Source organism: Amycolatopsis melonis, assembly GCF_040064235.1.
GTDB classification, from domain to species: Bacteria; Actinomycetota; Actinomycetes; order Mycobacteriales; family Pseudonocardiaceae; genus Amycolatopsis; species Amycolatopsis melonis.
The window spans coordinates 223,410-335,726 of record NZ_JBDZYD010000011.1 but is presented as its reverse complement, the minus strand read 5'-3'; the positions used below and the strand labels follow the sequence as shown (position 1 = coordinate 335,726).

Sequence of the window (112,317 nt, the reverse complement as noted above, 5' to 3'; positions counted from 1 at the left end):
ACGACCTGGTGACCGCCGTCGAATCCGCGAAGGAAGCCGCCGCGCGGCTCGGCTGCGAAGAGGTCATGGCCTTCGCCACCTCCGCCGTCCGCGAAGCGAAGAACTCCGCGAAGGTGCTGGCCCGCGTCGCCGACCGGACCGGCGTCGAACTCCAGGTCCTTTCGGGCACCGACGAAGCGAGGCTCACGTTCCTCGCCGTTCGCCGGTGGTACGGCTGGTCGGCCGGCCAGCTGCTCGTCCTGGACATCGGCGGCGGCTCCCTCGAGGTCGCGATGGGCCGCGACGAGGAGCCCGTGCTGGCCGAATCCCTGCCACTGGGCGCGGGCCGCACGACGCGCACCCGCTTCAAGCACGACCCGCCGACGCGCTCGGAGCTCGTCGCGACCTCGGCGTGGCTGGACGACCAGCTCACCGACCTCGCGCGGAAGGTCACCAAATGGGGTGAACCTGATCGTGTCGTCGCGACGTCGAAGACGTTCCGCTCGCTCGCGCGGCTGACCGGCGCCGCCCCCTCGGCGGCGGGCCCGCGCGTGCGACGTACCCTCACGGACACCGCATTGCGCCAGCTCCTGGCCTTCATCTCGCGGATGCCGTCGGCCGATCTGGCGCAGCTGGAGGGCGTCAGCGCGAGCCGGTCGCACCAGCTGGTGGCGGGCGCGCTCGTCGCGCAGGCCGCGATGCGGGCGCTCGGATTGCCCGAACTCGAGATCTGCCCCTGGGCTCTGCGAGAGGGTGTGATCCTGCGGCGGCTGGACCATTCCAACGGCGCGGATGAGACTGGAGCCGCCCTGCTGGGGCGCTTCGGCGCACAGGAGGACCGGTGAAAGCACGCGGCTGGACTTCGCCCGGTGAACACGGGCACGGTGGAGAGGTGACGGACATGCAGAGGTCGGCGTACAGCGCGCGCGGCGCCGCCGGTGTGCCGTCGGGTACCGCTTCGCCCGGTGCCGACGATTCGGTGCGCGCAGGGGACTACCAGGCATGACGGACCAGACCGGAGGCGACCAGCCGCAGAAGACCGTGGCTGAGCTGCTCGCCCAGCACGGTGCCCAGGTCGACGGCGGACGCCGTCGCCGACGGCGCGCGGCCGAGGACGACGACGAACCCGGCACTCCCGAAGCCACCGGCACGACCGGGACCCACCGGCGGCCGGGTGTGAGCGACACCGGCCCGCAGGCGATCATCGACCGGGTGGCCGCCGAGGGCACCCCGCCCCCGCCGTCCCCGCCCGGCCGTCCCGCCGGGCGCCGCCGCGCCGAGCCGCCGTCCGCGCCCCGGGCCGTCCCGCAGGACTCCCAGCCGCTGCCGCGGCCGGTGCCGCCGCCCCCGGCGCGGCCCGCCCCCGGCGCGGCGCGCCCGGCGCCGCCGGACTCGGGCCAGTTCACCCGGCCCGCCCCGCAGGAGTCCGGGCAGTTCGCGCGCCCGCAGGAGTCGGCGCAGCTGCCCGTGCCGCCGCGGGCCGCCCCGCGCCGCCAGCCGCCACCGCCCCAGCCGTCCCAGCAGTTGCCGGTGCCGCCGCCCCAGCCGTCGCAGCAGCTGCCGGTGCCGCCACCCCAGCCGTCGCAGCAGCTGCCGACCCCGCCGCCGTCCCCGGCGGCCGAGGAGACGCGCGCCGCGGTGCCGCCGGTCCGGCGTCGTCCGGCCCCGCCGCAGCCTTCGCAGCAGTTGCCGGTGCCGCCGCCGCAGCCGTCCCAGCAGCTGCCGGTGCCCCCGCCCCAGCCGTCGCAGCAGCTGCCCACGCCACCGCCGTCCGGCGGGCCGCTGTCGGCCCGGCTCGACGGCCTCAACGGCACCCCGGACGCCGACATCGACGTGCCGCCGCCCCCGATGGCCAGCGGCTCGTTCGCGACGCCGCCCGCCGCGCCGGGCCGCCCGCGCCGCGCCCCGGCGCGCCGCCCGGAGCCGAAGCAGGAGGACCACACCGAGCAGTTCTCGGCCGTCGCCGACGACGAGCCGCCGGTGCCGCCGAAGAAGCCGGAGCCGTCCTCGCCCGCGGGCCTGGCGAACTGGCGCAAGCGGCGGCAGAAGGAGCAGATGGAGGACACCGAGATCGGCGTGATGCCGGCGGTGCCTGCCGACGCTCCGGACGACGGCTACCCCGAGGACGACTTCGAGCCCGACGGCTTCGCCCCGGAAAGCAGCGGCTACCAGGACGCCTACGACGACGGCGGCCCGCCGACCGGCGCGTACCCGCCGCCGATGCCGTTCGCGCCCGGCGAGCGGGCGTCACGGGCCCCGATCCCGGACGACCTCGAGCCGTACGAGCGCGAGTTCACCGACGGCTACCCGCCGGACGGCCCGGACTTCGAGCACGACGAATACGCCTACGAGCAGGGCGAAGCCTACGAAGACGACGAGTACGACGATGTGCCCGAGCCTGCCGCCGAGCCGGCGCCCGCGGCCTCGCCCGGCAAGGCGTGGCTGGCACTGGCGGCCCAGCTGGCCCTGGGTGTCGTCGGCGGCGCGGCCGTGTGGCTGGGCTTCAACTGGCTGTGGGTGAACATCCCGGCCGCCGCGCTGGTCGCGGCACTGCTGGTGGTCGTCGCGCTGGTCTGGATCGTGCGGAAGATCCGGCGTGCCGAGGACCTGCAGACCACTGTGCTGGCGGTGCTCGTCGGCCTGGTGGTGACGGTGTCCCCGGCCGCGTTGCTGCTCGTCGGCCGCTAGGCGCGGTGGGGACGCGGTGATCCGCGTCCCCTTACCGGCCCGCCGCCGCCGGGCACCCGCGGTGACGAGGCAGGATGACGCCCGTGACAGACGAGCAGGCGATCCCCGTCGGCCTCAGCACGGCGTCGGTGTGGCCGCTGCGCGCCGGGACGGCCTTCGAGCTGGCCGCCGAGCTCGGCTACGACGGCGTCGAGGTGATGGTCTGGGCCGACCCGGTCAGCCAGGACGTCACCGCGCTGCGCCGGTGGTCGCGCCGCACCGGGGTGCCCGTGCTGTCGATCCACTCGCCGTCGCTGCTGATCACCCAGCGGATCTGGTCGCCGGACCCGGTGGTGCGGCTGCGGATGTCCGTCGACGCCGCGCACGAGCTGAGCGCGCGCACCGTGGTCGTGCACCCGCCGTTCCGCTGGCAGCGCCGGTACGGCGACGCGTTCGGCGACCTCGTCGACGAGCTGGAACGCGACAGCGGCATCGAAATCGCCGTCGAGAACATGTTCAAGGTCCGCCCGCCCGGCGGTTCGCGCACTGCGCGCGTGTCGGCGTTCCGGCCGTCGATCGACCCGACGGATGTCGGTTTCAGGCATTACACGCTCGACCTGTCCCACACAGCGGCCGCCGGGATGGACGCGCTGGCACTGGCCCAGCGGATGGGCGAAGGGCTCACGCACGTCCACCTGGCCGACGGCACCGGCGTCCCGAAGGACGAGCACCTGGTGCCCGGCCGCGGCGGCCAGCCCTGCGCCGAAGTGCTGGAGAAGCTGGTCAGCAGCGGTTTCGCCGGGCAGATCGTGCTGGAGATCAACACCCGGCACGCCGTGACCGCCGCGCAGCGCGTCCGCGATCTGGCCGAGGCACTGCTGTTCGCCCGCTTCCACCTCGGGCAGTAACTGAGCACGTTCTGACAGGACACGACTACGCCCGAGTGCATTTGCGCCGGTCGAACCCGTAAAGTTCGGACCGTGAACCCGTCGCGCTCGTTGGTCGTCACCTACCCGGCTTCCCCGATCGGCGCGGAGCATTCGTGAGCGCAATGGACGGCACCGCCGTGTCCTTCGACACGGCTAGTGCGGCGCGGTCGCTGGGGGACGGCACCTTCACCGCGGTGCTGCGCGCGGAATGGGCCATCGGCTCCCACCCGCACGGGGGATTCCTGCTGGCCCTGCTGGCCAAGGCGGCGATCGCCGCCCTGCACGAACGCGGTGAGCCGCACGCCGAGCCGCTCGTGGTGAGCGCGGAGTTCCTGCACGCGCTCGCACTCGGCCCGGTGCTGCTGCGCACGGACGTCCGCAAGGTCGGCCGCCGCGCGACGGTCGTCGAGGTCCGCATGGAGCAGCGCGGCCGCAGCTGCGTCGAGGCGAGGGTGACGACCGGGCGGCTGCCGATGCGCCGCCCGGAGTGGACGGACGTGCCGTCGATGCCTGCCGAGCCCCCACCGGGAGCGCTCACGATGGCCGAGAGCACGGAGGGGCCGTTCAACCTGGCCAAGGGCTGCGAAGTCCGCCTCGACCCGGCGACGGCGGGCTACCTGGCCGGGCGCACCGGCGAGCCGCCCCGGATGCGGCTGTGGGTCCGGCCGCGGCACAGCCTGGTCGACCCGTACTTCACGCTGCTGGCCTCCGACGTGAACCCGCCGGTGGTGATGAACCTCGGCCGCATCGGCTGGGCCCCCACGGTCCAGCTGACGGCGTTGCTGCGCACCCGCCCGGCCCCGGGCTGGCTGCGGGTGGTGGTGGAGTCCCGCTCGGTGCACGAGTCCTGGTTCGACTCGGACGCCACGGTGGTCGACGCCCAGGGACGGCTGGTGTGCCAGGCCCGCCAGCTCGGCCTGGCCCCGGCCCCGGGCGGCTGATCCCGGCCCCGGGTTTCGGCCCCGGCCCCGGGCGGCTGGTCCCGGCCCGCGTGTGGTGAACGACTCGTTCATGTCGTCCGGCGACAGCAAAGAGTCGTTCATGTCGCCGGCCGCGGCCCCGGCACCCGGCCGCCGGGCGGGGTTTGGCACGCTTGCGCCATGACGGTCATCGCGGTGCTGGGTGCGGGCAAGATCGGCGAGGCGTTGCTTTCGGGGCTGCTGCACGGCGGTCACGAGCCGGGCGACCTCCTCTTCACCGAGCGGTACCCGGCGCGCGTCGAGGAGCTGACCGAGCGCTACGGCATCCGCGGCGTCGAGGTCGAGGAAGCCGCGAAGCGGGCCGACATCCTCGTCGTCGCCGTGAAGCCGCAGGACATCGAGCCGGTGCTCGACGAACTGGCGCCGCTGCTCGGGCCGGCGTCGCTCGTCGTGTCGCTGTGCGCCGGGCTGCCCACGTCGCTGTACGAACGGCGGCTCGCCGAGGGCGTTCCCGTCGTGCGGGTCATGCCGAACACGCCGATGCTGGTCAACGAGGCCATGAGCGCCATCTCCGCCGGCCGGTACGCCACCGCCGAGCACCTCGCCGTCGTGCGGGACCTGCTTTCGCACGTCGGCAAGGTCGTCGAGGTGCCCGAAGCGCAGCAGGACGCCGTCACCGCGCTGTCCGGCTCCGGGCCCGCGTACTTCTTCTACCTGGTCGAGGCCATGATCGACGCCGGCATCCTGCTGGGCCTGCCGCGGGCGCTGGCCGGGCAGCTGATCATCCAGTCGGCCGTCGGCGCGGCGAAGATGCTCGCCGAGTCCGAGGAGCACCCCGTGCTGCTGCGCGAGGCCGTGACGTCCCCGGCCGGGACGACCATCAACGCCATCCGCGAGCTGGAGAAGCACGGCGTCCGCGCGGCGATGCTGGCCGCCATCGAGGCGGCGCGGGACCGGTCGGTGGAACTGGGCAAGGCCCACGAACAGGACTAGCCAGCCTTCGGGCGCCACTGCGCGGCCCAGGCGTCGAGCTGCACCAGCGTCCCGAACAGCGATTTTCCCTGCTCGGTGAGCGTGTAGCCGTCGCCGGCGTGGCCGACCAGGTCCGCTTCGCCCAGCTCGCGCAGCCGGGTGGCCAGGACGCTCGACGAGATCCCGTCGCACTGCTGCTGGAGCGCGCGGAACGTCGGTTTCGCGCCGTCGCGCAGCTCCCACAGGATCCGGAGTGTCCAGCGCCTGCCCAGCAGGTCGAGCAGCGCCATGATCGGGCGTCCGGTCGTCGAGCCGCGGACGGGGCGGCCGGGCAGTGGCGTCATCGTGCTTTCCTTTCCGAAGCGCCGATGTTAGCGTGCCGGATATGCCTCTGAATTCGAAGCGCATCGAGCCGGTGGAGCCGCCGTACGACGCCGAGACCGCCGACGCCCTCGACCGGCTCGGGCCGCCGCTCCAGCTGTTCCGCGTGTGGGCGCGCCGCCCGGCGCTGGCCAGGGGCGTGGCGAGCTGGGGCCGGTACTACTTCTCCCGGCAGTCGGCTCTCTCGGTGCGGCAGCGCGAGCTGGTCATCGACCGGACGACCGCGCTGTGCGGCGCCGGCTACGAATGGGGCGTCCACGTCGCGGCCTTCGCCGCGAAGGCCGGTCTGGACGCCGCGCAGATCCGGTCGCTCGGCGCCGGCAGCCCGGCGGGCCCGTGCTGGGACGCGGCCGACCGTGCCGTGCTCGTGGCCGTCGACGAGCTGCGCGCGACGTCCGATCTCGGCGACGCCACCTGGGCGGAGCTGGTCGGTGCGGCCGGCGAGGACGGCGCGCTCGAAGTGCTGCTTCTCTGCGGCTGGTACCACGCGATCTCGTTCACCGTCCGGGCGCTGCGCCTGCCGCCGGAGCCGGGAACAGAGCCGCTCCCCGCTGCCGGAATTCGGCGGAATGGGTGATCCCGCGGATCTTGCACGGGTAGCCGCTCGTGCGTTAGCGCAGGTAGGGGCCCATCTCGGTGACAGGCGTCGCATTAGTCCCACCAGTCCCGCTACTCTCGATAGAGCACGTGCGTGTCGATACCACAGGTGGGGAAGCCTCGTGGCGCGACACGTGTCGAAGGACGCGGTAAACATGTCGCCGAACAAGAAGGAGGATTTGCCCGCAGTCGGGCAGGTCCAGTTCCTGACGGTCGCCGAGGTGGCCACGCTGATGCGGGTCTCCAAGATGACCGTCTACCGTCTCGTGCACTCGGGTGAACTGCCCGCCGTCAGGGTCGGCAAGTCCTTCCGGGTGCCGGAGAAAGCAGTGCACGAATACCTGCAGGGCGCCTACTACGACGTGGGATGAACCGGTTGCGGGCACGCCGTGGCCAGCGGCGCGCAGTGCTACAACGTGCCCGCCGACCGGCCCGCGAAGGGCCACGGGTACCCTAAAAGACCGCTCGGGCCTGTGCGCTCCACCCGTTGGACGCTGCGCCGGGCAGCGTGACCGACGACGACCTAAGGAGCGCCCATGGGCTCTGTCATCAAGAAGCGCCGTAAGCGCATGTCGAAGAAGAAGCACCGCAAGCTGCTGCGCCGCACGCGAGTGCAGCGTCGTAAGGCCGGCAAGTAAGTAATCCTGCCGAGCGTAGCCGTGGCCCGTCCAGTCCCTGGACGGGCCCCCACCCAGTGGGGGGGCCGGTGCCCCCCGTCGCGGGGGGGCCGGCCGGCATGAACTAAAGCCGGCCGCGGGTCGCGGGGGCCCGCCCCGCCCCGGGCGGGCCCACGTCCATGTGGTGGGCCGGTTCCGCCCGTTCGAGTGAGGCGTTCGTCGCTTTCCGGGGGAACTGCGGTTAATAGCACGTAAGACGGCCCGGAGCTACCACTGAAGAGCGGTAACATCTCAAGGGCGTCCGCGCGATGCTTCCAGTGAGTGCAGGTACGCGCACCTCGGGTGATCGTCCACCCCGCCTACGCCCATTGCCGCAGGGAGTCGCATGCCGTCGAACATCGTGCTCGTCACCGGGGTCGCCGGGGAACTCGGCGGGAAACTGCTGGCCCGGCTGGGCAACAACCCCGACTTCGAACGGGTCATCGGTGTCGACACGGTCCCGCCCGCGAAGACGGTGCTGCAGCGCATGGGGCACGCGGAGTTCGTCCGCGCGGACATCAGGAACCCGTTGATCGCCAAGGTGATCAGCACCGCCAGGGTGGACACCGTGGTGCACGCGTCCTGCACCGCGCACCCGGCCGGGCCGGGCCGCCGCACGGCGATCAAGGAAGTCAACGTCATCGGCACGATGCGGCTGCTCGCCGCGTGCCAGCGCTCGCCGCAGGTGCGCAAGCTGGTGGTCAAGTCGACGGCGGCCGTCTACGGCGCCAGCCCGCGCTCGCAGGCGGTGTTCACCGAGGACTCCGAGCTCATCCCGACGTCGACCAGCGGGTACGCGAAGGACGCGGTCGAGATGGAGGGCTACGTGCGCGGCCTGGTGCGGCGCCGCCCCGACATCACCACGACGTTGTTCCGCTTCGCCAACATCATCGGCCCGGAGACCGACACCGTCCTTTCGCGCTACTTCGCGCTGCCGGTGGTGCCGACGGTCTTCGGCTACGACGCCCGCATCCAGCTGCTGCACTCTTCGGACGCGCTGGCCGTGCTCGAACGGGCCACGCTGATCGACCGGCCCGGCGTCTTTAACGTCGGATCGGAGGGGGTACTCACCCTTTCGCAGGCGATCCGGCGGGCCGGCCGGGTCGAGCTGCCGATGCCGCGGAGCGTGGTGCCGTCGGTCGGCAAGGTCCTGCGCGGTGCCCGCGTGGTGGACTTCTCCGCCGACCAGGTCCGGCTGCTGAACTTCGGCCGGGTCGTCGACATCACCAAGCTGAAGAGCGAGTTCGGGTACACCCCGCGGTGGACCACGCGCGAGGCGTTCGACGACTACATCACCGGACGCGGGCTCCGGCCGGTCCTCGACGGCGGCAAGCTGGCGGGGCTGGCGGGCAAGGTGCTCGTCGCCGCCGCGACCGGGCAGGCGAGCCGGTGACCAGAGCGCACGACCGGGACGACTTCGAAAGCGAGGCGGAAACCGTGGGCGGTGCCGAGGCGCAGGTCATCCCCCTGCACGGGCCGGGCCGGGAGAAGCCGGAGACGGTGACTCCGAAGCAGGAGGCGGCTCCGGTCGTCACCCTGCCGGGAGCGGCACAGCCGCCCGAAGTGCTGTCGGACGTGGCCCGCTCGGCGCTCGGCTTCCTGCGCGATCGGCTGACCGGCGACTACACGGTCGACGAGTTCGGCTTCGACGCCGAGCTGACCGACGCGGTGTTCCTGCCGCCGCTGCGCGCGCTGTACAAGAAGTGGTTCCGCGTCGAAACACACGGCGTCGAGCACCTCCCGGCGACGGGTGGCGCGCTGCTGGTGTCGAACCACTCGGGCACGATCCCGCTGGACTCCCTGATGACGGCGGTGGCGGTCCACGACGAAACGGGCGGCCGCCACCTGCGCGGCCTCGGCGCGGACCTGGTGTTCCAGGTGCCGCTGGTGGGCTCGTTCGCCCGCAAGTCGGGCCAGACGCTGGCCTGCCACGCGGACGCGGAACGCCTGCTGCGCAAAGGCGAGCTGGTCGGCGTGTGGCCGGAGGGGTTCAAGGGAATCGGAAAGCCGTTCTCGTCCCGCTACAAGCTGCAGCGCTTCGGCCGCGGCGGTTTCGTGTCGGCGGCGCTGCGCGCGGGCGTCCCGATCATCCCGGTGTCGGTGATCGGCGCGGAGGAGATCTACCCGAAACTGGGCGACATCAAGGTCCTGGCCCGCATGCTGGGCCTGCCGTACTTCCCGGTGACCCCGTTCTTCCCCCACTTCGGCCTGCTGGGAGCAATCCCGCTGCCGACGAAGTGGAGCATCGAGTTCGGCGCCCCGATCCCGACGGAGGAGTACGGCCCGGACGCGGTCGAGGACCCGATGCTGGTGTTCCAGCTGACCGACCAGGTCCGCGAGTCGATCCAGCAGACGCTTTACCAGCGGCTGGCACAGCGGAAGTCGGTTTTCCGCGGCTGAGTTGTCCACATCGGTCCGGGTTGTCCACAGATTTCCGCGAGACCGGTTTTCGGGCGTGGGGGCCGGTAGACTGGGTCCGGGGGACGCCCCCCGGGATGGGTGGGGGCCGTCTTGGGGCCAGGCCGACCAGGGGCGAGGGGATCAGCGGCGCCGGTAGGCCATTCCCGCGGCCACCGCACCAGCCAGCGCCCCGGCCCCGAGGACCGACGGGACCCCGATCTTCGCCGCCTTCCGGCCGGTCCGGAAGTCGCGGATCTCCCACCCGCGCGCCCTGGCCACGTCGCGCAGTCCGCCGTCCGGGTTGACCGCCACCGCTGTTCCCACCACCGACAGCATCGGGATGTCGTTGGCCGAGTCCGAATATGCCGTGCAGCGCTTGAGGTTCAGGCCCTCGCGGGACGCCAGCGCCCGGACCGCGTGGGCCTTCGCGCGGCCGTGCAGGAGGTCGCCCACCAGGCGGCCCGTGTACACGCCGTCGCGGGTTTCGGCCACCGTTCCCAACGCTCCCGTCAGGCCCAGCCTGCGGGAAATGATTGCCGCCAGCTCGATCGGTGTTGCCGTCACCAGCCAGACTCGCTGGCCCGCGTCCAGGTGCATCTGGGCCAGGGCCCTGGTGCCGGACCAGATCTTGTCCGCCATCAGCTCGTCGTAGATCTCTTCGCTGATCGACGTCAGCTCCGCCACCGTGCGGCCGGCCACAAAGGACAGTGCGCGCTCGCGGTGGGTCTTGATGTCCTCTTTGTTCTCGCGGCCGCCGAGCCGGAACTTGATCTGGCTCCACACGAACCCGGCCAGGTCCGACGACGTGAAGAACTTCCGGGCCGCCAGGCCGCGCGCGAAGTAGAAGATCGACGCGCCCATCATCATCGTGTTGTCGACGTCGAAGAACGCCGCCGCCGTGAGGTCCGGTGGGGCAGGCGGGGCCACCGGCTCGGAAATCACCCTGGCGTGGGCAGCCTCGGCCGACGCCTCGCCCGCGAGCGTGGCGAGCCGTTCCAGCTCCTGACTCTTATCCCTGCCACGCCAAGCTGACACGCACACCGCCTCCACGTCTGCCCAGGCCACGTCCCTGCGAAGGTCCGGGTCCTTCGCACAGGGTAGCGAGCCACCCACCGCGCCGTCGCAGGTGTGGGGCGGACCTCAGCCGATCACGATCGGCGGCAGGCCCGGCAGCAACGGCGGGATCGAAACCAGCGGCGGCGGTGACGGCGTGGTGGTCGGCAGCGGCGGCCGCGTCGTCGTCGGTACCTGCCCGTACACCGGCGGTGGCGTCACCCCGCCGGTCGGCGCCGGGATGCCCGGGGTCGCCGCCGCGTCCGACGGCGGCAGCTGCGTGCCCGTCGGGGCCGGGGCGGTGCTCTCCGACGACGACGCCGACGGCGAGGCAGGCACCGACGTCTGCGGTTCCGCCGCCGGGGCCGGGCGGGCCGTGCACTCGCCCGTCGCCGGGATCGGGCCCAGCTCGTCGGACGCGCCGGTGGTGATCCGGTAGCAGTTCATCCGCGCCACCAGCCCGCTCGTGCGCTCCTGGACCTTGCCCAGCAGGTCCCGCACTTCGCCGAACACCGCGGTCGCGTCGGCGGGGAGCGGCTGGGCCGTCAGCCGCGCCGCCTGGTTGCGGGCCCACAGCCGGACATCGGCCAGTGCCTGCGCGCCGCCGCCGTCGCTGGTGGCCACCGTGGCCATCTGCGCGACGCCGGCGCGGAGGTCGGCCGCGAAGTCTTCGTACGCCTTCCGGTAGTCGGCCTCGCCGGCGCCTTCGGCGGCCAGCTCGCCCAGCTCGGTGATCCGGTTGGTGGCGAATTCGAGGTGCTTGCGGGCCTTCGCCTGGTCGCCGAAGGTCAGGCCCAGCGCCGTCGACTCCCCGGCGCGCTTGACGCTGTACAGCGCGTCACCCGGCAGGGCGTTGCGGGAGAGCACGAGGACCAGGCCGGAGAGCATGAGGACGAGGAAGAGCGCGGCGGCCACCAGGTCGGCGGTCCGCGGCCGCCACCTCCGACGTGGGGTGGTGGCCGCCGCCGTCTCCAGGCGGCCCGCGATCTCCGCGCGGATCCGCTGCCGGGTCTCCAGGTCCGGGGCGCCTGCCGCGCCGAGGTCGCGCAGGACGCCCACGAGCGCCAGCTCGTCGGCGAACTCGCCGTCCCGGCGTACCGGGGACGGCTCCAGGGCACGCGCGAACCGCTCGATCTCGGCTCGCTCACGCGCAAACCTCACTGCGCTGCTCCATCCCGGGCCTTGGCCGGTCCTGACACCGGTCTGCGGGGAGTAACGATCCAGAAGCCGCGAGGGTTACCGGTTTCGGGCGACGAGCGGAAAAGTTCGCGGGTTCAGCGCAATCCGGTGGGCAGAAGTTGTGCCAAACGGCGTACCGCGCGGTGCTGCAGCGCCTTGATGGCGCCTTCGTTGCGGTTCATGATCTCCGCCGTCTCGGCCACCGAGAGCCCCTGCAGGAACCGCAGGACAATGCACTCGCGCTGGTCGTCGCCCAGTTCCGCGACGCAGCGCAGCAGCTCGGTGCGGGTGGCGCGGCTGATCGCCTCCTGCTCGGGGCCGGCCTGCGCGGTCGCGCCGACGCCGAAGGGCGCCGCACCCGGCTCGGTCACCTCGTCGGTGACGACCTCGAGCTTGAACCGGCTCGACTTGACGTGGTCGAGCACGATGTTGCGGGCGATGGTGACGAACCAGGCGCCGACGTCCCGGCCCTGGTAGCTCACCGACGTGATCCGCCGCAGCGCGCGCAGGAACGTCTCGCTCGTGACGTCCTCGGCCAGGTCGCGGTCGCCGAGCCGGAACAGCACGTACCGGTAGACGACGTCGACGTAGCGGTCGTAGAGCCGGCCGAAGGCCGACGAGTCGCCGTCCTGCGCGGCGCGCACCAGCTCCCAGGCTTCCGCCTTCGCCGCTTCGGCGCGCTCGTCGTCGTCGGCCGCCTGCCTGCTGATCGGCACGGCCGACGCGCGGCCGAACACGCGCTCGGCGAACATGAAGACGGGCCCGCGGCTCACTGCGGTCGGCAAGGTCATCGGGCGGCACCTCCGGCGGCGGCTCTGGCCCTGCGGGCCACGGTACCCCCGGAATCCGGACGAGCAGGGGCCTTCCGGCTCGCGTGCCCCACGACCTCGTGGGCAGGCAAGTTCCGCACGGCGACTCCCTCTCTCCGGCCGCTTCGGTGATCAAGACCACCTGCGACGCAGTGCAGCATACGTGTAGTTACCGCTAAGTAGGTAGTGGTTCCCGGGGTTGCGAAGACGCGACGCTCGCGGCTCGCCCCCATGACGTCGCTTCGAATGACAGACTTGCAACGGTTTGTCCGGGCGAAGAGAGGTGGGCCGCGGGTGAATGCCGGAAACGGGACGCTGGCGGGGGTCGGCGGGCTGCTCACACGGGCCGCGGACCGGTGGCCGGACCACCCGGCCGTGTGCGAGACCGGCAGCGGGCACGGCCTGACCTACCGCCAGGTCGCCGCGGCCGTCCAGGTCCAGGCGAAGAAGCTGGCGGACGCCGGCGTCCGGCCCGGCGACCGGGTCGCGCTGCGGCTGCCGACCTCGGTGGACTTCGTGGTGGCCTTCTTCGGCGCGCTGCGGGCCGGCGCGATCGTCGTGCCGCTGTCGCCGCAGGTCCCCGCGCCCGAGTTCGAGACGCTGCTCGGCCACAGCGGCGCCCGGGTCGTCGTGCAGCGGGACGCGGACGCGCCGCTGCCGGACGGCGTGAGCGGTCTCACGCCGGAATCGGACCCGGATGGAGTAGCCGACGTCGCCGACGCCGGCCGGTCCGGCGAGGACATCGCGGTCATTTCGTACACGTCGGGCACGACCGGGCCGCCGCGCGGGGTGATGCTGTCGCACCGGGCGCTGCTGGCGAACCTGGAGCAGGTCAGCGGCGTCGAGGGCGCTCTGGACCACGACGACCGCGTGCTGATCACCATCCCGTTGTTCCACGTCTACGGCCTCGGACCCGGCCTGCTGCAGGCCACGAACGCCGGCGCGACCGCAGTCCTGTCAGAGCGGTTCGAGGCGCAGCGCACGCTGGACGACTGCGCGGAGCAGCACGTCACGTCGATCCTCGGCGTCCCGACCATGTACGCCGAGTTCGCCGCGCTGGGCGCCGACGAGCTGCGCCGCGGCCTGGCCACCGTGCGGTGGATGACCTCCGGCGCCGCGCCGCTGCACCCGAAGGTGCTGACCGCGCTCCGCGAGGCCACCGGCCTCGACGTCTACGAGGGCTACGGCCTGACGGAGTGCGCGCCGGTCGTGACGTCGACGCTGGTCACCGGCTACCCGAAGCCGGGCTCGGTCGGGCGGCCGCTGCCCGGGATCGAGCTGCGGCTGGTCGACAGCGACGGCACCGACCAGGCCGTGCCGCTCGACCCGGACGACGTCGACGACGTCTTCGAGGCCGAGGGCGAGACCGGGCTGGTGTCGATCCGCGGCGCGAACCTGTTCTCCGGGTACTGGCCCGACGGCGACCACGGCCCCGACGACGAAGGCTGGTTCCGCACCGGCGACGTCGGCTACCTCGACACCGACGGCGACCTGCACCTGGTCGACCGGGCCAACGACCTGATCATCGTCAACGGCTTCAACGTCTTCCCGCGCGAGGTGGAGGAGGTCATCGGGCGGCTGCCGGAGGTGGCCGAGGCCGCGGTCGTCGGCGTGGTCGACGAGCGCAGCGGCGAAGCGGTGAAGGCGTTCGTCGTGCCCGCGGCCGGGGCGTCGCTGTCGGAACAGCAGGTCGTCGAGCACTGCGCCGCCCACCTGGCCGGGTACAAGGTGCCGCACGCGGTGGAGTTCGCCGAGTCGTTGCCGCACTCGGCCACCGGGAAGCTGCGCCGGATGCGGCTGCGGTAGGAAGGACGGCATGGCGCACGAAGTGACGGTCATGGGCCGCGAGGGCTGCCACCTCTGCGAGGTCGCGGAGGCCGAGGTGGCGCGGATCTGCGGTGAGCTGGGCGTCGCGTGGAAGGCCGAGGACGTCGACACCGACCCGGAGTGGCGCGCCGAGTACGGCGACCGCGTCCCGGTGATCCTGGTCGACGGCGCCGAGCACGGCTACTGGCGCGTCGAAGAGGACCGGCTGCGGCAGGCGCTGGCCTGAGCCGTAACCGGCTCGTAAGGGGCTCCGGCCCGCCCGGGCGGGCCCGCGCTCCGATGATGGAGACGTGAGCACTCTGCAGGAAGCACCGGCCAGAAGGCTTTCCTTGCCGGTCGCGACGGTGATCGGGCTCCTCGCGCTGGCGGCCGCCCTCGGCGTCGGGCACCTGGTCGCGGGCTTCGTCGGGTACACGGCTTCGCCGTTCATCGCGGTGGCGAACTACGTCGTCGACCACAGCCCGACCGGGATCGTGAAGTGGGCCGAGCGGACGCTCGGTACCTGGGACAAGCCGGTGCTCAAGATCGGCCTGGCCGTCGTGCTCGTGCTGCTCGCGCTGCTGGCCGGGCAGCTGTCGCGCCGGACGCCGCGGGCCGGGCAGATCCTGGTCTTCGTGCTCGGCGCCGCCGGCGTCGCCGCCGTGTACGTGCGCACCGACCTCGGGCAGGTGGCGCTGCTCGCGCCGGTCGCCGCCCTGGTCGCCGGCCTGGCCGTGTTCACCTGGCTGCACCGCCTTGCGCTGCCGCCGGAGGCGGTCCCCGGCGCGGGCTTCGACCGGCGGAAGTTCCTGCGGGCCGGGGTGGGTGTCGTGGCGGGTTCGGGTGTCGCGGCCGTTGCCGGGCAGGTGGCCGGGACGGGCTCGGACGCCGCGGAGTCGCGGGCCGCCGTCGGGCCGCTCGTGCCCGCGCGGACCGCGCCGCCGCTGCCCGCCGACGCGGACTTCGCCAAGCTCGGCTCGCCGCCGTTCATCACGCCGAACGCGAACTTCTACCGCATCGACACCGCGCTGGTCGTGCCGCAGGTCCGGGCCGAGGACTGGCGCCTGAAGATCCACGGCATGGTCGACCGCGAGGTGACGTTCACCTACGCCGACATCCGCAGCCGCCCGCTGGTCGAGCGCCGGGTGACGCTGGCCTGCGTGTCCAACGAGGTCGGCGGCCCGCTGATCTCGAACGCCGCCTGGATCGGCGTCGACCTGGCCGACCTGCTGGCCGAGGCGGGGGTGCAGCCGGGCGCGGAGCAGATGTTCGCCACCAGCGTCGACGGCTGGACGTGCGGCACCCCGGCCGACGCCGCCCTCGACCCGGCCCGCGGCGCGATGCTGGCGATCGGCATGAACGGCGAGCCGCTGCCGGTCGAGCACGGCTTCCCGGCCCGGATCGTCATCCCCGGCCTGTACGGCTACGTGTCGGCGACGAAGTGGGTCGAGTCCCTGGAATTCACCCGCTGGGACGCGCGGCAGGCGTACTGGCTCAGCCGCGGCTGGGCCGAGCAGGCGCCGATCAAGACCGAGTCCCGGATCGACACGCCGAGCGGGTTCACGCAGGTGAGCGCGGGCAAGGTCCGCCTGGCGGGCACGGCGTGGGCCCAGCACACCGGCATCGCGAAGGTCGAGGTCCGGCTGGACCAGGGCGAGTGGCGCGAGGCGACGCTGTCGGCCGAGGTGAGCAAGGACACCTGGCGGATGTGGTGGATCGAGCTGGACGTGCCGAAGGGCACGCACCAGGCGTTCGTCCGGGCGACCGACCAGGGCGGCTACACCCAGACGGAGAACCGCGCGGACCCGGCCCCGGACGGGGCGACCGGCTGGCATTCGGTCACCCTCGACGCCCGCTGACGCACTGGCCCCGAACGACCCAATGTGGCCTTGGTTGCGCTGAATCAGCACCGCGGCGCGAAGCGCCTCCGTTGAGGGCGGCGGCGGGGGCATGGGTGGAGCACCGAAGGCCACCTTGGTTGCGTTCAACGCACCGAAGGCCACCTTGGGGCGCTGGGGTGAGCTGGGAGCCGAAGTGCCTGCCGGGCAAGGATTCTGACGCCGTGTCATGATCGGCTGCCCTGCGGAACCCGCCTCCGACCAGTGACTTTGTGCGTGCGTTCACAAGTGGTCTACCGTAGGGCCATCGCCCCCGGGCGGCCGGTATCGAACCGGACTGCGTGCCCTGGGTCAAGACACAACTTCGGACCGGTCGTGGCGATGGCCGCCGGGCAGGCAGCGGGCAGGAGACGACGGCGTGGTGACACAGCGGGGGAGGCGCGACGGAGCGAGCTCCGCGGGCCGGCCGCCACGACGGTCCCGCCGTCCGGACACTCCGGACGCCGACAACGCCCCGACCGCGGAAATGCCCGCCGTGCCCGACGGGGATGCCCCTGAGGCCGTCCGGGCGAAGTCGATTCCCGAGGCCGCGGTGGCCCGGCTCGCCGTTTACCTGCGTGTTCTGTCCGGAATGTCCGAACAGGGCGCGACGACGGTGTCGAGCGAAGAGCTGTCACAGGCCGCCGGGGTCAATTCCGCGAAACTGCGCAAGGACCTCTCCTACCTGGGCTCCTACGGCACCCGCGGGGTCGGCTACGAGGTCGGCGTCCTGGTCAGCCAGATCGAGCGCATCCTCGGCCTGACCCGCCAGCACAAGGTCGCCGTGGTCGGGATCGGCAACCTGGGCCACGCGCTGGCCAACTACGGCGGCTTCCCTGGCCGCGGCTTCCCGGTCGAGGCGCTGTTCGACCTGGACCCGGACCTGATCGGCGTGCCCGTCGGCGGCCTGCCCGTGTCGCACATGGACGACATCCCGCGGATCTGCGCCGAGCGCGGCATCTCCATCGGCGTGATCGCCACCCCGCCGCCCGCCGCGCAGTCGGTGTGTGACCGCCTTGTCGCGGGCGGTGTCCAGTGCATCCTCAACTTCGCGCCGGTCGTGCTCCAGGTTCCAGCTCACATTGAGGTCCGCAAAGTAGATTTGGCCGTCGAGCTGCAGATACTCTCGTTCCATGTGGCCCGCCGCGCGGATGACGCCGCCGGGAATCAGGGCAATTCCGGATTACCCGGTGCGGGCCTGCCGTCCGAGAATGGCCAGGGCGGGCGGAACGGTTCGGGTCCGGACGGCGGACGGGAAATGGTGGTGCGCTGATGAGCGTGTTGGCGGTCGGGCTTTCGCATCGTAGTGCGGAGCTGAGCACGCTCGAACGGGTCGCGGTGCCGGCGCCCGAGGTGGGCAAGGTCCTCCACGAGCTGCAGCAGGCGCAGCACATCACCGAGGTCATGCTCGTCTCGACGTGCAACCGGATCGAGGTCTACGCGGTCGTCGAAACCTTCCACGGCGGCCTCAACGACGTCTCCGAGGTGCTGGCCCGCCAGGCCGGGATGGAACCGGCGGAGCTCTACGACAGCCTGTACGTGCACTACGCCGGCGCCGCGGTCGAGCACCTGTTCTCGGTCGCCTCGGGCCTGGACTCGATGGTCGTCGGCGAGACGCAGATCCTCGGCCAGGTCCGCACCGCCTACGCCACCGCGCGGGAGACCGGCACGGTCGGGCGCACCCTGCACGAGCTGATCCAGACCACGCTGCGTGTCGGCAAGCGCGTGCACACCGAGACCGGGCTCGACCAGCTCGGCGCGTCGGTCGTGTCCGAGGCGCTCGCCGCGGCCGGTGACGTCGCCGGCAAGCACGCCGTCATCGTCGGTGCCGGCTCGATGGGCGCGCTGAGCGCGTCGCAGCTGCGCAAGGCCGGGATCGGCGAGATCACCGTGGCCAACCGCACCGACGCCCGCGCGCGGCGGCTCGCCGCGAACGTCACCGAGCAGGGCGTGCCCGCCCGCGCGATCCCGCTGTCCGGGGTGGCAGGCGCCGTCCGCGACGCCGACATCGTGATCTGCTGCACCGGCGCGCAGGACGCCGTCTTCGGCCCCGAGCACGTGCTGCCCCGGGGTGGCCGCGACCTCGTCGTCTGCGACCTCGGCCTGCCCCGCGACGTCGACCCGGAGGTCGGCGAGCTGGCGGACGTCCGCGTCGTCGACCTGGCCACCATCCAGCGCCGGATGCGGGAGGCGGGGACGCCGACCACCGAGCGCCAGACGGCCAAGGCGACCGGGATCGTGCTCGACGAGGTGCGCGAGTACCTCGCCGGGCAGCGCAGTGCCGAGGTGACGCCGACGGTGACCGCGCTGCGCCGCCGTGCCGCCGAAGTCGTCGACGCCGAGCTGCTGCGGCTGGACAACCGGCTGCCCGACCTCGACGGCGCGGTCCGCGAGGAGGTCGGCCGCACGGTCCGCCGGGTGGTCGACAAGCTGCTGCACGCGCCGACGGTGCGGGTCAAGCAGCTGGCCGCCGAGACGGCCGACACCGACTACGCGAACGCGTTGCGCGAACTGTTCTGCCTCGACCCGCAGGCACCCGCCGCGGTGGCGAGCCCGAAGCCCCCACCAGAGAAGAAGTAGTAGTGACCAGAGTCATTCGCATGGGTACGCGCGGTTCGAAGCTCGCGCTCGCCCAGACCGGGACCGTCGCCGACGCGCTGCGCGCCACCGGCGTCGAGGTCGAGATCGTCCAGGTGACCACTCCCGGTGACCAGTCCTCTGCGCCGATTCCCACGATCGGGGTCGGTGTCTTCACGTCGGCGTTGCGGGAAGCGTTGCTGCGCAACGACGTCGACGTCATCGTCCACTCGTACAAGGACCTGCCGACGGCCCCCGAACCGGGCATCACGCTGGCCGCCGTGCCGCCGCGCGAGGACCCGCGGGACGCGCTCGTCGCCCGCGACGGGCTGACGCTGGGCGAGCTGCTGCCGGGCGCGAAGGTGGGCACGGGCTCGCCGCGGCGCACCGCGCAGCTGCGCGCGCTCGGTCTCGGTTTGGAAATCGTGCCGATCCGCGGCAATATCGACACCCGCATGCGCAAGGTGACCGACGGCGAGCTCGATGCCGTGGTGCTCGCGCGTGCCGGACTGGCCAGGATCGGCCGGGCCGAGGCGATCACCGAGACCCTCGACCCGATCCAGATGCTGCCGGCGCCCGCGCAGGGCGCGCTGGCGGTGGAGTGCCGGACCGCCGACGTGGACATCGAGCAGCTGCTGAGGTCCACATTGGACGACGAGGGCACGCGGGCCGCGGTGACGGCCGAGCGGGCCCTGCTGGCCGCGCTCGAGGCGGGGTGCAGTGCGCCGGTGGGCGCGCTCGCCGAGATCGTCGAAGATCTCGACGCCGAGGGCAAGGTCGTGGAACGGATCTCGCTGCGCGGCACCGCCGCCGCGGAAGGCGAGAACGGCGCGGTGGACATGGTCCGGGCCTCCGCGCTTGCCGACAAGGACCAGGCCGCCCAGCTGGGCAAGGACCTGGCCGCCGAGCTGCTGGACCTCGGCGCCGGAGCCCTCTCCGGCCCGACTCAGTGACTCCCTGGGCGTCACGACTTCGAACGTAGGAGACCTGTGGCCGGGCGATCGCGCACGGCCGCCGCAAGAGGAGAAACGCACAGATGACCCCCGCGCGAAAGACCACCGGGCGCGTAGCCTTCGTGGGCTCCGGGCCCGGCGACGCCGGCCTGCTCACCGTCCGCGCCCAGGAACTGCTGACCAAGGCCGAGGTCGTGGTGACCGACCCCGACGTGCCGCAGGCCGTGCTGGCCATGGCCGCCGAGGGCGCCGAGGTCCGGCCCGCCGTCGGCGAGGCCGCCGAGGTCGCCAAGGACCTCACCACCGAGGCCAAGGCCGGCCGCCTGGTGCTGCGCCTGGTCGCGGGCGACCCGCTGACCACCCCGGCCGTCGTGGCCGAGGTCCAGGCGGTCGCGCGCACGAGCGCCGTGTTCGACGTCATCCCGGGCGTGTCCCCGGGCGCGGCCGTCCCGGCGTACGCGGGTGTCGCGCTCGGCGGCACGCACACCGAGGTCGACGTCCGCGGCGACGTCGACTGGGCGGCACTGGCCGCCGCGCCCGGCCCGCTGGTGCTGCACGCGACGTCGGCGCACCTCGCCGAGGCCGCCTCGGCGCTGACCGGCCACGGCGTCCCGGCGTCGACCCCGGTCGCGGTCACCGCGAACGGCACGATCAACACCCAGCGCACGCTGGACACCACCCTGGAGAAGGTCGCCAACGACGCGGGCGAGCTGGTCGGGCCGCTGATCGTCACGATCGGCCAGGCCGCCGGGCAGCGCTCGAAGCTGTCGTGGTGGGAGTCGCGCGCGCTGTACGGCTGGAAGGTCCTGGTGCCGCGCACCAAGGAGCAGGCGGGCGAGATGGCCGAGCGCCTGCGCGGCCACGGCGCGACGTCGCACGAGGTGCCGACCATCTCGGTCGAGCCGCCCCGCAGCCCGGCGCAGATGGAGCGCTCGGTCAAGGGCCTGGTCGACGGCCGCTACCAGTGGATCGTCTTCACCTCCACCAACGCCGTGCGCGCGGTGTGGGAGAAGTTCGAGGAGTTCGGGCTCGACGCCCGCGCGTTCTCCGGCGTGAAGATCGCCTGTGTGGGTGAGTCGACCGCGGCGAAGGTCCGCTCGTTCGGCATCATCCCGGAGCTGGTCCCGACCGGCGAGCAGTCGTCCGAGGGCCTGCTGGCCGAGTTCCCGCCGTACGACGACGTCCTCGACCCGGTCGACCGCGTGCTGCTGCCGCGGGCGGACATCGCCACCGAGACGCTGTCGGCAGGCCTGCGCGAGCGCGGCTGGGAGATCGACGACGTGACGGCCTACCGGACCGTCCGGGCGGCCCCGCCGCCCGCCGAGACCCGCGAGATGATCAAGACCGGCGGCTTCGACGCGGTCTGCTTCACCTCGTCCTCGACCGTGCGGAACCTGGTCGGCATCGCCGGCAAGCCGCACACCCGCACGCTGGTCGCGTGCATCGGCCCGAAGACCGCGGAGACCGCGGTCGAGTTCGGGCTCCGGGTCGACGTCCAGCCGGAGAAGGCGGATGTCCCGCACCTGGTGGACGCGCTCGCCGAGCACGCCGCCCGGCTGCGTGCCGAGGGTGCGCTGCCGCCGCCGCGCAAGGCGAAGCGAGCCCGCCGCTCCTGAGTTCCGACGTGATGAACGACTCGTTCATGTCGCCTGACGACATGAACGAGTCGTTCATGGCATTCGGCCCCGCGAGTCGCCGGCCGTGCGTTCGGCGATCGGGGAGGACCGCTCGGCACCCTTGCGGAACTCCGGCGAAAGCCGCGGGAGTAACTTGGTAAGGGTGTTCCCCGAGCATCGTCCCCGCAGGCTTCGCACCACCCCGGCCATGCGCAGGCTGGTGGGCGAAACGACGCTGCGGCCACGCCAGCTGATCCTCCCGATGTTCGTCGCCGAAGGGCTCGACCAGCCCCGGCCGATCGCGAGCATGCCGGGCGTCGTCCAGCACACCCGTGACACGCTGCGGAAGGCCGCCGTCGACGCGGTCAACGCCGGGGTCGGCGGGCTCATGCTGTTCGGCATCCCGCAGACGCGGGACGCCGAAGGGTCCGGGGCCGTCGACGAGAACGGCATCCTCAACGTCGCCCTGCGCGACCTGCGGCAGGAGCTGGGCGACGCCACCGTGCTGATGGCCGACACCTGCCTCGACGAGTTCACCGACCACGGCCACTGCGGCGTCCTCGACGCCGACGGCGCGGTCGACAACGACGCCACGCTGCGCATCTACGCCCAGATGGCGATCGCGCAGGTCGAAGCCGGGGCGCACGTGCTCGGGCCGTCCGGGATGATGGACGGCCAGATCGGCGTCATCCGCCGGGCGCTCGACGAGGTCGGGCACAAGGACGCGGCGATCCTCGCGTACTCCGCGAAGTACGCCAGCGCCTTCTACGGCCCCTTCCGCGAAGCCGTCGACTCGCAGCTCAAGGGCGACCGCAAGACCTACCAGCAGGACCCGGGCAACGGCCGCGAGGCGCTGCGCGAGATCGAGCTGGACCTCGCCGAGGGCGCGGACATGGTCATGGTCAAGCCCGCGCTGGCCTACCTGGACGTCATCAAGGCGGCGGCGGACATCTCCCCGGTGCCGGTGGCGGCCTACAACATCTCGGGCGAGTACGCGATGGTCGAGGCCGCCGCGGCGAACGGCTGGCTGGACCGCGAGCGGACCGTCCTGGAGGTGCTGACGTCGATCCGCCGGGCAGGCGCCGACATGATCCTCACGTACTGGGCCGCCGAAGCCGCCGCCTGGCTGGACTGACGGGCTAGAGTCCACGCGTGGCCGACAAAGACACCACCGAGGACCTCGACGGGCTGACCGACGACGAACGCCGCAAGCGCGGCCGCTCGCCGGATCCGGTGCTGCCGGGGCAGCAGGCGCCGAAGGCGAACCCGCCGCGGCCGGTCGCCGTGTCGTTCTGGCTGTGGCTGGGCGGCGGCGTGCTGCTCATCCTCAGCTACGTCCAGCTGCTGAGCAGCAAGTCGGCGATCATCGACCAGATCGTCAAGGCGACCCACGACCCGAAGATCACGCCGGAAGCGATCGCCGACGGCGTCACGAACGTGCTGTGGTACCTGCTCGGCGGGTCGGTCGTGTTCACGCTGCTGTTCCTGCTGTTCGCGTACAAGGCCCGCGAGGGCACGCGCTCGGCGCGGACGGTGCTGACGATCCTGCCGATCGTGATGGTGCTGCTGATCTTCACCGTCGCGCCGATCCTGAACTACCTGACGCTGGCGTCGATCCTGGTGTTCGTCATCGCGGTGGTGCTGCTGTACCTGCCGTCGGTGACCGGATACTTCCCGAAGGCCGGCCCCAAGCAGTGAGGCTGTACGCCGAGCCGGGCGTGAGCTGGGGCGCTATCCTGTGGGGCCCGGCGTTCGCCCTGCTCGGGGCGCTGGCAGAGCTGGTCACGGGCGGCCCGGTGCACGTCGTGGGCTGGCTGATGGTCGGGTTCGGGCTGTGCGTCATCACGGTGCCGTGGGTGTACGCGCGGCGCCGGTTCCTGTCGCTGGAAGTGACGACGAAGCAGCTGCGGCAGGGCCGCGAGAAGGTGCCCGCGGAGCAGGTCGCGTCCGTGACGGACGTGGGCGCGCCGGTCGGAGCGCGCGTGCTGGGTGGCGGCTGGGCGGTGCCGCGGAAGTACGACTCGCTGCCGGTGCAGCTCACGGACGGGACTGTGGTGCTCGCGTGGGCGAAAGACGTGGAGGCCCTGCGGGACGCGCTGGACCGCCTGGTGCGAGGGACGCCGGGGAAGGCCTGAGGCCGCCGAATCCGGACCGGCGGCGGGGCTCGTCCGGGCGGTTCTCCGGGAAGCATGAGAAAATCCCTTCCGTGATCGACCTTCCGCAGCCCACCGGGGCCGAGCTCTGGCCGCCGGAAGAACCCGGGCCGCCCGCGCGGCTGCACAAGCCGTGGCGGCTGGGGGTCTCCGTTGTGGAGGTCGTCCTCGCCGTGCTGGCCGGGTGGGGGGCCTATGCCCTGTGGCACGGGGCCGTCGCCACCGTCGTCACCCGGACCGACGACGGCGCCGTCCTCGAGTCGCACCGGTACTTCGGGGGACAGCTCGCCGCCGCCATCGGGCTTGGCACCGTGGCCGCGCTGCTGCTCGTCGACGCAGTGCGTCAGCTGCTGCTCGCCGTCCGTGCGCGGCACCGCTCGCCGAAGGCCTGATACACAGCTGCCACACAGGCTGCGGACAGCCCATTGCCAAGCAACCGCACCAAGGTTGCCGCATGACGCGCGTGCGTGCCTCGAAGGCGTGGGTGATCAACGGTGCTCTGGTCGTGCTGCTTGCCGGAGCGGGTTTCGGCATCTACCAGGCGTTCAGTCCCGAGCCGAACACCGCGCAGGCGCAGACGCGCAGCACTCCCGTGCGCCGGGCGACGGTCACCGAGACCGTCTCCGCCGCCGGCACCCTCGCCAGCAGCTACACCGGCGTCGCGAACTTCGCGACCGCCGGCAAGTTCACCTCGATCGACGTGAAGGTCGGGGACGTCGTCAGCGCCGGGCAGAAGCTCGCCACCATCGACAGCACTCAGGCGGCGAAGCAGCTTCAGGTAGCCAAGGCGAACCTGGCCGTCGCGCAGGATGCCCTGGACGCCGCCGAGACCGCCGAAACCACCCCGGCCACGGGACAGAACAGCGCCCAGAACAGCGTCACCTCCGCGCAGGCGAAGCTGGACCAGGCCCAGCTGGACGTCCAGACCGCGCAGCAGGCCCTCGACAACACCACCCTCTACGCGCCGGGCGCCGGAACGGTCACCGCGATCAACGGCACCGTCGGGCAGCAGTCCTCGACCGGCTCGGCGAACAGCGGCGGCCAGTCGTCCGGCAACGGCCAGGGCTCGTCGAACAACTCCGCCGCGGCCACGACGACCAGCGGTTCCAGTGGCTTCATCACCATCACCAACCTGACCGGCCTGGTCGTCGACACCTCGGTCGCCGAAATCGACGTCAGCAAGGTCAAGGCGGGCCAGAAGGCCACCGTGACGCTCAACGCGCTGCCGGACAAGCCGATCCAGGCGACCGTGTCCAGCGTCAACCTCACCCCGACCACCAGCGGCAACGTCGTCTCCTACGGCGCGCAGCTGGCGCTGGCCAGCCCGCCGGACGGGCTGCGGCCCGGGCAGTCGGCCAGCGTCGTGATCACCGTCGCCGAAGCGGAGAACGCGCTCAGCGTGCCCGCCGCCGCGGTGCAGTCCGTCGGCAGCACCAACGTCGTCACCGTGCAGGAGAACGGCCGGAACGTCACCCGCCAGGTGCAGGTCGGCCTCCGCGGCGAGTCGACCGTCCAGATCACCTCCGGGCTGACCGAGGGCGAGAACGTCGTGCTCACCGCGACCACCCAGTCCGGCACCTCCGGCGGCACCGGACGCACCGGCGGCACGGGCGGGTTCACCGGCGGGTTCCCCGGCGGCGGCCAGCGCGGCACGGGCGCCGGCGGCGGCTTCGGCGGCCGCGGATGAACCCGGTCATCGCGGTCTCCGGGCTGCGCAAGACGTACGGCACCGGCGAGACGGCGGTGCACGCGCTGCGTGGCGTCGACCTCACCGTGTGGCCCGGCGAGTACGTCGCGATCATGGGCGCCTCGGGCTCGGGGAAGTCGACGCTGCTGAACATGCTCGGCTGCCTGGACGTCCCGACGGCGGGCCGGTACCTGCTGGACGGGTTCGGCGTCGGCAACCTCAACGAGCGGCAGCTGGCGTTGCTGCGCAACCGGAAGATCGGCTTCGTCTTCCAGTCGTTCAACCTCGTTCCGCGGACCTCCGCATTGTCCAATGTGGAACTTCCGCTGGTCTACAGTGGACTCCGCAGGGCGGAACGGCGGCGCCGGGCGCTCGCGGCGCTGGACATGGTGGGCCTGTCCGACCGGGCCAAGCACCTGCCGAGCGAGCTGTCCGGCGGGCAGATCCAGCGGGTCGCCGTCGCGCGGGCACTGGTCACCGGCCCGGCGATGCTGCTGGCCGACGAGCCGACCGGCAACCTCGACCGGCGCAGCACCGAAGACGTCCTCGGCGTCTTCGACCGGCTGAACCGGCTCGGCCGCACCATCGTCGTCATCACGCACGAGGACGAGGTCGCCGCGCACGCGCACCGCGTCGTCCGCGTCGACGACGGGCGCATCGTGTCCGACGAGGTCACGCGCGCGGTGGGAGCGGTCTCGTGAACCTCCTCGAAATCCTGCGCTTCGCGGTGCGCGGCCTGACCGCGAACAAGCTGCGCTCGGCGCTGACCACGCTCGGCATCACCATCGGCGTCGCGGCGGTCATCCTGCTCGTCGCGGTCGGCAACGGCGCCTCGGCGGCCATCGCGGCCAGCATCCAGGGCCTGGGCACCAACGTCGTCAGCGTCTCCCCGGTCCGCGGCGGCGGGCAGGGTGCGTCGGCGCGGCCGCTGACCGTCCAGGACGCGCACGCACTCGTCGACCCCGTCGGCGCCCCCGACGTCAAGGCCGCCTCGCCCGTGGTGAACACGACGGCGACCGCGACGTACGGGCAGACGTCGTACGACATCCCCAGCGTCGCCGGCACCGAACCGGCCTACTTCACGACCACCAACCGCGAGATCGCCGACGGGCAGCTGTTCACCGGCGAGGACGTCACCACCGCGCGCAAGGTCGTGGTGCTCGGCCCGACGACGGCGCAGGCGCTGTTCGGCACCGCCGAACCGGTCGGGAAGAACGTGCTGCTCGACAGCATCCAGTTCACCGTGATCGGGGTGCTGCAGGCCAAGGGCAGCACCGGGCTGCAGAACGCCGACGACGTCGCCATCGCGCCGATCTCGGCGGTGCAGAACTCCCTGTCCGGCTACGGCACCCTCAGCCAGATCGCCGTCCAGGCCACCAGCGCCGATTCGGTGTCGCTGGCCCAGTCGGAGATCACCGCGATCCTCAACGCCCGCCACGGCATCCGCCTCGGCGGCACGCCGGACTACCAGGTCCAGAACTCCGAGCAGCTGCTGGCGACCCGGACGTCGGCGACCGAGACGTTCACCGTGCTGCTGGCTGCGGTCGCGGCGATCTCGCTGCTCGTCGGCGGCATCGGCGTCACCAACATCATGCTGGTGACGGTGACCGAGCGGATCCGCGAAATCGGCATCCGCAAGGCCATCGGCGCCCCGCGCTCGGCCATCCTCGGCCAGTTCCTCGCCGAAGCCACCATGCTCAGCCTGTTCGGCGGGCTGCTCGGCGTCGCGATCGGGCTGCTCGGCAGCCGGTTCACCATCTCCGGGATCAAGCCGGTCGTGGTGCCCTCGTCGATCCTGCTCGCCTTCGCGGTGTCCGCCCTGATCGGGCTGTTCTTCGGCAGCTTCCCGGCGAACCGGGCCGCCAAGCTGCGGCCGATCGACGCACTGCGGCACGAATAGGAGCCCCTTGATGTCTTCGACCCCTTCGGACGCGGAGCAGGTCATCGCCGGCCCGGCGGTCGACGGCGACCTGAACGCCGAAATGCGCCGCGCCGCCCGGCCGTACTCCCGCACCACGCTGGTGCTGGCCGGGCTCGTCGTCCTCGCGATCGCGTTCGGCGGCGGCGCCTGGACGCATGCGGCGTTCGGCTCGTCGCCCGCCACGTCCCCGCGCTCCGCGGGCAGCGGCCAGGGCGGCCAGGGCGGGCAGCAGGCGGGCGCCGGGCAGCAGGGCGGCGGCTTCCGCGGCGGGCGCGGCACCACCGGCACGGTCGACCGCGTCGAGGGCAGCACGGTCTACGTGAAGACCGCGCAGGGCACCGAGGTCAAGGTGTCCACATCGGACTCGACAACGGTCGGCGTCACCCAGCCGGGCAAGGTGACGGACCTGAAGCCGGGTGCGACGGTCGTCGTCCAGGGCCAGGCGGGCGAGGACGGGACGGTCGCCGCGCAGGCCATCACCCAGCAGGCGGCGCGCTAGTTGAGCACGACGACCGCGCCGTTGAGGGCGGTCGCGTAGAACAGCCAGGCGAGGTAGGGCAGCAGCAGGGCGGCCGCGGGCTTCGAGCGGCGGGCGAACAGCACGATCGTGACGACCACGACGACGTCGAGCGCCACGATGTCGATCAGCGCCAGCCCCGGTGCGCCGCTCTCGAAGAACAACGGTGTCCAGAGCAGGTTGAACAGCAGGCCGATGCCGTACGCGGCGAACCCGCGCGTCTCGCCGTCCGTGCGCCAGTACAGCCAGCCGGAGACCGCGATGGTGACGTACAGCACCGTCCACACCGGACCGAACAGGGACGCGGGCGGCGCCCAAGGCGGCTGGTCGAGCCGCGCGTAGACCTCGCGTGCCGACGCCGCGGCCAGGCCGCCGACCACGGCCACCACCGCGACGACCCCCAGGAACCCGGCCAGCATCAGCCACGGGTTGCGGTGGTGGACGCGTTCGGTCACCGGCTGTTTCCCTTCCGGGCGGCTGCCTGCCATCCTATGCGGTTTTGCGAGACTGAACCTTATTCTGGCTAGGACGGCGCTACGGACCGTGACTGGGCCGCCTGAGGCGACCTGTTGCGCCGGCCGACGGCTGAATAAGGTTCACTGAAGGAGTGAGCACTGGAACCGAGCAGTCCAAGGCATGGTTCGAACGCGCGAAGGCGGCCGTCCCGGGCGGGGTGAACTCGCCGGTCCGGGCCTTCAACTCGGTGGGCGGCACGCCCCGGTTCATGGTCCGCGGCGAGGGCCCGCACCTGTGGGACGCCGACGGCAACCGCTACGTCGACCTGGTGTCGTCCTGGGGCCCGATGATCCTGGGCCACGCGCACCCGGCGGTGGTCGAGGCGGCGCGCGCGGCGGCGACGTCCGGGCTGTCGTTCGGCACCCCGACGATCGGCGAGGTCGAGCTGGCCGAGGAGATCATCGGCCGGGTCGGGCCCGTCGAGCAGGTCCGGCTGGTCAACTCGGGCACCGAGGCCACGATGAGCGCGATCCGGCTGGCCAGGGGCTTCACCGGCCGGTCGAAGATCGTGAAGTTCGCCGGGTGTTACCACGGTCACGTCGACGCGCTGCTCGCCCAGGCAGGCTCCGGCGTCGCCACGCTCGGCCTGCCGACGTCGCCGGGGGTCACCGGCGCGCAGGCCGCGGACACGCTGGTGCTGCCCTACAACGACCTCGACGCCGTCCGGAAGTCCTTTGTGGACAACCCGGGTGAGATCGCCGCGGTGATCACCGAGGCCGCGGCGGGCAACATGGGCGCGGTCGCGCCGGACCCCGGCTTCAACGCGGCCCTGCGCGAGCTGGCCCACGAGCACGGCGCGCTGCTGATCATGGACGAGGTGATGACCGGCTTCCGGGTCTCGCGCGCGGGCTGGTTCGGCCTCGAAGGCGTGGCAGGCGACCTGTACACCTTCGGCAAGGTGATGTCCGGCGGGCTGCCGGCGGCGGCCTTCGGCGGCCGCGCCGACGTGATGGCCAAGCTCGCCCCGGGCGGGCCGGTCTACCAGGCCGGGACGCTGTCCGGGAACCCCGTCGCGGTGGCCGCGGGCCTCGCGACGCTGCGCGCGGCCGACGACGCCGTGTACGCGGCTCTCGACGCCAACGCGAAGCGCCTCGGCGACCTCTTCCACGCCGCGCTGAGCGAAGCCGGGGTTGCGCACAACGTCCAGTACGCGGGCAACCTCGTGAGCGTGTTCTTCGGTGAGAAGCCCGTACGCGACTACGCCGGCGCGCAGGCGTCCGAGACGTGGCGGTTCCCGCCGTTCTTCCACGCGTTGCTCGACGGAGGCGTGTACGCGCCCCCGAGCGCGTACGAGGCCTGGTTCGTCAACGCGGCCATGGACGACGAAGCGTTCTCCGTGATCGAAGCGGCTCTGCCCGCGGCGGCGCGCGCGGCGGCCGGAGCCGTCCAGTGACCACCGTCGTCCACCTGCTTCGCCACGGCGAAGTGCACAACCCCGACAAGATCCTCTACGGCCGGCTGCCCGGCTACAAGCTCTCCGAGCGCGGGCAGCGTCAGGCGCTCACGGTCGCCGAGGCCGTCGCGGGCCACGACCTCGTGCACGTCGTCGCGTCGCCGCTGCAGCGGGCGCAGGAGACGGCGGCGCCGATCGCCGCGGCGCACCGCCTGGACATCGCGACCGACGAGGGCCTGATCGAGGCGGCCAACCAGTTCGAGGGCCTGCACGTGGCTGTCGGCGACGGCGCGCTGCGCGAGCCGAAGCACTGGCCGAAGCTGGTCAACCCGTTCAAGCCGTCGTGGGGCGAGCCGTACCTCGAGATCGCGCACCGGATGCTCGGCGCGGTCCACCGGGCACGCGAAGCGGCCGAGGGGCACGAGGCGCTCTGCGTGTCGCACCAGCTGCCGATCTGGACGCTCCGGCGGTTCCTCGAGGGCAAGCGCCTCTGGCACGACCCGCGGCGCCGCCAGTGCTCACTGGCGTCGCTGACCAGCCTGGTCTTCGACGGCGACGAGCTGCGCGAGATCGTCTACAGCGAGCCCGCCGGCACCACCGACCCGAAGGTGACCGGGGCATGAAACGGCTGGTGCTCGGGGTCGTGGCGGTGCTGGCGCTGGCGGGCTGCAGCACCGGCAAGGACGCGGTCGTGCAGGGGAGCAGCTTCAGCTTCGTCTCCCCGGGCGGCAAGGTCGACATCACCTACGACCTCGCCGAGCGCCAGACGGCCCCGGTCCTCGCGGGCGAGGACCTGATGAACGACGGCAAGCAGCTGTCGCTGGCCGACTACGCGGGCAAGGTCGTCGTGCTCAACCTGTGGGGCCAGTGGTGCGGGCCGTGCCGCACGGAGGTGCCCGAGATGGAGGCGCTGGCCAAGCAGGGCGTGCAGGTGGTCGGCATCGACGTCCGCGACCCGGCCCGCGAGGTCGCCCAGGACTTCGTCCGCGACCGGCAGCTGACGTACCCGTCGATCTACGACCCGGACGGCCGGGTGCTGCTCAAGCTGAAGGGCTACCCGCGCAACATCATCCCGTCGACGATCGTGCTGGACAAGCAGCACCGCGTCGCGGCGGTGTTCCTGCGGCAGGTGCTGGCCCAGGACGTCCTGCCGGTCACCCAGCGGCTGAACGCGGAAGGCTGACCGCGATCGGGGGAAACTCCCGCACCATCGCCGTGGTTCGGTTATGGTCCACATGATCGTTTTGTCCGGACCAGGGGGTTTCCCATGCTCAGGAAGATGGCGCTGGCCGCGGTGATCGCGTGCGCCGCGACCACGGTGGTGTCGGTACCGGCTTCGGCCGCCGTCGAGGGCTTCACGCTGCAGAAGGAAGTGAGCGGCCACGGCCGCACGCTGCGCATGTGGAAGAACAACAGCAACGGCCTGGTCCACGGCAACCTGTCCGGTGCATGGGCGGGCGACCGGCTGTCGATCGGCAGCTGCTGCTACCCGTACACGACGTACGAGACGGTGACCAGCAACGGGACCCCGGAGCTGAACACCCAGGAGTACCGCGACTACGGCCCCAACCTGAACGCGGCGCTGAACGGCGGCGGCGAACTCCACCTCTGACCCGGGCCGGCGGGACCAAGGTCCTGATCTGCTGTGACTCAGGTCCTGTGAAGCGGCCCCGGCGTTCTCACCAGGACCTCACTGCCTACCCTCAACGGGGTGAACTCCGTTACCGAGCTGGCGATCTCCGGACCGCTGCTGCTCGCCGCGGGCGTCGCGCTGCTGGCCGGGACCGTCTCCTTCGCCTCGCCGTGCGTGGTGCCGCTGGTGCCGGGGTACCTCGCGTACCTCGCCGCGCTGGTCGGTGCGGACGCTCCCGCGGTCAGCGCCGACGAAGAGCGCAAGCGGGGCCGGTGGGCCGTCCTCGGTGCCGCTCTGCTGTTCGTGCTCGGGTTCACCGTCGTCTTCGTCGGCACGCTGGGCACCCTCGTCTGGCTCACCAACACGCTCGTGCTCAACCAGAGCTGGCTGCAGCGCGTCGGCGGGGTCCTCACCATCGCGATGGCGCTCGTCTTCCTCGGCTGGATCCCCGGCCTGCAGCGCGAGTTCCGCTCGCACCACGTCCCGCGCGGCGGCATCTGGGGCGCCCCGCTGCTCGGGGCGATCTTCGGCCTCGGCTGGACGCCGTGCATCGGCCCCACCCTGTCGGCGGTCATGACGCTGGCCAGCGCGACGGGCGGCGCCGAGGCCCGCGGCTACCTGCTGATCGCCGTCTACTGCCTCGGCCTCGGGGTGCCGTTCCTGCTCATCGCGCTCGGCGCCCGCTGGGCCGTGCGCGCCACCGACTGGGTGCGGCGGCACGGCCGCCAGGTGCAGATCTTCGGCGGCGTGCTGCTGATGGCCGTCGGTGTCCTGCTGGTCACCGGCGTCTGGGGAGAGCTGATGGGCTGGCTCCGCAACGAATTCGCCCTCGACCTGAGGCTTCCCCTGTGACGACCACCGAAGCGCCCCCCAAAGCGCCGCAAGGCCCGACGCCCGCGAAGCGCACCTTCGCCTTCCTGCGCAACACCTGGCGCGGCCTGACGTCGATGCGCACCGCGCTCGTCCTGCTGTTCCTGCTCGCACTGGCCGCTCTGCCGGGCGCGCTCCTGCCGCAGCGGAAGCTCAACGCCCCCAAGGTCGACGAGTACATCGCCGCACACGGCTGGTGGGGCACCCTGCTCGACAAGCTCGAGTTCTACGACGTCTACTCCAGCGTCTGGTTCTCGGCGATCTACCTGCTGCTGATGGTCTCGCTCGTGGGCTGCCTGACCCCGCGCAGCTTCGAGTACGTCAAGGCGATGCGCGCCCAGCCGGTGCTCACCCCGCGCAACCTGGCCCGGATGCCGCACCACCGGATCGGCCGCGGCGAGAACGACGTCGCCACCGAGATCGCCGCCGCGCACAAGCAGCTGTCCGGCTGGCGCCGCGTCGAGCGGGAAGAAGCAGGCGGGGTCCGGACGATCTCCGCCGAACGCGGGTTCCTCCGCGAGACCGGCAACCTCGTCTTCCACTTCAGCATGCTCGGCCTGATCGTCTTCTTCGCGCTCGGCAAGCTCTTCGGCTACGAGGGCCAGGTCATCGTGCAGGCCGACGGCAGCACCTTCTGCAACTCCGGCATCTACAACTACGACTCGTTCAACGCGGGCCTGCGCGTCGACGGCACCGACCTGAACCCCTTCTGCGTCAAGGTGAACGACTTCACCGCGCGCTTCACCGAGTCCGGCCAGCCCGACTACTACCACTCGAACATCGAGTACCAGTCCGGCCAGGACCTCGAGACGGGCACCTGGCACCCGTACGGCCTGGAGGTCAACTCGCCGCTGCGCACCGCAGGCGACCGCGTCTACCTGCTCGGCCACGGCTACTCGCCGAAGTTCACCGTCACCTTCCCGGACGGCACCCAGCGCACCCAGAACACCCAGTGGCGCACGGTCGACCCCGCCACGATGCTCGCCGAAGGCGCGACGAAGTTCGACCAGCCCGGCATCACCGACGAGGTGCAGCGGCGGACCCGGCAGCTGGCCGTCACCGGCCTGTTCGCGCCGACGTCATTCATGCACGGCAACGTCCTGACGTCGTCGGCGCCGGAGCTGAAGGACCCCGCCGTCGCCGTCGACATCCTGCGCGGCGACCTCGGCCTGGACGCCGGGCGCGGCCAGTCCGTCTTCCAGGTCGACCAGTCGCTCGTCGACGACGGCAGGCTGAAGAAGGTCGCCCGCGAGAACCTGAAGGTCGGCCAGGAGATCAAGCTCGACGACGGCACGAAGATCCGCTTCGACGGCGTCGGCCAGTGGGTCTCGCTCCAGGTGTCCCACGACCCGACGCAGGGCTTCGTGCTCGGCTTCGCCATCGCGATGTTCCTCGGGCTGGGCGCGTCGCTGCTGGTCAAGCGCCGCCGGCTGTGGGTGCGGGTGAAGCCGGGAACCGAGGACGAGCCGGGTACCGTGATCGAGGTCGCCGGGCTGGCCCGCACCGACCAGGCCGGGTACGGCGAGGAGTTCCACCGGGTCAGTGACCGCCTGATCAGTGGGCAGAAGGGCTGAGGCATGCCGATCAACGAGACGCTGTCGACCTACAGCGACTGGCTCTACACGACCGCCGCGGCGATCTACGTCGTCGCGTTGATGATGACGCTGGTCGAGCAGGGCTTCGGCGCGAAGGGCCGGCTCGCCGCCGAGCGGGCCAAGCTGCGGGCGCGGGAACTCGTCGGCGCCGGCGGGCCGCCGGTCGAAGAGGCCCCGGCCGCGCCCCGCGAGGTCGGCAAGCCCGAGCGGATCGGCCGGATGGGCGCGGCGCTGCTCGTCCTCGGCGCGCTGCTGCAGCTGTCGGCGATCGTGCTGCGCGGCCTGGCCGTGCACCGCGCGCCGTGGGGCAACATGTACGAGTACGGCATGGCGGTCACCTTCATCACGGTGGCCACCTGGCTGGTCGTGATGCGGAAGTTCCCGGTCCGGCACCTCACCGGCTTCCTGCTGCTGCCCGTCGTGATCCTGATGTTCATCAACGGGACGCTGCTGTACACGACCGCGGCCCCGGTGCAGCCCGCGCTGCAGTCGTACTGGCTGGTCATCCACGTCTCGGCGGCCATCATCGGCTCCGGCGTCTTCCTGGTGCCGGGCGTGGCGAGCGTGCTCTACCTGTTCCGCGCCGCGTACGACAAGGACAGCACGAAGTTCGCGCGGTTCGCCCCGAAGCTGCCCGCGGCCGACGTCCTCGACCGGATCGCCTACCGGACGACCATCTTCGCCTTCCCGGTGTTCACCTTCGGCGTGCTCTGCGGCGCGGTCTGGGCCGAGTCGGCGTGGGGCCGGTTCTGGGGCTGGGACCCGAAGGAGACCGTCGCGTTCATCGCGTGGGTCGTCTACGCCGCCTACCTGCACTCGCGGGCGACCGCGGGCTGGCGGGGCGCGCGGGCCGCGGCCATCAACATCGTCGGGTTCGCGGCGATCATCTTCAACCTGTTCTTCGTGAACCTCGTCACGGCGGGCTTGCACTCCTACGCCGGGGTGGGCTGAGCATCCCGCGGGCGCGCCGACTACCGTCGACACCGGGGGACTGAGGTGTCAGGCGGAGCGCGCGGAGGTTTTCACCGGTGACCGGACCCAGCGAAGAATCGGCTCCAGGCCACCCCGAGCAGCCAGGACAGCGGCTGTTTTCCGAGGACCGGACGGACTCGCACCCGCACCCGGAGACGTCCGGGGCGTACGACGTGCAGCCCACGCAGGCCGTCCCGCCGCCGCCGAACCCGGCGGTGTCGGGCCCGCACCAGGTGCCGAACCCGGCCGTGTCGGGTCCCCACCAGGTGCCGAACCCGGCCGTCTCCGGGCCGCACCAGGTGCCCTACGGCTACGACCAGAACCTGCCGCCGCTGCAGCCGCAGTACGACCCGGCGCAGCAGTACGCCCAGGCCCAGTACCCGCAGCAGCCGTCCGGCCTGCCCCAGCCACAGGGCGGGCGGCACGCGGCGCAGCCGGGCGGCCACGAGCTGGCGACCGCGCACCTGGTCAAGCAGGTCAAGCGGCCCCCGCAGTCCGGCTGGCGCAAGGCGCTCTACCTCGGCAGCGGCAAGCTGATCAACCCGGGGGAGAGCCCGGCCGACACCCAGCGCCGCGACCTCATCGCGCGCGTCAACCAGCCGCTGCGCGGGTGCTACAAGATCGCGATGCTGTCGCTGAAGGGCGGCGTCGGCAAGACGACGGTGACGACGACGCTGGGCTCGACGTTCGCGTCCCTGCGCGGCGACCGCGTGGTCGCCGTGGACGCCAACCCCGACCGCGGCACGCTGTCCCAGAAGATCCCGCTGGAGACCACGGCGACGGTCCGGCACCTGCTGCGTGATGCAGCCCGCATCACGCGCTACAGCGACGTCCGGTCGTACACGTCCCAGGGCTCCAGCCGGCTGGAGATCCTGGCCAGCGAACAGGACCCGGCCGTGTCGGAGGCCTTCTCCGAGGACGACTACCGGCGCACGGTCACGCTGCTGGAGCACTTCTACAACATCGTGCTCACCGACTGCGGGACCGGCCTGATGCACTCGGCGATGAAGGGCGTCCTGGACGTCGCGGACGCGCTGGTCGTCGTCTCGTCCGGCTCGGTCGACGGCGCCCGCAGCGCCTCGGCGACCCTGGACTGGCTCGAAGCCCACGGCTACGGCGAGCTGGTGAAACGCTCGGTCGCGGTGATCAACTCGGTGCGTCCGAAGGGCGGCTCGGTCGACCTCGACAAGCTGTCGGCGCACTTCGGCGCGAAGGTCCGCGCGGTGTGCAAGATCCCGTTCGACCCGCACCTGGAGGAAGGCGCGGAGATCGAGCTGGACCGCCTGACCGGCGACACCCGCCTGGCCCTCCTGGAGCTGGCGGCCACGGTCGCCGACGGCTTCGCCACCCCGCTCTCGCAGGGCTACCGCTGAGCCGTCACCGGCGTGATCAGAGCCGGAACTCGCGTGATTGAAGCCGGAACTCGCGAGTTCCGGCTTCGATCACGTCAGTGACGGGCCGGATCACGCGAGTTACGGGTTCCGGGGAAAGGTAAAGGCCGGGTCAGCTGTCTTCGTCCCGGCGTTTGCGCTGCTGTTCGGCCAGCTGGCGCAGGAAGTCGGGGTCGTCGTCCGGGGCGAGCGGGGCCCGGCGCGGGGCCGAGGGCACCCCGATCCGCTGGCCGGCGAACGACCGCCACAGGAGCAGGGCGACGACCAGCGCGCCGACCGCCGCGAGCAGAGCGAGCATGCCGGATCCTTCCGTGTGGCTGCCAGTCCCCCGAGGTTAACCTCTCCGGGCCCTTCCGGCCCCACCCCGTCGTGCGGAGTGGCGGTGAAAACGCGAAGGGCCGCGCGGGACGGGGTGGTTTCCCCGTACCCGACACGGCCCCGGTGCCGGGATGGTTCAGGCGCCGCGCGCCGGCTCGCTGGCGTCAGTGGTCAGCTCGGCGAGGAGCTCGTTCACCTCGGACTCCCGGAACCGACGGTGCCCGCCCGGGGTCCGGATCGAGCCGATCCGGCCCGCCGTCGCCCACCGGGTGACCGTCTTCGGGTCCACGCGGAACAGCGCTGCCACCTCGCCAGGGGTGAGCAGACGTCCGCCCATCGTCGCGGTCATTTTCCGCCTCCTTCACGAACTCACTGCTATACCGGAGGCGTCCGGGCCCTTCTGGCCCGTCGCGCCGGGGTAGCCAACGAGGCAATCGTTGCACTTCACCCGTCGGGTACTCGAACGGTTGTCCTTGAGTAAAGAGCCCTTAAAGGTCAAAACGGACAGTTTGTTTACGGTCCGCAACTAACGTCCGGTGAGCGTGACGTGCGCAGACGCCGTCCCGGCGGGGTGCCGGGGGCGAGACGTGGTGCCAATGGGGGATTGTCCAACCGCATAGAGTGATGCCGTGGATCAGTTGGACCGGAAGATCATCGCAGCGTTGCGCATCAACGGACGGGCCACTTACGCGGACCTCGGCCGGGCCGTCGGGCTCTCCGCGTCGTCGGTACACGAGCGGGTCGGCAAGCTGGAGGCCGCCGGCGTGATCACCGGCTACCACGCGGTCGTCGACCCGAGTTCCGTCGGGCTCGGCGTCACCGCCCTCGTCGGCATCCACCCGACCGACACCGCCACGGAGGACGACGTCGCCGACGCACTCGCCGAGCTCGACGAGGTCGAGAGCTGCTACGCGGTGGCGGGCGACGAGGCGTTCGTCGTCAAGGTGCGCGTGCCGACCGTCGACGAGCTGGAGCGCACGCTCGGCAGGCTCCGCCGCATCCCCGGCGTGGGGCGGACGAACACCACCGTGGTGCTCTCGACGCGGTTCGAGGGCCGCCCGAACAACGCGGGCCTGCAGAAGGACCGGGCGGGCGGGGCGTAGCCTGCATCGATGTGAGCGACGAGAAAGCCGGCCACCTGCCCCGTGACCTGACGCTGTACCTGCTGGCGCGGTTCGTGCTGGTCGGGGTGATCGCCGGGGTGCTGGCCCTGGTGGGCGTGCCGCTGCTGGTCGCGCTGGTCATCGGGCTGATCGTCGGGCTGCCGCTGGGCCTGCTGCTGTTCCGCGGCCTCAACGCCCGCGTCACGGCCGGGCTGGCCAAGCGCAACGAGAAGCGCGCACGGGCCCGTGCCCAGCTGCGCGCGCAGCTGCGCGGCGACGCTCCGGGACAGCCCGAATGAGCCACAGCCGCAGCTGGGTCCGCGAGGCTGTCCGGATCATCGAGGCCGACGCCAACCGCAGCGCCGACACGCACCTGCACGTCTTCCCGCTGCCCCCGGAGTGGGGCATCGACCTCTACCTCAAGGACGAGTCCGTCCACCCGACCGGCTCGCTGAAGCACCGGCTGGCCCGGTCGCTGTTCCTGTACGGGCTGGTCAACGGTCAGATCGGGCCGGACACGGTGCTCGTCGAGGCCTCCAGCGGGTCCACCGCGGTGTCCGAGGCGTACTTCGCGCGGATGCTGGGCCTGCGCTTCATCACCGTCGTGCCGCGGCGCACGTCGAAGGAGAAGGTCGCGCTCATCGAGTTCTACGGCGGCGAATGTCACTTCGTCGACGAAGCCCCCGCGATGTACCCGGAGGCCGAGCGCCTCGCGGCCGAGTGCGGCGGGCACTACCTCGACCAGTTCACCTACGCCGAGCGCGCGACGGACTGGCGCGGCAACAACAACATCGCCGAGTCGGTGTTCGCCCAGATGCGCTCGGAACGCCACCCGGTACCGAGCTGGATCGTGGTCGGCGCGGGCACGGGCGGCACGAGCGCGACGTTCGGCCGGTACGTCCGCTACAAGCGCCACACGACGAAGATCTGCGTGGTGGACCCGGAGAACTCGTCGTTCTACGGCGCATGGGAGACCGGCGCGCTGGACTACGGCACCGGCATGCCGTCGCGGATCGAGGGCATCGGGCGGCCGCGCTGCGAGCCGTCGTTCGTGCCGGGCGTCATCGACGAGATGTTCCAGATCCCCGACGCGGGTTCGCTGGCGGCGATCCGCCTGCTGCGCGAGCGCACCGGGCACTGGGCGGGCGGCTCGACGGGAACGAACCTCTACGGCGCGTTCCGGCTCATCTCCCGCATGGTCGAGGACGGCCAGGCGGGCAGCGTCGTGACCCTGCTGTGCGACGGCGGCGAGCGGTACGCGCACACGTACTACAACGACGAGTGGGTGGCCCAGCAGGGCCTGGACCTGGCCCCGCACACGGCGTTGTTCGAGGAGTTCCTGACGACGGGCAAGTTCCCGCAGGACTAGGTCTCAAGCGGGCCCGTCAGAAGGCGAGGGCCACCGCCGCCAGGATCGCCCACGCGAGCATGGCCAGGCCGGTGTCCCGCAGGGCCGGGATCAGGGCGCGGCCCTGTGCGCCGCCGCCGACCGCGCGGACCGACTTGAGCAGCAGCGGGGCCGTCGCCAGCGTGATCAGGACCAGCGGGTCGAAGATGCCCAAGACCACGCCGAGCACGTACGGCACCGCGATCAGCGCCAGGTAGAGCCGCCGGGTGCCGCGGTCGCCGAGGCGGGTGGCCAGGGTGCGCTTGCCCGACTCGACGTCCGTCGGGATGTCGCGGAGGTTGTTGGCCGTCAGGACCGCCGTCGAGAAGCAGCCGACCGCGACCGCGCACGCCAGGCCCGCCCAGCTGACCCGGCCCGCCTGCACGTACACCGTGCCCAGCACGCCGGCCAGCCCGAAGAACACGAACACGGCGATCTCGCCGAAGCCGTAGTAGCCGTACGGCTTCTTGCCGCCGGTGTAGAACCAGGCGCCGAGGATGCACAGCCCGCCCATCGCGAGGAGCCACCAGTACCCGCTGACGGCCACCAGCACCAGCCCCAGCACCCCGGCCAGGCCCAGCGCGGCCAGCGCCGCGGCCAGCACGGCCTTCGGCGCGGCGACACCCGAGCCGACCAGCCGCAGCGGGCCGACGCGGTTTTCGTCCGTGCCGCGGATGCCGTCAGAGTAGTCGTTGGCGTAGTTGACGCCGACGATCAGCGAGAGCGAGACCAGCAGCGCCAGCACCGAACGTCCCCACGAGAACGCGTCCAGCGCGACCGCCGCACCGGCACCCGCCACCACCGGCGCGACCGCGTTGGGCAGCGTCCGCGGCCGGGCCCCTTCGATCCACTCGTTCAAGCTCGCCATGGCGTCATTCAACGCCATGGTGATCACCCGCGAGGAGGAACCCGGGAAGTCAGTCCGTGGTCGGCAGCTGCCACGCCAGCTGGCCGCTGTTGGGATCGACGGTGGGGCCGTCGGCCAGTGCCGTCCCGGCGGGAAGAAGGACCCCCAGGGTGACGGCGGTGCTGAGAAGAGCGGTTCTGATCCAGCGCGTCATGACCGGTAGCCAACTGCTTGCACCCCGTGATGTCAACGAAGTGCCACCATTCAGCCGCGCGCTCCGGGTGCCAGCCGCGACCGCACCGCCGCCCGGTCGACCTTGCCGGGGCCGCGCAACGGCAGCTCCGCGTCGTATTCGATGCGCTTGGGGGCCGAGGCCGCGCCCAGTTCCGCGCGGACCGCCGCGCGCAGGTCGCCGGGTTCACCTGCCGGGACGACCAGTGCCACCACCGCCTCGCCCCACTCCGGGTCCGGCACGCCGACGACGCACGCGTCGCGCACGCCCGGCTGGGCGCACAGGCACCGCTCGACCGCGTTCGCCGACACCTTCACGCCGCCGGTGTTGATCATGTCGTCGGCGCGGCCGAGGACCTCCAGGCGGCCGTCGTCGTGCAGGATCCCGCGGTCCGACGTCGTGAACCAGCCGTCGCGGAACGCCTCCGCCGTCAGGTCCGGCCGTCGCCGGTACCCGTGCGCGAGGAGCGGGCCGGCGATGCGGATCCGGTCGCCGGTGACGTCGACGCGGACGCCGTCGAGCGGGAAGCCGTCGTAGACGCAGCCGCTCGCCGTCTCGCTCATCCCGTACGCGGGCACGATCCGCACGCCCGCGTCGGCCGCGCGCTCCCGCACCGCCGGGGACGTCGCCGCCGCGCCGACCACGATCGCGTCGAACGTCTTCGCCGCGGCCAGCCCCGCGCCGCCGTCGTCGAGCAGGCGGACCAGCTGGGTCGGGACCAGTGCCGTGTAGCGGGGGCTGCCCGTCAGCGTCGCCGCCGCGGCCGCGAAGCTGTCCGGCCGGAAGCCGGTCCCGGGCAGCAGGACCGGTTCGGTGCGCGCGAGCAGCGACCGGACCAGCACCTGCAGCCCGCCGATGTACTGCGCGGGCGTGGCCAGCAGCCACTGGCCGGGGCCGCCGAGCCGGTCGTGGGTCGCCTCGGCGGAGGCGACCAGCGCACGGGCCGACAGCAGCACGCCCTTGGGCGCGCCGGTCGACCCCGACGTGGCGATGACCACGGCGGTGCCCGGCTCGGCGGGCTCGGCCGGGGCCATCGCGTCGCGCAGCGCGGGATCGGTGAACGGCAGCACCGCCGGGCCGCCGCCCAGCGCGTCCGCGACCGCCGCCTTCAGCGTCGCGAGCGCGCCGGGCGAGCCGTCGAGGTGGACCGGGAGCAGCTCAGTAGTAATAGGGGACGTCCTTGAAGTCGGGGTCGCGCTTCTGGAGGAACGCGTCGCGGCCTTCCACGGCCTCGTCCTGCATGTACGCCAGCCGGGTGGTTTCGCCGGCGAACAGCTGCTGGCCGACCAGGCCGTCGTCGGTGAGGTTGAACGCGTACTTGAGCATCCGCTGCGCCGTCGGCGACTTGCGCGTGATCTCCCACGCCCAGGTCAGCGCCTCTTTCTCCAGCTCGGCGTGCGGGACGACGGCGTTCACCGCGCCCATGTGGTGCATCTGCTCGGCGGAGTACTCGCGGCCGAGGAAGAAGATCTCCCTGGCGAACTTCTGCCCGACCATCTTCGCCAGGTAGGCCGAGCCGTAGCCACCGTCGAACGAGCCGACGTCGGCGTCGGTCTGCTTGAACTTCGCGTGCTCGGCCGAGGCGAGCGTGAGATCGCACACGACGTGCAGGGAGTGCCCGCCGCCCGCGGCCCACCCCGGGACCACCGCGATCACCGGTTTCGGCATGAACCGGATGAGCCGCTGGCACTCGAGGATGTGCAGCCGCCCGGCCCGCGCCGGGTCCACCGTGTCGGAGGTCTCCCCGCTCGCGTACTGATACCCGGACCGTCCGCGAATACGCTGGTCACCACCGGAGCAGAACGCCCACCCGCCGTCCTTGGGCGACGGGCCGTTCCCGGTGAGCAGGACACAACCGACGTCGGCGCTCATCCGGGCGTGGTCCAGCGCCCGGTACAGCTCGTCGACGGTGTGCGGCCGGAAGGCGTTGCGGACCTCCGGGCGGTCGAACGCGATGCGCACGACGCGTTTGCCGCCGCGGCTCTCGGCCGAGCGGTGGTAGGTGATGTCGGTGAAGGCGAAACCTTCGACCTCGGTCCACGCGGCCGGATCGAACAGCTCGGAAACTCGGGCGTCATCCACGTTTGCGAGGATAGGACGTGTGGACATGACAGATCTCGGTGTACCAGGGGCGTGCCGGTGAACCCTTCCACCGCGCAGGCCAGGGTCATCGTCGACGAACTCGTCCGCAACACGGTTTCCCACGTCGTCCTCTGCCCCGGCTCCCGCAACGCGCCCCTGTCGATCGCGCTGTACGACGCCGCCGCGGCCGGGAAACTGCAGCTCCACGTCCGGATCGACGAACGCGGCGCGGCGTTCCTGGCCCTCGGCATCGCCGCACGCACCGGCCGCCCGGTGGCCGTGCTCTGCACGTCCGGCACCGCGGCCGCGAACTTCCACCCGGCGGTCCTGGAGGCCGACCGGGCCGGTGTCCCGCTGATCGTGCTGACCGCCGACCGGCCGCCCGAGCTGCGGGCCGCGGGCGCGTCGCAGGTCATCGACCAGCACCAGCTCTACGGCGACGCCGTCCGCTACTTCGACGAGCTGGCCGTCGCCGAACGGCGGGCCGGGCAGAACTCGTACTGGCGCAGCCAGATCTGCCGGGCCTGGAACGCCGCCTACGGCGAGTGGCGCTGCGGGCCGGTGCACCTGAACATCCCGTTCCGCGAGCCGCTCGTGCCGGATCTCGACGACGACGGCGAGTGGTACGAATCACTCGACGGCCGCGCCGACGGGTCCCGCTGGACCGAGCTGCCGGACTTCGGCGCGCTGCCGTCGTTCGTGGTGCCCTCGGCCCGCCACGGCCTGGTCATCGCGTGCGACACCGGCGTCCAGGCGGCCAGCGAGTGGGCCGAGCAGCACGGCTGGCCGGTCGTGTCGGAGACCGGCGGTCTCGGGCTGTCCGGCGGCACGGCGATCTCGTCCGGGGCGTGGCTGCTCGGCGTCGAGGAGTTCATCGGGCGGCACATGCCCGAGCAGGTGCTCTGCCTCGGCCGCCCGACGGTGTTCCGGCAGATCCAGAAGGTGCTCTCGGACGCCTCGGTCGAGGTCCTGCTGGTGCGCCCGGACTCGGACTGGCCTGCGCCGGCGCACAACGTCCGGCAGGTCGGGCAGTGGTTCGACGAGCCGACCAAGCCCGCCGACCCGGAGTGGCTGGCCAGCTGGCGCCGCGCCGACGCGGCGGCCGCCGCGGCCGTCGCGGATACCCTGGCCGGGGAACCGTGGCCGAGCGGGCTGCGCGTCGCGACCGAGCTGGTCGACGCGCTGCCGCCGGACTCGCTGCTGGTCGTGGGCTCGTCCAACCCGACCCGCGACGTCGCGCTGGCCGGCCGCCTGCGCCCGGACGTGCTGGTGCACCGCAACCGCGGGGTGGCGGGCATCGACGGCACGGTCTCGACCGCCATCGGCGCCGCGTACGTCCACCGCGGGCCGTCGTACGCGCTGCTGGGCGACCTGACGTTCCTGCACGACGCGTCCGGGCTGCTGACCGGGCCCGCCGAGCAGCGTCCCGACCTGACGATCGTGGTCCTCAACGACGACGGCGGCGGCATCTTCTCGCTGCTGGAGCAGGGTGCGCCCGAGCACGCGGCGAGCTTCGAGCGCGTCTTCGGCACCCCGCACGGCGCCGACCTGGGCGCGCTGTGCGCCGGCTACCGCGTCCCGCACGTCGTCGCCGGGACGCTGACGGAGTTCCGGGCCGCGCTGCGGCCGGAACCGGGGTTGCGGGTCGTCGAGGTGCGGGTGGACCGGTCCCGGCACCGGGACCTGCACGCCCGGCTGCGGGCGGCGGTGTCCTCGGCGGTCTCCGCGGCCTGACGTCAACCGCTTTCCGGGTGGAATCCCAGAAAGCAAGAAACCTCCCTTCGGCTGTTCCTGCCTTCGCCTGGCCTGGCTACGTTCGAGCGCGCTGCTTCCACTCCTTTGGAGGAATTCGAATGCGTGCAAGAACGCGCACCGGCCTCGGTGCGCTCGCGGCCGGCGTCGTTTCGGTGCTGCTCGCCGGCACCGCGAGCGCGGCGCCGTCGCCCGGCGCCCCCGGCGTCGGCGACCCCTACTACCCGAACGCCGGCAACGGCGGCACGGACGTCCTGCACTACGACATCCGCCTGACCTACCAGCCCGCGACCGACCTGCTGTCGGGCACCACCACGCTGCTGCTCACCGCGACGCAGGACCTTTCGCGGTTCGACCTCGACTTCGCGCTGAAGGCCTCCAGCGTGCGGGTGAACAACCGGCCCGCGCAGTTCACGAACCAGACCGGCAACGGCGAGCTGGTCGTCACGCCGGCCCAGCCGCTGCTCAAGGGCCAGACCGCGACGGTCGTCGTCGCCTACTCGGACACGCCGTCGACCGAGAAGGTCGACGGCCTCAACGCGTGGAAGAAGGGCGCCTTCGGCGCGCTGGGCATCGACGAGCCGCAGAGCTCGGCGTGGTGGTTCCCGGCCAACGACCACCCGACCGACAAGGCGACCTACGACGTCTCGATCGAGGCGCCGGACGACACCGTCGCCATCTCCAACGGCACCCTCGTCCGCAAGACGAAGCAGCGCGCCGGCTGGACCCGCTGGAACTGGCGCAGCACCAAGCCGCAGGCGACGTACCTCACGTCGTTCATCGTCGGCAAGTACGAGGTCGTCGAGTCGACCACGCCGGACGGCAAGCCGTTCGTCACCGCCTACGGCGCCGACCTCGGCGACTCGCTGTACGCGGCGAAGGCCAGCGTCGAGCGGACCCCGGAGATCAACGAGTTCCTCGGCACGCAGTTCGGGCCGTACCCGTTCGAGGCCGAAGGCGGCGTGGTCACCAGCGGCATCACGTTCTCGCTGGAGAACCAGACCCGGCCGACCTACGGCGCCCGCAACTTCCGTGCCGGCTCGAACACGACGCTGATCGCGCACGAGAACGCGCACCAGTGGTTCGGCGACAGCGTCTCGCTCGGGCGCTGGAGCGACATCTGGCTGAACGAGGGCTTCGCGTCGTACGCGGAGTGGCTGTGGTCGGAGCACGAGGGCGAGGGCTCGGTCGCCGAGCTGGCGCAGTACACGTACGACTCGAACCCGGCGGACGCGCCCCTGTGGAAGCTCGTCCCGGCCGACGTCGGCCCGGACAACCAGTTCGACAACGCGGTGTACGACCGCGGCGCGCTGACGCTGCAGGCGCTGCGGACCGCCGTCGGCGACGACGCGTTCTTCACCATCCTGAAGACGTGGCACGCCCAGAAGGCGGGCAAGGACGCCCGGATCCAGGAGTTCATCGCGCTGGCGGAGAAGATCTCGGGCAAGCCGCTGCACGACCTGTTCCAGACCTGGCTGTACACGGCGGGCAAGCCCGCGGTGGGCCCGAACGGCGCGGCCGTCACCGCGCGGTTCGCGGCTCCGGCGAAGCCGAAGTCGTACGACCAGATCCAGGCGAACCACCGGTTCCTCGCCGCGGAGCACGCGGGATAGCGAGGACCGCTACGCTCGCGGCGTGAGCACGAGAGGTGAGCGGGCGAGGCGCGCCGGGTGGTGGATCACCCTCGGCGTCGCCTCGCTCCTCACCGTGATGTGCGTGTGCCTGCTGTTCGCGGCCATCCGCAACGACAACGCGATCGAAGCCCAGCTCGGCACGGCAACGGCCACGGTGGACTCGGTGGCGTTCGACCGCACGATCATCCACTTCGAGACACCGGACGGCATCGTCCACAGCCCGGCGAACGGAGTGCTGTACCCGGACGGGCTGGCGGCGGGCCAGCTGGTTCGCATCGAGTACGACGCGTCGGACCCGGAACTGGCCAGGGTGGCCGGGCGGTCGGCGGTTTTGACGTTGCTGCCGCTGGGGAGTTTCGTGTTCTTCACCTGGCTGGTGGCTGGGCCTGCGTTGTGGTGGATACGGCGGCAGGCCAAGCGGGCTGCTTCGGTTTGAGGTTGCGGCTTGAGGGTTGTCTTCCGCTCCTCGTCTTCGATTGTTCAACACCGGAGAGCCGGCCTCAAGGGCGCCTTCGGCGTCGCTTCGCGATGAGCTTCGCTCACCCTTGACCCCGGCTCTCCGGTGCTGACTGCGGCGGGGACGAGGGGCGGGGGAGGTGTAGGGCGGTCAGCGGGGGCCGGCTCAGCCCGCTTTCTCCAGCCGGCGTATCCCTGGCGCAGCAGGCGGTACCCCAGCTCCGCCTCGCCCTTGCCATGCGGCCGCAGCAGCCACCACCCCACGAAGTCCTCTCCGCGAAGCCCATCCATAAGCCGAACCCGGCCGCCGTGCGTGGGCGCGGATACCTCCGCCCGGGTCCGGGACCGCGCCACCCGCGCGACGGATCAGCCTGCCGTCTCCTGCCACCAGCCCAGCACTTCGTCGGCCACTCCCGGTGCCGCCACCAGCAGGCCGTCGGTCGGCAACGCCGTGTCCTCGCCGTGCCGGTCCAGCACCACCGCGCCCGCCTCGATGGCCATTGCCACCGACCCGGCCACGTCCCACTCGTGGTAGCTGTGCAGCACCGCCGCCGCTGCGTGGCCGAGTGCCACCTGGGCGATCGACAATGCCGCCGATCCCAGCACGCGCACTCCCGCGTGGGCCGCCGCCGCTCGCTCGATGAAGCCGCCCATGCCCGGCCAGGGGCCTCGGCGGGCGAACTCCGTGCACACCAGGGCTCCCGCCGTTACGCCGCGGTCCGTGAGCCGGACCGGCTTGCCGTTCGCGCGGGCTCCGCGGCCGCGTGCTGCCGCGTAGATCTGGGCGCGGTACGGGTCCGCCACCACGCCCACCACCGGTCCGGACGCGTCCACCAGCGCCAGGCTGTAGGCGCACCACGGTACGCCCGCCACGTAGTTCGCCGTGCCGTCGACCGAGTCCACCACCCAGCGGTACTCGGCGACGTCCGCGCCGTGGTCGGCGCCGAACTCGTGGCCCACCACCGGGATGCCCGGGAACTCCGCGGTCAGCACGCGCCGCGTGTGCCGCTCGAGGATCCGGTCGGTGTCGGTGACCCAGTCGAACGGCGAGTCCAGCGTGGCAGGGTGCGCGCCGCGGCCGGCGGTCGCGGTGATCACGTCGGTGGCGTCGTTGGCCAGCCGTCCGGCCACTTCGAGCGCCCTCGACAGCAGGCCGGGCTCGACGGGCCGCGGCGGCCGGGAGGACAAGAGGGTCATGCCTGCTTAGTCTGGGCCCCGCTGGTTTCCGGGACACGACCTTGAGATGACATCTTCGAACGGCCGAAGTGTTCGGACACCGTTGGCCGGAGTGTCACGAGGCCGCCAGGATCGGCTGCCATCGTCCTGGACGTGCGAGTCGCCATCGTCACCGAAAGTTTCCTGCCCCAGGTGAACGGCGTGACCAACTCCGTCCTGCGGGTCGTCGAGCACCTGCGCGAACGCGCGCACGACGTGCTGGTCATCGCGCCCGGCCCCGGCCCGGACAGCTACCGCGGCGCCCCGGTCGTGCGCATTCCCGCGCTCGACGTCCCCGGTGTCAGCTCCCTGCCGATCGGCCTGCCCACGCGCACGGTGCTGAACGCGCTCACCGCGTTCGGCCCGGACGTCGTGCACCTGGCGTCGCCGTTCGTCGTCGGCGCCCGCGGCCTCGCCGCCGCGAGACGGCTGCGCGTCCCCGCGATCGCCGTCTACCAGACCGACATCGCCGGGTTCGCCGCCGCGTACGGCTTCGGCCTCGCCGCCCGCGCCGCGTGGCGCTGGGTGCGGCGGCTGCACTCGCGTGCCGACCGGACCCTCGCGCCGTCCAGCGACTCGGTCGAGCAGCTGCGGCTCCACGGTGTCCCGCGGGTGCACCGCTGGGCCCGCGGCGTCGACATCGACCGGTTCTCCCCGGCACACGCCGACCCGGCGCTGCGGGCCGAGCTGGCGCCGGACGGCGAGCTGCTCGTCGGGTTCGTCGGCAGGCTGGCGCCGGAGAAGGAGGTCGACCGGCTCGCCGCGCTGGCCGGGCTGCCGGGGATCCGCGTGGTCGTCGTCGGCGACGGGCCCGAACTCGAAAGCCTGAAGCAGCAGCTGCCCGGCGCGGCGTTCCTCGGCGCGAAGTACGGCGAAGAGCTTTCGACGGCGTACGCGAGCCTCGACGTCTTCGTCCACACCGGACCGCACGAGACGTTCTGCCAGGCGGTGCAGGAGGCGATGGCGTCCGGGCTGCCCGTGCTGGCGCCGGACGCGGGTGGTCCCAAGGACCTCGTGCTGCCCGGCCGCACCGGCTACCTGCTGCCCGCGGACCGCGCGCGGTTCGGCCCGGCGCTGGTCGCGAAGGTCGACGCCCTGCGCGACGCCGCGTTGCGCGCGAGGCTCGGCGAGAAGGCGCGCAAGGTCGTGCTCGGCCGCACCTGGCCCGCCGTCTGCCACGAGCTGGTGGGGCACTACGAAGCCGTGCAGGGCCGGGCCGCCCGCGCGGCCTGACGATGCACATCGTCCAGCTCGCGAACTTCTACGGGCCGCGCTCGGGCGGCCTGCGCACGGCGCTGCACCACCTCGGCGCCGGTTACGTCGCCAGCGGGCACGAAGTGACGCTCGTGGTGCCCGGCACGCGGTACGCCGACGAAGTCCTGCCGACCGGCGTACGCCGCTTTTCCTTGCCTGCGCCCAAAATCCCGGGCACCGGTGGTTACCGGGCCGTCGACCCGCACCGCGTCCGCGCGGTGCTGCGGAAGCTGGCGCCGGACCGCCTGGAGGTGTCTGACCGGCTGACACTGCGCGGCATGGGCGGCTGGGCGCGGCGCCACGGCGTCCCCAGCACGGTGATCTCCCACGAGCGCCTGGACCGGCTGCTGGAGCAGTTCCTGCTGCCGGGGCCGCTGGCGCGCCGCGTCGCCGACGTCGCGAACCGCCGGATGGCCGCGAGCTACGACACGGTCGTCTGCACGACGGCGTTCGCGCGCGCGGAGTTCGACCGGATCGCGGCGCCGAACGTCCGGCGGGTCCCGCTCGGCGTCGACCTCACGACGTTCCGTCCCGCGCTGCGCGACGACGGCAGGCGCGCCGAACTGGCCGGGGGAGCGGACGCGCTGATCGTCCACTGTGGACGTCTGTCGCCGGAGAAGCACGTGGAGCGCAGCGTGGACACCGTCGCCGCGCTGACCGAGGCGGGCGCGAAGGTGCGGCTGGTCGTGGCAGGCGACGGCCCGCGGCGCCGGGCACTCGAGCGCCGGGCTCGCGGCCTGCCGGTCACCTTCCTCGGGTTCCTGTCCGGCCGCGGCGAGGTCGCGCGGCTGCTGGCCAGCGCGGACGTCTCCCTCGCGCCCGGTCCGCACGAGACGTTCGGCCTGGCGGCCCTGGAGGCGCTCGCGTCCGGGACGCCGGTGGTGGTGTCGGCCTCCTCGGCGCTGCGGGAGATCGTCCGGCCGGGGTGCGGCGCGGCGGTCGACGACCACGCGCCCGCCTTCGCGCGGGCCGTGACCGAGCTGCTGGACAGCCCCGAGGAGGCCCGGCGGGCCGCGGCGCGGGCGCGCGCGGAGGAGTTCACCTGGCCCGCGGCGGTCGCCGGGATGCTCGCCACCCACGGCTGAGTCCGCTTTGCCCGTTCTGTACGTCATTTGTACACGGGCTGGTCAAGATCGACTTCTCGACGCGAGAAGGGGGCTTTCCGTGGAGTTCGTGGTGCTCGGCCCGCTCACCCTGGTGTCCGGCGCGCGGGCGGCGCCGGTGCCCGGACGGCTGCGGCGCATCCTGCTCGGCGTGCTGCTGGCCGACGCCAACCACTTCGTCCGGGCCGACGTCCTGGCCGACGCGCTGTGGGACGGCGATCCCGACCGGCGGGCGGCCCGCAAGCTGCACTGGCACGTCCACAAGCTGCGGTCCGTGCTGCCCGAGCGCGAGCGGCTGGACTACGGGCACGGCGGCTACCGGCTCGTCGTCCGGCCGGGCGAACTCGACGCCGAACGGTTCGAAGCACTCGCCGGGCAGGCGGCGGGGGAGCCGCGGCCCGCCGAACGGACCGCGCTGATCCGCGAGGCACTCGGGTTGTGGCACGGCACGCCGTACGGCGGCTTGGACGTCCCGGTACTGGCCGACGAGGCACTGCGGCTGTCCGAGCGCCGCCTGGTCCTGCTCGAACAGCTGCACCAGGCCGAACTCGACCTCGGCAGGCACGCCGCCGTGGTCGCCGAGCTGACCGGGCTGGTGCGGCGGTATCCGCTGCGCGAGCGGCTGCACTACCTGCTCATGGTGGCGCTGACGCTGGACGGGCGGCGGGCGGAGGCACTGGACGCCTACCGCGGTGCCCGCCGGGTGCTGGTCCGGCAGCTCGGCCTGGAGCCGGGCCGCGCGCTGCGCGACCTCGAACGCCGGATCCTGGCGGACGGGCCCGTGGCCGTGGCGACGGGCCCGTCCGGGGAGATCAGATGACGCGCAGGTAGAGGTACACGTGCGAGCCGGCGTGGGTCTTGTTGAACTCCTTCTTCGTGCCCTCGCCGCCGGCGCGGACGGTGCCGAAGTTGGTGCCGTCGCCCCAGGCGCCGTAGACCTCGGCGGCCTTGCCGTCGGCGTCGGTGTCCTTGACCCAGCCCTGGACCGCGACCTTGCCGCTGGTGCAGGTGATCGTCCACGCGGCGGAGCCACCGCCGACCGAGGGGTCGAACTTGTCGCCACAGGTGCCCTGGATCGTCACCACACCGTCGGTGCCCGCCAGCGCCGGGGCCGAGCTGATCAGGGAACCACCGACGACGGCGCCGGCCAGCGCGGCCACGGCCGCCGCCTTCTTGACGAAGCTCATCTCGTAGTGCCTTTCTCGGGGTTCGGCGGGCTGTCCGACCGCCGTGGGAAAGACACTGCCGAGGGCGGCTTTGCTGTTACTTTGCTACGGCTTTGCTTTCGGTTTGCCGACCCGGCCCACCTCGCCGCACGCGCGCGCCCTGAGGTGTCTAGATTCGGGTCATGTCACGCGCAAGCCTGGACAAGGACCCGCACGAAGTCGCCGCGATGTTCGACGGCGTCGCGTCCGGGTACGACCGGGCGAACTCGTTCATGACCTTCGGCTTCGACCGGCGCTGGCGCACCACCACCGCCCGCGTCCTCGACGCCCGCCGCGGCGAGAAGGTCCTGGACCTCGCCGCCGGCACCGGGGTGTCGACCGTCGAGTACGCCCGCGGCGGCGCCTGGTGCCTGGCCGCGGACTTCTCCTTCGGCATGCTGCGCGCGGGCAAGCACCGGAACGTGCCGATGGTGGCGGCCGACGCGCTCCACCTGCCGTTCGCCGACGAGAGCTTCGACGCCGTGACGATCTCCCTCGCCCTGCGCAACTTCGTCGACCCGAAGGCCGCGCTCACCGAGATCGCCCGCGTGGTCAAGCCGGGCGGCCGCCTGGTGATCTGCGAGGTGTCGACGCCGCCGTTCGCGCCCATCCGGTTCGTCCACCGGAAGTTCGTCCTGCGCCTGCTGACCTGGGTCGGCAGCCGCACGTCGTCGAACCCCGAGGCGTACCAGTACCTGGCCGAATCCATGCTGACCTGGCCCGACCAGCGCACCCTCGGCGAGATCATCGCGAGCGCGGGCTGGACCGACGTCGAGTGGTTGAACCTCACATTCGGGGTCGTGGCGATCCACCGGGCGCGCAAGCCCGCATAAACTCGCGGCCATGAGCCGTCGTACCGCAGACCAGGACGCCGAAGTCATCGTCGTCGGCGCCGGACCCGCGGGGTCCACCGTGGCCACGTACCTGGCACGCGCGGGCGTCGACGTCCTGCTGCTGGAGAAGACCGAGTTCCCCCGCGAGAAGGTCTGCGGCGACGGCCTGACCCCGCGCGGCGTCAAGCAGCTCATCGACCTGGGCATCGACACGAGCGAGGACGCGGGCTGGGTGCACAGCCGCGGCCTGCGGATCCTCACCGGCGACCTGACGCTGGAACTCGACTGGCCGGACCTGACCAGCTACCCGCCGTACGGCGTCTCCCGCACGCGTCACGACTTCGACGACATGCTCGCGAAGCTCGCCGTGAAGGCCGGCGCGCGGCTGTACGAGCGCACGACGGTCACCGGCGCGATCACCAGCCCGGCCGGGCGCGTCGTCGGCGTCGAGGCGAAGGTCGGGCCGGAGAAGACACCGGTGCACTACCGCGCGCCGCTGGTCCTGGCCTGCGACGGCGTGTCCGCGCGGCTGGCGCTGAGCGTCGGGATCCAGAAGAACGAGAAGCGCCCGATGGGCGTCGCGGTGCGTCAGTACTACAAGAGCCCGCGGCACGACGACCCGTTCATCGAGGGTCATCTGGAGCTGTGGGACCGCTCGGATCCGCGGAACCCGAAGCTGCTGCCGGGCTACGGCTGGGCGTTCCCGCTCGGCGACGGCACGGTGAACGTCGGCCTCGGCATGCTGTCGACGTCGGCGTCGTTCCGGAACACCGACTACCGCGCGCTGCTGCGCCAGTGGCTCGACGGGACGCCCGAGGAGTGGGGCTACCGCGAGGAGAACGCGATCGGCAAGGTCGGCGGCGCGGGCCTGCCGATGGGCTTCAACCGCACCCCGCACTACCGCGACGGCCTCCTGCTGCTCGGCGACGCGGGCGGCATGGTGAGCCCGTTCAACGGCGAAGGCATCTCGGCGGCGATGGAGTCCGCGCAGATCGCGGCGGAGGTCGTCGTCCAGGCGTTGGCCCGCCGCGAAGGCCCTTCGCGGGAACGCGCTCTCGAGGCGTACCCGCGGGCCGTTGGCGAGCTGATGGGCGGGTACTACGCGCTGGGCAACGTCTTCGCGAAGATCATCGGCAAGCCGAAGATCATGCACGCGTGCACGAAGTACGGGCTGCGCATCAACAAGCTCCTGCCGCTGGTCTACAAGGGCCTGTCGGGCTGCTACGACGCCAAGGGCGGCGACGGCGTCGACCGCCTCATCGCGGCGCTGGCGAAGGTCACGCCGAGCCCGCGCTGACCCGGCTCTTGCGCGCGCGGACACACGAGTGGCCCAGCAAGTTGGCCGTGCGGTCAGTGGGATAGCTCACACCGCGATGTCCGGTTTGTCCCGCCGGAACTGGATCTTGTGACGCCTTAGCGCAGGTCGCGCGGGCGCCGTGGCTCGCGCGTGACAACGATGGCGCCAGAACTTAGGCGACCCTTATAACACGGGGTACTAGGGACAAGAGTGTGAGTCGCGTCCTAGACTCCCCCCATGCTTTGTGAATCGCTTCACATCCGCGACGAGTGGCTTGTGAACTATTTCACAAGCGGCTCACGGTCCAGCCACGGGCCGTAAGGAGACCCTGACCCTCGGCGGTGTGACCCAGGTCCCTTAGGGTGCCGACGAGGCCCAGCGGTTCCCCACCACAAGCACAACCGCAGCGGCGCGGAAAGGATGGCGAAGACCCCGTGCTGACGTTGCTGACCCGAACCGACACGGTGCAGCTGGCGCAAGAGGCCCCGAGCCTGAAGCCCTACCTGCCCCTGGTCCTGTTGTTCGTGCTGGCATTGGCGTTCGCCGTGCTGTCGGTCCTGCTGGGCCCGCTCGTCGGCCCCAGCCGGTACAACAAGGCCAAGCTCTCCGCCTACGAGTGCGGCATCGAACCGTCGCCGCAGCCGCTCGTCGGCGCCGGGCGGATGCCGGTGGCCTACTACATCACCGCGATGCTGTTCATCCTGTTCGACATCGAGATGGTCTTCCTCTACCCGTTCGCCGTGCAGGCGAACGCGCTGGGCACGTTCGGCCTGGTGGAGATCCTGCTGTTCATCGCGACGGTCGGCTTCGCGTACGCCTACGTGTGGCGGCGCGGCGGCCTGGATTGGAACTAGACCCATGGGCCTGGAAGAGAAACTCCCCAACGGCATCCTGCTGGCCAGCCTCGAAGGCCTCGTCAACTGGGCGCGCAAGAACTCGCTGTGGCCCGCCACCTTCGGTCTCGCCTGCTGCGCGATCGAGATGATGACGGTCGGCGGTTCCCGCTACGATATCGCCCGGTTCGGCATGGAACGCTTCAGCGCGACGCCGCGGCAGGCCGACCTGATGATCGTCGCCGGCCGCGTCACGCAGAAGATGGCCCCGGTCCTGCGCCAGATCTACGACCAGATGGCCGAGCCGCGCTGGGTGCTCGCCATGGGTGTCTGCGCCTCCTCCGGCGGCATGTTCAACAACTACGCCGTGGTCCAGGGTGTCGACCACATCGTCCCGGTCGACATGTACCTGCCCGGCTGCCCGCCGCGCCCGGAAATGCTGCTGGACGCGATCCTCAAGCTGCACGCCAAGATCCAGGACGAGCCGATCAACGCCCGCCGCGCCGCGCTGCGCGCCGCCAGCGGGGCCCGCACCGAGCTCGTCCCGTCGTCGATCAAGTACGCGAAGAAGTAGGGCGATGAGCGAGAAACCAGAGACCGGCGGCGAGCAGTCCAGCGCCGAGCGCCCGGAAACCGGCCTCACGGCACAGGGGCAGGGCTCGGCCGAAGCCGTCGTCACGGGCCGCGAACGCCGCGGCATGTTCGGCGTCCAGGGCACCGGCGACACCTCCGGCTACGGCGGCGTCCGGCTCCCGGCGTACAGCCCGCCCCCGGCCGAGCGGCCGTACGGCGGCTGGTTCGACCAGTTCGCGGACGAGTTCTACGCGGCGCTGTCGGACAACAAGATCCCGGCCGAAGCGATCCTGCAGACGACGGTCGACCGCGGCGAGATCACCTTCTACGTCGCCCGCGAGCACCTGCCCGCGATCGCGAAGGTGCTGCGCGACGACGGCGGCCTCCGGTTCGAGCTGCTGTCCTCGGTGTCCGGTGTGGACTACGGCGTCGACGTCCCGCAGCGGCTGCACGCGGTCTACCACTTCACGTCCCTGACCTACCGCCGCCGGATCCGCCTGGAGGTCACCCTCGACGTCGAGGACGCGCACGTGCCGTCGCTGGTCGGGATCTACCCGACCGCCGACTGGCAGGAGCGCGAGGCCTGGGACATGTTCGGCATCGTCTTCGACGGCCACCCGGCCTTGACCCGCATCCTCATGCCGGACGACTGGGACGGCCACCCCCAGCGCAAGGACTACCCGCTCGGCGGGATCCCGGTCGAATACAAGGGCGCGGAGATCCCGCCGCCGGACCAGCGGAGGTCGTACTCGTGAGCACCGAGAACCTTTCCGACGTCACCACCGGAACGGACACGAGCACCGAGGGCTCGGACAGCGCGAACTACGCCGACTCCCGCGACACCACCGAAGGCCGCGTCTACACGGTCTCCGGCGGGGACTGGGACGACGTCATCGCCGACGCCCAGCACGACGAGCGCATGGTCATCAACATGGGCCCGCAGCACCCGTCGACGCACGGCGTGCTCCGGCTCGTGCTGGAGATGGAGGGCGAGACCGTCACGCAGCTGCGGTCGGTCATCGGCTACCTGCACACCGGCATCGAGAAGAACTGCGAGTACCGGACCTGGACCCAGGGCGTCACGTTCGTGACGCGCATGGACTACCTGGCTCCGCTGTCCACGGAGATGGCGTACTGCCTCGCGGTCGAGAAGCTGCTGCGCATCGAGGCGCCGCGCCGCGCGCAGCTGCTGCGGGTGATGCTGCTGGAGATCAACCGGATCGGCTCGCACCTGGTCTACATCGCCACCGGCGGCATGGAGCTGGGCGCCACCACCGCGATGACGCTGGGCTTCCGCGAGCGCGAAGAGGTGCTGCACCTGCTGGAGCACCTGACCGGCCTGCGGATGAACCACGCGTTCATCCGCCCCGGCGGACTCGCGCAGGACATGCCGTCCGACTACGTCGAGGTCGTCAAGGCGTTCATCAAGACGATGAAGGAACGCCTTCCGCTGTACGACAAGCTGTTCACCGGCCAGCCGATCTGGCGCAACCGGCTCAAGGGCGTCGGCTACCTGCCGGTGGACGCGTGCCTCGCGCTCGGCGTCACCGGCCCGGTGCTGCGGTCCGCGGGCCTGCCGTGGGACCTGCGCAAGACCGAGCCGTACTCCTGCTACGACGAGTTCGACTTCGACGTCCCGGTCGACAACGGCGCCGACTGCTGGTCGCGCTACCTGATCCGGGTGCACGAGATGCACGAGAGCCTCAAGATCATCGAGCAGTGCCTCGAGAAGCTCGAGCCGGGCCCGGTCATGGTCGAGGACAAGAAGATCGCCTGGCCCGCGCAGCTGTCCATCGGCAGCGACGGCATGGGCAACTCGCTCGAGCACGTCAAGAAGATCATGGGCCAGTCCATGGAGTCCCTGATCCACCACTTCAAGCTGGTCACCGAGGGCTTCAAGGTCCCGCCGGGCCAGGTCTACGTGCCGGTCGAGTCGCCGCGCGGCGAGCTGGGCGCGCACCTGGTCTCCGACGGCGGCACCCGGCCGCTGCGGGTCCACGTGCGCGAACCGAGCTTCGTGAACCTGCAGTCGATGCCCGCAATGGCCGAAGGCGGCCTGGTCGCGGACGTGATCGCCGCGATCGCCTCGATCGACCCCGTCATGGGGGGAGTGGACCGATGACCACAGCAGTTCCCGAGCCGGGCCCGAACTACTCCGCGACGACGCACGCCGCGGCCGGGTCCGACACCGACGTCGTCGCCATCGCGCCGGACCCCGAAGTCGCCGCCGGCATCGTCACCGAGACGCCGCTGGAAGACATCTTCGACGCGGACATCCACGCGAAGGCGCAGGAGATCATCGCCCGCTACCCGATGTCCCGCTCGGCGCTGCTGCCGATGCTGCACCTGGTGCAGTCGGTGCAGGGCTACGTCAGCCAGGAGGGCATCGCGTTCTGCGCGAAGCAGCTCGACCTGTCCGACGCCGAGGTCAGCGCGGTCGCGACGTTCTACACGATGTACAAGCGCAAGCCGTGCGGCGAGCACCTCGTGAGCGTCTGCACCAACACGCTGTGCGCGGCCATGGGCGGCGACGCGATCTACAAGCGGCTCCAGACGCACCTCGGCTCCGAGGAGAACCCGCTGGGGCACAACGAAACCGCGGGCACGCCGAACGAGCCGGGCTCGATCACCCTCGAGCACGCCGAGTGCCTCGCGGCGTGCGACCTCGCGCCGGTCATCCAGGTCAACTACGAGTACTTCGACAACCAGACCGAGGAGAAGGCCGTCGCGCTGGTCGACGCGCTGATGGCGGGCAAGAAGCCGAACCCGACGCGCGGGGCGCCGCTGACGAACTTCAAGGGCGCCGAACTGCAGCTCGCCGGGTTCTTCCCGGAGGACGAGGCGGCCTACCGCCGCGACGTCGACGGCCCGTCGCAGGCCGTCGAGACGTTGCGGGGCGCGAAGCTCGCGCAGGAGCGCGGCTGGGTCGCCCCGGCCGCGAAGGATGTCCCGCTTCCCGAAGTGGAGAAGAAGTAATGGCCGATCCCATTACCCCCGTCCTCACGAAGCGCTGGCTGTCGCCGAACTCCTGGCAGATCGGCCAGTACGAGGCCCTCGAGGGCTACACGGCCATCCGCAAGGCACTGGCCGGGACGCCGGAGCAGCTCGTCCAGCTGATCAAGGACTCGGGACTGCGCGGCCGCGGCGGCGCGGGCTTCCCGGCAGGCATCAAGTGGTCGTTCATGCCGCCGAACTTCGACAAGCCGCACTACCTGGTGATCAACGCCGACGAGGGCGAACCCGGGACGTGCAAGGACATCCCGCTGATGATGGCGGACCCGCACTCGCTCATCGAGGGCTGCATCATCGCCTCGTACGCGATGCGGTCCAACCACTGCTTCATCTACGTCCGCGGCGAGGCGCTGCACTGCATCCGCCGTCTCAACGCGGCCGTGCGTGAAGCCGAGGCGGCGGGCTACCTCGGCGAGAACATCCTCGGCTCCGGCTTCGACCTCAAGATCACCGTCCACGCGGGAGCGGGCGCGTACATCTGCGGTGAGGAAACCGCGCTGCTGGACTCGCTCGAAGGCCGCCGCGGCCAGCCGCGGCTCAAGCCGCCGTTCCCCGCGGCCGCCGGTCTCTACGCGGCGCCGACCACGGTGAACAACGTCGAGACCATCGCCAGCGCGCCCTACATCGTCAACGCCGGTTCCAGCTGGTTCCGCGAGATGGGCCGCGAGAAGTCGCCCGGCCCGAAGATCTACTCGATCTCCGGCCACGTCGAGAAGCCCGGCCAGTACGAGTGCCCGCTCGGCACGACGCTGCGCGAGCTGCTGGACATGGCGGGCGGCATGAAGGACGGCATCCCGCTCAAGTTCTGGACCCCCGGCGGCTCGTCCACCCCGATGTTCACCGCCGAGCACCTCGACGTTCCCCTGGACTTCGAGGGCGCGGCGGAAGCCGGGTCGATGCTGGGCACCACCGCCGTCCAGGTCTTCAACGAGACCGTCTCGGTGCCGTGGGCCGTGATGAAGTGGACCCAGTTCTACGAGCACGAGTCCTGCGGCAAGTGCACGCCGTGCCGCGAAGGCACGTACTGGCTGGCGCAGATCCTCGAGCGGATGGTCGAGGGCCACGGCACCGAGGAGGACATCGACACCCTCCTCGACGTCTGCGACAACATCCTCGGCCGGTCGTTCTGCGCACTCGGCGACGGCGCGGTGTCGCCCATCCAGAGCGGCATCAAGTACTTCCGGGACGAGTTCCTGGCCCTGTGTGAAGCGAACAAGCGCGAACTGGTGGGAGCGCAGGCATCATGACGATCGCCCCCGACAAGCCCGAGACCACCGAGACGCCGGTCCCCGAAGGCCACGTCAAGCTGGTCATCGACGGCGAAGAGGTCATCGCCCCCAAGGGCGAGCTCCTCATCCGCACCGCCGAACGGCTCGGCACGGTCATCCCGCGGTTCTGCGACCACCCCCTCCTCGACCCGGCGGGCGCCTGCCGCCAGTGCCTGGTCGAGGTCGAGATGGGCGGCAGGCCGATGCCGAAGCCGCAGGCGTCCTGCACCATGACCGTCGCCGACGGCATGGTCGTCAAGACGCAGCTGACGTCGCCGGTCGCGGACAAGGCCCAGCAGGGTGTGATGGAGCTGCTGCTCATCAACCACCCGCTGGACTGCCCGATCTGCGACAAGGGCGGCGAGTGCCCGCTGCAGAACCAGGCCATGGCGCACGGCCGCGCGGAGTCGCGGTTCGTCGACACCAAGCGGACGTTCCCGAAGCCGCTGCCGATCTCCACGCAGGTGCTGCTGGACCGCGAACGCTGCGTGCTCTGCCAGCGCTGCACCCGGTTCTCCCGCGAGATCGCCGGCGACCCGTTCATCGAGCTGCTCGAACGCGGCGCCCACCAGCAGATCGGCACCGCCGAGACGGCGGACGTCCTGGCCCTCGCATCCCTCCCGGCAGGATTGGATGCCTCCTCGGCGGAAAAGCTTGCCTCGTCGGGCGGCCAGCCGTTCCAGTCCTACTTCTCCGGCAACGTCATCCAGATCTGCCCGGTCGGCGCGCTGACCAGCGCGGCCTACCGGTTCCGGTCGCGGCCGTTCGACCTGGTGTCCTCGCCGAGCGTGTGCGAGCACTGCTCGTCCGGCTGCGCCGAGCGGACCGACTTCCGCCGCGGCAAGGTCATGCGCAAGCTGGCAGGCGACGACCCCGAGGTCAACGAGGAGTGGATCTGCGACAAGGGCCGGTTCGCCTTCCGCTACACCACGGCCGAGGACCGCATCCGGCGTCCGCTGGTCCGCAACCGCGAGACCGGTGAGCTGGAAGAGGCGTCCTGGACCGACGCGCTGCGCGTCGCGGCGCAGGGTCTGCTGGAAGCCCGGTCGAACGGCGGCGTCGGTGTCCTGCCCGGGGGACGGCTGACCGTCGAGGACGCCTACGCGTACTCGAAGTTCGCCCGTGTCGCCCTGCAGACCAACGACGTCGACTTCCGTGCCCGCCCGCACTCGGCCGAGGAGCTGGCGTTCCTCACCTCGCACGTCGTGGGCACGACGCCGGACTCCGGCGTCACCTTCCGCGAAATCGAACGGGCCAGCACGGTCCTGTGCGTCGCGTTCGAGCCCGAGGACGAGGCGCCGATCGTGTTCCTGCGGCTGCGCAAGGCCGCCCGCAAGAACCGCACCCGGGTCGTCCACTTGGGACAGTGGACGACGTCGTCGGTGCGCAAGACGTCCGGTGAGCTGCTCGCCTGCGTCCCCGGCCAGGAGGCCGCCGCGATCGAGGGCATCGCCAAGCACGCGCCGGACCTCGACGAGGCCCTGCGCGGCGAGGGCGCCGTCGTCCTGGTCGGCGAGCGCGCCGCCGCGATCCCCGGCCTCTTCTCCGCCCTGCACGACCTGGTGGAGCGCACCGGCGTCCGGCTCGCGTGGATCCCGCGCCGCGCCGGTGACCGGGGCGCGCTGGAGACCGGCTGCGTGCCGTCGCTGCTGCCGGGCGGGCGCCGGGTGAGCGACGACGCCGCCCGCGTCGCCGTCGAAAACGCCTGGGGCGTCCCGGTTCCGGCCACCCCCGGCCGCGAAACCACAGACATCCTGCTGGCCGCGTCGGCCCGCGAGCTGGGCGGCCTGGTCGTCGGCGGGGTCGACCCGTTCGACCTGCCGGACCCGGACCTCGCGCTGCGTGCGCTGGACAACGCCGGGTTCGTCGTCAGCCTCGAACTGCGGCACAGCGCGGTGACCGAGCGCGCGGACGTCGTCCTCCCGGTGGCCGCGTCGGACGAGAAGGCGGGCAGCTACCTCAACTGGGAGGGCCGCACCCGTCCGTTCGACACCACCATCGAGGGCACCGGCGCGCTGCCGGACTGCCGGGTGCTCGACACCCTGGCCGTCGAGATGGACGCGGACCTGTTCACGCAGACGCCGTCCGCCGCCCGCGGTGACTTCGAGAAGCTCGGCCCGGCCTCGGCGCTGCGCTGGGGTTACGTCGCCGCCGAGGTCGCGCCGCCCGCGACGCCGGGTGACGGCCAGGCGGTCCTGTCGACCTGGCGCCAGCTGATCGACAACGGGTCCCTGCAGGACGGCGAGCCGCACCTCAAGGGCACCCAGCGCACCCCGGTCGCGCGGCTGTCCGCGAAGACCGCCGAGGGGCTGGGCACCACGGTGACGGTGAGCACCGAACGCGGCGCGATCACGCTGCCGGTGGAGCTCGCCGACCTGCCCGACGGCGTGGTGTGGCTGCCGGGCAACTCGGACGGCTCCGCCGTGTTCAAGACGCTCGGTGCCGGCCATGGCGCCGTGGTGAACCTCGCTGGAGGTGGGCAATGACCCCGCTGCTGACCGAAGCTGCCGTCGGGAGTGTTCCCGACGCGGCGACGCGGGCGGCGCTGCTGGCCGACGACCCGTTGTGGCTGATCCTGCTCAAGTGCGTGGTCATCCTGCTGATCGGGCCGATCCTGACGATCTTCCTGATCGTCTGGGAGCGCAAGGCGGTCGGCCGGATGCAGAACCGGCCCGGCCCCAACCGCGTCGGCCCCGGCGGCTACCTGCAGTCCCTGGCGGACGCGATCAAGCTGCCGTTCAAGGAACAGATCATCCCGGACACCGCCGACCGCAAGGTGTACTTCCTCGCGCCGGTGCTGTCCGCGGTGCCCGCGCTGATCGCGCTGTCGGCCATCCCGTTCGGGCCGGTCGTGTCGATCTTCGGCGAGCGGACCGTGCTGCAGCTGCTCGACCTGCCGGTCAGCGCGCTGGTGATCCTGGCCTGCTCCTCGATCGGCGTCTACGGCATCGTGCTCGCCGGCTGGTCGTCCGGCTCGCCGTACCCGCTGCTCGGCGGCCTGCGGTCGGCGGCGCAGGTGATCTCCTACGAGATCGCGATGGGCCTGTCGATCGTCGCGGTGATCCTGCAGGCCGGGTCGCTGAACCTGGCCGACATCGTCGGCGCGCAGCACAAGGTGTGGTTCCTCTACCTGGTCCCGAGCTTCGTGATCTACCTGATCTCGATGGTCGGCGAGACCAACCGCGCCCCGTTCGACCTCCCCGAGGCCGAGTCGGAGCTGGTCGGCGGCTTCCACACCGAGTACAGCTCGATGAAGTTCGCGATGTTCTTCCTCGCCGAGTACGTCAACATGGTGATCGTCTCGGCGTTCGCGACCACGCTGTTCCTCGGCGGCTGGATGGCCCCGTGGCCGCTGTCGCTGATCGGGAACAACGTCCTCAACACCGGCTGGTGGCCGGTGCTGTGGTTCTTCGCGAAGATGTTCGTCCTGCTCTTCGGGTTCATCTGGCTGCGCGGCACGCTGCCCCGCCTGCGCTACGACCAGTTCATGCGCCTGGGCTGGAAGGTCCTGGTCCCGCTGAACCTCGTGTGGATCGTCATGGTGACCTTCGCGAAGGTCATCACCTGGAACACCGCCTCGATCATCATCGCCGCGGTCGCCATCTTCATCGTCGTCGCCCTGTTCTTCTACGTCCGCGCGGCGAGCCGCGAGGAGGAGAGCGAATCGATCCCGGTGACCGGCGGCGGCTTCCCGGTTCCGCCGCTGGACCTCAAGGTTCCGCAGACCACCCCGCGTCAGAAGGCTTTGGCCAAGGCCGAGGCTAAGGCGGCCCGCCGCAAGCCGGCGGCCGTCGGTACCGCACAGGAAGGAGCGCAAGATGGGGTTTCTTGATCCCGTCAAGGGCTTCGGCGTCACCTTCGGGATGATGTTCAAGAAGGTCGCCACCGAGGAGTACCCCGAGGCCGGTGCCCCCGCGGCACCGCGCTACCACGGGCGGCACCAGCTGAACCGGCACCCGGACGGCCTCGAGAAGTGCGTCGGCTGCGAGCTGTGCGCGTGGGCGTGCCCGGCGGACGCGATCTTCGTCGAGGGCGGTGACAACACCGAGGAAGCGCGGTACTCGCCGGGAGAGCGGTACGGCAAGGACTACCAGATCAACTACCTGCGCTGCATCGGCTGCGGCCTCTGCATCGAGGCGTGCCCGACCCGGTCGCTGACGATGATCAACTTCTACGAGCTGGCCGACGACGACCGCCAGCGGCTGATCTACACGAAGGAGGACCTGCTCGCCCCGCTGCTGCCCGGCATGGAGCAGCCGCCGCACCCGATGCGGCTCGGCGACAACGAGCAGGACTACTACGTGAACGGTCCCGAACTGGCGCGCGGGGAGGCTTCGAAGTGATCTACGCACTTCTGGCCCAGGCCCCGACCGGGGCCGCCGCGGGCGTCACCACCGGCGAGGCCGTCGCGTTCTGGATCCTCGGCCCGCTCGCCCTGCTCGGCGCGCTCGGCATGATCTTCTCCCGCAACGCCGTCCACTCGGCGCTGTGGCTGGTGCTGACCATGCTGAGCCTGGGCGCGCTGTACATGATCCAGTCGGCGCCGTTCCTGGGCTTCACCCAGATCATCGTCTACACCGGCGCGATCATGATGCTGTTCCTGTTCGTGCTGATGCTGGTCGGCCGCGAGAGCTCCGACTCGGTCGTCGAGGTCCTCCGCGGCCAGCGGCTCGCGGCGACGGTGCTCGGCATCGGCCTGGCCGCGCTGCTGGCCACCGGCATCTACCGGGCGCTGGACAACGTCACCCCGGCCGTCCCGCTCGACGCGGCGACGTCCGCAGGCGGCGGGCCGAAGGGGCTCGGGAAGCTGATCTTCACCGACTACCTCTTCCCGTTCGAGCTGACCTCGGCGCTGCTCATCACCGCCGCGGTCGGCGCGATGGTGCTGGCCTTCACCGACCGGCACGCCAAGGGCGGCAAGCTCTCGCAGAAGGAACTGGTGCTGCTGCGCTTCCGCGGCGAGCACGACCGGCCGTCGCCGCTGCCCGGCCCGGGTGTCTTCGCCACCGCCAACTCGGTGGCGACGCCGGCGCTGCTGCCGGACGGCTCGGTCGCGCCGGAGTCGCTGTCGGCGATCATCGAGTCCACCTCGGCGATCGAGCTGGCGAAGGAACGCAAGCTCGTCGCCGACGAGGGCCCGAAGCCGGACGCGCACGCGCTGGTCGGTTCCGACAGCTCCGATTCCGAGGGGGAGAAGAAGTGACCCCGACGTACTACCTGCTGCTCTCGGCGCTGCTGTTCGCGCTCGGCGCGGTCGGCGTGCTGGTGCGGCGCAACGCGATCGTCGTGTTCATGTGCATCGAGCTGATGCTCAACGCCGTGAACCTGTCGCTGGTCACCTTCGCCCGGATCAACGGCGGGCTCGACGGCCAGGTCATGGCGTTCTTCGTCATGGTCGTCGCGGCCGCCGAGGTCGTGGTCGGCCTGGCGATCATCATGGCCATCTTCCGCACCCGGCGCTCGGCCTCGGTCGACGACACCAACCTGCTGAAGTACTAGGAGACCCCCGAGTGACCGCATCATCGTGGCTGCTGGTGGCCCTTCCAGCGCTCGGCGCCCTGATCCTCCTGCTGGCAGGGAAACGCGCCAAGGCCTGGGGGCATCTGCTCGGCTGTGCCACCGTCACCCTGGCATTCGTCTACGGCGTCATCCTGTTCTTCACCGCCGACACGTCGTCCACTGTGGACACCAAGGTGTACTCGTGGATCCCGGTCGGCGCGCTGCAGATCGACTTCGGGCTGCGGATCGACGCGCTGTCGCTGACGTTCGTGCTGCTCATCACCGGCGTCGGCATGCTCATCCACTACTACTCGATCGGCTACATGGCCGACGACGAGGGCCGGTACCGCTTCTTCGCGTACCTGAACCTCTTCGTGGCGTCGATGCTGGTCCTGGTGCTGGGCAACAGCTTCGTGACGCTCTACCTGGGCTGGGAGGGCGTCGGTCTCGCGTCCTACCTGCTCATCGGCTGGTACCAGGGCCGCCCGTCCGCCGCGACCGCGGCGAAGAAGGCGTTCCTGATGAACCGCGTCGGTGACGTCGGGCTCGCGCTGGCCATCTTCATCATGTTCAAGTACGCCGGTTCGACCGGCTACGCCCAGGTGTTCCAGGCGGTCGCCGACGGCAAGTTCTCCACGGGTGCGATCACCGCGATGGCGATCCTGCTCCTGCTGGGTGCCTGCGGTAAGTCCGGCCAGTTCCCGCTGCACGCCTGGCTCCCGGACGCGATGGAGGGCCCGACCCCGGTGTCGGCCCTGATCCACGCGGCGACGATGGTGACCGCGGGCGTCTACCTGGTGGCCCGCTCGAAGGACATCTTCAACGCCACCGAGGACGGCCGCCTGATCGTCACGCTGGTCGGCACGGTGACGCTGCTGCTCGGGTGCGTCATCGGCTGTGCCTACGACGACATCAAGAAGGTCCTCGCGTACTCCACGGTCAGCCAGATCGGCTACATGATGCTGGCCGTCGGGCTCGGGCCGGTCGCGTACGCGCTGGGCATCATGCACCTGGTGGCGCACGGCTTCTTCAAGGCCGGGCTGTTCCTCGGGGCCGGGTCGGTCATGCACGCCATGAACGACGAGGTCGACATGCGGAAGTTCGGTGGGCTGCGCAAGCACCTGCCGATCACCTTCTGGACGTTCACCCTCGGCTACCTGGCCCTGATCGGCATCCCGCCGCTGTCGGGCTTCTTCACCAAGGACGCGATCATCGAGGCGGCGCTCGGCCAGGGCGGCTGGCGCGGCTGGGTGATGGGCGGCGCGGCCCTGCTCGGTGCCGGGCTCACCGCGTTCTACATGACGCGCCTGATGATGATGACGTTCTTCGGCAAGGAACGCTGGAAGGACCTCAAGAGCGCCGACGGCCACGCCTTCCACCCGCACGAGGCCAAGCCGGTCATGTGGGTTCCGATGGCGATCCTGGCGGTCGGCTCGGTCGGCGCCGGCGCGTTCTTCGCACTCGGCCACCGCTTCAGCGACTGGCTGTCCCCCTCGGTCGGCGCGATCGAGGAGTCCCACCACCTGGCGCTCGACGCCTGGGTGGTCTCGGTGCTCACCGTGGTGATCTCACTGCTGGGTGTGGCCATCGCGTACCTGATCTTCCGGCGTGACGTCCCGGTCGAGCAGCCGCAGCGGGTTTCGTTCGTCACCCGGGCCGCCCGCAAGGACCTCTACGGCAACGCCCTCAACGAGACGCTGGTCGCCCGTCCGGGCACCTGGCTCTCCCGGGCGCTGGTGTTCGTCGACAACCGCGGCGTCGACGGCGCGGTCAACGGCCTCGCCGCCGGGCTCGGCGGCGGCTCCGGCCGGCTGAGGCGGCTGCAGACCGGGTTCGTCCGGTCGTACGCGCTGTCGATGCTGGGCGGCACGTTCCTGCTTCTGGCGGCTCTCCTGCTGGTGAGGTTCTCCTGATGACCTGGTTGCTCATCCTCATCCTGGTGCCGCTCGCCGGCTCGCTGGTGCTGGCGTTCCTCAAGGGGAACGACCGCGCCGCGGTGCTGGCCGCGTTCGGGTTCTCGCTGCTCGAGTTCCTGCTGGTGATCCCGTTCTGGCTCAGTTACTCCGCGGCCGGGCCCCGGCTGCAGATGACGTCGAGCTTCGACTGGATCCCCAGCTTCGGCGTGCACATCGCGTTCGGCACCGACGGCATCTCGCTGATCATGATCGCGGTGATCGCGCTGCTGGTGCCGATCGTGGTCGGCGGGCTCGGCACGATGGACAAGCTCCCGGCGGGGCGCAGCGCGGGCGGGTTCCTGTCGCTGATCCTGCTGCAGGAGGCGCTCACGATCGGCGTGTTCGCCGCGACCGACGTCTTCCTGTTCTACGTGCTGTTCGAGATCATGCTGATCCCGATGTACTTCCTCATCGGCGGCTACGGCGGCGCGAACCGGCAGTACGCGGCGGTGAAGTTCTTCCTGTACTCGTTCCTCGGCGGCCTGATCATGCTGGCCTCGGCGATCGGGGCGTACTCGCTGGCGTCGGACAAGCTCGGCAAGGGCACGTTCGACTGGGCCACGCTGGTGACGGTGGTGCGCGACGCGCCACTGTCCACTCAGGTCTGGCTGTTCCTCGGGTTCTTCCTGGCGTTCGCGATCAAGGCGCCGCTGGTGCCGTTCCACACCTGGCTGCCGGACGCGGCGGGGGAGGCGCCGATCGGCGTCGCCGTCCTGCTGGTCGGCGTGCTGGACAAGGTCGGCACGTTCGGGTTCCTGCGGTACTGCCTGCCGATGTTCCCGGACGCCAGCAAGACCCTCGCCCCGCTGGTGCTGGTGCTCTCGGTGATCGGTGTCCTCTATGGATCGATCCTCGCCGCGGGGCAGCGGGACATGAAGCGGTTCATCGCCTACGTGTCCATCGCGCACTTCGGGTTCATCTCGCTGGGCATCTTCGCGTTCAACGAGCAGGCGATGGTCGGCTCGGCGACGTACATGCTCAACCACAGCCTGGCGACCGGCATGCTGATCGTGGTGATCGGCCTGGTGATCGCGCGGGGCGGGTCTTCCCGCATCTCGGACTACGGCGGCATGGCCAAGGTGACCCCGTTGCTGGCCGGGCTGTTCCTGCTCGCCGGTCTGTCCACGTTGTCCCTGCCGGGCACGAACTCCTTCGTCTCGGAGTTCCTCGTGCTCATCGGGTCCTTTGTGGACCAGCCGGTGTACACGATCCTCGCCACGGTGGGCATGGTCCTGGCCGCGGCCTACGTCCTGTGGCTCTACCAGCGGCTCTTCCAGGGCCCGGTCCGCGGTGACGCTCTCGTGGGTGCCGGCGGCGGCCCGGGCACGGCGATCGCGCCGGAACTGGGTGCGAAGAAGGCCATCAAGGACCTCGGCGGCCGGGAGATCGCGATCCTGGCCCCGCTGGTCGTGCTGATCATCTTCCTCGGCTTCTACCCGAAGCCGGTGCTCGACACAGTCACCCCGACGGTGCAGCAGACGCTGTCCGCGGTTCAGGGAGGCAAGTAACCGTGCCCGACATCTTCCTGACCCAGGCGCCGGAGCCGCCGGTGCAGGTGCCGTCGATCGCCTACGCGGCCGTGCTGCCGGTGCTGATCGTCTTCGGCGCGGCCTGCGTGAGCGTGCTGGTCGAGGCGTTCTTCCCGAAGGGCTCACGGTTCCGCACCCAGGTCGGCCTGAGCCTGCTGGCGATCGTGGGCGCGGGCGTCGCCCTGATCGTGTACGCGACGGGTTCGGCGCCGGCGGGCGGCGTGACGACGTTCAGCCGGTCCATCTCGGTCGACCGCCCGGCGCTGTTCCTCTGGGGCACGCTGCTGGCACTGGCGCTCGCGGCGGTGCTGCTCATCTCCGACCGCGTGGTCGAGCCGGGCGGCGCGCTGGTGGCGCAGGCGAGCATCCGGCCGGGGACGGTCCAGGACCGCGCGCAGACGGGCACGGTCATGCAGACCGAGGTGTTCCCGCTGACGTTGTTCGCGCTCGGCGGCATGATGGCGTTCTGCGCGGCGAACGACCTGCTCACGATGTTCATCGCGCTGGAAGTGCTGTCGCTGCCGCTGTACCTGATGTGCGGCCTGGCCCGGCGCCGACGTCTGCTGTCCCAGGAAGCGGCGGTCAAGTACTTCCTGCTGGGCGCGTTCTCCTCGGCGTTCTTCCTGTACGGCCTGGCGCTGCTGTACGGCTACGCGAACTCGGTGAAGCTGGGTGACATCGCGGCCGCGGCGGCGGGCTCGGACCGGTCGGACACGCTGCTGTTCGCCGGGCTCGGCCTGCTGGTGGTGGGCCTGCTGTTCAAGGGCTCGGTGGGGCCGTTCCACACGTGGACCCCGGACGTGTACCAGGGCGCGCCGACGCCGGTGACGGCGTTCATGGCGGCGTGCACGAAGGTCGCGGCGTTCGGCGGCATCCTGCGGGTGCTGTCGGTGGCGTTCTCCTCGACTTCGTGGGAGTGGCGCGGGGTCCTGTGGGGCGTGGCGATCATTTCGATGGTGATCGGCGCGGTGCTGGGCCTGACCCAGACGGACGTCAAGCGCATGATCGCGTACTCGTCGATCGCGCACGCGGGCTTCCTGCTGATCGGCGCGATCGCGATGACGTCGGAGGGTCTGTCGAGCACGCTGTTCTACCTGCTGTCGTACGGGTTCACGACGCTGGCGGCGTTCGGCGTGATCAGCCTGGTCCGCGATTCTTCCGGCGAGGCAACGCACTTGTCGGCGTGGGCGGGCCTGGCGAAGCGGTCACCGCTGCTGGCCGCGGTCTTCACGTTCCTGCTGCTTGCCCTCGCCGGGATCCCGCTGACGTCCGGTTTCGTCGGGAAGTTCGTGGTGTTCTCGGCGGCGCTGTCCGACGGCATGGCGCCCCTGGTGGTGGTGGCCCTGGTGTTCAGCGCAGTGGCGGCGTTCTTCTACCTGCGCGTGATCGTCCTGATGTACTTCTCGGAGCCGGCGGCGGACGGCCCGTCGGTGTCGGTCCCGGGCTTCGGCACGGGAACGGCGATCTTCCTCGGCACGGCGGTGACGCTGGTGCTGGGCCTGGTCCCGGCGTTCGCCCTGTCGTGGGCCGGCTCAGGCGGTTTCGCGCTGTAGGTTCGTTGATCCGTGAAGGCCCCCGAGCCGGTTCTCGGGGGCCTTCACGCATTCACCGGTCCAGGCTCGCGCGCAGGGCGGCAAGCTTCTGGCCGAGCAGCCCGGGTTCGCCGGGCAGCACGGTGATGTAGCCGCCGGCCAGCTGCAGGGCGACACGCCCGGCCTCGACGTCGAGGTAGCTGAGGGAGTCCCGGGTGAGCGTCCGCTGGCCGCCATGGTCCCGTTTCGCGGCGTAGAACTGCCCGACCCCGAAGTAGGGCTGGGCGAAGATCTCGTCGACCTGCCGGGCGGCCCGGCTGCGCGCGGGGGCGTCGTCGTAGAGGTCGTGGCCTTCGTCCCGCCGCCGGAATTCGTCCTGGGGGAGCGAATAGGGCGTGAACCGGGCGGGAGCGTACGGCGGCAGCAGGGCGACGAGCGCGTCGACGGGGCTTGTGTCCGGTTGCACGCTCTCGAGCCGGACATGCTCACCCCGGCACAGAGCGGCAACGGCAAACCGCCCCTGGACGGCGACGAGCACGCCGACCTGTTCCTGGGTGTCGCGGGCGTAGGCGAAGTATTCGGTCGCCGGGCGGTCCAGCAGGTGCAGAAGGTCTTCGAATTCCGGGGTGAAGCTGTTTCCCTGGGTGAGGCCGTACGGGCCCAGTTCTTCGAAAGCCTCCCGGCTCACCTGGTTCTCCACTGACGGCGGAATGTACCGCAATCCACCGGCGAAAATCTGGTGCGGCTCACCGCACCCGGCTTGCCGCATGGCGGTCAGCAGGGTGTTCAGCGAGAATTCGAGCACCACGGTGTTCCTCCCCTTGTGTGGCTGTGGTGCTATCGCGGACGCCGCTCACCGATCACCGGCGGCATGGGCTTTTCGATATCGCCCCCGAAAAGCCCGTCCGGATCCGGATTCCGCAGATAGGCGGCGGCTTTCTTTTCTTTGTCCTCTTCTTTTTTGCCCTGCCCCGCCGCGGGGGCGCCCATGGGCATGCCGTTGGCCCCGCGGGAGCCGGGAGCCCCGCCGCCCATCCCGGGCCGCCCGACGGTTTCGCCGGGCATACCGCGTCCGACGCCGGAGCCGGGGCCCATGCTGCGGGCGCCCGGTCCGCTTCCGGTGGCGTTACCGCCTCCCCGGTAGCCACCGGTCCCCGAGCCTGACCCGCTGTATCCGGCGCCGGGCCCGAAGTCGCCTCCGCTGCCGTAGGGACCGAACTCACCGGGCCCGAGGGCGTTGATCGGCTGCCCGGTGGGCCCGAACTGGTAACCGTTGCTCGCGGCGGGCGGCATGACGGGCTTGGGCACGTAGCTGTTGGCATGGGTCTGGTCCGACCCGGGCGGCCGCCCACCGGTGACCTGGTTCGGGGGTTGCGTGGGCGGCCGGTACTGGTTCGGGGTCTGGGTGGCCGGCCGGTCCTGGTTCTGCTGCGGAGTCCCCGGCTGCCGCGTCTGGGCCCGGGTCTGCTGCCGGCCATCGGTCCCCGTGGTCCTGCCGGTTGTTTTGTCGGCGGGCGGCGGAGTCCCGGTGTCCATGACAACGGGCGCCCCGGAGTCGTTCAGCTGGGCGTACTGGGCGGGCATCTGGGTGCCGTTGGCGGTGCTCGCGTAGTGGTAGACGCGAAAGGCGTCGATATTGGCCTGGCTGTCGGCCTGCCACCCGGCCACCTTGGTCTGGAAGGACTTGCCGTTCCCGTTGAACAGGCCGAGAATATCCTCGGCGGTGATTTGAGGCTGGGCGGAAACGGGTTTAACGGAGTTCTTGGCCGTGCCGAAGGCAGTAATCTGAGCCTCGACGGCATCCTGGGCGTTTTTGAGGTGAACAACGTCGTCGACGGCGGCCTGGACGAGCGGCACGGTCGAATCGGCCGCGGCATTCCCGGCGGAGCCTTGCCAGCCGTTCGTCGTCTTGACCGCTAGCTTGCTGATTTGCTTGGCCCGTTCGGCCAAACGCTTGCCGAGCTGGTCAGTGCTGTCGTGGGCGTCGATGAGGGACTGAGTGCCCTCGCCACCGGTGAGCTGCTCGTAGATCTGAGCGGCGGTCAGCGGTCCTTCGGCGACCATCACTTCCCCGCCTTCAGATTGCCTAGCACCTTGGCCGCGACGTCCCGTGCGGCGGCACACGGGTTTCTCTTTCCGACCTTCTCTTCCGATTGCGCGATACTGATGTCGACGGCCTGTGTGTCGCTGGTCCCCATGGCTACCGTGCAGCGCCCTTTGGCGGACTGGTCGCCTTCTCCGTCATAGGCGACCAGCGGGTAGCCATCGATCGGGTCCAGCGGTTCGAAGAACGGGTAAGTCGTTCCCTTTGCTCGATAGACGCTGGTAAGCCCCAGCTTGTCCACGTTGGCGAAGATTACGTGCACACCGGCCTGAGAGCTGTCGGCTGCGTTCCAACTGCAACTCGGGCCGGCCTGACTGTCCGGCTCCGGTTTGGGGGTGATGCCGGACCCCAGGAGCTCTTCGATCTGGTTGGGCGTGAGCGAGTCGCAGGGCGTCTGCTGGAAGTGTGTGATGTCGATGGGGTTCTCGACCTTCGGAACACCAGGCCCGGGAACTTGATCCGTCGAGCCGGACGGCGACGCCTGGCTGGGTGTGGGGGCCGATGCCAAGGGGGAACCGTCGTTCTTGGGCGTGCATGCGGTGAGGACCAGCAACGATCCACTGATCAGGAGGATTGCACGGCGCATCAGAGACTGCCTCCGGTTCGATGGATCTCGGTTTCGTGCGCGTCTTCAGTTTTGGCGTATTTCCCCAAGGCTGCTTCGAATTTCCTCGCCATCGACCGGCAGTACTCCTCACGGGCGCTGAGGGTCGCGAGGAGTGCCCGGCCCGATTTTTGGACCTGCACGGCGTTGCCGCCGCTCGCATACTCGAGGCCGGGTCCCTTGGCGCGCGCGATTGTGTTCGCTTCGTCGCGGTCGAGCTTGAACTCGTCGGCCAACGCGGCCCACTCCTTGGCGAGCTGTTCCAGCGTCTCCCGGTCGTACTTGAAGCCTGGTCCGCTCGCTCCCGACCCGGCGGGCATCCCATAGGTCCCCGCCGCGGGCGTGACCGGCCGCAACGGCGCCCGGCGGGTGTTCGGGTCGTAGACCGGTGGCTGCCCGTCAGGCATGGCCGCGCACCCCGGTGGCAGGGCTGAGGCGCCCCGAAGCCGTCGTCGTCACTGTGCTCTCCCCTTGGCTGCAGGGTGCTCCACCCCGGGCACCCTGCGTAGTACGACGCGCGCAGGTCTTGGCAGTGCCGAAGGCAGTGATCTGCGCCTCGACGGCGTTCTGCGCGTTCTTGAGGTGGACGACATCGACCGAGGCCGTCACGAGCGGGACAGTCGCGTCGGCCGCAACGTTTCCGGCAGATCCCTGCCAGCCGTTCGTCGTCTTGACCGCTGGCGCGCTGATTGGCTCGGCTCGTTCGGCCAAACGCTTGCCGAGCTGGTCAGTGCTGTCGTGGGCGTCGATGAGGGACTGAGTGCCCTCGCCACCGGTGAGCTGCTCGTAGATCTGAGCGGCGGTCAGCGGTCCTTCGGCGACCTTCATCGAGCACCTCGTAGATTGCCCACAACAGACTCGGCGACACCATGGGCCGCTTCGCACGGGTCCTTGTGACCGATGTTCTGTTTGGACTGCGTGATGGCGATGTCGACAGTCTGCTGGTCGCTGACGCCGACGGCTACTTGACAGATGCCATCGGTTTTCCGGCCGTCGGTTATTCCGTATGCGACTGCCGGATAACCGTCCACTGCATCCATCGGCATGAAAAACCGATACTTTGTGCCCTGCGCCTGGTAAATGCTGGTAAGACCGCGCTTGTCCACAGTGGAGAACATCACGACAACGCCGGCGTCGCTGACGGTTGGCGGATGTATGCTGCAACTTGGGCCGGCCGGAGCGTCCAGCTCGGTCTTGGGTGTAACGCCGGCTCCCAGCAGCGTTTTGATCTGATCGGCAGTCAGGGAATCGCACGGCGCCTGGAGAAATCGTGTGACATCGATCGCGTTGTCGACCTTGGGCACTCGCGGCCCTGGCACGGCATCGGCGGTGACAGGCGCCTGCGTCTGACTGGGCCCACTGCTGTCGATGGGTGACGTCGTCTTGGCTTTCTCGGGAGAACAGGCGGTGAGAGCCAGCAACGATGCGCTGATCAGAACGAATAGGCGGCGCATCAGAGGCTGCCTCCAGTCTGCTTGATGTCCGTCGTGTGAGTTTCCTCGGCGGTGGCGTACTTCCCGAGAGCAGCTTCGAACTTGGCGGCCATCGACCGGCAGTATTCTTTGCGCGCCATGAGCGTTTCGTACAGCGCACTGCCGGAGCGATTGATCATGTCCGCGTTGTTGCCGCTGGCGTACTCCACCCCTGGCCCCTGCGCGCGTTGGATCACGGTCGCGTAGACAAGGTCGTCAGAGAAGTCGTTGGCCAGCTGGTTCCACTCCTTGGCGAGCTGTTCCAGCGTCTCCCGGTCGTACTTGAAGCCTGGTCCGCTCGCTCCCGACCCGGCGGGCATCCCATAGGTCCCCGCCGCGGGCGTAACCGGCCGCAACGGCGCCCGGCGGGTGTTCGGGTCGTAGACCGGTGGCTGCCCGTCAGGCATGGCCGCGCACCCCGGTGGCAGGGCTGAGGCGCCCCGAAGCCGTCGTCGTCACTGTGCTCTCCCCTTGGCTGCAGGGTGCTCCACCCCGGGCACCCTGCGTAGTCCGACGCGTCGGAGATTACCAGGGTTCACGATCACCGGTGTCGCCTCTGGAGAACATCCGTTCTGTCCCGAATCCCGCACGTGACAATGCGTGATAACCAATTCGGTTGAATGTTCTCGCCAAAGCTGGAACGGGCTGGTCGACGTGGAATTACCGCCGCATACTCTGGGTAATGCGATCTCTGCGACAAGCTGTCGGCATCGTCATGGTGTGCCTTCTCGCCGCGGGCTGCGCTGTCGAGACCTCCGTTGCGACGCGGCATCCGGCGCCGTCACCGCGGTGGCATCCGAAGCTGCCTCGGCCCGCTGACCGGGACGAAAAGGCGGTCGACGCCACCCTCGCCGCACTGGACTTCTGTTCCCTTCTCGACCCCGGCGTCTACGAGCGCCGGAAGATTACAGGCGCCGCGCCCGTCACCCGGGAGGCGCGAGTCTCCGACGGCCGGCGTCAGTGTGACCTGGTCCGGGACAGCTTGCCCTTGATCACCGTTCGTGACGAGCCGCCGGAGGTTGCTGCGCTGCGGAACGACGGCGCGATCGTCGACCTGGACGGTGTGCAGGGTTACCAGACCGAGCGGTACGTGCACGGCCAGACCGTGGGCTGCAGCGTGCTTGTCCCGGTCAGCTTTCTCCGGGCCGTGCGGTTCGAGATCGCCTACGGTGCGCGTCAGGACAACGCCCAGTGCGAAATCGTGCGCGACTTCGCCACCGCAGGAGCCCGTTCGCTGCCGGGCTATCCGCCCGGCGGCCAGGACTCCGGCCGCGTCGGGGCCTGCGCGAACATGGTCGTCAACACCGATGGGAGCAACTGCGATCCCGCCGTCGACGCCGAGGTTCCCGCCGGTGGCGTGGACGCCGTCCTGAACGCGGGCGCGCGCGATCCCAACGTCGAATGCGCGGTCTTCCGCGCCGCCGTCGCGGCAGTGTTCGGCACTGCCTTCGAACCGGTGGCGACGCCGGGAGCCTGCTGGTTCGTCGAACCGCAGCACCGCCTCCAGATCGAGGTCGGCGCGACCGCGCTGGGGGACAACCCGGGCATCTTCGGTTCGGATCCGAACCTCTGGACAGACCGGCAGATCGTCGTCCTCGGCACCAAGCCTGCCGTGGTCTTCCGCACCCTGAGCGGCAACGAATACTCCGTCCACGCCTCCCCGTACGGAAACCTCGACGTCCGAGGCCAGGTGCGCCTGCAGATCAGTGCCGAGCGGGAGCGCGGCATCGACTCGGACGTCGCATCCACCCTGCCGGCGGACGCCGCGCCGAAGGCCAGAGCGGTTGTCGCCCAGGTGCTCGCACGGTTCCGGTGAGCGAGGGCCGCGGCCGTCCTCTCGGTTGCTCCCCGGCCGCGGCCCTCGCCCCAGACTCAGGCACTCACGGGGTCGGGGTACACGACGTTTCCCCGAGCACCACCTTTCCGCTGATGCCCGACGCCGGCAGGAAGTCGATCCGCAGCATCGTCAGGCCGACGCTTCCGTCGCCCGGGAGGTTCTGGATGTTGAACACCGCGTTCGCCAGCACCGTTCCGTTGGACTTCTTGATCGGGGACACGTAGCCCGCCGGGACCGGGCTCGGTGGGTTGGGGATGCCCGTCATTCCGCCGAACGACCAGTTCGCGTTCGTCTGGGTCTGCGTGGCCACGCACTTCACCGTGAACGTCGACAGCTTGACCCGTGGGCCGCCCGCGCTCACCAGGGCCGACAGCTCGAAGTTCTTGCCCGTTGCCGTCGACGTGGTCGTCGTCGTGTCCGTGTTCGGGTCCGTCACCGTTGTCGTGCAGGACGATGTGCCGCCGCCGAACGTGATGCCCGGCTTGGACACCAGCTGGGCCGTTGCGCTCGTCGGGCCGTCGATCGAACAGTGGCCCTGGACCGGGACCGTGATCGTCGAGCCGTTCTTCGTGAACTCCGCCGAGCCGATGTCCGCCACCCCCGGCTGCGTGTCCGCGTGCGCCGGTGCGGCACCCACCGCCAGTCCGGCCGCCAACAGCGTTCCGGCGAGCCCCGCCCGCCTCGCGATCGTCGTGCGCATGTCGCTGTCCTCCCTGCCGAACGGTCTTCCTCAGGCTGAATATCCGCCTGCCGGAGACGTCCGTTGCGCCCGGAATCGCCGATCACCCGTTCGTGGATCATGAACCACCCGGTCGATATTCCCTTCGGTATCCGGATGCCGGCGCTATAGGTTCGCGCGCATGCCGACCTACCGAGTCCTCGTCCGGGGCAAGTTCGACCGGCCCTCTCCGGCCACCCGGGAAAAGCTCCTTGCCGGTGCGGGCTCCGACGACCTCGCCGGACAGCTCTTCAGCGAAGAGGGCGCGCTCACCTACAGTCACCACCTCGGCGGCTTCAGCTACCGGGTCGCCGTGGACGTCCCTGCAGGCGAGGACGCCACGCAGCAGGCGCACGACCAAGCCCAGCTCATGGCCATGGAACTGCTGGAGCGCGAGGGCTACCCGTACCGGGATCTGACCGTCGGCTCGACCTGCCTGGACGACATCCGGGCCAGGCGCCGCTGAGTGTCATGTTCGTCACCGTTTCCGCTGGACAGCGGGTAAACGACGACGCGGGGCAGCCACTACGCTCAGGGGGAACCCGACCGGTGCACGAGTAGAGCGGAGCCGACGTGTCTGTGCCTTCCCCAGCCCCCGGGGCGGGATCCCTCCCCGCTGCGCCGGGCGGCGCCATCGAGGACCTGCGGGCCTCGGTCGGCCTGCAGATCGCCGACGAAGGACTGCTGCGCGCCATCGCCGGCGGGCTGGCCGACGTCGAGAAGCTGCTGCGTGACGTCGTCCGCAGCGACGTCCAGGCCGTCAACGACGCCGCGTTGCACCTGGTCGAGGCCGGGGGCAAACGCTTCCGCCCGCTGTTCACCCTGCTCGCCGCGCAGTTCGGGCCGAAGCAGGACGACCACGTCGTCATCGCCGCCGCCGCGGTCGAGCTGGTGCACCTCGCCACGCTCTACCACGACGACGTCATGGACGAGGCCACCATGCGGCGCGGCGCCGAGAGCGTCAACGCGCGCTGGGACAACACCATCGCCATCCTCACCGGCGACTTCCTCTTCGCGCATGCCTCGCGCCTGGTCGCCGACCTCGGCACGGACGCGGCGCGGATCATCGCCGAAACGTTCGGTGAGCTGGTCACCGGCCAGATGCGCGAGACCGTGGGACCCGGACCGGGTGACGACGCCGTCGCGCACTACCTCACCGTGATCGCGCAGAAGACCGGCTCGCTGATCGCCACGTCCGGCCGGTTCGGCGGCATGATGTCCGGCGCCGCCGAGGAGCACATCGAGGCGCTGCGCCGGTTCGGCGACATCGTCGGCACCGCGTTCCAGATTTCCGACGACATCATCGACATCGCGTCGCCGTCCGACGAACTGGGCAAGGCGCAGGGCACCGACCTGCGCGAAGGCGTCCGGACGCTGCCGATGCTGTACGCGCTGGCCGACCCGGACACCGACCCGCGGCTGGTCGAGCTGCTGTCCGGCCCGATCGCCGACGACGCCCTCGTCCAGGAGGCGCTGGAGCTGCTCCGCGCGAGTAGCGGACTCGAACGCGCGCGCGTCACCCTTTCCGACTACGCTCAGCGCGCGCGAGCCGAGCTCGCCGCGTTGCCCGCGTCACCCGCCCGGGACGCGTGCGAGTCGGTTGCCGACTACCTGGTCGCGCGCACGCACTAAACAGGGGCAGGAAAGAGATGTCCATTTTCGGACAGGTTTGGGTGTGGAGCCTCGCGGCGTTCTTCGTCGGGGTGCTGCTCACCTGGCTGGTGCTGGTGCTGCCGCTCCGCAAGAGCGTCCGCAAGCTGGAGAGCGCGCTGGCCCAGGCACACGCCGACGCCGCGCGCACCCCCGCGAACGCCGCCGGCGTGACCGGCACCGAGGTCTTCTCGCGGCCGGAACCGCGTCCCGAGCCGGAGCCGTCGCGCCAGGAGACGTCCTACCCGGGGACGCTGGCCGCCGTGCCGCCGATCCACCGCGACGACGTCCACGATGACATCGACGCGGACTTCGCCGAGCTGGACGCCCAGGTGCCGTCGTTCACGCCGCCCGCGGAGCCGGAGGAGACCCGGCCGGAGCCGGAGCCTGCCCAGGACGACCCGTACCGCGCCGCCGCGACCCAGTTCCTGACCCCGGTCCCGGAGGCCGAGCCGGAGGAGCCGGTGTCCGGGCTGGAGCAGCAGTTCGACCCGGAGCCCTCGGGCTCGCTGTTCGACCCGCCGCCCGCCGCCGAGCCGCACACGCCGGCGCCGGACTGGTTCGACCGCGAGCCGCGGTCGGAGCGGTCGCCGTTCGAAGAGCCGGTGGAGCGCACGCGCTACCTCGGCGAGCACGCCGGCTCGCTCCACGACGACGAAGCCGAGCCGCCGCAGTACGCGTTCGGCGGCGACGAAGCGACGGGCGGCGACCTGGACGTGCCGCCGGAGACGCCGGCGGAGGCGACCCAGGTGCTGCCGAAGCGCCAGCCGCGGGAGACGTCGGTGCGTGGCGGGTTCGACGCGCCGCAGCCGATCCAGCCGTCGATGCGCACGGTCGAGCGGCGCGAGCCGGACCTGTCCGGTGCGCACAGCGGCTCGCTGTTCGAGCCCGCGGTGCAACCGAACCAGGCCGCGGCAAGCATCGCGGCGCCCGAGCCGCCGCCCGCCCGTCAGGTGGCGGGCGACTCGGTCCCGCCCGGCCCGTTCGGTCCCGGTTCGGCGATGCCGCGCCCGGGCGGCGGCGCGCCCAGCGACGCGTTCGCGGTCAAGGCGAGCGTCACGGCGCTGCGGTACTGCACCGAGGATTCGGCGCAGTTCCCGAAGATGGTCGCCGAGGTGTGGTTCCGCACCGCCGAGGACGCCGAGCGCGTCGGGTTCCGGCCGCTCACCTGACGAGCTTCAGGCGGCCTGGAACAGGACCAGGGCGGCGCCGCCGGGTCGAATGACCCAAAAATTAGGACACGTGTCCCAACTCAGGCTGTCCCAAATGCGCTGAAGGCCACCATCAGGGCATCCAATGCCGTGATGGTGGCCTTCAGCGGCTTTGGGGAACTACGCGACCGTCCAGGTGTCCTTGCCGCGCAGGAGACCCTGCAGGTCCGGGGTGCGGGCCGCGCGGGCCTGCTCGACCTGGGCGCGGGCGCCGTCGTCGTACGTCGGGCGCTCGACCTGGCGGAGGATGCCCGTCGGGACGTGGTTGAGGTTCTGGTCGCCCAGGCGCGACAGCGCGAACGCGTACGACGTGTCGGTGATCGTCGGGTCGTGCACGACGATGTTGTCCTCGCCGATGTCGGCGACCTTCGCGACGTCCAGGCCGCCCCAGTCGCCGCGCTTGACGCCGAACTCCTGGTTGGGGCCGAACCGGATCGGCTCGCCCGCGCGCAGCGGGATCAGCCGGGTCGCGGCCTCGTCGGCGTCCTTGAGGACGTCGAACGCGCCGTCGTTGAAGATCGGGCAGTTCTGGTAGATCTCCACCAGCGCCGACCCGCGGTGCTGCGCCGCCGCCTGCAGGACCTCGGTGAGGCCCTTGCGGTCGGAGTCCAGCGCCCGGCCCACGAACGACGCCTCCGCGCCGATCGCCAGCGACAGCGGGTTGAACGGCGTGTCCACCGAACCCATCGGCGTCGACTTCGTGACCATGCCCTGCCCGGACGTCGGCGAGTACTGGCCCTTGGTCAGCCCGTAGATCCGGTTGTTGAACAGCAGGATCTTGATGTTCACGTTGCGCCGCAGCGCGTGGATCAGGTGGTTGCCGCCGATGGACAGCGCGTCGCCGTCCCCGGTGACGACCCACACCGACAGGTCCGGCCGGGTGGTGGCCAGGCCGGTCGCGATCGACGGCGCGCGGCCGTGGATCGAGTGCATGCCGTAGGTGTTGAGGTAGTACGGGAACCGCGACGAGCAGCCGATGCCCGAGACGAACACGATGTTCTCGCGCTTGAGGCCGAGCGTCGGCAGGAAGGACTGGACCGCGTTGAGCACGACGTAGTCGCCGCAGCCCGGGCACCAGCGGACTTCCTGGTCCGATTTGTAGTCCTTGGCCTTCTGCGGCTCGTCGGTGCTCGGCACGAGGTCCAGGCCGCCGAGCGTGGGCAACCCCAGGTCAATTGCGGTCACTTCGCCGCCTCCGTAACGCCGGTGATGATCTCCGAGAAGACGTTCTGCAGTTCCTCCGCCTTGAACGGCAGCCCGGCCACCTTGGTGTGCGAGTGGACGTCCACCAGGTACTTCGCGCGCAGCAGCAGCGCGAGCTGGCCCAGGTTCATCTCCGGCACCACGACCTTGTCGTAGCTGCGCAGGATGTCGCCGAGGTTGGCGGGCAGCGGGTTGAGGTGCCGCAGGTGCGCCTGCGCGATCGGCAGGCCGAGCTTGCGGACGCGGCGGCAGGCCGCGCCGATCGGGCCGAACGAGCTGCCCCAGCCGAGCGCGAGCACGCGGGCCTTGCCGCCGCTCGGGTCGTCGACCACCAGGTCGGGCACGTCGATGCCGTCGATCTTCGCCTGCCGAAGCCGGACCATCTTGTCGTGGTTGTCCGGGTCGTAGGAGATGTGGCCGGTCTTGTCGGCCTTCTCCAGCCCGCCGATGCGGTGCTGCAGCCCGGCGGTGCCCGGGACGGCCCAGGCGCGGGCGAGGGTCTCGGGGTCGCGGACGTACGGCCAGAACTCGCCGGATCCGTTGTCGGCGTTGGGTTCGGTGGCGAAGTCGACGCGCAGGTCCGGCAGCGACTCGACGTCCGGGATGAGCCACGGCTCGGAACCGTTGGCGATCGCGCCGTCCGACAGCAGCAGCACCGGGGTCCGGTACTTCAGCGCGATGCGGGTGGCTTCGAGGGCCGCGTCGAAGCAGTCCGCCGGCGACAGCGGCGCCACGATCGGCACCGGCGACTCGCCGTTGCGGCCGAACATCGCCTGCAGCAGGTCGGCCTGCTCGGTCTTGGTCGGCAGGCCGGTCGACGGGCCGCCGCGCTGGACGTCGATGACGACCAGCGGCAGCTCGACCATCACGCCGAGGCCGATGGTCTCCGACTTCAGCGCGACACCCGGGCCGGACGTCGAGGTGACGCCGAGCGCGCCGCCGTAGGACGCGCCGAGTGCGGCGCCGATGCCGGCGATCTCGTCCTCGGCCTGGAAGGTGATGATGCCGAAGTTCTTGTGCTTGGACAGCTCGTGGAGGATGTCCGACGCCGGGGTGATCGGGTAGGTGCCCAGCAGGATCTGCAGGCCCGAGCGCTGCCCGGCGGCCACGATCCCGTAGGCCAGCGCGGTGTTGCCGGTGATCTGCCGGTAGGTGCCCTGCGCGAGCTTCGCCGGGGCGACCTCGAACGTCGTCGCGAACGACTCGGTGGTCTCGCCGTAGTTCCACCCCGCCCGGAAGGCCAGGATGTTCGCCTCGGCGATCTCCGGCTTCTTCGCGAACTTCTCGCGCAGGAACCGCTCGGTGCCCTCGGTCGGCCGGTGGTACATCCACGACAGCAGGCCGAGCGCGAACATGTTCTTGCAGCGCTCGGCGTCCTTCTTGCCGAGGCCGGTGTCGGCGAGCGCGCCCTGGGTCAGTGTCGACATGGCGACCCGGTGCACCTGGTACGGGGCGAGGGTGTCGTCGTCGAGCGGGTCGGTCGCGTAGCCGACCTTGGTCAGGTTGCGCTTGATGAACTCGTCGGTGTTGAGGATGATCGTCCCACCGTGCGGGACGTCGCCGAGGTTCGCCTTGAGCGCCGCCGGGTTCATCGCCACGAGCACGTCCGGCCGGTCGCCGGGGGTCAGGATGTCGTAGTCGGCGAAGTGCACCTGGAACGAGGAGACGCCGGGGATCGTGCCCTGCGGGGCGCGGATCTCGGCGGGGAAGTTCGGCATCGTCGACAGGTCGTTGCCGAACGCGGCGGCCTCGGACGTGAACCGGTCGCCGGTCAGCTGCATGCCGTCGCCCGAGTCGCCGGCGAACCGGATGACCACCCGGTCCAGCTTGCTGACCTCGGTCGGCCTGGTTGCGGCGAGCGAGCCGTGACCAGCGCCGTTGCCGTTCTCACTCGTGCTCATGGGTCAGGGATTCCCTCTCTCCCGACGTTTACGGCCTTCGGTCGGCCTGTCCTGTGTCGTGACAGGCGGATCACCAGGCCCTATCACGAGGTTAGCTCGCGCCCGGGGTCCATGTTCCCGCGCGTCCCGGCCCGCGGGCGACCTCATTGCTGCGCTGCCGGGCCTCTGTGCTGGTCCGGCAAATACCTGTAACTCATGGTAACGGCTATCGCCGTCTTCCCGCTGTGACGCGCATCTCCGCGTAGGGGGTCCACCTGCTGGGATCACGACGGTGCCCGGATCCGCGCGCGCAGTGCTTCGAGCCGGGTGGCGAACTCCGGCGAGGCCAGCGACGCCAGCTGCGGCTCGATTTCGACGTCGACGGCGTCCGCGTGCGCGGCCAGCGACGCGGTCTTCCGGAGACTGCGCTTGGTGGCCAGCAGCGCTTCGCGCGGCGCGGCGACCGCAGGGGCCGCCAGCTCGCGCGCGGCGGCGACGAGCGCGTCATGGTCGCCGTCGACGACCCGCAGCGCCAGCCCGGCGGACACGGCGGCTTCGGCGTCGAGCGGCTGCCCGAACAACGTCATCGCGGCGGCCTGCTGCGGGCCGGCCAGCCGCTGCGTCATCCACGTCATGCCGCCACCGGGATGCAGCCCCAGCTCGAGGAACCGGGCGACGAACTTCGCGCGCGGCCCGGCCAGCCGGACGTCGGCGGCGAGGGCGAGGTTCAGCCCGGCACCGACCGCCGCGCCCCCGACGGCGGCGATGGTCGGCAGCGAGCAGCGGGCCACGGCGAGGAAGCCTTCGTAGATGGCACGCAGGCCGCGTTCGTCGGCGTGGGCGAGTGCGTCGAGGTCCGCGCCGGCACAGAAGGCGGGCGGCGTGCCGGTGACGACGACGGCGTGCACGGACTCGTCCCGTTCGGCGGCTTCGACGGCGGCCGCGAGCTGCGCGGACAGGTCGAGCGTCAGCGCGTTGCGGCTCCCGGGCGCGTCCACGGTCAGCAGGGCAACGCCGCCGGCGTGCTCGCGGACGATGCGGTCGGTCATGCCGTAAGCGTGGCACGGCGGAGGCGCGTCTCGATCGGGTATGACTGGATTCATGGGGGAACTGCTGGGTGTGGTGGTGAAAGGCCTCGTCGTCCTGCTGGGCAACCTGCTGACGACGGTCGACATGGCCGAGCTGTCCGGCGGCCGCCGGCGCCGTGCCCGCGCGGCGGCCCAGGCCCGTGGCGAGCGGGTGGAGTACCCGTGCGTGCTGCGCGACGAGCAGCTGACGGAGGGCCGCGAACGCCGCGGGCGGCTGGCGGTGGGTGCGGGACCGGTGCAGTGGCTGGCGCCGGGCCGCGAGCCGGCGGCGTTCGACCCGGGCGAGCTGACGATGCAGGCGGTGGACCGGCAGGCGGTGACGTTCCACGCCGCGGGCGGCCGGACCGAGCTGCGCCTGCACCCGGACGAGGCGCCGGCGGTACTGCGGGCACTGGGCGGCTGAAGGGCGGGCCTCCGCCCCCCGTTCACCAGCGTATCGGGGAGGACCGACAGTTTCGGGATCCGCCCGCTCGCCGCGTGCGTCCCGGACCCCGCGGCAAAGCCGTGAGGGGGCACATTGCCGGACTCTATGTCCAGGGTCCCGGCAAAGTCGCGCTGTGCCGTCGCACTGAAGGGCACCTTCAGTGCATCTGAGGTAAGCAAGGTGCCCTTCAGCTCGGCGTGAGCCGGCGACCCCGGACGCCGGCCCCGGCGAGCCTCCACCCACACGTCATGAACGACTCGTTCCTGTCGTCAGACGAGGTGAACGACTCGTTCATGACGTCCGGTCACCCCGCGGCACAGCGACTTTGCCCGGCTCACTCCTCCGGCGTCGGCGGCCGCTCCAGCAGGCGGGACAGCACCACCGTCGACACCGTCCGGTCCACGATCTCCAGGCCGCGCAGGCGCTCCAAAGCCGTCTCCAGGTGGTGGATGTCCGCCGCGCGGAGGTGGACGATGGCGTCCGCCGCGCCCGAGACCGTGTACGCCGCCACCACCTCCGGCAGGGGTTCCAGCCGCGCGCGGATGCGGGCCGGGGTGATGTTGCCCTGGCAGGTGACCTCGACGAACGCCTCCGTTCCCCAGCCCAGTGCCTCCGGGTCGACCACCGCCGTGAAGCCGCGCAGGATGCCCGTCTCCAGGAGCCGGTCGACCCTTCTCTTGACCGCCGGGGCGGACAGGCCGACCACCTTGCCGATCTCCGCGTAGCTGGAGCGCGCGTTCGCCACGAGACACGAAACGATTCGCTGGTCGATGGTGTTCACACGCAACATTTAGCACAGATATGCGCAGCGAACAGCGATTGATTGCGATATTAGGCAGCCCTTACCCTGCACTCATGCAGGGATCACTGGCCACCCGCGTACCGACCACCCGCCGATACCTGATGTGCCCGCCGCGCTTCTTCGCGGTGGATTACGTGATCAACCCCTGGATGGACCCGACCCAGCCGGTCAGCGCCGACGTCGCCATGGCGCAGTGGACCGAGCTGCGCGACACCTACCGCCGCCTCGGCCACACCGTCGAGGAGATCGACCCCCAGCCCGGGCTGCCCGACATGGTGTTCGCCGCCAACTCCGGCACCGTCGTCGACGGCCGCGTGCTCGGCTCGCGGTTCCGCGCCCCGCAGCGCGCCGCCGAGGCCGAGCACTTCCGCCGCTGGTTCGTCGAGCACGGCTACCGCGACATCACCATGCCGGAGAAGATCAACGAGGCCGAGGGCGACTTCGCCTGGACCGGCACCCTGCTGCTCGCCGGCACCGGCTTCCGGACCGACCCGGCCGCGCACGCCGAAGCCCAGGAGGTCCTCGGCGTCCCGGTTGTCTCGCTGCAGCTGGTCGACCCGCGCTACTACCACCTCGACACCGCGTTGTTCGTGCTCGCCGAAGCCACCGACACGACCCGCGCGCAGATCGTCTACTACCCGGACGCCTTCTCCGCCGGCTCGCGCCGCGTGCTGGAGCGGCTGTTCCCCGACGCCGTGCTCGCCACCCGGGAAGACGCCGAGTGCTTCGGTCTCAACGGCGTGTCCGACGGCCGCAACGTCGTGCTGCCGGTCGAGGCCACCCGGCTGGGTGAGCGGCTCGCCGAGCGCGGGTACGAGCCGGTCTACGTCGACATTTCCGAGCTGCGCAAGGCGGGCGGCGGCCCGAAGTGCTGCACGCTGGAGATCCGGAAGGGCTGATTTCGCCCGGACCTGTAACTCACCCGTTTGCCACCGCGATTAATCGAAGTAACAAACTGGCTACTCGGGGTGGCGGGCGGTGGGAGCGGTGACGGTGATCCTCGCCGTGCACGGGATCGGGCGGCCTGCCCGTCAGCTCGATCCCGGTGAGGACGAGCAGTGGCTGACCGTCGAGCAGTTCGAGCGGGTGCTCGACGTCGCCGCCGCGCGCGAAGACGTCCACCTCACCTTCGACGACGGCAACGAGTCCGACGTCGAGATCGCGCTGCCGCGGCTGGTCGAGCGCGGGCTGACGGCGGAGTTCTTCCCGCTCGCCGGACGGCTCGGCCAGCGCGGGTACGTCGATCGCGACGGCCTGCGCGAGCTGGTGCGCGCCGGGATGGAAGTCGGCTCGCACGGCTGGGAGCCGCGGGACTGGCGGCGGCTCGACGACCGCCACGCGCGGCGCGAGCTGACCGACGCGCCGAAGCTGCTCGGCGACCTCTGTGGACGGCCGGTGCGGCGGTACTCCCTGCCGTTCGGGGCCTACGACCGCCGCGTGCTCGCGCGGCTGCGCCAGGCCGGGGCCACCCGCGTCTATTCGAGCGACGGCGGCCGGGCCCGCCGGGACGGCTGGCTGCAGGCCCGCACCGAGCTGCGGCACGACCTCGACGGCGAGTGGCTCGACGGCGTGCTGACCGCGTCGCCCGGCCTGTCCCGGCGAGCGGGACGCTGGGCGAGCCGCCTGTTCCGCCGCACCGGGGGATGAGCAGGGTTTTCGTCAAGCCGGGCCGGATGCTGGGAAATTCCCGGACCACAGGGTCTTGAACCGGTGGTGTCCCGGGTGCATCCTGGTGCCCCGCCGCCGTAAGGAAAGTTTCCTAACCAAAGGGAGCAACCGGGAATGCGGAAACTGATCCTGTTCGCGACGCTGGCCCTCGTCGCCGCCCTCCTGCCGCCGTCACTCGCGGCCGCGGCACCCGCGGCCGTCGAAGCCGGCCCGACCGCCGCCCAGCTGCTGGCGAAGACGAACAGCTGCCGTCAGATCTCCAACGGCAAGTACAAGACCGACGAAGACGTCTCCAGCCGGACCGTCGCCGTCTGCGACGCGAACGGCGCGGTGTTCTGGAAAGCCGACATGGACATCGACTGTGACGGCCAGCGCACCGCGGAGTGCAACGAGAACACCGACTGCTGCTTCCAGCCCGACACGGCGTTCCCGCAGTCCGACGGCAAGCCGCTCAACGCCGCGAAGCTGCCCTACATCGTCGTGCCGAGTCCCAGCAGCATCTGGAAGTACTCCTCGTCCGGCCTCAAGGGCGGCGGCTCCTGCGCGGTGATCTACAACGGCAAGGTGGAGTACGCGGTCATCGGTGACACCGGGCCGTCGCAGATCATCGGCGAAGCGTCCTACGCGACGGCGAAGGACCTCGGCATCAACCCCGACCCGTCCAACGGCGGCACCGACTCCGGGGTGACCTACATCTGCTTCAAGAACTCGACGGTCTCGCCGATCGAAAACCACGCCAACGCGGTGAGCAAGGGACAGAACCTCGCCACGGCGTTCGTGAACAACAACTGAAATCTCTTCACCGGACGGCGGCGGACCGTGGTTCTCGGCCACGGCCCGCCGCCGTCCCGCGCGGGAAATCGCAATCCGAATTTCACCTGGATCCCTTGCGCCTCACCGCAGTCTCACGCGTTCCCCCGTCCGCCGCACCCGCGGTAACGATCCAGGGGCGCCCGCCGACCAACTTGAGGGTCGCGCGGAAAAGCGGAGGTTTGGCGTGAAGATCAGTGTCTTCGGGCTCGGTTACGTCGGTTGTGTCTCCGCCGCGTGCCTGGCGGGGCAAGGGCACCGGGTGGTCGGCGTGGACGTCAACCCGGTCAAGATCGACCTCATCACCGCGGGCAAGGCGCCGGTGGTCGAGGAGCGGATCGGCGAGCTGACCGCCGAGGTCGTCGCGAGCGGCGCGCTGAGAGCCACGACCGACGTCGCCGAAGCCGTCGCCGACAGCGAGATCTCGCTGGTCTGCGTCGGCACGCCGTCCGCGCCGAACGGCAGCCTCTCCACCGTCTACCTCGAGCGCGTCGCCGAGGAAATCGGCGAAGCGCTGGCGGCCAAGAGCGAGCGGCACACCGTCGTCTTCCGCAGCACCATGCTGCCCGGCACCTGCCTCGACCTGCTGATCCCGATCCTGGAGAAGGCGTCGGGCCGCACGGCGGGCGTCGATTTCGGGGTCGCGGTGAACCCCGAATTCCTGCGCGAGGGCACCAGCGTCCGCGACTTCTTCGACCCGCCGAAGACCGTGATCGGCGAGATCGACGAAGCCAGCGGCGACGCCGTCGCGGCGCTCTACGAAGGCCTGCCCGGTCCCGTCTTCCGCGTGCCGATTCCGGTCGCGGAAATGACGAAATACGCCGACAACTCCTTCCACGGCCTGAAAATCGGGTTCGCGAACGAGCTGGGCGCGATCTGCCGGGCGCTGGGCCTCGACTCCCACCAGGTGATCGACGTCTTCCTCGCCGACACCAAGCTCAACATCAGCCCCGCCTACCTCAGGCCGGGCTTCGCCTTCGGCGGCTCGTGCCTGCCGAAGGACCTGCGCGGGCTGGTCTACGCCGCGCACCGCGCCGACGTCAGCGTGCCGATCCTGTCGCACGTGCTCGCGTCGAACGACGAGCACCTGCAGCGGGCGTTCGACCTGGTCGCGCGTACCGGCAAGCGCAAGGTCGGGCTGTTCGGCCTGTCGTTCAAGCCCGGCACCGACGACCTGCGCGAGTCGCCGCTGGTCGAGCTGGCCGAGAAGCTGCTCGGCAAGGGCTACGACCTGAAGATCTACGACGCGAACGTCAGCCTCTCGCGGCTGATGGGCGCCAACCGCGAGTACATCGAGGGCCGGCTGCCGCACCTCGGCCAGCTGCTGGCCGGGTCCGTCGCGGAAGTCATGGACCACGCCGACGTCGTCATCGTCGGCTGCAAGGACCCGGACGTGCTGGCGGCCCTGCCGCACGGCGGCGACCGGGTGCTCGTCGACCTCGTCCGCCTGCCCGACGCCGCCGAGCGTCGCCTTGAAGAGGGATATGCCGGTCTTGCCTGGTAAAGCGCTCATCCTCGTCGAAAACCTCTCGGTTCCGTTCGACCGGCGCGTCTGGCAGGAGTCCACGACCCTGCGCGACGCCGGGTGGGAAGTCCACGTGATCTGCCCGCAGGGCACGAAACGCGACACCGAGGCCGAAGCCGTCGTCGACGGCGTCCACATCCACCGGTACCCGCTCAAGGCGGCGACCGGCGGCCCCGCCGGCTACCTGCAGGAGTACGGCAGCGCGCTGTGGCACACGCTGCGGCTGGCCCGCAAGGTCGGGCCGGTCGACGTCGTGCACGCCTGCAACCCGCCGGACCTGCTTTACCTGGTCGCCAAGGTGCTCAAGCGGCAGGGCGCGAAGTTCATCTTCGACCAGCACGACCTGTGCCCCGAGCTGTACCTGTCGCGCTTCGACCGCGGCCAGGACCTGCTCTACCGCGGGGTCTGCGCCCTCGAACGCGCCACCTACCGCGCCGCCGACGTCGTCATCGCGACCAACGAGAGCTACAAGCAGGTCGCCCGGATCCGCGGCGGCAAGCGCCCCGAAGACGTCTTCGTGGTGCGCAGCGCCCCGGTCGTCGAGCGGTTCCACGAGGTGCCCGCCGAGCCCGAGCTGAAGAAGGGCAAGCCGTACCTGCTGGCCTACCTCGGCGTGATGGGCCCGCAGGACGGCGTCGACTACGCCCTGCGCGCGCTCGCCAAGCTGCGGGACGAGGTCGGCCGCACGGACTGGCACGCGGTGTTCGTCGGCTCCGGCGACGCCTTCGACGACATGGTCGCGCTGTCGGCGAAGCTCGGGCTGGCCAACCAGGTCGAGTTCACCGGCCGGATCTCCGACGAGGACCTCGTCCGCTACCTGTCCACCGCCGACGTCTGCCTGTCGCCGGACCCGCTCAACCCGCTCAACGACGTCTCCACGATGAACAAGGTCATGGAGTACATGGCGATGAGCAAGCCGATCGTCTCCTTCGAGCTGCGCGAGGCCCGCGTTTCCGCAGGTGACGCGGCCGTGTACGCCCCGGCGAACGACGAGTCGGCGTTCGCGGAACTGGTTTCGCGGCTGCTCGACGACCCGGAGGAGCGCGTCCGGATGGGCAAGCTCGGCCAGGCCCGGGTGGCGGGCCCGCTGTCCTGGGAGAACTCGGCGAAGGCGCTGCTCGCGGCGTATGAGCACGCTGTGAGGTCCTGATCGCCGTTCGGTCAAGAAGTCACCGAACTTGTAACCAATGTTCCCGGCCCGACGACGGTTGGGGTGACCGGCCGATCCACGGAACCCGTTCGGCGTACCCGTTCCAGGAATGGAGATCCCGCCGTTGACCGAAGACACGGTGCGCCTGTCCCTGGTCGGGCAGGTCCTGCGACGGCGCTGGCGGCTCCTGGCCGCCCTCGCCGTGCTGGGCGCGCTGGTCGGCGTCGTCGCGTCGATCCTGTTCTCGCCCGGCTACAAGACCTCCGCCGGCGTGCTGCTCCAGGGCCCGCGGCAGGCCGACGAGCTGCTGACTCAGGCCGAGATCGCGACCAGCTCGGTCGTGCTCGACCGGGCCGCCGCGCAGCTGCCGTGGCATCCGGCGGGCGCCGACCTGAAGAAGCAGGTCACCGCGTCGGTGGCGCAGGGCAACGTCGTGACGATCACCGTCTCGGCCGACACCGCCGAGCACGCCCAGCAGCTCGCCGACCAGGTCGCGCAGCAGTACGTCAAGTACTCGGTGCAGCTGGCGAGCAACTCCGCGGACGCCTCGGTGCAGCTGGCGCAGGAGCAGCGTGAGTCGCTGCGCCAGCAGGTCAAGCTGACCACCGAGAAGATCAGCGAGATCGCCAAGAACGTCGGCGGCGAGCTGACCGTGGAGAGCGTCCAGGTCCGCACCCAGCTCGAAGGGCTGCGGACGTCGCTGGAGCAGGCCATCAACGACCTCAACCAGGCCGACCTCGCCACCGGCGTCGGCAACACCGTCGTCATGGGCAGCGCCGAGCGGCCCACCGGGCCCGCGGCCCCGACGATGGTCCAGCTCGCCGCGGGCGGCGCGGTGCTGTTCTTCCTGGCCGGCGTCTTCGGCCACCTGTTCACCGCCCGCGCCGACCGGCGCCTGCGTGGCGAGCCGGACATCGCCGCGGCACTCGGCGCGCCGATCCTCGCCGGCGTCGACGTCACGACTCCGCAGGGCGACCGCCGCCCGGCCACCGGGTTCACCGGCAGGCTGCGGCGGCTGCTCGGCGGCGACCGGCCCTGGCTGCTCCCGCCGGTCGAGACGTCCGCCGACGAGGTCAACCGCGACATCCGCTACCGGCGGGTGCTGGCCCGGCTGGCGACCGGCCCGGCCGACCTCCTGCTGCTGGTCGCCGACGACGACGAGACGGGCAAGCTGGCCGCCGGGCAGCTCGCCGCGCTGGCCGACCGGCTGTCGGTGCCGCTGCGGATCTTCGAGTTCTCGGCCGGGCGGCCTGCCGTGCCGGACGCCGGCGCGAGTTCCGGTGTCCTGGTCGTGCTCGGCGCCGGCACGCGCACCGCGTGGCAGCTCGTCCGGCTCGCCGAAGCCTGCACCGACGCGGGCCAGGAAATCCTCGGCGCCGTCCTCACCCATCCCGTCCGGCCGCTCGCGCCGGACGCCGGACCCGCGGCGAAAGCCCCCGAGAAAGCCCTGGCAGGTTCGGCGTGACGACTGCATCCGAAACTCCGGCCGCCCCGCTGTTCGACCTCCAGCGGCTGTTCGTCGCCATCCGCCGTCGCAAGCGGTTCTGGCTGGCCACCGCCCTGCTCGGGCTGATCGCGGGCACGCTCGTCGGCTTCGTGCTCCCGACGCCGCCGACCGCGGTCACCAAGGTCATCGTCGTCCACCAGGACGACTCGCCGACCGACAGCGGCACGCTCATGCGCACCGACGTCGCGGTGCTGCAGACGACCCAGATCGCCGCGGGCGCGCTGAAGAAGCTGGGCAGCACCCAGGCCCCCGAAGAGTTCATGAAGAACTACGCCGGGCTGGGCCTGACGAACAACGTCATGCAGATCACCGTCAAGGCCAAGAGCGGCGACGAGGCCGTGGCGCAGGCGAAGGCGCTGGCCGAGACGTTCATCGCCGACCACGTCCAGCGCAGCCAGGCCGCCGCGGCCGCGCAGTCGAAGGCCATCCTCGACCAGCGGAAGAACGCCCAGGACGAACTCGCCAAGGTCGACCAGCAGATCGCGGACGAGACCGGCAAGGGCCGCAACGCCAACGCCAGCACCCTCGAAGGGCTCTACGGCCGCCGCGCCGCGCTGGCGTCGCAGATCTCCGACTTCGACTCGCGCGCCCAGCAGGCAGGCATCGGCAGCCCGCAGGTCGCCGCGGGCACCCAGGTCGTCGACGCGGCCCGGCTGCTGCCCAAGGCGTTCCTCAAGACCACCGCGACCAACGCGGGCATCGGCACCGCGCTCGGCCTGGTCCTCGGGCTCGCGCTGGTCGCCGTCGGCGCGGTGTCCCGCGACCGGCCGGTGCTGCGCCGCGAGATCTCCACGCACCTCGGCGCGTCCGTGATTGCGCAGCTGCCGTCGAAGCAGCGGGGCCTGGCGAAGGTGTGGAAGCGGTCCCGTGCCGTCTCGGAACGCCGTCGCGTCGCCACGACGCTGGTACGCCTGATCCGGCAGGACCCGCGCGAGGTGTCACTGCTGGAACTGGGCGCGGCGCGGACGGCCGCCGAACTCGCCCTCGACATCGCCGCGGAACTCCCCGCGAGCGTCGTCGACGACCTGCCGGGCGAGGACGTCCGCAAGCTGGCGGCCGAGTCGAAGAGCGAGATCGCCGTGCTGGGTGCCGGGGATCCCGCCGGGGAACCGGGGGAGCGCCGGGTCGGCGTCGGCACGGTGTCGCCGGGGACGGCGTGGACGGACCTGGAGCACCTCGGCAAGGAGACCGTGCTGGTCGTCAAGGCCGGGCACGCGAACACGCTGTGGCTGCACACCGTCGCCCGGCAGCTGGCCGACCAGCAGATCCCGGTCGTCGGCATCGTGCTGGTCGACCCGGACCCGCGCGACAAGTCCGACGGCACGCTGTGGGACGGCCTGCACACGGCGTTGCGCGGCCGCGCCGGCCTGGCACCCGCGGCGCCGAAGGCCCCGGCCGAGAACACGGACGCGGACCGGCTGGCCGAGCGGATCGCCCAGCAGGTCGCCGAGCGCGTCGCGGTCGCGGAACCGCCGACACGCCGGTTCACCCCGGTCCGGCCGGTGATCCCGCCCGCACTGGCCAATCCGCGGCCACCGGGCACCGTGAGCGTCCCGGACCACTTCGACGCGCCCACGAAGAAGTTCGCCCCGGTCAAGCCGCCGAAGCGGCCGTCACCGTTCAAGCGCGACAGCGCCGAGCCGGCACACAAGGGCGAGCTCGACGCCGACCTCGAGTCCGAAACGAGCGCGGAAGTCTCTTGACTCCCGCCGCGAACCGAAGGGGAACCCGCTCGAGATGTGCGGCATCGCAGGCACCTACCTCTGGCCGGACGGCGGGCCGCTCACCGACCGGCTGACCAAGACGCTGGCCCACCGCGGTCCGGACGGCTCCGGCCGCTACGACCACGCCGCCGGCACCGGCTCCGTCCACTTGGGACACCGGCGGCTGTCGATCATCGACCTGTCCGAGACCGGCGCGCAGCCGATGGTCCTCGACGGCCTCGCGCTGAGCTACAACGGCGAGCTGTACAACGCGCCCGAACTGCGGGCCGAACTCGAAGCCGCGGGGGTGCGCTTCCGCGGCACTTCCGACACCGAGGTGCTGCTGCAGGCGTGGCGGCGCTGGGGTACCGGCTGCCTGCCCAAGCTGCGCGGGATGTTCGCGTTCGCGTTGTTCGAGGAGGGCACCGGCGAGCTGTTCCTGGTCCGCGACCAGCTGGGCATCAAGCCGCTGTTCTTCGTCCGCCGCAACGGCGGCGTCGCGTTCGCGTCCGAGCTGAAGGCGCTGGCCGGTGAGCTGGGCGGGGCCCTGCAGGTCGACAACGCGGCGCTGATCGCGTCGCTGCTCTACTACTGGGTGCCCGACAGCCGGTGCGCCTACCAGGGCGCGGAGAAGCTGCAGCCGGGCACGTGGCTGCGCTGCCGCCCGGACGGCCAGGTCGACCGCGGCCGGTTCTGGTCACTGCGGGAGGTCGCCGAGGAGGGCGCGGCGTTCGACGGCGAGGTCGACCTGCACGCCGTCATCGCCGAATCGACCGCGAAGCACCTGCTCTCCGACGTCCCGGTGGCGACGTTCCTCTCCGGCGGCTTGGACTCCAGCTACCTGACGGCGCTGGCCGCGCGGTCGCAGCCGGGGATTTCCGCCTACACCATCGGGTTCCGCGCCGAGGACGCCAAGTTCGAGGCCATGCCCGACGACCTGCGGTACGCCCGGATCGTCGCCGAGAAGTTCGGCGTCGACCTGCACGAGATCGAGATCGCGCCGCAGGTGCTCGACCTGCTGCCGAAGATGACCTACCACCTCGACGAGCCGATCGGCGACCCGGCGGCGATCAACTCGTTCCTGATCTGCTCGGCCGCGCGCGAGGCCGGCGTCAAGGTGATGCTGTCCGGGATGGGCGCCGACGAGCTGTTCGCCGGCTACCGCAAGCACCTGGCGAACCTGATCGCCCTGCGCTACCACAAGGTGCCGGGCGCGGTCCGCCGTCCGGTCGAGTCCCTTGTGGACAGACTGCCGGTCGCGTCGGCCAAGCGCGGCTACCGCTCGGTGCGGTTCGCCAAGCGGTTCCTGTCCTTCGCGGGCCTGCCCGAGGAGACGGCGTTCCGGCGCAGCTACACCATGTACGACCGCGCGGAGCTGCTTTCCCTGGTGAACCCGGACTTCGCGCCCGCGGTCGACGACGTCCTCACCGAGCACGCCGACACGTACCACGACCAGGCGCTCGACGACTTCGTCAACCGCATGTGCCTGGCCGACTCGCGACTGTTCCTGCCCGGTCTCAACCTGACCTACACTGACCGGTCCACGATGGCGGCGTCCACCGAGGTGCGGACGCCGTTCGTCGACGTCGAGGTCGTGCGGGCCGCGTTCAAGATCCCCGGCAGCAAGAAGATCGTCGGCCGCGCCGGGAAGGTCGCGCTGAAGAACGCGGCGCTGAACATCCTGCCGAGCGAGATCGTGCACCGGCCGAAGGGCCTGTTCAGCGCGCCGCTGCGGGCGTGGATGAGCCGCGACCTCGCGCCGCTGGTGCGGGAAGTCGTCAACGAAGGCGTGCTCGTGCAGTCCGGGTTCCTGCGCCGCGAGGCCCTGCAGCGCATGGTCGACGAGGACGCCGCGGGCCAGGAGGACCGCGGCAAGCACCTCTGGCACGTCTTGACTCTTGAGTATTGGTACCGGAACGCGATGTCTGGAGCGGGAGCGAAGTGAAGCAGGTAGTCCAGAACTACAAGAGCGGTGAGCTGGCGCTCCTCGACGTGCCGGAACCGGCCTGCAAGCCGGGTGGCGTGCTGGTGCGGACGGTGTACTCGCTGATCTCGACCGGCACCGAGATGATGAAGGTGTCCGAGGCGAGCATGTCGCTGGTGGGCAAGGCCAAGGCCCGCCCGGACCAGGTGGCGAAGGTGATGCAGAGCGTCGCCACCAACGGCCTCGCCGCCACCTACCGCAAGGTGACGTCCAAACTGGACTCCTACACCCCGCTCGGCTACTCGCTGTGCGGCATCGTCGAGCAGGTCGGCGACGGCATCACCGACGTCAAGGTGGGTGACCTCGTCGCCTGCGCGGGCAACGAGCACGCGCTGCACTCCGAGCTGAACTGGGTGCCGAAGAACCTGTACACGCCGGTCCCGGCCGGTGTCGACCCGCGGCACGCGGCGTTCGGCACCGTCGGGTCGATCGCCATGCAGGGCGTCCGCCGCGGCGAGCCGCAGATCGGCGACGTCGCCCTGGTCATCGGGCTCGGCCTGATCGGCCAGCTCGTCGTGCAGCTGCTGGTGTCCTCCGGGGTGCGCGTCGTCGGCGTCGACCCCGACCCGGACCGCTGCAAGCTCGCCGAGAGCCTCGGCGCGCTGACCTGCGCACACCCGGCGTCCGGCATCGTCGACACGGCCGTCGACGAGCTGACGCACGGCGCGGGCGTCGACCAGACCTACCTCGCCGCGGGCGGCAACACCAACGACCCGGTGGAGCTGGCCGCGAAGCTGTCGCGTGACCGCGGCCGCGTGATCGACATCGGCAAGTGCAAGCTCGACCTGCCGTGGAACGCCTACTACGAGAAGGAACTGGACGTCCGGTTCTCGCGGTCGTACGGCCCCGGCCGTTACGACCCGTCGTACGAGCTGGAAGGCCGCGACTACCCGATCGGGCAGGTCCGCTGGACCGAGCGCCGCAACCTCGAGTGCGTCCTCGACCTGATCGCCCGCGACCGCCTCGACGTCGAGCCGCTGATCACGCACGTGGCGGACTTCTCGGACGCTGTGTCGACGTACCAGTCCCTGAACGAGGGTGCGTTGAAGGCGGTGGCGGTGCTGTTCCGCTACCCGGAGGCGGTCGCCCGGACCGAGCCGGTCGTGACGTCCGCGCGGCTCGGCGTGGTCTCGACCCCGGCGGCGGCGTTCCCGGCGGGACAGCCGGTGCGGCTGGGCTTCATCGGCGCGGGCAACTACGCGTCGTCGATGCTCCTGCCGCACCTGGTCGAGCGCGACGACGTCCAGCTCAAGCACGTCGCGACGACGTCGGCGCTGTCGGGTGCGAACGCCCGCCGCAAGTTCGGTTTCGCCGAGGCGTCCACGGACATCGACAACATCCTCGGCGACGACACGATCGACGCGGTTTTCGTGGTGACGCGGCACAGCTCGCACGCGGAGCTGACCCGGCAGGCGCTGCTGGCAGGCAAGACGGTGTTCGTCGAGAAGCCGCTGGCGCTGTCGGCCGAGGAGCTGCAGAAGGTCCTCGACGCGATCGAGGAGTCCGGCAACGACCGCCTCCAGGTGGGCTTCAACCGCCGGTTCGCACCGCTGCTGCACGAAGCCCGCGCGCAGTTCGGCCCGCGGGTAGGCCCGGCAACGGTCCGCTACCTGGTCAACGCGGGCCGCCTCGACCACGGAAGCTGGTACAACCAGACGGCCACGGAGGGCTCCCGTTTCGCGGGCGAAGGCGGCCACTTCATCGACACGGTGAGCTGGCTGCTGGACGCGGACCCGGTATCGGTGTACGCAACCGGCGACCTCCAGGTGACGCTGGCTTATCAGGACGGTTCGACGGCGGTCATCACGTATGCGGAGACGGGTTCATCGGGCTTCCCGAAGGAAACCCTGGACCTCACGGCAGACGGCAAGGTCCTGAAGTTCGACGACTTCGTCAGGGCATCGGTGTACTCGCGCAAGAAGTGGACGAGTTCGAGAATCCCGAAGGGCCGCGACAAGGGCCAGGCAGCCGAGGTAGACGCCTTCCTGACGGCGGTCCGCACGGGCGGCCCGATGCCGATCCCGGTGGCGTCTTTGGCGGCAACGACGTTGGCAACGCTGGCGGCCCAGACGAGCGTGGCGAACGCGGCCCCGGTACGGATCGAGTTGCCGGCGAAGACGGGCACCCCGGCATGACGAGCGGGCAGCTGCTGACCCGGTCCGCGCTGGCGGGTGCGGGTGGGCTGGTGCTTCCGTGGAAGGCCGGTGACCGCCCATGATGGGGCCCGCCTGGTACCTGCGCCGGCTGTCGCGGATGGGGCCGGCCGAGGTTGTCGGCCGCGCGCGGCATGCCGTCGTGCAGCGGCAGTGGCGGACCGCGCCGCCATTGCCTCCCGAGTGGCCGTCGCACCCGCGGTTCGCCGCCGTGCTGCCGTCCGGGGTGCTGGGCAAGGTGTCCGGCGAGGCGGTTTCGCGGCTGCTGGCCACCGCCGACGAGCTGATGGACGGCCGCGCGGAGTACTTCGGCGTGGTCCGCACGGACATGGTTGCCCCGGACTGGTTCCTGGATCCCAAGACCGGCCGTCGCGCGCCCTCGGACGAGTACGCCTTCGACGTCCCGTACCGCTCGGAAGACACCGTCGGCGACATCAAGCAGATCTGGGAACCGTCGCGCCACCAGCACCTCACCGTGCTCGCGGCGGCGTACGCGCTGACCGGGTCACCGGCTTATGCCACGCGGGTCGCCGAGCACCTGAGGTCGTGGTGGGCCGCGAACCCGCCGTTGCGGGGACCGCACTGGATCAGCGGGATCGAGCTGGGCATCCGGCTGCTGTCGTGGGTCTGGGTGCGCCGCCTGCTCGACGGCTGGCCCGGGGCCGTCGAGCTGTTCGAGGACAACCCGGACTTCCAGCTCCAGCTGTGGCACCACCAGAACTGGCTCGCGACGCTGCGCAGCCACGGCTCGTCGGCGAACAACCACGTCATCGCCGAGGACGCGGGCCTGCTCGCCGCGGCGTGCGCGTTCGGCTGGTTCCCGGAGTCGGCGGGCTGGCGGACCGCGGCGATGCGGTCGCTGGACGTCCAGCTCGGCCGCAACACCTTCGGCTCGGGGCTCAACGCGGAACTGGCCTCGGAGTACCACGGCCTGGTGCTGGAGCTGGGCCTGGCGGCCGCGCTCGAGGCGGACGCGGCGGGCACGCCGGTCCCGGATTCGACGTGGGACGTCCTCCTCCGCATGACGGACGCGCTGGCGTCCATTGTGGACGGAAGGCTGCGCCCGCCCCGCCAGGGCGACGCGGACGACGGGTTCGGCCCGATCGTCGACGGCACGGCAACCGACCGCTGGGCGTCGCTGCTGGCCTCGGGCGAGGTGCTGTTCGGCAGGCCGGCCTGGTGGCCGGCCGTCCTGGCCGACGACGTCCGCACGCCGCTGTTCGCCTCCCTGGCCGCGCGCACGCCGCGGGCCACGGGCGTCCGCCCCGGTCGCCGCCCGGCGCACCTGCGCGACGCGGGCATGACGATCCTGCGTTCGGGCCCGCTGTGGGTCCGCTGCGACGGCGGGCCGCACGGGTTCCTGTCGATCGCGGCCCACGCCCACGCGGACGCGCTGGCGTTGGAGGTCCGCCACGACGGCGTGGACGTCCTCGCCGACCCGGGCACGTTCTGCTACCACGGCGAGCCGCAGTGGCGGTCGTACTTCCGCTCGACGCTGGGGCACAACACGCTGGAACTGGACGGCCGGGACCAGTCGACGTCCGGCGGCCCGTTCCTGTGGACCCGCCACGCCCGGACCAAGGTGCTGTCGGTGCGGACGCCACCCGAAGGCCCGTCCCGCTGGTCGGCGGCCCACGACGGCTACGCCCCGGCGGTCCACCGCCGCACGGTCGAGCTGGACGGCGGGACGCTGGTGATCACCGACGAGGTCCTCGGCGAGACGGGAGCGCCGGGCCGCCTGGCGTTCCACTTCGGACCGGCGGTCACGGTGACCCTCGACGGCACCACGGCCCGGCTCAGCTGGCCCGAGCCGTCCGGATCCGGCGTCGCCGCGCCCGATGCGGTCTCGGACTCCGCGGCAGCGGCCGGTGCGGTCGAGTCCAGCTCGCCTTCCGCGGCTGGTGTGGCCGAGCATGGCTCGCCCTCCGCTGTGGCCGAGCCCGGCTCGCCCTCCGCGGCCGGTGCGGTCGCGTCCACCTCGCCCTCCGCGGCCGGGATGCCCGATCCGCTCGCCGGCAGCGTGTCGGGGTCCCTGGCCGGTGGCGGGCTGCGGACCGCCGTCATGGAACTGCCGCCCGAGCTGGCGTGGAGCGTGCACCGGGGCGAAACCGACCCGCCGCTCGGCTGGTACTCCGCGGGCTTCGGCCGGAAGGAACCTTCGACCACGCTCATCGGCTCCGGCACGCCCGGACACCTCACCACCCTGCTCCGCTTCAGTTAGGACCCGCCCGTGACAGCCCGCCGCTTCCGCCTCCGCCACGCCGCACCGCTGGTCGGCGTCCTGCTCACGGTTGCGGCGTGCTCGGGCGGCCCGGACACCGACGGCGGCCCCGCCCAGGCCACGCCCGCGCCCAGCGGGTCCGTCGCGGCGGTGTGCGACAAGGAACCCGCCGGCCCGGCGACCGCACCCGCCGGCGCGGTCGCCGTCGATCCGGCCGTGCCCGGTGACCTGGCGGCGAAGACCCGCTCGGCCGGTCCGGGCACGACGTTCTGGCTCAAGCCGGGCAAGCACATCCTCGGCGACGACAAGTACGACCAGGTGACCCCCAAGGACGGCGACGTCTACATCGGCGCCCCGGGCGCGATCGTCGACGGCCGCAAGATCAACCAGTACGCGTTCACTGGCCACGCGAAGAACGTCAAGCTCACCTACCTGACCGTGCAGGGCTTCGCCGCGCCCCACGACGAAGGCGTGGTCAACCACGACTCCGGCGACGGCTGGGTCATCGAGCACTCGACGATCCAGGACAACGACGGCGCCGGCCTGATGGCGGGCGCCCGTCAGCAGGTGCGCGGCAACTGCCTGCGCCGCAACGGCCAGTACGGCATGAACGCCTACTCCGGCCAGACCCCGATCACCGCGCTGGTCGTCGAGGGCAACGAGGTCGCGGGCAACAACACCGGCGACTGGGAGAAGAAGATCGACGGCTGCGGCTGCAGCGGCGGCATCAAGTTCTGGCAGGTCGACGGCGCCGACGTGCGCGGCAACTGGGTCCACGACAACCGCGGCACCGGGCTGTGGGCCGACACGAACAACAACGACTTCCTCATCGAGGGCAACCTCATCGAGGGCAACGACAGCGCCGCGCTGATCTACGAGATCAGCTACAACGCCGTCATCCGGGACAACACGATCCGGAACAACAACTGGGCCGACGGCCGCCGCTACGCCGACCGCGGCGACAACTTCCCGACGGCGACGATCTACATCTCCGAGTCCGGCGGCGAGCCGCGCGTCAAGGCGCGCACCGCGAAGATCGAGATCTCCCGCAACTACCTGGAGAACAACTGGTCCGGGATCACGCTGTGGGAGAACGCCGACCGGTTCTGCAACAGCCCGGCCAACACCTCCTCCGGCGACTGCACCCGGCTGGTGCCGGGCGTGAAGCAGTGCGCGGCCCCGGCGATCACGGCAGGCCCGCTGCTGTCCGACTGCCGCTGGAAGACCCAGCACGTCGACATCCACGACAACAAGTTCGTCCTCGACCCGGCGGTCGTGGGCTGCCAGGCGACGTGCGGCCGGATGGGCCTGCTGGCGAACTTCGGCTCCTACCCGGAGTGGTCGCCGTACAAGGGCGACGCGGTCCAGGAAGCGGTCACGTTCAAGCAGGACAACCGCTGGCACGACAACAGCTACGTCGGCCCGTGGACGTTCGTCGTTTACACGACCGACCGCGTCCTGGAGATCGGCGAGTGGAAGGGCGCGCCGTACTCGCAGGACACCGGCAGCACCTACACCATGCAGGGCGGGGGCTGACATGACGGCGCACAGCGCAGCGGCCGCGGGTATCCGCGGCAACGCCGCCGCCGACCCCGCCTCGGCACCGAAGTGGGCGAGCCTGGCGTGGGCGCTGCTGATCCTCAACACGCTCGGCTCGACCGGCGCGAAGACGGTCCTCCCGCTGCCGCGCTCGGTCAGCCAGCTGGTCACCATGGGCGCGCTGATGACGGCGTTCGTGATCGCGCTGGTGCTGAACAAGCACCTGCGGATCCGTCCGAGCGCGTACCTGCTGCTGCTGACGTTGCTGCTGGTGTCGAGCATCCTCTCCAGCGCCGACCTGCAGGAGGGCGCCGGCGCGTTGTTCCGGTGCTTCCGGCTCGCGGTGTTCGTGTCCACGCTCTGGCTGCTGACCCGCTGGTGGGACGGCGGATTCAGCTTCGTCCGCGCCCACATCCGCGCGTACACGGTGGTGCTCGCGTCGGTGGCGATCGGCCTGGTGATCGCCCCGGGCAACGCCATGCCGGAGGTGTACGGCGGCCGCCTGTCGGGCGCGATCTGGCCGCTCACCCCGCCGCAGATCGGCCAGTACGCCGCGGTCGTCGCCGGGCTCACGCTCCTCCTCTGGTTCGGGCGCCGCACGACGTGGCGCAGCGCGCTGGTGATCGTGGTGCCCGTGCTGGCGCTGCTGATGCTCACCCACACCCGGACGGCCACGCTCGGGCTCGTCGCCGGCCTGGCGGTGGCCTTCCTGTCGATGCTGCTGACCAGCGCCCGCGCCCGGAAGGTGTTCGCGTGGACGGCCGGCATCGGCGGAGCCGCCGGCGTGGTGCTCGCGGGCGCGCTGCAGACGTGGTTCCTCCGCGGGCAGAGCGCGGACAACTTCTCCAGCCTGACCGGCCGCGCGAAGGTGTGGGACGCGCTGCTCGAAGCCCCGCGGACGACCTCGGAGTACATCTTCGGGGTCGGGCTGACGGACAAGTCCTACGACGGCCTCCCGATCGACAACAGCTGGCTCGCGATCTACCACGAGCAGGGTTTCGTGGGCATCGCGCTGGTCGCCGCGTTCCTGCTGACGCTGATCGTCGTCGCGGTGCTGCGGCCGCCCTCACTGGCGAGGGCGTGCGCGATCTTCCTGGTCACCTACTGCGTATCGGCCTCCTACACCGAAGCGGGTCTCGGCGACGCGTCGCCGTATCTGCTGCATCTGGCGGTGGCCGCGTCCCTGCTGGTCCGCGGGGTGCCGCAGTCCGACGAACAGGCATTCATCCCGGCGAAGGGGGCAAACGCGTGAGGGTGCTCGTCGTGCACAACCGGTACCGGTCCGAGCAGCCGAGCGGCGAGAACAACGTCGTCGACGCCGAGGTGACGTTGCTCGCCGAGGGCGGGCACCAGGTGTCGTTGTTCGAGCGCCGCAGCGACGACATCGCCGCGATGCCGCTGCCCCGCAAGGCCGCCGTGCCGCTGATGGTGCCGTGGAACCCGGCGGTCCGGAAGGAACTCGCCGCCCGCCTGCGCGCGTCGCGCCCGGACGTCGTGCACATCCACAACACGTTCCCGCTCCTGTCCCCGTCGGTGGTCGCCGCCTGCGCGGACGCGGGGGTGCCCGCGGTCGCGACGCTGCACAACTACACGATGGTCTGCCCACCGGGCACGCTCCACCGCGACGGCCGCATCTGCACCGACTGCGTCGGCGGCTCACCGCTGCCGGCGGTGAAGCACGGCTGCTACCGCGGTTCGAGCGCGGCCACGCTCCCCATGGCGGCGAGCATGATCGCGAACCGGCGCCGGTGGTGGACGGGCGTTTCGCGGTTCTTCTGCATTTCGGCGGCCCAACGTGACCTCCTGGTGTCGGCCGGGATGCCCGGCGAGCGGATGGTGGTGAAGCACAACTTCGTCACCGACCCCGGTGTCCGCCGCACCGGCGACGGGAAGCACGTGCTGTTCCTCGGCCGGGTCACCGAGGAGAAGGGGGTCGGCCTGCTGATGCGGGCCTGGGAGCAGCTCGGCGGCGCCCTGGGCGTGCCACTGGTCATCGCCGGTACCGGCCCGATGCAGGACGAGGTCGCCGCCTGGGCAGCCGGGCGTGACGACGTTTCGTACGTCGGCCTCCGGAACAAGGCGGAGTGCCGCGCCCTGACCGCCGACGCCGTCGCGGTGGTGGCGCCGTCGACGTGGCTGGAGGCTTTCGGCCTGGTGGTCGTCGAGGCCATGGCCGCCGGCGTGCCGACGGTCGCGGCCGCGCACGGCGCATTTCCCGAGCTCGTCGAGGACGGCGTCACCGGCCTCCTCCACACACCGGGCGACGCCGCGTCGCTGGCCGACCGGCTGCGCGCGGTCGTCGGCGACCGCAACCGCGAGATGGGGGATGCTGCGCGGGTGCGGTACGAAAAGGACTTCACGCCCGCTGTCGGCCTCGATCGCCTGATTGCCGGGTACCAGGCGGCGGTCGAAGCGTGAGGCAGCTGGTCCGGACGGCGCCCGCGGCCCTGCCGGCCGTGCTGCGCGCTCCGCTGGCGCTGTCCGCCGCCCTGGCGACGGCCGTGCTCGTCGCCCTCGGCATCCTGCACTTCCACGACGCCGGGCTGACGGGCATCGACGCGGCGCTCCTGCCGTCGATCGACGGGGTCGTGCCACCGTGGCGCTACCTCGCCCTGACCGTCGACTTCGGCGGGGAGCCGGCCGGGTCGGTGATCCTGGTGGTTCTCCTCTCGGCGGTCTGCGTCCTGCTGCGCCGCATCCGGACGGCGGTGGTGACGGTCCTCGGCGTCGTGGCGACGGTGGCGGTGACGACGGCGCTGAAGCCGCTCGTCGGCCGCACCATCCACGGCGAGTTCCTGTCCTACCCGAGCGGCCACACGGCCATGGCGACGGTGCTCGCGCTGGTCATCGCGATGCTGCTGATCGACCGGTTCGGGCTCGGACGGCCGGCTGCGGTGGTCCTTGCTCTGGGGTTCGCGCTGGTCGCGGGGGTCGTGATGGGCTGGGCCGAGGTGGCTTTGGGTGCGCACTATCCGACCGATGCCGTGGGTGGGTTCTGCGCTGCCCTGGCCGTGGTGCCGGGCACGGCCTGGCTGGTGGACCGAGTCGCCGACCGGCTTTGAGTGGTGGCGCCGGGTCGCCGTGGTGGTGTTGTGTGTCGCGAGCCTTGGCTGAGGGGTCGTGTTGGCGATGAGGGCCGGGGGCGCCGTCGGTGTGGCACGCCTCGGCTGAAGGGCGGCCCTCGCTGACGGGCGGTGGGACGCGACCAGGTTCGGCTGCGGTGTGGTGCTGATGATCGACGCTGGAGGCGTGCCGGGGGCTGCCTTGGGGACCGGGGACGTGACCGTTCCCGGCTGGGCGGTCGCGTCCGTGATTGATTCCTGTGCGGTGTCGGTCTGGGGCGGGGTTGTTCGTCGGTGGGGTGACCGATGGCTTGAGGAGGCCCCCGTGATCCAGGATCTGATCGCCGCCGAGCGGCGGGAGCTGGCTGCGTTGCTCGATGAACTGCCGTCCTCCGGGTGGGAGGCGCCTACCCTTTGTGCGGGCTGGCGTGTGGCCGAGGTCGTGGCCCACATGACTATGCCGTTCCGGTTCTCGGCCGGGCGGTTCGTGCTCGAGCTGCTGAAGTCCGGTGGCCGCTTCAACGCCATGGCCGACCGCGTGGCGCGCCGGGAAGCCGCCGAGCTTTCGCGGGAGGCGCTGGTTGCCTCGCTGCGGGACAACGCCGGCCACCCGTGGCGGCCGCCCGGCGGTGGGCCGGAAGGCGCCTTGAGCCACGACGTCATCCACGGCCTCGACATCACGACCGCGCTGGAACTGGACCGGCGCGTGCCGCTGGAACGCCTGGAAGTGATCTTCGCTGCGATGAAACCGAAGCAGGTCAAGTACTTCGGTGCCGACCTGACCGGCATCGCCCTGCGTGCCGACGACCTCGACTGGTCGTACGGCACCGGCACCCCGCTCACCGGGGCGGCCCAGGACCTGCTTCTCGTTCTCTGCAACCGGCGGTTGCCTGCCGGGCGTCTTCGGGGAGAGCCGAGCGCGCGGTTCACCACGGTCTGAGCTCCTTCCGTAGTTGTTCCATTGTGGACAGCGGGGGCGTGCCGAACCGCAGCGCCTGCAGGCCGGCGGTGCGCGCCGCCGTGACGTTCTCTTCCCGGTCGTCGATGAGCAGCATCCGCTCGGGGATCACGTCGAGGCGGCGGCACACCGTGGTGAACGCCGCGGGATCGGGCTTGCGCACCCCGATGTCCCCGCTGACGAACCAGCTGGTGATGTACTCGCCGAGCCCGAACCGCTCACGCAGCAGCTTGGACCATTCGCTGACGTCGTTGCTCAGGCACACCAGCCGCACGCCGGTGGCGTCCAGCTCGGCGAGCAGTGCGACCACGCCGTCGGTGAGGCGGTGGTTCAGGCAGTACTCCTCGTCCGACGCGCCGGATGTGCCGGCCGCCGCCCAGAAGTCCGCGGAGGACATCCTGCCCAGGCTGCATTGCTCGTACAGCTGGGCGATCTCGGTCCCGCTCAGCACGCAGCCGTGGCTGCGGAGATAGGGCACCAGCAGGCCGGTGACGTCGTCGGCGCAGGAATAAAGGACGCCCATCGCATCGAACACGACGACGTCGATCGCGTCGCGCTGGAGGGCTGCGGGGGTGGGATGTGCAGGGGCCATGTCTTCGACGGTAGCGAACATCTGTGCGAACGCCATCACTGGAAAGGGTGAAACGATCGCCGTCTGGAATTCTCCGTTCGCGACTTTTCCCTTTGCTGCCAAGGGAAACAGCCTCTACTGCAACGGGCGGTCGCGAAAACTGTCGGACCCCCTCGGCAAGCTCCTGATCAGCAGACGGCGGCCCCGCCGTCGAACGAAGAGCACTCGTCCTGCGAGTAGGGCTCCGCCCGCCAGCCCGCAGCGTCGACCGTCCTGGAGGTGTCATGCACGACGAACGCCCACGGCCCCGCGTAGGAGTTGCCGTGCCAGCGGTTGCCCTGCTGGAAGGTGATCGCTTCCTGGACCGCGTTTCCCTTGTAGGGGGACCAGTCCGGGAAGGTCCCGAAGTTGGACAGCAGCGCCATCCGCCCGCACAGGCTCGTGCAGCCCACCCGTCCAGGATCGAACCGGAAGGTGTTCCCGTGAATCTCCACCTGCTGGGTCTTCCAGCGGCAGTCGCCGTACGCCGGCGGCTTCTCGATGGTGCCCGCCACGCACGAAGACTTGGCCGCCACCTTGGTGCAGTAGCCCGAAGACGTGTTCGCCGGGCTGTTGCAGAAGCGGTCCGCGTTCTCCCACAAGGTGATCCCGGCCCAGTTGTCCTCGAAGGTGTTCCCGCTGATGTCGATGGCCGACGTCCGCGCCGGCACCCGGGGCTCGCCACCCGATTCCGACAGGTACACCGTTGCGACCGGGAAGTTGTCACCGCGGGAGGCGAACGCGCGGCCCTGTACGAGGGTGTTGCCGCGGAAGGTGTTGCCGCGCAGCACGAGGTTGTAGCTGGTCTCGTAGAACAGCGCCTCGGCGTCGTTGGCCTCGAACACGTTGTCTTCGAGGAGGAAGTCGTTGTTGTTCGTGTCGGCCCACAGGCCGGCGCCGTGGTTGCCGTGGACCCAGTTGCCGCGGATGTCGGCGCCGTCGACCGCCCAGAACTTGGCGCCGCCGCTGCAGCCGCAGCCGGGGACCCTGGTTTCCCAGTCGCCGGTGTTGTTGCCGGTGATCTCGTTGCCCTCCAGCACGAGCCCGGTGATGCCGTCGCCCGGCTGGTAGGCGTTGAGCCCGTACTGGCCGTTGTTCCGCAGGCAGCTGTGCCGCACGACCTGGCCGGCACCGGCCATCAGGCCCGCGCCCGCGTTGTCCTCGATGGTGGTGTTCTCGATGAGCCAGCCGTCGCCGGAGTCGTGGTTGACCACGCCCTGATCCTGCAGCGCGGCGAAGCCGCGGATGGTGAGCCCGCGGAGCTGGACGTCGCGCGCCCGCTGGGTGAAGGCCGCGCGGTTGACGCCGCGGCCGTCGACGACCGCGCCCGGCGCGCCGAGGTAGACGTCGCCGTCCTTCGGGACGACCTGGCCGAACTCGTCGGTCCCCAGCGTGTGAGTGCCGGGGCGGAGCCAGAACGTGGTGCCCGGCGGGTGGGCGGCGGTCTTGACCGAGAGATCTCCGTCGACGCCCGGGTCGATCGCGACGGCCCCGGGAGGCGCTTCCTCGTACTCGGCGGGCTGGTGCCCGCACACGGGCGCGGGCCCGTCGGCGGTGCGCGCGAGCGCCGGGGAGGAGACGGCGATCAGGAGCGAGCATGCACCGACGAGAACCGCGCGAGATCTGCCCATGGCAGGAAGTTACGCGCGAACAGGCCGGGAATCAGTCCCCCTGCAGTGTCCTCATCGGACCCTGCGGGTGAATCGGGCCTGCCGGAACGGGTGGCCGGTGACCGCGCCCTGCCCGCACGGCACCCGGAGGACAGCCGGGCTTCCCGGCCGTCCTCCACCGGCCGCGGGTCAGGCGTACTTGCGGAACACCGGCCGGACCGGGCGGCCGCCCATCCACGGGGCCGGGTCCTCGGCGTCGAGCGCCTTCCGGTAGACCGTGCACGCCTGGGCCACGACGTCCACCGTCCGGTCGATGTCGGCCTCGGTGAGGGCGGCACTGACCACGAAGGACGGTCCGAGCACCCCGCCGCCGACCAGCTCGCGCAGGAACAGCGTCCGGTACGGCTGCGACGGGCGGTGCTGCTCGTCGAGCGTCCCGAAGACCAGGTTGCTGGCGCGGCCGCGGACGACCACGTGGTCCTCCACGCCCATGCCCGCTGCCACCTCGCGGACGCCGGCGGCGAGCCGGTCGCCGAGGGCGTGCAGGCGGCCGATGACGTCCTCGTCGCGGTAGACGTCCATGACCGCCATCGCCGCGGCCAGGGAATGCGTCTCGGCGCCGTGGGTGGTGGAGAGCAGGAACACGCGTTCCCGGTCGCTGCGCAGCCCGCCGAGCTCCATCAGCTCCCGCTTGCCGGCGAGCGCGGAGACGGCGAAGCCGTTGCCGAGTGCCTTGCCGAACGTCGACAGGTCCGGCGTGACGCCGTAGAGGCCCTGCGCGCCGTGGGCGGACCAGCGGAAGCCGGTGATCATCTCGTCGAAGATCAGCACGACGCCGTGGCGGGTGGTGAGCTCCCGCAGGCCCTGCAGGTATCCCGGCGGTGGCTCCTCCGCCGCGGCCGCCTCCAGGATCATGCACGCGATCTCGCCCTCGTGGCGCTGCAGCAGCTGCTCCGCGGCCTGCAGGTCGCCGTACGGGAAGGACACCGTCGCCTCGGTCGTCTCCTCCGGGATGCCCGCGTTCATCGGCGTCGTGCCGATGAACCAGTCGTCGGTGGAGAAGAAGGCGTGGTCGGCGCACTTGGCGACGAGCTTGCGGCCGGTGGCGGCGCGGGCCAGGCGGACCGCAGCGGTCGTCGCGTCGGAGCCGTTCTTGGTGAACTTCACCATCTCGGCCGTCGGCACGTTCTCGAGGAACCGCTCGGCTGCCTCGGCCTCGATGATCGACGGGCGGATGAAGTTGCTGCCCTTCTCCAGTTCGGCGCGGACCGCGTCGAGGACGCGCGGGTGCGCGTGGCCGAGGCTGACCGCTCTCAGGCCGGCGCCGTACTCGATGTACTCGTTGCCGTCGACGTCCCAGACGTGGCCGCCGCGGCCGTGGGAGATGACCGGGGCCATCCCTTCGGGATACTGGTCCGAGCCCTTGGCGTAAGTGTGCGCGCCGCCCGGGATGACCCGGTGCAGCCGCTCGTTCGCCGTCGTGGAGCGGGGCAGGTTCGTTCCCATGTCGTGGCTCACCTCGTTGGTTTCAACGCCTCTCCGAGAGACGGCGCGCGTTCGTCTCGGTCACTGACCATTGTGACCGACAGTGGCCACGGAATGTCCAATTCAGGGTCTTTGTACGAAATCGTGATGTCTTCGGCCGGATTGTGGGCCCGGTCGATACGGTACGCAACGTCGGAAGGATCCGTCAGTGACTGGAATCCGTGGGCGCACCCCGCCGGGATGTACACGGAAACCTGCGTTTCACCGGAAAGTTCGAACGTTTTGATGTTCCGGAACGTCGGCGAATCCGGTCGGAGATCCACGACGACGTCGAAGATCGCGCCGTGCGAGCACCGCACCAGCTTCGCTTCGCCGGCTCCGCCCCGCAGGTGCATCCCGCGCACGACGCCCTTGCGGGACCGGGAAAGGCTGTCCTGGACGAACCCGTCCGGGTCGATGCCGACGGAGGCGACGACGTCGCGGTCGAACGTCCGGCTGAAGAAGCCGCGGTCGTCGACGTGCGGTGTGGGTTCGAACAGGTACGCGCCCTCGATCTCGGGCACCGGAATGGCCTTCATCGCCCACCCCCGGAGAGGGCCGCCGAAAGGGCGGCGAACTGGTTCTTGAGCCGCTGCGCGTTCGCCGCGTTGCGTTCGAGCAGGGTCTGGCGCAGTTCCGCCGAGCGGTTCTCCAGCTCGGTGAACTGCTCGACGAGCCGGTCGAACTCGACGGTCTTCGCCCGCTGGGTGAAGCCGGCGAGGCCCATCTCCGCCATCAGCACGTCGTTCTTCGGTGCGTAGCCGATCGCCACGGTCGGTTTCGCGACCTTCAGCGCGCAGAGCACGTTGTGGTAGCGCGTGGCCACCACGCTGTCCACCGCCGCCATCTCGTGCATCAGCTCGCCCAGGGTCTCCGCCGAGGCCGCCGTCACCAGCGGGGAAGCGGTCTTCTCGAGGATCTCGTCGACGACCTGCCGGTCGATCCGGTCGCCGATGAACAGCCGGACTCCTCTGCCCTGGTCCACGAGCCACCCGACGAACCGGTTCATCGTGTCCACGTAGTGGCGGTAGATGCGTTCGCCTTCGGCGCGGTCGTCGTTACCGCCGTAGTAGGCCATCACGCCGACGCCGACGGTGCCCGGCGTTCCGTCGCCGTCCGGCGTGGGGAGGGCGAACGCGAGGTCGGGGTAGACCTCGTCGCGGCTGGTGTCGACACCCATGGCGCGCATCGCGTCGCGGGAGATGTCGTCGCGGTAGGAGCGGTAGGCGGCGAGGCGGCCCGCCCAGCGGACCAGCGTCCGCGTGGCCCGGGCGCTGATCTCGTTGGCGCCGACACAGACGAGCGCCACCTTGGTGCCGAAGAGGCGCCCGGTGGCGGAAAGGAGGAACAGCGAATACGGGAAACCCCAGGGACGCAACGGAAGCGTCGCTTCGAGCACGCCCATCCCCGGCACGATGACGACGTCCTGGCGGCGGACCCAGGCCGCGGTGCGGGCGATGTCGACGAGCTTGCCGAAGCCCTTGAGGGCGATCGAGCGCAGGCCGGAGGCCGTCTCGTACTCGGACTGGTTCCAGTGCAGGGGCGTGGCGTCGAGGCCGTACCGCTCGCGGACGATCTCCGGGCCGCCGACGAGGGCGCTCAGCACCGCGTCCGGGTGTTCGGCGCGCAGGTGGCCGAGCACGGCTTCGAGGGAACCGTCGTTGCCGAGGTTCCCCGAGCCGAGGAGGCCGAAGACGCCGACGCGCGGGGCACGCTTCACGCGAGCCTGCCTTCCCGGCCTGCCACGATCGCGTTGACCGTGGCGGCGTCCGAGGCGGTCGGCGCGCGGTCCTCGACGCGCTCGCCGGAGCGGGACTTCGCGCGGCTGGTGAGCCAGCTGCCGAGGTGCCGGTAGCACTCGGCCTTGTCGGCGCCCGAGATCGGGGCGCGCCGGATCAGGTCCGCGAACCCGTAGACGTACTCGCCGAGCAGGCGGACGGTCGGGTGCCGGAGCCGGTTCGCGCGCCGCGGGTCCAGGTTCGCGCACCGGCTCCGGATGGTCGGGTTGGCCCGTTCCGCGCGGCCCGGGTGGTCGCGGCGGAAGTAGAGCAGCTCGGGCACCTGGTGGAACGGGCCGTGCAGGGCCAGTTCGGCCGAGTACGTCCGGTCGGCGTGGTGGTAGCTGTCGAGCGGCTTGACGCGGCGGAGGACGTCGGAGCGGATGACGCCGTAGAAGTCGTCGCCGCCGGGCTCGAACAGGATGCTGCGGAAGCGGTCCGGCGCGTGCCGGGACGCGGTGTCCAATGTGTACTCGAGCGGCTGGACGATGCGGCCGTCGCCGTCGATGATCGCCTGGTCGCAGTGGGCCAGGATGACGTCGGGGCGCTCGTCGAGGGCCTCGACGCAGCGCTTGAGCAGGTCGCGGGCGTACAGGTCGTCGTGGGACACCCACTTGAACAGCTCGGTGCGGGACACGTCGAACACGAAGTTGTGGTTCGGCGTCGCGCCGATGTTCACCGGCTGGCGGACGTAGCGGATCCGGGAGTCCTTCTCGGAGTAGCGGCGGCAGATCTCGTCGGTGCCGTCGGTCGAGGCGTTGTCCGAGATGATCAGCTCGAAGTCCTCGTAGGTCTGGCCGAGCAGGGCATCCAGCGACTCGGCGAGGTACTCCTCGCCGTTGTACACCGGGAGGCCGAGGCTCAGCCGCGGGACGGTGGTCATGGAGTCCTCATTCCTTGATCGGCTCTTCGAGAGGCTGGGGCTCCGGCAGCGGCGGCACGTACTCGCGCAGGCCGGTACGCAGCTGGAGCCACCAGACGACGGACCCGCTGAGCGTGGCCGTCGCGACACCCCACGCGGACCCGGCCGCGCCGCCGAGGAACGCGCCGGCGATGCCGAACGTGACGTAGAACAGGGAGGCGATCAGCTGGGAGCGCAGGCTCCGCTTGGCCGCGCCGAGTGCGCGCAGGCCGGCGGCCGCGCCCGTGGCGAAGCTCGCGCCGACCACGGCGAGCGTGACCGGGAGGATCAGCGGGGAGGAGGAGTCCCAGACCGAGCCCATCACCCAGCGGCCCGCGCTGTCGGGCACCAGGAGCAGGAGGCCGAGACCCCAGCACAGCGCCGCGGCGGCCTGACCGCCGCCGAGGACGACGCAGAAGTGCTTCAGCCGGTGCGGCGCCCGCTGAAGCACCCGCGCGCCCTCGGCGACGGTGACCAGGGACAGCCCCATCAGCAGGGCCAGGAACGGCCCGAGGAGCTGCTCCGCGCCCCGGACCGCGCCGACGGCGGTGATGCCGGCGATGGCGCCGAGGCCGTAGGCCCGCAGCTGGGACGCGCCGCTGTTGCTGACGTTCTCGACCAGGTACCGGACGCTGAGGTCGCGCTGGGTGCGCAGCCAGCCGGGCATCTCCCGCGGGTGCGGCAGGATCCCGGTCTGGAACCAGCCGTACAGCGCCGCGACCGCACCGGACAGGCCCCACGCGAGCACGAACGCGACCACCGTGTGGACCTGCGCGGCGACGTACAGCGCCGGGATCAGGGCGACGCCCCACACGCAGTCGTTGACGAAGGCCTTCTTGCCCTCGCCACGGGCGAAGAAGGCGAACCGCCAGGCGTCCTGCAGCAGCAGCCCCGGCATGACGACGGCGAGCGCGATGAACGCGTTGCCGAGCGGGCCGCCCGCGGCCAGCCCGGCGGCCAGGCTGACCAGGCCGGTCAGGCAGCCGACGCCGATGGCGGTGCCGGACGCGCTCGCCACGCCCGCGCGCCAGCGGTCTTCCCCGACGGCGCTGAACCGCACCATCACCGGGTCGGTGGCCAGGCCGCGCGAGACGTTCAGCACCACGCCGTAGGTCACCCAGGCGAGGCTGAAGATGCCGAACGCGAACGTGCCGAGCGAGCGGGCCACGTACAGCCCGACCGCGAAGTTGGTCAGGCTGGACACCGCCTGGTCGCCGAGGCCCCAGCTGAGCCGTCCGGCCATCGCGCGCACCGCGCCCGACCGGAGGATCGAGCGCGGCGCACGGCGGTGGTTGGCCACGTCGCTCACTCCTTGACCAGGCCGGCGTCGAGCAGGGCGCGGGCGGCGACGTCGACGATGCCGAACGGCAGCCCGGCGCGCTCGGCGATGTCCAGGAGCGAGTGTTCGCCGTCGGAGAGGTTGAGCACCCACAGCATCGCCATCTGGGCCTGCTTGGCGTCGCTGCGGCCGCCGAGGGAGTCGTACAGCCCGCGCTTGCCGAGCTGCGGCTCGCCGTACGGGCTGAGGTTGACGTAACGGCGGTTGCGGTCCAGGACCGCGAAGGCGTCGCGGAGCGTGCCGAGCGTGTCCTCCATGGCCGCGGGCGAGACGAAACCCGGGTTGTCGGCGGAGGTGTGGTACTCGGGGTAGCCCGCGTACGGCGTGCGCGTCAGCGAACCGAC

Annotated in this window: 111 protein-coding genes (2 of these 111 running past the window's edge); 78 read left to right on the top strand and 33 right to left on the bottom strand. The window is 71.1% G+C overall.

Going from position 1 to position 112,317, the window contains the following annotated elements; all coding sequences use genetic code 11:
• From ABJI51_RS29415 to proC, 5 genes are all read left to right on the top strand, one after another.
• Positions 1-824 carry the 3' portion of a Ppx/GppA phosphatase family protein gene (locus ABJI51_RS29415; RefSeq protein ID WP_348954274.1) on the top strand. It extends 160 nt beyond the left edge of the window, so the window shows 824 of its 984 coding nt (coding positions 161-984); the start codon falls outside the window, past its left edge; the stop codon is at positions 822-824.
• 157 nt (positions 825-981) lie between these two features.
• On the top strand, positions 982-2,667 hold the full coding sequence (locus ABJI51_RS29410; protein WP_348954273.1) for a hypothetical protein: 1,686 nt from the start codon (positions 982-984) through the stop codon (positions 2,665-2,667).
• Between the two features lie 74 nt (positions 2,668-2,741).
• Positions 2,742-3,554, top strand: coding sequence for a sugar phosphate isomerase/epimerase family protein (locus ABJI51_RS29405; protein WP_348954272.1), 813 nt, complete (start codon positions 2,742-2,744; stop codon positions 3,552-3,554).
• 143 nt (positions 3,555-3,697) lie between these two features.
• Entirely contained in the window at positions 3,698-4,516 is an 819-nt protein-coding gene (locus ABJI51_RS29400) for a thioesterase family protein (protein ID WP_348954343.1), read from the top strand.
• Between the two features lie 159 nt (positions 4,517-4,675).
• A complete protein-coding gene (proC, locus tag ABJI51_RS29395; protein ID WP_348954271.1) occupies positions 4,676-5,488 on the top strand; it encodes a pyrroline-5-carboxylate reductase in 813 nt (270 codons plus the stop codon).
• Here the strand turns inward: proC and ABJI51_RS29390 are convergent.
• The gene (locus ABJI51_RS29390) at positions 5,485-5,811 is read right to left on the bottom strand and encodes a winged helix-turn-helix transcriptional regulator (protein ID WP_348954270.1); all 327 of its coding nucleotides are present in this window, start codon (positions 5,809-5,811) and stop codon (positions 5,485-5,487) included. The two genes, proC and ABJI51_RS29390, sit on opposite strands and share 4 nt — an antisense overlap.
• A 41-nt stretch (positions 5,812-5,852) precedes the next feature.
• On the opposite strand from ABJI51_RS29390, the gene ABJI51_RS29385 reads away from it, so the two are divergent.
• The 5 genes from ABJI51_RS29385 (at position 5,853) to ABJI51_RS29365 (ending at position 9,501) form a co-directional block, all read left to right on the top strand.
• A complete protein-coding gene (locus ABJI51_RS29385; protein WP_348954269.1) occupies positions 5,853-6,425 on the top strand; it encodes a carboxymuconolactone decarboxylase family protein in 573 nt (190 codons plus the stop codon).
• A gap of 175 nt (positions 6,426-6,600) precedes the next feature.
• Positions 6,601-6,816: a helix-turn-helix domain-containing protein gene (locus tag ABJI51_RS29380; protein ID WP_013222402.1), complete on the top strand. Its 216-nt coding sequence runs from the start codon at positions 6,601-6,603 to the stop codon at positions 6,814-6,816.
• A gap of 165 nt (positions 6,817-6,981) precedes the next feature.
• Positions 6,982-7,083, top strand: coding sequence for a 30S ribosomal protein bS22 (locus ABJI51_RS29375; RefSeq protein ID WP_007030867.1), 102 nt, complete (start codon positions 6,982-6,984; stop codon positions 7,081-7,083).
• A gap of 364 nt (positions 7,084-7,447) precedes the next feature.
• Positions 7,448-8,494 carry an NAD-dependent epimerase/dehydratase family protein gene (locus ABJI51_RS29370; RefSeq protein WP_348954268.1) on the top strand — a complete coding sequence of 349 codons (1,047 nt, stop codon included), beginning with the start codon at positions 7,448-7,450 and terminating at the stop codon, positions 8,492-8,494.
• Positions 8,491-9,501, top strand: coding sequence for a lysophospholipid acyltransferase family protein (locus ABJI51_RS29365; protein WP_348954267.1), 1,011 nt, complete (start codon positions 8,491-8,493; stop codon positions 9,499-9,501). The genes ABJI51_RS29370 and ABJI51_RS29365 overlap by 4 nt, the downstream gene beginning before the upstream one ends.
• A gap of 141 nt (positions 9,502-9,642) precedes the next feature.
• On the opposite strand, the gene ABJI51_RS29360 is transcribed toward ABJI51_RS29365, so the two are convergent.
• From ABJI51_RS29360 to ABJI51_RS29350, 3 genes are all read right to left on the bottom strand, one after another.
• Positions 9,643-10,536 (bottom strand): HAD family hydrolase, encoded by an 894-nt coding sequence (locus tag ABJI51_RS29360; RefSeq protein ID WP_348954266.1) that lies wholly within the window; start codon positions 10,534-10,536, stop codon positions 9,643-9,645.
• A 105-nt stretch (positions 10,537-10,641) separates the two neighbouring features.
• Positions 10,642-11,715, bottom strand: coding sequence for a DUF5667 domain-containing protein (locus ABJI51_RS29355; RefSeq protein ID WP_348954265.1), 1,074 nt, complete (start codon positions 11,713-11,715; stop codon positions 10,642-10,644).
• Between the two features lie 113 nt (positions 11,716-11,828).
• Positions 11,829-12,524: a sigma-70 family RNA polymerase sigma factor gene (locus tag ABJI51_RS29350; RefSeq protein ID WP_348954264.1), complete on the bottom strand. Its 696-nt coding sequence runs from the start codon at positions 12,522-12,524 to the stop codon at positions 11,829-11,831.
• 312 nt (positions 12,525-12,836) lie between these two features.
• Between ABJI51_RS29350 and ABJI51_RS29345 the strand changes: the two genes are divergently transcribed.
• The 15 genes from ABJI51_RS29345 to ABJI51_RS29275 all read left to right on the top strand — a co-directional run bounded on the left by ABJI51_RS29345 (position 12,837) and on the right by ABJI51_RS29275 (position 27,631).
• Positions 12,837-14,348, top strand: coding sequence for an AMP-binding protein (locus ABJI51_RS29345; protein ID WP_348954263.1), 1,512 nt, complete (start codon positions 12,837-12,839; stop codon positions 14,346-14,348).
• A gap of 10 nt (positions 14,349-14,358) precedes the next feature.
• Entirely contained in the window at positions 14,359-14,595 is a 237-nt protein-coding gene (locus tag ABJI51_RS29340; RefSeq protein ID WP_348954262.1) for a glutaredoxin family protein, read from the top strand.
• Between the two features lie 64 nt (positions 14,596-14,659).
• Positions 14,660-16,207, top strand: a complete 1,548-nt coding sequence (locus ABJI51_RS29335; protein ID WP_348954261.1) for a molybdopterin-dependent oxidoreductase — start codon at positions 14,660-14,662, stop codon at positions 16,205-16,207.
• A 397-nt stretch (positions 16,208-16,604) separates the two neighbouring features.
• Entirely contained in the window at positions 16,605-17,498 is an 894-nt protein-coding gene (locus ABJI51_RS29330; RefSeq protein ID WP_348954260.1) for a redox-sensing transcriptional repressor Rex, read from the top strand.
• Entirely contained in the window at positions 17,498-18,805 is a 1,308-nt protein-coding gene (locus ABJI51_RS29325) for a glutamyl-tRNA reductase (protein WP_348954259.1), read from the top strand. The genes ABJI51_RS29330 and ABJI51_RS29325 overlap by 1 nt, the downstream gene beginning before the upstream one ends.
• A gap of 20 nt (positions 18,806-18,825) precedes the next feature.
• Positions 18,826-19,755 carry a hydroxymethylbilane synthase gene (gene hemC / locus ABJI51_RS29320; protein WP_348954258.1) on the top strand — a complete coding sequence of 310 codons (930 nt, stop codon included), beginning with the start codon at positions 18,826-18,828 and terminating at the stop codon, positions 19,753-19,755.
• A gap of 83 nt (positions 19,756-19,838) precedes the next feature.
• Complete coding sequence (locus ABJI51_RS29315) at positions 19,839-21,371, top strand: bifunctional uroporphyrinogen-III C-methyltransferase/uroporphyrinogen-III synthase (protein ID WP_348954257.1); 1,533 nt, start codon at positions 19,839-19,841, stop codon at positions 21,369-21,371.
• Between the two features lie 163 nt (positions 21,372-21,534).
• On the top strand, positions 21,535-22,506 hold the full coding sequence (hemB, locus tag ABJI51_RS29310; protein WP_348954256.1) for a porphobilinogen synthase: 972 nt from the start codon (positions 21,535-21,537) through the stop codon (positions 22,504-22,506).
• A gap of 17 nt (positions 22,507-22,523) precedes the next feature.
• Positions 22,524-23,069: a hypothetical protein gene (locus tag ABJI51_RS29305; protein ID WP_348954255.1), complete on the top strand. Its 546-nt coding sequence runs from the start codon at positions 22,524-22,526 to the stop codon at positions 23,067-23,069.
• The gene (locus tag ABJI51_RS29300; RefSeq protein ID WP_348954254.1) at positions 23,066-23,506 is read left to right on the top strand and encodes a hypothetical protein; all 441 of its coding nucleotides are present in this window, start codon (positions 23,066-23,068) and stop codon (positions 23,504-23,506) included. Before ABJI51_RS29305 ends, ABJI51_RS29300 begins: the two co-directional genes overlap by 4 nt.
• A 71-nt stretch (positions 23,507-23,577) precedes the next feature.
• On the top strand, positions 23,578-23,916 hold the full coding sequence (locus tag ABJI51_RS29295) for a hypothetical protein (protein ID WP_348954253.1): 339 nt from the start codon (positions 23,578-23,580) through the stop codon (positions 23,914-23,916).
• Between the two features lie 62 nt (positions 23,917-23,978).
• The gene (locus ABJI51_RS29290) at positions 23,979-25,211 is read left to right on the top strand and encodes an efflux RND transporter periplasmic adaptor subunit (RefSeq protein WP_348954252.1); all 1,233 of its coding nucleotides are present in this window, start codon (positions 23,979-23,981) and stop codon (positions 25,209-25,211) included.
• On the top strand, positions 25,208-25,912 hold the full coding sequence (locus ABJI51_RS29285; RefSeq protein WP_348954251.1) for an ABC transporter ATP-binding protein: 705 nt from the start codon (positions 25,208-25,210) through the stop codon (positions 25,910-25,912). Before ABJI51_RS29290 ends, ABJI51_RS29285 begins: the two co-directional genes overlap by 4 nt.
• Positions 25,909-27,111, top strand: a complete 1,203-nt coding sequence (locus ABJI51_RS29280) for an ABC transporter permease (protein WP_348954250.1) — start codon at positions 25,909-25,911, stop codon at positions 27,109-27,111. The genes ABJI51_RS29285 and ABJI51_RS29280 overlap by 4 nt, the downstream gene beginning before the upstream one ends.
• A gap of 10 nt (positions 27,112-27,121) precedes the next feature.
• On the top strand, positions 27,122-27,631 hold the full coding sequence (locus ABJI51_RS29275) for a hypothetical protein (protein WP_348954249.1): 510 nt from the start codon (positions 27,122-27,124) through the stop codon (positions 27,629-27,631).
• Here ABJI51_RS29275 and ABJI51_RS29270 read toward each other — a convergent pair.
• Positions 27,628-28,104, bottom strand: a complete 477-nt coding sequence (locus ABJI51_RS29270; RefSeq protein WP_348954248.1) for a TspO/MBR family protein — start codon at positions 28,102-28,104, stop codon at positions 27,628-27,630. The genes ABJI51_RS29275 and ABJI51_RS29270 overlap by 4 nt on opposite strands.
• Before the next feature lie 152 nt (positions 28,105-28,256).
• Here ABJI51_RS29270 and hemL point away from each other — a divergent pair, with 152 nt between their 5' ends.
• From hemL to ABJI51_RS29230, 8 genes are all read left to right on the top strand, one after another.
• The gene (gene hemL, locus ABJI51_RS29265; protein ID WP_348954247.1) at positions 28,257-29,558 is read left to right on the top strand and encodes a glutamate-1-semialdehyde 2,1-aminomutase; all 1,302 of its coding nucleotides are present in this window, start codon (positions 28,257-28,259) and stop codon (positions 29,556-29,558) included.
• Complete coding sequence (locus tag ABJI51_RS29260; protein WP_348954246.1) at positions 29,555-30,181, top strand: histidine phosphatase family protein; 627 nt, start codon at positions 29,555-29,557, stop codon at positions 30,179-30,181. The genes hemL and ABJI51_RS29260 overlap by 4 nt, the downstream gene beginning before the upstream one ends.
• Positions 30,178-30,741, top strand: coding sequence for a TlpA family protein disulfide reductase (locus ABJI51_RS29255; protein ID WP_348954245.1), 564 nt, complete (start codon positions 30,178-30,180; stop codon positions 30,739-30,741). The genes ABJI51_RS29260 and ABJI51_RS29255 overlap by 4 nt, the downstream gene beginning before the upstream one ends.
• 84 nt (positions 30,742-30,825) lie before the next feature.
• Positions 30,826-31,170 (top strand): hypothetical protein, encoded by a 345-nt coding sequence (locus tag ABJI51_RS29250; RefSeq protein ID WP_348954244.1) that lies wholly within the window; start codon positions 30,826-30,828, stop codon positions 31,168-31,170.
• Between the two features lie 99 nt (positions 31,171-31,269).
• Positions 31,270-32,043, top strand: coding sequence for a cytochrome c biogenesis CcdA family protein (locus tag ABJI51_RS29245; RefSeq protein ID WP_348954243.1), 774 nt, complete (start codon positions 31,270-31,272; stop codon positions 32,041-32,043).
• Complete coding sequence (gene resB, locus ABJI51_RS29240; RefSeq protein WP_348954242.1) at positions 32,040-33,635, top strand: cytochrome c biogenesis protein ResB; 1,596 nt, start codon at positions 32,040-32,042, stop codon at positions 33,633-33,635. The genes ABJI51_RS29245 and resB overlap by 4 nt, the downstream gene beginning before the upstream one ends.
• A 3-nt stretch (positions 33,636-33,638) precedes the next feature.
• Entirely contained in the window at positions 33,639-34,607 is a 969-nt protein-coding gene (gene ccsB / locus ABJI51_RS29235; protein ID WP_348954241.1) for a c-type cytochrome biogenesis protein CcsB, read from the top strand.
• 77 nt (positions 34,608-34,684) lie between these two features.
• Complete coding sequence (locus ABJI51_RS29230; RefSeq protein ID WP_348954240.1) at positions 34,685-36,001, top strand: nucleotide-binding protein; 1,317 nt, start codon at positions 34,685-34,687, stop codon at positions 35,999-36,001.
• A gap of 130 nt (positions 36,002-36,131) precedes the next feature.
• On the opposite strand, the gene ABJI51_RS29225 is transcribed toward ABJI51_RS29230, so the two are convergent.
• On the bottom strand, positions 36,132-36,317 hold the full coding sequence (locus tag ABJI51_RS29225) for a hypothetical protein (RefSeq protein ID WP_348954239.1): 186 nt from the start codon (positions 36,315-36,317) through the stop codon (positions 36,132-36,134).
• A gap of 156 nt (positions 36,318-36,473) precedes the next feature.
• Positions 36,474-36,686, bottom strand: coding sequence for a BldC family transcriptional regulator (locus ABJI51_RS29220; RefSeq protein ID WP_348954238.1), 213 nt, complete (start codon positions 36,684-36,686; stop codon positions 36,474-36,476).
• 280 nt (positions 36,687-36,966) lie between these two features.
• Between ABJI51_RS29220 and ABJI51_RS29215 the strand changes: the two genes are divergently transcribed.
• The 3 genes from ABJI51_RS29215 to cds1 are packed head-to-tail and all read left to right on the top strand — an operon-like array spanning position 36,967 to position 38,809.
• A complete protein-coding gene (locus tag ABJI51_RS29215) occupies positions 36,967-37,440 on the top strand; it encodes an Lrp/AsnC family transcriptional regulator (protein WP_348954237.1) in 474 nt (157 codons plus the stop codon).
• Between the two features lie 11 nt (positions 37,441-37,451).
• Entirely contained in the window at positions 37,452-37,739 is a 288-nt protein-coding gene (locus tag ABJI51_RS29210; RefSeq protein WP_348954236.1) for a DUF4229 domain-containing protein, read from the top strand.
• Complete coding sequence (cds1, locus tag ABJI51_RS29205) at positions 37,736-38,809, top strand: L-cysteine desulfhydrase Cds1 (protein ID WP_348954235.1); 1,074 nt, start codon at positions 37,736-37,738, stop codon at positions 38,807-38,809. The genes ABJI51_RS29210 and cds1 overlap by 4 nt, the downstream gene beginning before the upstream one ends.
• A gap of 16 nt (positions 38,810-38,825) precedes the next feature.
• Here cds1 and ABJI51_RS29200 read toward each other — a convergent pair whose 3' ends face one another.
• From ABJI51_RS29200 to ABJI51_RS29185, 4 genes are read right to left on the bottom strand one after another with little or no spacing between them, the layout of a single operon-like run.
• Positions 38,826-39,695, bottom strand: coding sequence for a 1,4-dihydroxy-2-naphthoate polyprenyltransferase (locus tag ABJI51_RS29200; protein WP_348954234.1), 870 nt, complete (start codon positions 39,693-39,695; stop codon positions 38,826-38,828).
• A gap of 49 nt (positions 39,696-39,744) precedes the next feature.
• Complete coding sequence (locus tag ABJI51_RS29195) at positions 39,745-39,888, bottom strand: hypothetical protein (protein WP_348954233.1); 144 nt, start codon at positions 39,886-39,888, stop codon at positions 39,745-39,747.
• A gap of 50 nt (positions 39,889-39,938) precedes the next feature.
• Positions 39,939-41,063, bottom strand: a complete 1,125-nt coding sequence (gene menE / locus ABJI51_RS29190; RefSeq protein WP_348954342.1) for an o-succinylbenzoate--CoA ligase — start codon at positions 41,061-41,063, stop codon at positions 39,939-39,941.
• Between the two features lies 1 nt (position 41,064).
• Positions 41,065-41,988: a 1,4-dihydroxy-2-naphthoyl-CoA synthase gene (locus ABJI51_RS29185; protein WP_348954232.1), complete on the bottom strand. Its 924-nt coding sequence runs from the start codon at positions 41,986-41,988 to the stop codon at positions 41,065-41,067.
• Positions 41,989-42,045: 57 nt separating this feature from the next.
• Between ABJI51_RS29185 and menD the strand changes: the two genes are divergently transcribed.
• From menD to ABJI51_RS29170, 3 genes are all read left to right on the top strand, one after another.
• The gene (menD, locus tag ABJI51_RS29180; RefSeq protein WP_348954231.1) at positions 42,046-43,722 is read left to right on the top strand and encodes a 2-succinyl-5-enolpyruvyl-6-hydroxy-3-cyclohexene-1-carboxylic-acid synthase; all 1,677 of its coding nucleotides are present in this window, start codon (positions 42,046-42,048) and stop codon (positions 43,720-43,722) included.
• A 119-nt stretch (positions 43,723-43,841) separates the two neighbouring features.
• Positions 43,842-45,353: a M1 family metallopeptidase gene (locus ABJI51_RS29175; RefSeq protein WP_348954230.1), complete on the top strand. Its 1,512-nt coding sequence runs from the start codon at positions 43,842-43,844 to the stop codon at positions 45,351-45,353.
• 22 nt (positions 45,354-45,375) lie between these two features.
• Entirely contained in the window at positions 45,376-45,810 is a 435-nt protein-coding gene (locus tag ABJI51_RS29170) for a DUF3592 domain-containing protein (protein WP_348954229.1), read from the top strand.
• Positions 45,811-46,196: 386 nt separating this feature from the next.
• Here the strand turns inward: ABJI51_RS29170 and ABJI51_RS29165 are convergent, their stop codons facing one another.
• On the bottom strand, positions 46,197-47,027 hold the full coding sequence (locus ABJI51_RS29165) for an inositol monophosphatase family protein (RefSeq protein WP_348954228.1): 831 nt from the start codon (positions 47,025-47,027) through the stop codon (positions 46,197-46,199).
• A gap of 132 nt (positions 47,028-47,159) precedes the next feature.
• Between ABJI51_RS29165 and ABJI51_RS29160 the strand changes: the two genes are divergently transcribed.
• From ABJI51_RS29160 to ABJI51_RS29150, 3 genes are all read left to right on the top strand, one after another.
• The gene (locus ABJI51_RS29160) at positions 47,160-48,278 is read left to right on the top strand and encodes a glycosyltransferase family 4 protein (RefSeq protein WP_348954227.1); all 1,119 of its coding nucleotides are present in this window, start codon (positions 47,160-47,162) and stop codon (positions 48,276-48,278) included.
• A gap of 2 nt (positions 48,279-48,280) precedes the next feature.
• Positions 48,281-49,384 carry a glycosyltransferase gene (locus ABJI51_RS29155; RefSeq protein WP_348954226.1) on the top strand — a complete coding sequence of 368 codons (1,104 nt, stop codon included), beginning with the start codon at positions 48,281-48,283 and terminating at the stop codon, positions 49,382-49,384.
• A gap of 79 nt (positions 49,385-49,463) precedes the next feature.
• Positions 49,464-50,222: an AfsR/SARP family transcriptional regulator gene (locus ABJI51_RS29150; protein WP_348954225.1), complete on the top strand. Its 759-nt coding sequence runs from the start codon at positions 49,464-49,466 to the stop codon at positions 50,220-50,222.
• Here the strand turns inward: ABJI51_RS29150 and ABJI51_RS29145 are convergent.
• A complete protein-coding gene (locus ABJI51_RS29145; protein WP_348954224.1) occupies positions 50,215-50,589 on the bottom strand; it encodes a hypothetical protein in 375 nt (124 codons plus the stop codon). The genes ABJI51_RS29150 and ABJI51_RS29145 overlap by 8 nt on opposite strands.
• 161 nt (positions 50,590-50,750) lie before the next feature.
• On the opposite strand from ABJI51_RS29145, the gene ABJI51_RS29140 reads away from it, so the two are divergent.
• The 16 genes from ABJI51_RS29140 (at position 50,751) to nuoN (ending at position 68,959) form a co-directional block, all read left to right on the top strand.
• A complete protein-coding gene (locus ABJI51_RS29140; protein ID WP_348954223.1) occupies positions 50,751-51,440 on the top strand; it encodes a demethylmenaquinone methyltransferase in 690 nt (229 codons plus the stop codon).
• Between the two features lie 10 nt (positions 51,441-51,450).
• A complete protein-coding gene (locus ABJI51_RS29135; protein WP_348954222.1) occupies positions 51,451-52,737 on the top strand; it encodes a geranylgeranyl reductase family protein in 1,287 nt (428 codons plus the stop codon).
• A 434-nt stretch (positions 52,738-53,171) separates the two neighbouring features.
• Positions 53,172-53,591, top strand: coding sequence for an NADH-quinone oxidoreductase subunit A (locus ABJI51_RS29130; protein ID WP_348954221.1), 420 nt, complete (start codon positions 53,172-53,174; stop codon positions 53,589-53,591).
• Between the two features lie 4 nt (positions 53,592-53,595).
• Complete coding sequence (locus tag ABJI51_RS29125; protein WP_348954220.1) at positions 53,596-54,144, top strand: NuoB/complex I 20 kDa subunit family protein; 549 nt, start codon at positions 53,596-53,598, stop codon at positions 54,142-54,144.
• Between the two features lie 4 nt (positions 54,145-54,148).
• A complete protein-coding gene (locus tag ABJI51_RS29120; protein ID WP_348954219.1) occupies positions 54,149-54,898 on the top strand; it encodes an NADH-quinone oxidoreductase subunit C in 750 nt (249 codons plus the stop codon).
• Entirely contained in the window at positions 54,895-56,265 is a 1,371-nt protein-coding gene (locus ABJI51_RS29115; protein WP_348954218.1) for an NADH-quinone oxidoreductase subunit D, read from the top strand. The genes ABJI51_RS29120 and ABJI51_RS29115 overlap by 4 nt, the downstream gene beginning before the upstream one ends.
• Positions 56,262-57,119 carry an NADH-quinone oxidoreductase subunit NuoE gene (gene nuoE / locus ABJI51_RS29110; protein ID WP_348954217.1) on the top strand — a complete coding sequence of 286 codons (858 nt, stop codon included), beginning with the start codon at positions 56,262-56,264 and terminating at the stop codon, positions 57,117-57,119. The genes ABJI51_RS29115 and nuoE overlap by 4 nt, the downstream gene beginning before the upstream one ends.
• Positions 57,119-58,402, top strand: a complete 1,284-nt coding sequence (gene nuoF / locus ABJI51_RS29105) for an NADH-quinone oxidoreductase subunit NuoF (RefSeq protein ID WP_348954216.1) — start codon at positions 57,119-57,121, stop codon at positions 58,400-58,402. The genes nuoE and nuoF overlap by 1 nt, the downstream gene beginning before the upstream one ends.
• A complete protein-coding gene (locus ABJI51_RS29100) occupies positions 58,399-60,909 on the top strand; it encodes an NADH-quinone oxidoreductase subunit G (RefSeq protein ID WP_348954215.1) in 2,511 nt (836 codons plus the stop codon). Before nuoF ends, ABJI51_RS29100 begins: the two co-directional genes overlap by 4 nt.
• Positions 60,906-62,255, top strand: a complete 1,350-nt coding sequence (nuoH, locus tag ABJI51_RS29095; protein WP_348954214.1) for an NADH-quinone oxidoreductase subunit NuoH — start codon at positions 60,906-60,908, stop codon at positions 62,253-62,255. Before ABJI51_RS29100 ends, nuoH begins: the two co-directional genes overlap by 4 nt.
• Positions 62,242-62,766, top strand: coding sequence for an NADH-quinone oxidoreductase subunit NuoI (gene nuoI / locus ABJI51_RS29090; protein WP_348954213.1), 525 nt, complete (start codon positions 62,242-62,244; stop codon positions 62,764-62,766). Before nuoH ends, nuoI begins: the two co-directional genes overlap by 14 nt.
• The gene (locus tag ABJI51_RS29085; protein WP_348954212.1) at positions 62,763-63,626 is read left to right on the top strand and encodes an NADH-quinone oxidoreductase subunit J; all 864 of its coding nucleotides are present in this window, start codon (positions 62,763-62,765) and stop codon (positions 63,624-63,626) included. Before nuoI ends, ABJI51_RS29085 begins: the two co-directional genes overlap by 4 nt.
• Positions 63,623-63,922, top strand: a complete 300-nt coding sequence (gene nuoK / locus ABJI51_RS29080) for an NADH-quinone oxidoreductase subunit NuoK (protein WP_091303926.1) — start codon at positions 63,623-63,625, stop codon at positions 63,920-63,922. The genes ABJI51_RS29085 and nuoK overlap by 4 nt, the downstream gene beginning before the upstream one ends.
• Positions 63,923-63,933: 11 nt before the next feature.
• Positions 63,934-65,835 carry an NADH-quinone oxidoreductase subunit L gene (nuoL, locus tag ABJI51_RS29075; RefSeq protein ID WP_348954211.1) on the top strand — a complete coding sequence of 634 codons (1,902 nt, stop codon included), beginning with the start codon at positions 63,934-63,936 and terminating at the stop codon, positions 65,833-65,835.
• A complete protein-coding gene (locus ABJI51_RS29070; protein WP_348954210.1) occupies positions 65,835-67,385 on the top strand; it encodes an NADH-quinone oxidoreductase subunit M in 1,551 nt (516 codons plus the stop codon). The genes nuoL and ABJI51_RS29070 overlap by 1 nt, the downstream gene beginning before the upstream one ends.
• 2 nt (positions 67,386-67,387) lie before the next feature.
• Positions 67,388-68,959, top strand: a complete 1,572-nt coding sequence (gene nuoN / locus ABJI51_RS29065) for an NADH-quinone oxidoreductase subunit NuoN (protein ID WP_348954209.1) — start codon at positions 67,388-67,390, stop codon at positions 68,957-68,959.
• Positions 68,960-69,011: 52 nt separating this feature from the next.
• Here nuoN and ABJI51_RS29060 read toward each other — a convergent pair whose 3' ends face one another.
• From ABJI51_RS29060 to ABJI51_RS29030, 7 genes are read right to left on the bottom strand one after another with little or no spacing between them, the layout of a single operon-like run.
• Positions 69,012-69,743: an ESX secretion-associated protein EspG gene (locus ABJI51_RS29060; RefSeq protein ID WP_348954341.1), complete on the bottom strand. Its 732-nt coding sequence runs from the start codon at positions 69,741-69,743 to the stop codon at positions 69,012-69,014.
• A gap of 32 nt (positions 69,744-69,775) precedes the next feature.
• Positions 69,776-71,002 (bottom strand): PPE domain-containing protein, encoded by a 1,227-nt coding sequence (locus tag ABJI51_RS29055; RefSeq protein ID WP_348954340.1) that lies wholly within the window; start codon positions 71,000-71,002, stop codon positions 69,776-69,778.
• On the bottom strand, positions 71,002-71,628 hold the full coding sequence (locus ABJI51_RS29050; protein WP_348954208.1) for a DUF3558 domain-containing protein: 627 nt from the start codon (positions 71,626-71,628) through the stop codon (positions 71,002-71,004). The genes ABJI51_RS29055 and ABJI51_RS29050 overlap by 1 nt, the downstream gene beginning before the upstream one ends.
• Complete coding sequence (locus tag ABJI51_RS29045) at positions 71,628-72,053, bottom strand: hypothetical protein (protein ID WP_348954207.1); 426 nt, start codon at positions 72,051-72,053, stop codon at positions 71,628-71,630. The genes ABJI51_RS29050 and ABJI51_RS29045 overlap by 1 nt, the downstream gene beginning before the upstream one ends.
• Positions 72,046-72,474 (bottom strand): hypothetical protein, encoded by a 429-nt coding sequence (locus tag ABJI51_RS29040; protein WP_348954206.1) that lies wholly within the window; start codon positions 72,472-72,474, stop codon positions 72,046-72,048. The genes ABJI51_RS29045 and ABJI51_RS29040 overlap by 8 nt, the downstream gene beginning before the upstream one ends.
• Positions 72,471-73,100 (bottom strand): DUF3558 domain-containing protein, encoded by a 630-nt coding sequence (locus ABJI51_RS29035; protein ID WP_348954205.1) that lies wholly within the window; start codon positions 73,098-73,100, stop codon positions 72,471-72,473. Before ABJI51_RS29035 ends, ABJI51_RS29040 begins: the two co-directional genes overlap by 4 nt.
• Positions 73,100-73,525, bottom strand: coding sequence for a hypothetical protein (locus ABJI51_RS29030; RefSeq protein WP_348954204.1), 426 nt, complete (start codon positions 73,523-73,525; stop codon positions 73,100-73,102). The genes ABJI51_RS29035 and ABJI51_RS29030 overlap by 1 nt, the downstream gene beginning before the upstream one ends.
• 209 nt (positions 73,526-73,734) lie before the next feature.
• Between ABJI51_RS29030 and ABJI51_RS29025 the strand changes: the two genes are divergently transcribed.
• Positions 73,735-74,934: a hypothetical protein gene (locus tag ABJI51_RS29025; protein ID WP_348954203.1), complete on the top strand. Its 1,200-nt coding sequence runs from the start codon at positions 73,735-73,737 to the stop codon at positions 74,932-74,934.
• 64 nt (positions 74,935-74,998) lie between these two features.
• Here ABJI51_RS29025 and ABJI51_RS29020 read toward each other — a convergent pair whose 3' ends face one another.
• Complete coding sequence (locus ABJI51_RS29020) at positions 74,999-75,655, bottom strand: hypothetical protein (protein WP_348954202.1); 657 nt, start codon at positions 75,653-75,655, stop codon at positions 74,999-75,001.
• 160 nt (positions 75,656-75,815) lie between these two features.
• On the opposite strand from ABJI51_RS29020, the gene ABJI51_RS29015 reads away from it, so the two are divergent.
• The 3 genes from ABJI51_RS29015 (at position 75,816) to ABJI51_RS29005 (ending at position 78,495) form a co-directional block, all read left to right on the top strand.
• Positions 75,816-76,139 (top strand): DUF6204 family protein, encoded by a 324-nt coding sequence (locus tag ABJI51_RS29015; protein WP_348954201.1) that lies wholly within the window; start codon positions 75,816-75,818, stop codon positions 76,137-76,139.
• 113 nt (positions 76,140-76,252) lie between these two features.
• A complete protein-coding gene (locus tag ABJI51_RS29010; RefSeq protein WP_348954339.1) occupies positions 76,253-77,305 on the top strand; it encodes a polyprenyl synthetase family protein in 1,053 nt (350 codons plus the stop codon).
• A 17-nt stretch (positions 77,306-77,322) separates the two neighbouring features.
• Positions 77,323-78,495, top strand: coding sequence for a sunset domain-containing protein (locus ABJI51_RS29005; protein WP_348954200.1), 1,173 nt, complete (start codon positions 77,323-77,325; stop codon positions 78,493-78,495).
• A 159-nt stretch (positions 78,496-78,654) separates the two neighbouring features.
• Here ABJI51_RS29005 and ABJI51_RS29000 read toward each other — a convergent pair whose 3' ends face one another.
• From ABJI51_RS29000 to ABJI51_RS28990, 3 genes are all read right to left on the bottom strand, one after another.
• Positions 78,655-79,719: a 2-oxoacid:ferredoxin oxidoreductase subunit beta gene (locus tag ABJI51_RS29000; RefSeq protein ID WP_348954199.1), complete on the bottom strand. Its 1,065-nt coding sequence runs from the start codon at positions 79,717-79,719 to the stop codon at positions 78,655-78,657.
• Entirely contained in the window at positions 79,716-81,638 is a 1,923-nt protein-coding gene (locus tag ABJI51_RS28995; RefSeq protein WP_348954198.1) for a 2-oxoacid:acceptor oxidoreductase subunit alpha, read from the bottom strand. Before ABJI51_RS28995 ends, ABJI51_RS29000 begins: the two co-directional genes overlap by 4 nt.
• 263 nt (positions 81,639-81,901) lie before the next feature.
• A complete protein-coding gene (locus tag ABJI51_RS28990; RefSeq protein WP_348954197.1) occupies positions 81,902-82,666 on the bottom strand; it encodes an enoyl-CoA hydratase in 765 nt (254 codons plus the stop codon).
• Positions 82,667-82,718: 52 nt separating this feature from the next.
• On the opposite strand from ABJI51_RS28990, the gene ABJI51_RS28985 reads away from it, so the two are divergent.
• Positions 82,719-83,108 (top strand): hypothetical protein, encoded by a 390-nt coding sequence (locus ABJI51_RS28985; RefSeq protein WP_348954196.1) that lies wholly within the window; start codon positions 82,719-82,721, stop codon positions 83,106-83,108.
• Between the two features lie 355 nt (positions 83,109-83,463).
• Here ABJI51_RS28985 and ABJI51_RS28980 read toward each other — a convergent pair whose 3' ends face one another.
• Positions 83,464-83,910, bottom strand: coding sequence for an Lrp/AsnC family transcriptional regulator (locus ABJI51_RS28980; protein WP_026468878.1), 447 nt, complete (start codon positions 83,908-83,910; stop codon positions 83,464-83,466).
• Between the two features lie 74 nt (positions 83,911-83,984).
• Between ABJI51_RS28980 and ddaH the strand changes: the two genes are divergently transcribed.
• The 15 genes from ddaH (at position 83,985) to ABJI51_RS28905 (ending at position 104,193) form a co-directional block, all read left to right on the top strand.
• Positions 83,985-84,830 (top strand): dimethylargininase, encoded by an 846-nt coding sequence (gene ddaH, locus ABJI51_RS28975; RefSeq protein ID WP_348954195.1) that lies wholly within the window; start codon positions 83,985-83,987, stop codon positions 84,828-84,830.
• Positions 84,831-84,909: 79 nt separating this feature from the next.
• Positions 84,910-85,578 carry a polysaccharide deacetylase family protein gene (locus ABJI51_RS28970; RefSeq protein ID WP_348954194.1) on the top strand — a complete coding sequence of 223 codons (669 nt, stop codon included), beginning with the start codon at positions 84,910-84,912 and terminating at the stop codon, positions 85,576-85,578.
• A gap of 135 nt (positions 85,579-85,713) precedes the next feature.
• Positions 85,714-86,391 carry a glycoside hydrolase family 75 protein gene (locus ABJI51_RS28965; protein WP_348954193.1) on the top strand — a complete coding sequence of 226 codons (678 nt, stop codon included), beginning with the start codon at positions 85,714-85,716 and terminating at the stop codon, positions 86,389-86,391.
• 205 nt (positions 86,392-86,596) lie between these two features.
• The gene (locus ABJI51_RS28960) at positions 86,597-87,913 is read left to right on the top strand and encodes a nucleotide sugar dehydrogenase (RefSeq protein ID WP_348954192.1); all 1,317 of its coding nucleotides are present in this window, start codon (positions 86,597-86,599) and stop codon (positions 87,911-87,913) included.
• Positions 87,894-89,084 (top strand): glycosyltransferase family 4 protein, encoded by a 1,191-nt coding sequence (locus tag ABJI51_RS28955; protein WP_348954191.1) that lies wholly within the window; start codon positions 87,894-87,896, stop codon positions 89,082-89,084. The genes ABJI51_RS28960 and ABJI51_RS28955 overlap by 20 nt, the downstream gene beginning before the upstream one ends.
• 109 nt (positions 89,085-89,193) lie before the next feature.
• Positions 89,194-90,549 carry a GumC domain-containing protein gene (locus tag ABJI51_RS28950; RefSeq protein ID WP_348954190.1) on the top strand — a complete coding sequence of 452 codons (1,356 nt, stop codon included), beginning with the start codon at positions 89,194-89,196 and terminating at the stop codon, positions 90,547-90,549.
• Entirely contained in the window at positions 90,546-92,294 is a 1,749-nt protein-coding gene (locus ABJI51_RS28945; protein WP_348954189.1) for a Wzz/FepE/Etk N-terminal domain-containing protein, read from the top strand. The genes ABJI51_RS28950 and ABJI51_RS28945 overlap by 4 nt, the downstream gene beginning before the upstream one ends.
• A 34-nt stretch (positions 92,295-92,328) precedes the next feature.
• On the top strand, positions 92,329-94,239 hold the full coding sequence (asnB, locus tag ABJI51_RS28940; protein WP_348954188.1) for an asparagine synthase (glutamine-hydrolyzing): 1,911 nt from the start codon (positions 92,329-92,331) through the stop codon (positions 94,237-94,239).
• Complete coding sequence (locus ABJI51_RS28935) at positions 94,236-96,413, top strand: bi-domain-containing oxidoreductase (protein WP_348954187.1); 2,178 nt, start codon at positions 94,236-94,238, stop codon at positions 96,411-96,413. The genes asnB and ABJI51_RS28935 overlap by 4 nt, the downstream gene beginning before the upstream one ends.
• 79 nt (positions 96,414-96,492) lie before the next feature.
• Entirely contained in the window at positions 96,493-98,652 is a 2,160-nt protein-coding gene (locus ABJI51_RS28930; RefSeq protein WP_348954186.1) for a heparinase II/III family protein, read from the top strand.
• 9 nt (positions 98,653-98,661) lie between these two features.
• Positions 98,662-100,188, top strand: a complete 1,527-nt coding sequence (locus tag ABJI51_RS28925; RefSeq protein ID WP_348954185.1) for a right-handed parallel beta-helix repeat-containing protein — start codon at positions 98,662-98,664, stop codon at positions 100,186-100,188.
• Between the two features lies 1 nt (position 100,189).
• The gene (locus ABJI51_RS28920) at positions 100,190-101,443 is read left to right on the top strand and encodes an O-antigen ligase family protein (RefSeq protein WP_431605670.1); all 1,254 of its coding nucleotides are present in this window, start codon (positions 100,190-100,192) and stop codon (positions 101,441-101,443) included.
• Complete coding sequence (locus ABJI51_RS28915; protein ID WP_348954184.1) at positions 101,440-102,609, top strand: glycosyltransferase family 4 protein; 1,170 nt, start codon at positions 101,440-101,442, stop codon at positions 102,607-102,609. The genes ABJI51_RS28920 and ABJI51_RS28915 overlap by 4 nt, the downstream gene beginning before the upstream one ends.
• A complete protein-coding gene (locus tag ABJI51_RS28910) occupies positions 102,606-103,253 on the top strand; it encodes a phosphatase PAP2 family protein (protein WP_348954183.1) in 648 nt (215 codons plus the stop codon). Before ABJI51_RS28915 ends, ABJI51_RS28910 begins: the two co-directional genes overlap by 4 nt.
• A gap of 169 nt (positions 103,254-103,422) precedes the next feature.
• Positions 103,423-104,193 (top strand): maleylpyruvate isomerase family mycothiol-dependent enzyme, encoded by a 771-nt coding sequence (locus ABJI51_RS28905; RefSeq protein WP_348954337.1) that lies wholly within the window; start codon positions 103,423-103,425, stop codon positions 104,191-104,193.
• Here the strand turns inward: ABJI51_RS28905 and ABJI51_RS28900 are convergent.
• The 8 genes from ABJI51_RS28900 to ABJI51_RS28865 all read right to left on the bottom strand — a co-directional run.
• On the bottom strand, positions 104,180-104,803 hold the full coding sequence (locus ABJI51_RS28900; RefSeq protein WP_348954182.1) for an HAD family hydrolase: 624 nt from the start codon (positions 104,801-104,803) through the stop codon (positions 104,180-104,182). The two genes, ABJI51_RS28905 and ABJI51_RS28900, sit on opposite strands and share 14 nt — an antisense overlap.
• Before the next feature lie 167 nt (positions 104,804-104,970).
• Complete coding sequence (locus ABJI51_RS28895; protein ID WP_348954181.1) at positions 104,971-106,452, bottom strand: right-handed parallel beta-helix repeat-containing protein; 1,482 nt, start codon at positions 106,450-106,452, stop codon at positions 104,971-104,973.
• 168 nt (positions 106,453-106,620) lie between these two features.
• Positions 106,621-107,937 (bottom strand): glutamate-1-semialdehyde 2,1-aminomutase, encoded by a 1,317-nt coding sequence (locus ABJI51_RS28890; protein ID WP_348954180.1) that lies wholly within the window; start codon positions 107,935-107,937, stop codon positions 106,621-106,623.
• A gap of 8 nt (positions 107,938-107,945) precedes the next feature.
• Entirely contained in the window at positions 107,946-108,494 is a 549-nt protein-coding gene (locus ABJI51_RS28885; protein ID WP_348954179.1) for a dTDP-4-dehydrorhamnose 3,5-epimerase family protein, read from the bottom strand.
• Positions 108,491-109,675 (bottom strand): polysaccharide pyruvyl transferase family protein, encoded by a 1,185-nt coding sequence (locus tag ABJI51_RS28880; RefSeq protein WP_348954178.1) that lies wholly within the window; start codon positions 109,673-109,675, stop codon positions 108,491-108,493. The genes ABJI51_RS28885 and ABJI51_RS28880 overlap by 4 nt, the downstream gene beginning before the upstream one ends.
• The gene (locus ABJI51_RS28875; RefSeq protein ID WP_348954177.1) at positions 109,672-110,616 is read right to left on the bottom strand and encodes a glycosyltransferase family 2 protein; all 945 of its coding nucleotides are present in this window, start codon (positions 110,614-110,616) and stop codon (positions 109,672-109,674) included. Before ABJI51_RS28875 ends, ABJI51_RS28880 begins: the two co-directional genes overlap by 4 nt.
• A 7-nt stretch (positions 110,617-110,623) precedes the next feature.
• A complete protein-coding gene (locus tag ABJI51_RS28870; RefSeq protein WP_348954176.1) occupies positions 110,624-111,934 on the bottom strand; it encodes an MATE family efflux transporter in 1,311 nt (436 codons plus the stop codon).
• A gap of 5 nt (positions 111,935-111,939) precedes the next feature.
• Positions 111,940-112,317, bottom strand: the final stretch of a protein-coding gene (locus tag ABJI51_RS28865; protein ID WP_348954175.1) for a DUF4910 domain-containing protein. It continues 897 nt past the right edge of the window; 378 of the gene's 1,275 nt are visible here — the last part of the coding sequence; the start codon falls outside the window, past its right edge — the gene reads right to left on this strand; its stop codon occupies positions 111,940-111,942.

What these genes read in the sequence shown, in the direction of transcription:
- ABJI51_RS29410 (WP_348954273.1), top strand. Translation starts at nt 982, where the DNA reads ATGACGGACCAGACCGGAGGCGACCAGCCGCAGAAGACCGTGGCTGAG.
- ABJI51_RS29405 (WP_348954272.1), top strand. Translation starts at nt 2,742, where the DNA reads ATGACGCCCGTGACAGACGAGCAGGCGATCCCCGTCGGCCTCAGCACG.
- ABJI51_RS29400 (WP_348954343.1), top strand. Translation starts at nt 3,698, where the DNA reads ATGGACGGCACCGCCGTGTCCTTCGACACGGCTAGTGCGGCGCGGTCG.
- proC (WP_348954271.1), top strand. Translation starts at nt 4,676, where the DNA reads ATGACGGTCATCGCGGTGCTGGGTGCGGGCAAGATCGGCGAGGCGTTG.
- ABJI51_RS29390 (WP_348954270.1), bottom strand. Translation starts at nt 5,811, where the DNA reads ATGACGCCACTGCCCGGCCGCCCCGTCCGCGGCTCGACGACCGGACGC.
- ABJI51_RS29385 (WP_348954269.1), top strand. Translation starts at nt 5,853, where the DNA reads ATGCCTCTGAATTCGAAGCGCATCGAGCCGGTGGAGCCGCCGTACGAC.
- ABJI51_RS29380 (WP_013222402.1), top strand. Translation starts at nt 6,601, where the DNA reads ATGTCGCCGAACAAGAAGGAGGATTTGCCCGCAGTCGGGCAGGTCCAG.
- ABJI51_RS29375 (WP_007030867.1), top strand. Translation starts at nt 6,982, where the DNA reads ATGGGCTCTGTCATCAAGAAGCGCCGTAAGCGCATGTCGAAGAAGAAG.
- ABJI51_RS29370 (WP_348954268.1), top strand. Translation starts at nt 7,448, where the DNA reads ATGCCGTCGAACATCGTGCTCGTCACCGGGGTCGCCGGGGAACTCGGC.
- ABJI51_RS29350 (WP_348954264.1), bottom strand. Translation starts at nt 12,524, where the DNA reads ATGACCTTGCCGACCGCAGTGAGCCGCGGGCCCGTCTTCATGTTCGCC.
- ABJI51_RS29340 (WP_348954262.1), top strand. Translation starts at nt 14,359, where the DNA reads ATGGCGCACGAAGTGACGGTCATGGGCCGCGAGGGCTGCCACCTCTGC.
- ABJI51_RS29325 (WP_348954259.1), top strand. Translation starts at nt 17,498, where the DNA reads ATGAGCGTGTTGGCGGTCGGGCTTTCGCATCGTAGTGCGGAGCTGAGC.
- hemC (WP_348954258.1), top strand. Translation starts at nt 18,826, where the DNA reads ATGGGTACGCGCGGTTCGAAGCTCGCGCTCGCCCAGACCGGGACCGTC.
- ABJI51_RS29315 (WP_348954257.1), top strand. Translation starts at nt 19,839, where the DNA reads ATGACCCCCGCGCGAAAGACCACCGGGCGCGTAGCCTTCGTGGGCTCC.
- ABJI51_RS29290 (WP_348954252.1), top strand. Translation starts at nt 23,979, where the DNA reads ATGACGCGCGTGCGTGCCTCGAAGGCGTGGGTGATCAACGGTGCTCTG.
- ABJI51_RS29285 (WP_348954251.1), top strand. Translation starts at nt 25,208, where the DNA reads ATGAACCCGGTCATCGCGGTCTCCGGGCTGCGCAAGACGTACGGCACC.
- ABJI51_RS29275 (WP_348954249.1), top strand. Translation starts at nt 27,122, where the DNA reads ATGTCTTCGACCCCTTCGGACGCGGAGCAGGTCATCGCCGGCCCGGCG.
- ABJI51_RS29255 (WP_348954245.1), top strand. Translation starts at nt 30,178, where the DNA reads ATGAAACGGCTGGTGCTCGGGGTCGTGGCGGTGCTGGCGCTGGCGGGC.
- ABJI51_RS29250 (WP_348954244.1), top strand. Translation starts at nt 30,826, where the DNA reads ATGCTCAGGAAGATGGCGCTGGCCGCGGTGATCGCGTGCGCCGCGACC.
- ccsB (WP_348954241.1), top strand. Translation starts at nt 33,639, where the DNA reads ATGCCGATCAACGAGACGCTGTCGACCTACAGCGACTGGCTCTACACG.
- ABJI51_RS29225 (WP_348954239.1), bottom strand. Translation starts at nt 36,317, where the DNA reads ATGCTCGCTCTGCTCGCGGCGGTCGGCGCGCTGGTCGTCGCCCTGCTC.
- ABJI51_RS29220 (WP_348954238.1), bottom strand. Translation starts at nt 36,686, where the DNA reads ATGACCGCGACGATGGGCGGACGTCTGCTCACCCCTGGCGAGGTGGCA.
- cds1 (WP_348954235.1), top strand. Translation starts at nt 37,736, where the DNA reads ATGAGCCACAGCCGCAGCTGGGTCCGCGAGGCTGTCCGGATCATCGAG.
- ABJI51_RS29200 (WP_348954234.1), bottom strand. Translation starts at nt 39,695, where the DNA reads ATGGCGAGCTTGAACGAGTGGATCGAAGGGGCCCGGCCGCGGACGCTG.
- ABJI51_RS29195 (WP_348954233.1), bottom strand. Translation starts at nt 39,888, where the DNA reads ATGACGCGCTGGATCAGAACCGCTCTTCTCAGCACCGCCGTCACCCTG.
- ABJI51_RS29175 (WP_348954230.1), top strand. Translation starts at nt 43,842, where the DNA reads ATGCGTGCAAGAACGCGCACCGGCCTCGGTGCGCTCGCGGCCGGCGTC.
- ABJI51_RS29165 (WP_348954228.1), bottom strand. Translation starts at nt 47,027, where the DNA reads ATGACCCTCTTGTCCTCCCGGCCGCCGCGGCCCGTCGAGCCCGGCCTG.
- ABJI51_RS29155 (WP_348954226.1), top strand. Translation starts at nt 48,281, where the DNA reads ATGCACATCGTCCAGCTCGCGAACTTCTACGGGCCGCGCTCGGGCGGC.
- ABJI51_RS29145 (WP_348954224.1), bottom strand. Translation starts at nt 50,589, where the DNA reads ATGAGCTTCGTCAAGAAGGCGGCGGCCGTGGCCGCGCTGGCCGGCGCC.
- ABJI51_RS29140 (WP_348954223.1), top strand. Translation starts at nt 50,751, where the DNA reads ATGTCACGCGCAAGCCTGGACAAGGACCCGCACGAAGTCGCCGCGATG.
- ABJI51_RS29135 (WP_348954222.1), top strand. Translation starts at nt 51,451, where the DNA reads ATGAGCCGTCGTACCGCAGACCAGGACGCCGAAGTCATCGTCGTCGGC.
- ABJI51_RS29125 (WP_348954220.1), top strand. Translation starts at nt 53,596, where the DNA reads ATGGGCCTGGAAGAGAAACTCCCCAACGGCATCCTGCTGGCCAGCCTC.
- ABJI51_RS29120 (WP_348954219.1), top strand. Translation starts at nt 54,149, where the DNA reads ATGAGCGAGAAACCAGAGACCGGCGGCGAGCAGTCCAGCGCCGAGCGC.
- nuoE (WP_348954217.1), top strand. Translation starts at nt 56,262, where the DNA reads ATGACCACAGCAGTTCCCGAGCCGGGCCCGAACTACTCCGCGACGACG.
- nuoF (WP_348954216.1), top strand. Translation starts at nt 57,119, where the DNA reads ATGGCCGATCCCATTACCCCCGTCCTCACGAAGCGCTGGCTGTCGCCG.
- ABJI51_RS29100 (WP_348954215.1), top strand. Translation starts at nt 58,399, where the DNA reads ATGACGATCGCCCCCGACAAGCCCGAGACCACCGAGACGCCGGTCCCC.
- nuoH (WP_348954214.1), top strand. Translation starts at nt 60,906, where the DNA reads ATGACCCCGCTGCTGACCGAAGCTGCCGTCGGGAGTGTTCCCGACGCG.
- nuoI (WP_348954213.1), top strand. Translation starts at nt 62,242, where the DNA reads ATGGGGTTTCTTGATCCCGTCAAGGGCTTCGGCGTCACCTTCGGGATG.
- ABJI51_RS29070 (WP_348954210.1), top strand. Translation starts at nt 65,835, where the DNA reads ATGACCTGGTTGCTCATCCTCATCCTGGTGCCGCTCGCCGGCTCGCTG.
- ABJI51_RS29055 (WP_348954340.1), bottom strand. Translation starts at nt 71,002, where the DNA reads ATGGTCGCCGAAGGACCGCTGACCGCCGCTCAGATCTACGAGCAGCTC.
- ABJI51_RS29050 (WP_348954208.1), bottom strand. Translation starts at nt 71,628, where the DNA reads ATGCGCCGTGCAATCCTCCTGATCAGTGGATCGTTGCTGGTCCTCACC.
- ABJI51_RS29045 (WP_348954207.1), bottom strand. Translation starts at nt 72,053, where the DNA reads ATGCCTGACGGGCAGCCACCGGTCTACGACCCGAACACCCGCCGGGCG.
- ABJI51_RS29040 (WP_348954206.1), bottom strand. Translation starts at nt 72,474, where the DNA reads ATGAAGGTCGCCGAAGGACCGCTGACCGCCGCTCAGATCTACGAGCAG.
- ABJI51_RS29035 (WP_348954205.1), bottom strand. Translation starts at nt 73,100, where the DNA reads ATGCGCCGCCTATTCGTTCTGATCAGCGCATCGTTGCTGGCTCTCACC.
- ABJI51_RS29030 (WP_348954204.1), bottom strand. Translation starts at nt 73,525, where the DNA reads ATGCCTGACGGGCAGCCACCGGTCTACGACCCGAACACCCGCCGGGCG.
- ABJI51_RS29020 (WP_348954202.1), bottom strand. Translation starts at nt 75,655, where the DNA reads ATGCGCACGACGATCGCGAGGCGGGCGGGGCTCGCCGGAACGCTGTTG.
- ABJI51_RS29015 (WP_348954201.1), top strand. Translation starts at nt 75,816, where the DNA reads ATGCCGACCTACCGAGTCCTCGTCCGGGGCAAGTTCGACCGGCCCTCT.
- ABJI51_RS29005 (WP_348954200.1), top strand. Translation starts at nt 77,323, where the DNA reads ATGTCCATTTTCGGACAGGTTTGGGTGTGGAGCCTCGCGGCGTTCTTC.
- ABJI51_RS28995 (WP_348954198.1), bottom strand. Translation starts at nt 81,638, where the DNA reads ATGAGCACGAGTGAGAACGGCAACGGCGCTGGTCACGGCTCGCTCGCC.
- ABJI51_RS28990 (WP_348954197.1), bottom strand. Translation starts at nt 82,666, where the DNA reads ATGACCGACCGCATCGTCCGCGAGCACGCCGGCGGCGTTGCCCTGCTG.
- ABJI51_RS28985 (WP_348954196.1), top strand. Translation starts at nt 82,719, where the DNA reads ATGGGGGAACTGCTGGGTGTGGTGGTGAAAGGCCTCGTCGTCCTGCTG.
- ddaH (WP_348954195.1), top strand. Translation starts at nt 83,985, where the DNA reads ATGCAGGGATCACTGGCCACCCGCGTACCGACCACCCGCCGATACCTG.
- ABJI51_RS28965 (WP_348954193.1), top strand. Translation starts at nt 85,714, where the DNA reads ATGCGGAAACTGATCCTGTTCGCGACGCTGGCCCTCGTCGCCGCCCTC.
- ABJI51_RS28955 (WP_348954191.1), top strand. Translation starts at nt 87,894, where the DNA reads ATGCCGGTCTTGCCTGGTAAAGCGCTCATCCTCGTCGAAAACCTCTCG.
- ABJI51_RS28950 (WP_348954190.1), top strand. Translation starts at nt 89,194, where the DNA reads ATGGAGATCCCGCCGTTGACCGAAGACACGGTGCGCCTGTCCCTGGTC.
- asnB (WP_348954188.1), top strand. Translation starts at nt 92,329, where the DNA reads ATGTGCGGCATCGCAGGCACCTACCTCTGGCCGGACGGCGGGCCGCTC.
- ABJI51_RS28930 (WP_348954186.1), top strand. Translation starts at nt 96,493, where the DNA reads ATGATGGGGCCCGCCTGGTACCTGCGCCGGCTGTCGCGGATGGGGCCG.
- ABJI51_RS28920 (WP_431605670.1), top strand. Translation starts at nt 100,190, where the DNA reads ATGACGGCGCACAGCGCAGCGGCCGCGGGTATCCGCGGCAACGCCGCC.
- ABJI51_RS28905 (WP_348954337.1), top strand. Translation starts at nt 103,423, where the DNA reads ATGATCGACGCTGGAGGCGTGCCGGGGGCTGCCTTGGGGACCGGGGAC.
- ABJI51_RS28900 (WP_348954182.1), bottom strand. Translation starts at nt 104,803, where the DNA reads ATGGCCCCTGCACATCCCACCCCCGCAGCCCTCCAGCGCGACGCGATC.
- ABJI51_RS28895 (WP_348954181.1), bottom strand. Translation starts at nt 106,452, where the DNA reads ATGGGCAGATCTCGCGCGGTTCTCGTCGGTGCATGCTCGCTCCTGATC.
- ABJI51_RS28890 (WP_348954180.1), bottom strand. Translation starts at nt 107,937, where the DNA reads ATGGGAACGAACCTGCCCCGCTCCACGACGGCGAACGAGCGGCTGCAC.
- ABJI51_RS28885 (WP_348954179.1), bottom strand. Translation starts at nt 108,494, where the DNA reads ATGAAGGCCATTCCGGTGCCCGAGATCGAGGGCGCGTACCTGTTCGAA.
- ABJI51_RS28875 (WP_348954177.1), bottom strand. Translation starts at nt 110,616, where the DNA reads ATGACCACCGTCCCGCGGCTGAGCCTCGGCCTCCCGGTGTACAACGGC.